Below are 115,343 nucleotides of genomic sequence, written 5' to 3'. Positions count from 1 at the left end.
CTGACGCGGCGCTCGACGTCTGTGGTCCAGCCGGTGTAGAGGGTACCATCACTGCACTGGACGATGTATGTATAGTTCATTTTGTCCATAGTGTCTCCAGATTTTTATGCAAATTTTTGCTCGACTATTTCTGTTAATTATTTTATTATAGGAAACAAATAACAGATTTTTGTTTGTTAAATATTTCTATATGTAAGGATGCCCACATTCTCCGGGCATCACATCTATCTATGAAGCAGCCGCCCTGTCTGGTATTTTTTCTGGCGGGCCGAATGCCCGATACTGCCTGTGAAGTGCTGCGGCTGCGGATTGTAAGGCAGTTCGTAACTGTTCAGTACCTTGGCTCCTGAATCGTTACGGCAGTTTTTTTTCTGATAATAGTATACGCGGAAAGCACCTCCCGGTGCAAGTCCGTTTCTTCTGTATTTTCCCTGCTAGCGTAAATCCCCGTAACTGCTTAACACCATCTTCAAAATACCGCCTGTCTGTCAATGCGGCGTATTCACCAGAATCCTGTTGTAGCAATATTTATCTTCCTCTCTCATTCCCCAAGAAACAAAAAGGGATCCACCGGGGTTCCATCTTTTGTCAGTTTGAAATAGAGGTTGCTGCCTTCCTCGCAGTAATACTTCGAGGGCTCGCTCACATAGCCGATGAGTCCGCCGTCTTCCACTACATCCCCTTCTTTTACGGAAACTTCCTTCAGCTGGCCATAGGTCAGTTCATAGCCGTTTCCGATATTCATAGATACTGTGGTTCCGGTCTCTTCATCTACTTTGACAGAATCTACAATACCCTTTGCCGCCGCGGCCACAGGGCTGCCCACGTCTGCACCGATGATCAGCGCCGGATTGTACTTATAGACCTTCAAGGTCGGGAAAAAAATCGAGCCGTCCATGCTGTAATCCAGAAGGACATTTCCTGCCACCGGCCAGTCTAGAGACGAATCCTCGGAAAAATTCACCGTTGCCTGGGTTCCGACAGCGGCCTGAACGCCAGTGGAAGCCGCGCTGGCCGTCTCGCCGACTGTCTCATCCACAGTCGGCCCCGTCACATTTTTCACCAGATCCTCCGGATTTTCCACTACTTCTCCCACGAGATCCGAACCGCTCACCTTCGCGTCCTGACCGTCCACAGCCGTGTCATCCGCAGGCTTGGCATTTTTCGCCGCGTTAGCGTCCTGAATCCTGGCCTCCTCCTCCAGATCCGTGGTCTGTTCGACCTGCTCTTTCGTGTTTTCCGCCTGATTCAGGGTGTAAACTGTGGTAAATGCGGCGGCGCCCATCAGACAAAGGCTGAAAACCAGAGCGGTGCCGTGTTTTTTCATAAAAAGTCTTGTGTTCATGTTCTGCATACTCTTCACCTCATCTTATTCGATCTGTTCACCAATAGGATTGACCAGATCTTCGGCAAATATACAGAAAAAACTCCGGGCGAAATTTTCCACCCGGAGTCTGAAAATTTTTTTATTTATTTCTCAGGCATGATTACCTTGTCAAGGTGCCACAGCTCGTCTACATACTCCTGAATCGTACGGTCAGAAGTAAATTTACCGCTGCATGCCATGTTCAGCATAGCCATCCGTGCCCAGCCTTTCTCGTCACGGTAAGCCTTCTCAACCTCGCGCTGAGCTGCTGCGTAGGACTTGAAGTCAGCCAGGATAAAGTAGGTATCTGCTCTGTCGCTGCTCTTCGTATTCAGAAGAGAATTGTACAGATCGCGGAATCTCTCAGTGTCATCCGGCGCATACTCACCATTGATGAGCTGCATCAGGACACGGCGGATATCCTGGTCGTTGTTGAAGTAATCCATCGGATTGTAGCCGCCATGATTCTCATAGTCGATAACCTGCTGTGCGGTCAGACCGAAAATAAAGGCGTTCTCTTTTCCAACTTCCTGAACGATCTCCACGTTTGCACCGTCCATGGTTCCCAGAGTCGGAGCGCCGTTCAGCATAAACTTCATGTTACCGGTACCGGAAGCCTCTTTACTTGCGGTAGATATCTGCTCAGATACATCGGCTGCTGCGAAGATCAGCTCTGCGTTGGATACGCGGTAGTCCTCGATGAAGACAACCTTCAGTTTTCCGTTGATGGAAGCGTCGTTGTTGACAACGTCAGCCACGGAGTTGATGAGCTTGATAGTCAGTTTTGCACGACGGTAGCCAGCTGCTGCCTTTGCACCAAAGATAAAGGTTCTCGGATAGAAATCCATCTCCGGATGATCCTTGATCTGGTTGTAAAGGTACATTACATGCAGAATGTTCATCAGCTGACGTTTGTACTCATGGAGACGTTTTACCTGTACATCGAAGATGGATCTCGGATCTACTTCGATGCCATTGTGCTCTCTGATATATTTTGCCAGGCGAACCTTATTCTGATACTTGATGTTCATAAATTCCTGCTGCGCCTTGGGATCGTCCACATAAACAGCCATCTTGTGGATCTCCGGAAGGTTGGTGATCCAGCCGTCGCCAATGTGGGCAGTTACCCATTTTGCCAGCAGCGGGTTTCCGTGAAGAAGGAATCTTCTCTGGGTGATACCGTTGGTCTTGTTATTGAATTTCTCCGGCATCATCTCATAGAAATCTTTCAGCTCCTGTTTTTTCAGGATCTCGGTATGAAGAACGGCAACACCGTTTACGGAATAACCGGCAGCGATGGCCAGATGAGCCATTTTTACCTGTCCGTCGTAGATGATTGCCATTTTGCGGATCTTGTCCTGGTTGCCCGGATATTTTGCCTTGATCTCCTCAATGAAACGACGGTTGATCTCCTCGATGATCTGATAGATACGCGGAAGCAGGCGGCTGAAAAGCTCGATGGGCCATTTCTCCAGTGCCTCAGCCATGATCGTATGGTTGGTGTAAGCACAGGTCTTGGTGGTAACTTCCCAGGCCTCGTCCCAGCCTAAGCCTTCCTCATCCATGAGGATACGCATGAGCTCGGCAACCGCTACGGTCGGGTGGGTATCGTTCAGCTGGAAAGTTGCCTTCTCATAGAATTTGCGGATGTCGCTGTGTTTCTTTTTATACTTTGTAATAGCAGCCTGCACACTGGCAGAAATGAAGAAATACTGCTGTTTCAGACGAAGCTCTTTACCTGCGTAATGCTCGTCTGCCGGATAAAGAACCTCGACGATGTTCTTTGCCAGGTTCTCCTGCTCAACGGCGTTCATATAATCGCCCTTGTTGAAGGAATCCAGCTGGAAGTCCACGATAGCCTCTGCATCCCATACACGGAGGGTATTTACCACACCGTTGTTGTAACCAACGATGGGAATATCAAAGGGAACGGCACGAACGGACTGATAGCCCTCCTGAATGAAGTTGTTGCGGTGATTTTTCTCATCGTACTCCACACGCACATAACCGCCGAATTTTACCTCTTTGGCGTACTCCGGACGGCGAAGCTCGAAGGGGTTGCCGTTTTTCAGCCAGTTATCCGGCACCTCTATCTGATAACCGTCTTCAATTTTCTGTTTGAACATTCCGTAACGGTAACGGATGCCACAGCCATAAGCTGCATAGTTTAAAGTTGCCAGAGAATCCAGGAAGCAGGCAGCCAGACGGCCCAGGCCACCGTTACCAAGAGCCGCATCCGGCTCCTGGTCCTCGATGACGTTCAGGTCAAAGCCCAGCTCATCCAGAGCTTCTTTTACCTCGTCATATTCTGTCAGGTTGATCAGGTTGTTACCCATGGCACGGCCCATCAGGAACTCCATGGACATATAGTAAACGTATTTCGGATCCTGTTTCTCGTACTCTTTCTGGGTCATCATCCAGTTATCAATGATGGTATCCTTCACCGCATAGGACACTGCCTGGAAGATCTGCTGTTTGTCAGCCTCCTCAATGTTCTTGCGGTAAAGTTTTTTTACATTATCCTTTACTTCTGCAATAAAAGCCTGCTTGTCAAATTTCTGCATGACTGCCTCCTTTTTATCCTTGGTACTTAACATCACTGTTTTTTCACACCAAGCGTTACATTTTCGCCGTTGATGTTCCACTCTTTGGTGTAGCCGTCAACGGAACCCAGAACAATATCGTCTGCCAGAACTTCTTTTTTCAGTTCGTCGGCATGTTTTTTTAAGAGTCCCAGAATCTTCTCGTTCTCCGCAGCGTAAACCACGATGCGGTCCATAACCTCGAAGCCTGCCTCTTTACGCATGGTCTGTACTTTACTGATGATCTCACGCACAAAACCTTCCTCGATCAGTTCCGGTGTCAGATTGGTGTCCAAAGCTACGGTAACTTCGCCCTCCTGAGCGGATACATAGCCCTCGGTCTGTGCGGTCTCAATCAGAAGATCGCTTTCTAATAATACGACCTTCTCTCCGTTAATGTCAAGGGTGAGCTGTCCGTCTGCCTTGAGCTCGTCCATGGCTGCATTTCCGTCCAGCTCGGAGAGAGCTTTCCTGATGCCACCCAGCAGTTTGCCGTATTTCGGTCCAACGGTCTTCAGCTGCGGTTTGAAGCTGTAGGACGTGAAGGCGCGTACGTCATCGGTAAAGGTAACTTTTTTGGAGTTCAGCTCATCGCGGATGATATCCTGGAAGTAATCCGGCAGAGCCACCGGAGCCTTGACAAACATGTTTACGATGGGCTGACGGTTCTTGATATTGGCGGTATTTCTGCAGGCACGTCCCATAACGACGATCTCCAGAACCTCATCCATATCTTTTTCCAGCTCTTTGTCGATCTGGCTCTCATCCACAGTCGGGAAATCGCAGAGGTGAATGCTCTCCGGAGCGGAAGCGTCAACCTTGCGTACCAGGTTCTGGTAAATATCCTCGGTCATGAAGGGAATCATCGGAGCAGCTGCCTTGGAAACGGTCACAAGGGCGGTGTAGAGAGTCAGATAAGCGTTGATCTTATCCTGCTCCATGCCTTTTGCCCAGAAACGCTCACGGCTGCGGCGTACATACCAGTTACTCATATCGTCCACGAAATCCTGGAGAACATTGGCTGCCTCGGGGATCTTGTAAGCTCCCAGATTCTTATCCACATCTTTCACCATGCTGTTCATCTTGGAAAGGAGCCATTTATCCATAACGGACAGTTTCTCATAATCCATTGTATATCTGGTCGGATCGAAATTGTCGATATTTGCATACAGTACATAGAAAGCATAGGTATTCCACAGGGTTCCCAGGAACTTTCTCTGGCCTTCCATTACGGCTTTTCCGTGGAAACGCTTCGGAATCCAGGGAGCGCCGGCGGTGTAGAAATACCAGCGGATGCTGTCTGCACCGTAGGTGTTCAACGCATCGAAGGGATCTACGGCATTTCCTTTAGACTTACTCATCTTCTGGCCGTTCTCATCCTGTACATGGCCCATAACGATAACGTTCTCGAAGGGAGCCTTGTTAAAGAGCAGGGTGGAGATTGCCATCAGGGAGTAGAACCATCCTCTGGTCTGGTCTACAGCCTCGGAGATGAATTTTGCCGGGAACTGCTGTTTGAAAAGTTCCTGGTTTTCAAAGGGATAATGATGCTGTGCGAAGGGCATGGAACCGGAATCGAACCAGCAGTCGATCACCTCCGGAACACGGTGCATCTGTTTGCCGCATTTCGGGCATTTGATGGTAACGGCATCGATATACGGGCGGTGAAGCTCAATATCATCCGGGCAGTTATCGGACATGGATTTCAGCTCGGCGATGCTTCCGATGGAATGCTGATGGCCGCACTCACACTGCCAGATGTTCAGCGGAGTTCCCCAGTAACGGTTACGGCTGATGCCCCAGTCCTGTACGTTCTCCAGCCAGTCGCCAAAACGGCCTTTACCGATGCTCTCAGGAATCCAGTTTACGGTGTTGTTGTTGCGGATCAGGTCGTCCTTCACAGCAGTCATCTTGATAAACCAGGACTCGCGTGCATAGTAGATCAGCGGAGTGTCGCATCTCCAGCAGTGCGGGTAGCTGTGCTCAAATTTCGGAGCGGCGAAGAGAAGGCCTCTCTTGTCCAGATCTTCCAGAACCATCGGATCTGCTTTCTTGCAGAAAACGCCGGCCCAGGGAGTTTCCGGAGTCATCTCACCTTTGGCGTCTACCAGCTGCAGAAGCGGCAGGTCATATTTCTTACCAACCTTGGAGTCGTCCTCACCGAAAGCCGGTGCAATATGAACGACGCCAGTACCATCGCTCATGGTTACATAGGTATCGCAGACAACGTAGTACGCTTTTTTCTTCAGCTCTTTGAAGTTATAGAGCGGCTCATATTCTTTGTATTCCAGATCTTTTCCTTTGTAGGTCTCCAGAACCTCGTAGGAACATTCGCCCAGAACCTTGTCAGCCAGAGCCTGTGCCAGGTAGTAAACGGTTCCGTCTTCCACTTTTACCTTCACATAGGTCTCATCCGGGTTTACGCAGAGAGCCACGTTGGAGGGAAGGGTCCACGGTGTCGTGGTCCAGGCCAGGATATAAGCGTCCTCGCCCACCACTTTGAATTTTGCAATGGCAGAACGTTCTTTGACATCTTTATAGCCCTGAGCCACCTCATGGCTGGAAAGCGGGGTACCGCAGCGCGGGCAGTAGGGAACAATCTTATAACCTTCATAGAGGAGACCTTTTTCCCAGATCTGTTTCAGTGCCCACCACTCGGACTCGATGAAGTTGTTCTCGTAGGTAACGTAGGGATGCTCCATATCAGCCCAGAAACCAACGGTGTTGGAGAAATCCTCCCACATACCTTTGTATTTCCATACGCTCTCTTTACAGTGTTTGATGAAGGGCTCCACTCCGTACTGCTCGATCTGCTCTTTTCCGTCCAGACCCAGCATTTTCTCTACTTCCAGCTCAACCGGAAGACCGTGGGTATCCCAGCCTGCTTTACGGGGAACCATTTTTCCCTTCATGGCCTGGTAACGCGGGATCATATCTTTGATAACACGGGTCTCTACATGGCCGATGTGTGGTTTTCCGTTGGCCGTAGGCGGTCCGTCGTAGAAGGTGTAGGTCTCACCTTTTTTACGGTTGTCGATACTCTTCTCAAAGATATGGTTCTCTTCCCAGAATTTTTCCACTTTTTTCTCGCGTTCCACAAAATTCATACTTGTGGGGACTTTGTCATACATGTGTGAGTTCTCCTTTCTCTTGAGGACGTTCAGAGTATTAGCAAAATGAAAATCCATCCTATTGCAAACAAGTTTGCATAGTCTGTTTTTTCATTTTGCTGATACTCTGAACTGTTGGTGAAAATTAAAAAGCTCCCATCCGTAAAAGGATGAGAGCATACTCGCAATCACAAAACCACCTGTTACACATTTTTCACATACTATCATATGTGTTCCCTGTAACGGGGGAATCCCGTCAGGATCTACTGGTCTTCAACCCTGAAACTCCGAAGTGATCTTCTGTCTTCCCTACTAATACCGGGCTTACACCCTCCCCGGCTCGCTGAAACGTTTGACAGCCTTACGCTGCGCCGGTCTCCCGGCAGAAAACATACTCTCTTCATCCACGTTTTTCCTCATGTCGCTTTATTATAGAACAGGATTTTGCAAAAAGTCAAGCCCATTCCCGAAAACATCTTTGCTTTTTGGCGGAAAAACTGCTATAATTCCTTCTTACAGAGATACTTTATAAAAAGGAGGATTTTTTCATGGTATATAAGACAAAAGGTGTCTGTTCCCAGTCCATCGATGTGGAAGTGGAGAACGGCATCGTAAAACACGTTCAGTTCACCGGCGGCTGCAACGGAAACACCCAGGGCGTTTCCAGACTGATCGAAGGCATGGATGCAAAAGAGGCAATCAAACGTCTGGAAGGCATTCGCTGCGGCATGCGTCCCACCTCCTGCCCGGATCAGCTGGCTCAGGCCTTAAAGCTCATCCTTGCAGAGGAAACGAAATAATTGAACTCATGAAAATAATAACGGCGGCTGTGTTTTTGCACAGCCGCCGCGTTTTTTATGTATTATTTTGTCCAGATGGAACCGTAGAAAGCTTTTGCCTGAGCGATCTGGGAATCCGTGATCTTATTCAGCGCATTGGTGATGGCTTCAAAGGTCTGCGGGCAGGTGCTCTTTAAGGTAGCAGGGTTCAGTGTGTACTCTCTGAAACACTCTGCGAAATACTCAGACGCGTTCTGTACTGCGTAAACACGTCTGCTTCCGGTGAAGGAATTTTTCTCCTGCTGGTAGATGGACTGGAAGTTTGCCTTGGTATCTACGTTTCCTGCAAGGAAAGCTACAAAGTGACCGATCTCATGATAAATTGTATCGCTTTCCTCTCTCAGTGTGATGTTCTGTTTTCTCGCATCGAAGTAACCTGCGTAGGAAACGGTTCCGTCGATCGTGATATCGAAGTGAAGCTCCTGATAAGCCTTCATGACTCTGGAGTCAAGAAGAGGAGCCAGGGTAGCAACGGGAACGTTGTACGGGGTGGTGTTCTTCTTTGCAGAAGCGGTTGTCGTTGCTGCTTTCTGAACTGATGCTGTCGTGGTTCCACCGGAGTTTGCGGCGGTCTTTGTTACAGTAGTGATGGTGGTCTTGATCTTCTTGGTGGTGATCATGGTCATCTTTTTGGAGTTTTTCTTGTATCTCTTTGTGACATAAGTGGTAGTCACTCTATTGGTAGTAGTCGTTGCTGCTCTGGAAGTCTTTGTGATTGTAGGACTCTTCACAGACTTGGGTTTGCTCTTCTGTGTGTAGGTCTTGGTGGATTTCTTTTTCAGATTTACCACTTTCTTGGTGGTGGAAGTCTGTGTCTTCACAGAAGTCTTCGGTGCGGAAGTAAGGGGCACTTCATCCTCATCGATGGAGATCTGATCGTCCAGATCTACAAAACTTGTAAGCTCCGGAACATCTGATTTCTGTCCGTTATCCACAGCCCAGGCGCCGGTACCGAGCACTGCTGCTGCCAGAAGAATACATCCGACTCTTTTTGCTTTCTGATTGTTTAGTAACTGTTTTAAATTCTTTCCTTTCATCTCTTGCGCCCTCCTTTTGATCGGAACGGGACGAATTTTGAATTGCAATAAAAATACCGCTTCTCGGACTTATAAAAGAACAGAGAGCGGCTGCCTAAACTAATACGCATTCTGCAAATCTAGCTTCGTCTTTCCTAAACTTTGCATTAAATGTGGCAACCGGCTGTCATAGTCTCACGACCTTAGACCCTTGGCTTTGCGTCCCTGCTTTTCAACAGGTTTGCCCTTGTTTTTTATAATTCATATTAAGTATATACATCTTCCCCCAGGTTTGTCAATCCCATTTCCTGACATTTTTCCTTTTTCTTTTCCCTGGAATCTGCTATACTGGTGCCAAAGGGCAAAAGTTCAAAAAGTCTTTGTGCTTGGGCCCCGCCAAACATGAGAAGGAGCATTTTTATGAACCACCGGCAATTTTTCCGTTCTCCGGTTCCTTTCCTTTTTCTTATACTCGTTCTGACCCTCTCCGGCTGTTCCAAAAAAGGAAGCAGCGAAGCTTCTTCCTCCTTTACGCCGGGTGAAACCCGCGTTCTGGTTCCCCAGGCCGACGGCAGCAATACCATCGGCGGCGACCCCCTGCTTCTGGATCTTTCTCACACGGATCAGGGATATTTCATTGGAACCATGTCAGGAGACGGCGGAAAAATCAATATCCAGCTCATTGGGCCGGACAACGTGACCTATAAGTATTTCATCGAAGAGGCAGACAGCCCCACAGTCTTTCCTTTCACCGCTGGCAGCGGAAGCTACACCCTTATGGCCTTCCAGAATATTTCAGAAGATCAGTATGCCTCCCTTTTCAGCCAGGTGATCGACGTGGAACTGACAAATGATTTTCTTCCTTTTCTTTATCCCAATCAGTATGTAAATTTCAGTCAGGACAGCAAGGCCGTTTCTCTGGCCGCTCAGCTGACTTCCGGTCTTACTTCCGATGTGGAGGCCCTCACTGCTATCTACGAATATGTCACAGCCAATATCACCTATGACAATGAGAAGGCAGCCACCGTTTCCGGAAATTATCTGCCCGATATCGACGAGACCCTTTCCACAAAAAAAGGAATCTGCTTTGACTATGCCTCTCTGACGGCCGCCATGCTGCGTTCCATCGGCATCCCGGCAAAACTGGCCATCGGCTACAGCGCCTCTGTCCGCCATGCCTGGATCGACGTTTACATCCAGTCCGTCGGCTGGGTGGAACGGGCCGTGGAGTTCAACGGGGATGAATGGAAACTGATGGACCCCACTTTTGCAGCCACTGGTACCGATGAAAGTATTCAGGAATATATCGGAGACGGAGACAACTACATCACAGAGTATATTCGATAAACACGCATATTGTTGTGAGGTATTATAATATGAAAGAAAAGAAAATGACCAACCCGGAGCTGATCTATCTTTGCCGTCAGCTCTCCATGCTTTTAAAGGCAGGAATCTCCCTTCTGGAAGGCATTTCTATCCTGCGGGATGATGCCGACACGAAAGACGGGCAAAAAATTCTGTCCGTCATTTACGACGAACTGCTGGAAACCGGAGATATTCAATCTGCACTGGAAAAAACCGAAGTTTTTCCTTCCTATTTTGTTCACATGGTAAAAATGGGCGAGCTCTCCGGAAATCTGGATGACACCTTCGCTTCCCTGGCCGCCCATTATGAGCGGGAAGAGGCCCTGACCGGCAGCATCCGGGACGCTCTGACTTATCCTCTGATCATGCTGGGCATGCTCTCTGCGGTCCTCCTTGTGCTGATCGTAAAAGTCATGCCGGTTTTTGACCAGGTCTTTCAGGAGCTCGGAGTGGAAATGAGCGGAGCCGCAGCGGGCGTTCTTCACCTTGGAAACGGACTTCGGCGGTATGCCCTTGTCTTTCTGATTCTCTTCCTTCTTCTGGCTGTCGGTCTTCTCTATCTGACCCGCACCACAAAAGGACGCATACAGCTTCGGACGATCGCCCGGAAATTTCCGCTTTCCCGCCGCCTGATGTATGATACCTCCTGTGCCCGCTTTGCTTCCGGAATGTCCGTAGCGTTGAAAAGCGGCCTGGACACGGAGGAAGGCTTTGACCTCGTGACCCAGCTCGTGGATGATCCCGATTTTTGCCAGAAGATTGCTTCTGCCCGGGAAGCCATTCAGAATGGAGAGGATTTTTCCGACGCTCTGAACAAAGCGGGCATTTTCTCTGGCATAGATGCCCGGATGGTATCTGTCGGTTTCCGGGCCGGAGCGGCAGACAGCGCTCTTTCCGATATTGCTTCCCGGTTACAGACTGAGACGGACGAAAAGCTCCAGAGTCTGGCCGGACTTCTGGAACCCACGCTGGTGGCTGTCCTTTCTGTCTTGGTGGGACTGATCCTGCTCTCCGTCATGCTTCCGCTGGTAAATGTAATGTCAAACATCGGATAAGGCCTGTCTGGGAAGGAAGGATACTGCTATGAATCGATTTCAGAAAAAACGGGGATTTTCTCTAAGCCAGCTGACCCTGCCTGCTTCCATCTTAATTTTCCTGCTGATTTTTCTTCTGTTTTATAAGGGCGTGGGTTCAGTTTCTCAGACGGCTTCCGAACAGCAGATGGAAAATCTTCAGCAGGCGATCCGGCGAAGCACCGTCCACTGTTATGCGGTGGAGGGAAGTTATCCGGAAAGTCTGGATTATCTCAAAGAACATTACGGGATCACCTACGACCCGGAAAAATATATTGTGGACTACGAAATCATCGGCTCCAATCTGATGCCCGATGTAAAAGTTTTTGCCCGGAAATAGAAAGGAGACTTGTCATGGATCTGAAAAATGCCCGGAAGCATTCCACAGACATACTTTTTGTCCTGCTGCTTTTCCTAGTATTTACCTCTTCCGCCCTGGCCGTCATTCTGCTTGGCGCGAAAGTCTATCAGAATACCGCTTCCCGGATGGAAAGCAATTATACGGTCCGGACGGCCCTTGCCTATGTGACGGAAAAAATCCGGCATGCCGATGAGAGCGGCGCCATTTCTCCCGGCGAACTGGACGGGCTTCCCGCCCTCATCCTTTCCCAGGAAATTGAGGGGACTTCCTACCGGACCTATCTCTATTTTCAGGATGGAGCTTTAAAAGAACTTCTGACGGAAGCTTCCAGAGAAGTCACCCCGGAGCAGGGAACGGCCATCGTGTCTCTCGCTGGTTTTTCCATAGAAAAAACGGAGGACGGTTTTTATTCTGTCCGGGCAGAGGATGCGAATGGCGAGGTGCTTTCTGCCTATATCCGACCCAGAACGGAGGTGGCCAATAGCAATGCATGAGAGAAAAAGCAGCTCCAGTCTGTTTCTGATGGAGCTTATCATTGTACTGTTTTTCTTCCTTCTGACTGCGGCGATCTGCATCCAGGTCTTTGCCCGAGCTCATTCCATCAGCCGCTCTTCCCTGGAACTCAGCCACGCCCAGAGTCTCTGTGCCAGCGCCGCGGAAGTTTTTTCCGGCACGGATGGAAGTGCAGAAGCCTTTCTGGAAAAATTTCCCGAAGGAATAACGGCAGAACAGGGAGTTGAACTGTTTTATGATGAAAATTTCCAGAGCTCCAGAGAAAACGAGGCAAAATACCACCTGACAGTGGAGACCAATTCATCCGGGACTGACAGCCGTAGTGCAGTTATCCGCTTTTTAAGCGGAGACGCAGAAATTTACTCTCTCACGGTCTGCCGCCATATCCCGCTGACAGCCGAAAAGGAGGGAAATTCATGAAAAAAAAGACTTCCCGGCCTCTTCTGACTGCCGGAACTTCCACCCTGCTTCTGATTTTCCTCTCCCTCTGTCTTCTCACCTTTGCGGTGCTTTCTCTTCTCAGCGCCCGGGCAGACCGAAACTTAAGCCGGAAGACTGCCGACCGGACCACGGCTTATTATGAGGCCTGCAACCAGGCAGAGAATCGAATTGGGGAAATTGGTGGAATTTTAGAAAAAATATGGAAAAATACAGAGGGAGAAGAAATGTATTTTCAGGAAATTGAGATACATTTTGAAGATGCAGAAAATTCTGAGAGTGAAACCGGTAATTCGATATATTCCTGGGATTCTGCTTCCCGCACACTTTCGTTTTCCGTACCGCTGGCAGATACCCAGGTACTGGCTGTCAGTCTTACCCTCCGCTATCCCGAGGAAGGCGGCACTTTTTACACCGTCACCACCTGGAAAACCGTGAACACCGCAGACTGGACGCCGGACACCCGCCAGAACGTCTATGTACAGACAGAAACCGCAGAGAAAGGAACTGATAAAACCTATGAGTGAAACAACCATAAATGCCGCGGAGATTCTTCATGATGCCACCGCCGTCGGGGCTTCCGACATCTTTATTGTCGCCGGTCTTCCCCTTTCTTACCGGGTCAACGGCGTTCTTTTTCATAAGGGGGAACGGCTGATGCCCGACAGCACGGAGGCTTTCATCCGGCAGATCTACGATCTCACCCGCTCCCACACCATCGACACCTTCCTGAAAAACGGCGACGATGATTTTTCTTTTTCCATTCCCGGTCTTTCCCGTTTCCGGGTGAGTACCTATAAGCAGCGTGGCTCTCTGGCCGCCGTCATCCGCGTCATCACCTTTGAGCTTCCAAATCCCACCCAGCTTGGGATTCCCAATGCCGTCATGGCCCTTTCCGAATACACCAAAGGCATGGTTCTCGTCACCGGCCCGGCCGGAAGCGGAAAATCCACGACGCTGGCCTGCCTGGTAGACCGGATCAACACCACCAAGCAGGACCACATCATCACTCTGGAGGACCCCCTCGAATACCTGCACCACCATAAGGAAAGCATCGTGAGTCAGCGTGAGATTTCCACCGATACGGAAAATTATCTGGTGGCTTTAAGAGCTGCCCTTCGTCAGAGTCCGGATGTGATCCTCCTCGGAGAAATGCGTGATTTCGAGACAATCCAGACCGCCATGACCGCGGCGGAAACCGGCCATCTGGTGCTGTCGAGTCTGCATACCATCGGCGCGGCAAACACTATCAGCCGTATCATTGACGTTTTTGATGCCTCCCAGCAGCGCCAGATCGCAGTCCAGCTCTCCATGGTACTGAAGGCCGTCGTCTCCCAGCAGCTGGTTCCCGCCAAAAACGGCACGCTGGTTCCGGCTTTTGAGATCATGGCCATGACCCCGGCCATCAGCAACATGATCCGCGACAACAAGGTGCATCAGATCGACGGCATCATCTACACCTCCGCCAGGGAGGATATGATCTCTATGGACAACAGCCTTCTGAATCTTTACCGGAAGGGCATCATCACCCAGGAAACCGTCATTCAGTATTGCACGAACCCTGAGATGACGAGGAAAAAATTATAATTATCTATCCCATTTATCGCAAAGGGAATTGATCTGGCTGGTAAATCTGGCCAGATCTTTGTTTGCGCCGCCCTCGTTGTGGCGGATCACCGTCAGCAGACGCTGGCCGGCCGCCAGAAGTCTGGCAAAGGGCGTATTGGCTTTAAGGCCCTGAATTGCATCCTGAGCTCTGGTTTCGGGTTTCTTAATCCGAACCGGAGCTTCTTCTTTTTCCCAGCAGCCGTTTTTCAGATCAAAAACCGAACCGCTGTAGGGCGCCTGGGCATCCAGTCCAAAGGTTTCATGAATCAGCTTTGCAAAGCCGTCGATGACCGAATCGTCTCCATGGACCACAAACACTTTTTCCGGCTTTTTCTCAAAAGCGCCCAGCCATTCCAGAAGGCCTTCCCTGTCCGCATGGCCGCTGATGCCATTCAGTTTACAGATCTCCGCTCTCACCTCGATCTCCTCACCAAAAAGCTTCACCTTATCCGCGCCTTCAATGATGGACCTTCCCAGCGTTCCCACTGCCTGATAACCCACGAAGAGAACCGTACTTTCCGGCCTCCAGAGGTTGTGTTTCAGATGGTGCTTGATTCTGCCTGCCTCGCACATGCCGCTGGCGGAAAGAATCACTTTCGGATTCGGATCAAAGTTGATATTTTTGGAATCATCGCTGGTGACAGAGGTTCGAAGGCCGTCAAAACCAATGGGGTTGATGCCTTTTTTCACCAGCTCCATGGCCTCTTCATCGTAATCGTCCCACATATGCTTCTGAAAGATCGTCGTCGCCTCCAGCGCCAGCGGACTGTCCACAAAGACCTGGAAACCGTCATGATTTTTCACCAGATGGTCCTCCTTAATCTTTCGGATGAAATACAGCATCTCCTGGGTCCGCCCCACAGCAAAGGAAGGAATCACCAGATTGCCGCCCCGGTCAAAGGTCCGCTGCATGATAGCTGCCAGCTCTTTCACATAATCCGGCTTCGGGCCATGGCTCCGGTCGCCATAGGTGGATTCCATCACCACATAGTCCGCTTCTTTCAGATATTCCGGGTCCCGGATTAAAGGCTGATGTTTATTTCCGATATCGCCGGAAAAAACGATCTTTTTCTCGATGCCTTCCTCCGTCACCCAGACCTCAATGGAGGCCGAGCCCAGAAGATGGCCCGCGTCCACAAAACGAATCCGTACATTTTCGTTTACATGATACTCTTTTCCATAAGGCAGACCCACCAGACACTGGATAGCCCCTTCGGCATCATTCATGTCATATAAGGGAAGAACTTCCGCTTTTCCGGCTCTCCGGCCTTTCCGGTTCCGCCACTCCGCCTCAAACATCTGAATGTGGGCGCTGTCACGAAGCATGATCTGACAGAGATCCCTTGTGGCCTCTGTGGTAAAAATCTGTCCCCGGAACCCTCTCTGATAAAGAAGCGGCAGATTGCCGGAGTGATCGATGTGCGCGTGAGTCAGAAGCACTGCCTCGATCTCGCTGGCCGCCACCGGAATCTCCTGATTTTCAAATTCATCCGGTCCCTGCTCCATACCGCAGTCAATCAGAAGCTTGTGCTCCCCCACTTCCAGATAAAAACAGCTGCCTGTCACCTCATGTGTTGCTCCCAGAAAAGTAAGTCTCATAGAATGCACCTCCCGTCTATCTGATCCGGGACCAGTTTCTGATTTCTGCAAGGTCCCGAAATATCATCAAGTTCACAGAATACACTTTTTATACTTCTATTATACCTGTTTTTTATGAGTTTTGTTCATTAAATTCAGGTTTTAGAAGGATTTTTTGTGCGAAAAAAGTGTAAAAAAGAGCGCCGCCAGACCTCCAGCGGCACCCTCTCAGAGACTTCTCTTATAATTCTGATTTGTTTTTCAAAAAACCGGAGATACATACGCCAGCTTCCTGACTCGTCAGAAATGGAATCCGGCGGGGTCCTCCTCTTAAAATCGTTTTCAGCATCCCGTCGTTTCCTTCTATATTCCCGGGCAAGATGTAAAACTGGTCAAACCGTCTGTTTTTCTCCCCGAGATCTGTAATGAAAGAATCGGAAACCTTCTCACTGCAACCGCTCTCGTTCATCGAAATAACCCGAAGGTCCGCAAGATAGGGCTTCAAATCTTCTCTCAGTTCTTTCTCTTTTGTTTTGATATCCGCATTTCCCAGCAGCAGTGTTCCTAATACATAACTGCCGTCATATTTTCCATTATGCCCTTTGCACAGGATAAAATCATTATACAGGCAGCATCTCATTCCGCAGGTGTGGTCTTCCTGACAGACACAAGCGCTACATGGCAGCTCCGCCCCCGCGGGTTTTACCGCCATCAGACAGTCCATTCCTTTCTTGGAGGTCTCACAAGGTCCATGATACAAAACCAGATTTCCTTTTGGGCCGTGATCCAGACATTTCACCCAGATGTTCCAGCCCTTCTCCTGAAGCACAACTGTTTCCCCGGCTTTCAGTATCTGTACCTTTTCTGCTTTGGAAAGCTCCGGCAGATTTTCCGCCGTGTCTCCGTAAGGAATGAGCACCCGCTCCACTTTATTGGTCTTCAGAAGTTTCCCAACCTTCTTCAGATCTTCCGGATGCAGGTTTTCCAGGAGCAGCATCGTGATGACTGCTTTTTCCAGTCTGAAAAATTCTCCCACATGAGCCTCTTCCTCAAGCGGTCTTCCATCGGAACATAAGCTACAGAGACAAAATTCCCCTTTTTCTCCGCTGGCACTTACTGTATGCACGACTCCCCTTGCCGTGTTCTGAAATAAATGGCGAAAATATAATGCGTTCATACTCTTTCTCTTCCCTTTTTTTGCAACGCCCCCCAGAAATGGAAGGCGTTTTTCCCTTTTCATTGTTTTCTGGTTACTGGTTATTGATTACTGGTTATTGCTTATTCTTTTTCTCTTTCCACCACAAAAGGTAATGTAAAATTTCATGCGGTTATTTTTTCAGTTGTGGAGGATATACTTTTTTATTTCCGTTACACCTAAATAAATATGTAATTAGCCGATGTAGATGGCGCTGGTGCAGGTGGTGCAGGATTCTACGGTACTGCCTTTCTTGGCAATATGTGATCCTCTGACTCTATAATAATACCCCTTCGACACATAAAAACTTACACCTGCGCTTACTTTATAAGCATTATACGCAATATTTGAATGCGTCTTAACTGTTCCCCATCCGCTATTACCTAATCGCTCTAAATAAAGATATACCTGTACTTTATCACTTGTCCGATTACAATTTGTATGACCAGACACATAAACCACACCGCCACCTTTATCTGTTATTCCAGATATTCCATTAGAAAGATATGTTCCAAAAGGAATAATATCTCCTTCTAAAGAGTTTTGAAGTATTAATGGTTTTTCATCAAAAGCACTTTCGTCACTTGTTAATAGCGATCCATCTACTATTTCTCCATCTAAAGGCCCTTGTGCTTTTCCACTTATTACTGTCAAATTCGCAAAGAACATAATGGCTAAAACCAATAGGAACAAATTTTTTGTTTTTTTCATTATTCCTCCTTTGATTGAAATTTTACATCACATTATTTAATACGTTCTCTCTTTTATTTTATGACGTGTGTTTTTATTTTTTATTTAAAAAATTTTAAAATGCTACTGAAGCAATCATCTTTTTAAATTCATCTTCTGGCATATTTCCGCTTATCATATAATACGCATTATTATATTCAAATCCTGAAGCAAAAGATTCTTGATCGCCATCCACTTTCCAAATCTTAGTTTTTATTTCCTTTGAATGGATATCAATAGAATCAATTATTTCTCCATCGAATTTCTGACTGTGACTTGATGTTAAACTTTCTTTATACATATAGACAGTAATAATAGAATTATTATATCTATAGTAAATAATTGCCATACCATCCTCTTGGTCTATTAGATAACTATCATAATACATACCATTAGGAATATATATTATCTTTAAAGCATCTATTCCTAACTCATTCTTTATCAAATCAAATGCTTTTTGTTCTGAAAATTCTTCTGAATATTTTGTGCCATCCTCACTTACATCTATATTAGTTCTTAATTCTTCACCTACTAAACTATTCCACACACTCAAAACTTTCTCCCTATTCGCCTCACTACTCATACTCAGCACAAACACCCCCACCGCCACAACAGCAGCTCCAGCCACACCTTTAAATATCTTATGAATAACGGCAGATCGTTTCTTCTTGGGGTTGTTGAGGAGTTCGCGGCCGAGGCGCAGAGCTTCCCTGTCTTCGGCGGACAGCTGATCTTCCGGGCTTTCTTCCCAGATGCCTTTCTTTTTCAGCTCGCCTACGATATCGTCAAATAACTGCTGTTTTTCTTCCGGTTTCATGCGGGGAGCGCCGAGGGCTTCCTCCTCCTGAAACTCTTTCTCAGCCTGGTCGGCCACATGGATCAGATCCTGACGGATTTTCTCATCCATTTCCTTGTCTTCCGCCATTTCCCGAGTGACGTACAGACTCTCTACTTTCTCTTTTTCCAAATCTCTATCCCTTTTCAAATTCCTGTCCTCTTCTGCGTTTCCGCGCTGTTTTCTCCGGTTTCTTTCCTGTTTCCCTTCTTGACTTTTTCCCATAACAGTATAAGATGTAATGTAGAATCTCTGTAACTGTGAAAATACTCAGCAGTTACGAATAATTTTTGGAGGAATAGCATGAAACGAATTATCCTTACCGGCGGAGGCACTGCCGGACATGTAACCCCGAACATTGCCCTTGTTCCGAAACTGAAGGAAAAAGGTTATGATATTCAGTATATTGGTTCTTATGATGGTATCGAGCGAAAGCTCATTGAAGATCTGAAGATTCCCTATTATGGAATTGCATCCGGAAAACTCCGCCGTTATTTTGATATTAAGAATTTCAGCGATCCCTTCCGTGTAATCAAAGGATACGGACAGGCCGTCCGGCTGATGAAAAAACTGAAGCCCAGCGTTGTCTTTTCCAAAGGAGGCTTCGTGGCGGTTCCCGTTGTCATGGCAGCGAAGCATTGTCATATTCCGGTCGTGATCCATGAATCCGATCTGACTCCGGGTCTGGCAAACAAGCTTTCCATTCCCTCAGCCACCAAAGTCTGCTGCAACTTTCCTGAGACCATCAGCCACATTCCGGATGGTAAAGCAGTTCTGACCGGCTCACCGATCCGTCAGGAGCTTCTCAAAGGAAACAGGCTGAAAGCTCTTGACTTCTGTGGTTTCACCGCTGACAAACCGGTACTTCTGGTCATCGGCGGCAGCCAGGGTTCTGTCATCGTCAACGATTCCATCCGCGGAATCCTGCCGGAGCTTCTGAAAACCTTCCAGGTCATTCACCTCTGCGGTAAGGGAAAACTGGACCCCACCCTGAATTATATGGATGGATATGTTCAGTACGAGTATATCAAAGATGAACTGGCCGACCTTTTTGCTCTGGCTGACATCTGCGTATCCCGTGCAGGAGCCAACGCCATCTGCGAGCTCCTTGCTTTAAGAAAACCAAATCTTCTGATTCCTCTCTCTGCCAATGCCAGCCGGGGCGACCAGATTCTGAATGCAGAATCTTTCGAGCGCCAGGGCTTCAGCATGGTATTAAGCGAGGAAGAACTGGCACCGTCCATCCTGCTCCCGGCCATCCAGAAACTGTATGACCACCGCAGTGACTATATCGCCGCCATGGAGAAGAGCCAGCAGGGCGATGCCATTTCCACCATCATTCAGCTGATCGAGGATGCCTCTTTATGAGGCATCCTTTTTCATCTTCTGTCTGCATCAGAGCAGATCATATTTGTCCTTGAACTTCCTGCGGATGTATTTTCTTGCGCGATAAAGCTTCGCACGAAGAATCTCCGGTGAAATTCCAAGCCGTTCTGCTGCTTCTTCCTGTGACAGTTCTTCGACACAGACAGCCCAGACAATCTGATACCAGCTTTCGTTCTTTTTACGCAGAGCCGTCAGGACTTCCGTATAAAAAGCCTCCCGATTCAACCGCTCCACAACATATTCCGCATTATCCTGCGAACAGATATGCACCTCTACCTCAGGCGCATCAATGTTTTCAAAACCTTTTCTTCTCTCAATCTTTCTGAAATAATCGATGATCTCATTTTTACAGCAGGTAAGCAGCCAGGCCTTTACCATTTCCTCTGAAATCACATCCATATGCTCATAATATTTCAAAAATACCTGCTGTGTACATTCTTTTGACAGCTCCTCATTGGAAAGCCGTCTCTTTGCGTACCAGAAGATAAGATCTCCATACCTGTTATAGGTATCCGTAAATCTTTCATTCTTTTTCATCAGTTGCTCTCACTCCCTGTTTATTTCTGCCTCCCGGATTTATCAATCAATCCGCAAATGCTTTTAAGATCTCTTCCCTTGTTTCATCAGTCAGTGTTCCCGGTGCCCATGTAACGCCTGCGCCATCTCCCTCATAACGCGGGATCAGATGGATATGGAAATGGAATACGGTCTGTCCGGCGGCTTCTCCGTTATTCTGAACCACATTGACACCGTCACAGTGCAGCACTTCCATCATCTTGGCTGCCATTTTCTTGGCAAGGATAAAGGCTTTCGCTGTTACCTCTTCCGGGAGCGCAATCACATTTGCATAATGCTCCTTGGGAAGAATCAGCGCATGTCCCCTGGTTGCGGGACCCAGATCCAGGATTACTCGAAAATCCTCATCCTCATACAGGGTTGCAGACGGAATCCCTCCATTTGCGATTTTACAGAAAATGCAGTTCTCATCTTTCATTGTTCTACCTCTTTTCCGCTTTTTCAGCTGTTATGAAAATTTTCCCTTACCTTTTTATGGTAAGTCTTTTGTAAAATTATGTCAATGAAATATGTTTGCTATTTTCCGTTTTGAATGCTAGACTTTTTTCATGGAGGTTGTGATTTTATGAAAGAAAAAGAAAGAAAAATTCAGAAATTGAAAGAGGAACATCACCTGGCCCTTTCCCGGATCTCTCATGAGATCCGAAATCCGGTCACACTGATCAACAGTTCCATGCAGCTGATCGAAGCAGAACATCCGGAAGTCTTAAGTTTTGACCTCTGGGACGATATGAAAAAAGATATGCTTTTTCTCCGGAGACTCCTCGACGAGCTCTCCGGCTACAATAACGGCGAAAAGATCCACCCGGAGGCACTGGAGCTTTCTTCCTTTCTAAGAGAGATCGCTTCCAATGCCAGACTGCTCTCACCCGACCCGAATATCCGTTTTTCAACCCGTTTTCCCGAAGAACTCCCCACAATAAACGGCGATCCGGTAAAGCTTCGCCAGGCCATCACGAATCTTCTCCGGAACGCTTTTGAATCCGGGGCAACGGAGGTTCTCTTTTCCTGCCTTTGCGATAAAGACGGGCTTGTGATCCAGGTGACGGATAACGGCATCGGTATTTCCCCGGAGATTCAGGATGAGATCTTTACGCCCTTTGTCACCCACAAGAAGAACGGTACCGGCCTTGGTCTCCCGCTGGTTCAGCGGGTCGCCAGAGCTCACGGCGGTGACATCACTTATTCTTCCGGGAAAGAGGGAACGACCTTCAGTTTCCGTCTTCCGACCAGTATCGCCGCCAGCACAAAGCCTGCTGCCATACCGCCCAAGTGCGCCATATAGTCCACACCGGTTGACACGAAACCATCTGCCAGCGTCAGAAGCGCCATAACTGCCAGGCGCTGGCCGCTGGTCCCCGGGAGTTTTCCCCGATGGCGCACCACCAGGAACACCAATGCGCCCACCACAGCGAAGATCGCTCCGGAAGCTCCTGCCGATATCGCATAGTTTCCGGTAATCATTTCCTTTGCGAGGGAAAGGAGGTTTCCTGCCAGTCCTCCGAGAAAATAGATCAGGATAAAACGGAATTTTCCGATCATTTTTTCCAGCAGATCCCCTAAGAAAATCAGCGTCAGCATATTTCCAAAGAGATGCTCGATGCCAAAGTGCAGAAACATGGACGTAAACAGCCGGTAATACTCCCCATTTTCCAGGATCAGCGGCCCATAAGCCGCTCCGTGCGCCAGCATGTAAGCTCCATTTTCCGTATTGCCTCGGAAATCCATCACAAAAAAGATCAGAATGTTGACCACCACCAGCGTCAATGTGATCTTTCCCCTCGATCTTAGAAAATCCCGCAGTTCATCCATTCTTTCATCTCCAAACATTTCAGTTTTGAACGGTACTTCCTGTGCTGTCTGAATGAAAATAGAAACGCCGCCCGGAAAAACTGATCTCCGCTCCGTCCAGGAGCTTTTTCTTTTCTCCTTCTTCCAGCCGCAGGCCGTCCAGAAAAGTCCCGTTTGTGGAACCTCTGTCCCTGAGATACCAGTCTTCTCCGCTTTTTTCCAGAGAAGCATGGATTCTGCTCACCGAAGGATCCTGAAGAAAAATGTCTACCTGCTCTTTCTGTTTTCCCACGGTCATCCGTTCCCGGTCGAGAACGATATTTTCCTGCTTTCCGGGATCCATACTCACAAGAACCGGATATTTTTCCGGCACCGGACTGCCAAGGAAGACCGTCTTGTCTCCATCTTCTTTTAGCTCCTGTTCCCACAAAAACACTTCCTCCTCCGGGGAGGTGGCTTTCTTTGCCGGCTTTTTCTGGAAAACAGTCGTAAAATACACCAGAAGTCCCATACACAGAAACAGAATACCACCTGCCTGGATGAAATTCAACCCCTGACAAACCACAGCCCAGACTGCCGCCGCAACAGAGGCCGTCATTCCGATGAAAACCTGAAGGAACTGCTTGCGCCGCCCCCGAAACTCTGCGCGAAATTCTACACTTTTTCTGCCCTTGCTTTTTTTCGGTCTGTTTTCGATATTTTTATCCTGCTTTTTTCCAAAAAGACGCTTCTTCTTTTTCTCTGCCGCCCAGGCCTCTCTTCTTGCTTCGGTGTTCCGTTTCTCTGGCTTCTCTCTCTCGACAGTTTTTTCTGTATTCTCTGCTTTTCCCTCACGGAGAATTGTTTTTTCCACAGGCCTGCTCTCCGCACGCCCGGCAGCCGGACGCGCTGTTTCTTCCGAAGCTCCCTCTTCCACTTCGATATATTCCAGCTCTTCCACAGGCTTTTGTCTTTCCTCCCGCGGAGCTGTCTGGCGCATCTTTTCCGGGGATTTTTCCCGTGACTTCCTGACTGCTTCTTTCGCCGCCCGCTCGTGAACGCTCTCCAGAATTTTCCCAATGCTGAAATGTTCCTCCGCCGACCGGCTGTAGATATCATACCCCCAGAGCACCGCCTCCTCCTGGCTGTGATCCAGTCTTTTTAAGATGTATTCCGCCAGCTCCCGGAAATCCGTTTCCAGACTTCCATCATAAAAAGGCAGATAGCAGAAAAAGAATTCTCCTGTCTCCGTATCCTGAAAAATATATTCCGGCTTTAAGATAAACTGTTCCATAACCAGAAGATAACGCCCCGCCTCATCCATGGCCTTTTCCAGGCCGCCGAGAAGCTTTTCGATATCTTCCTTTCCCATCAGGCGGCGCTCAAACACGCTGGTCATGGGCTGTTTTTCCGTGATATCGTAATAAAACGCCCGGCTTCCATCCACCATCCGCATCTTACACGGAAGGAGCCCATAGATGGGATTCACCAAGAGCATACGGATCTGATACTCTCCTCCCTCCGGTTTCCCCGGCGCTTCCAGGATCATATAATCGTTGTCTTTTTCTTTTCTGTAGGAAGGTTTCATTCCTTCTTCACCTGCCTTATCGCTTTTTTCAGACTGTGCATACGGAAAATGGTTTCCGACGGTTTCTGCCGTTCCAGCACAAAACGCCCATGAACCGAATCCGCCAGAGAAAAAACACGCTTTCCAAAGGGAAAGGCCGGCACCGCCGCCTCCGCTTCCACGGAAACTTCTTTTTCCCCAAGGGAAACTCCTTCTGTCTCCTCACCGATAAGGAGAGCCGTAAGGGCTTTTTCTATTGCTTCCCCCTGCACATTTCCCCGAATCATCATAAAAAATCCAAGATAGATCACGCCCACAAGAAGCGGAATCAAAACGCCCATGAGAAGGGCCGCCTCCACGGTATAACTGCCTTTTTTCATCCTTATCCTCCGTACAGAAAGAAACTCAAAGCTGAACCGGCCAGCAGAAATGGCGCAAAGGGCAGGCGGTAATTTCTCTTTACCTTCCGGGAAATCAGAAGACTTCCGCTCACCAGCGCTGAGATTCCGAGGGCCAATAGAAAGGCCAGGAAGGAAAACCGTAAACCCAGAGACATTCCCATGACCACCACCAGCCAGCCGTCTCCGTACCCGATCTCCTCCCGGGTGACAAAGGCCAGAAAAAGCAACGCCAGCCCAAGAAAAATTCCTCCAAACCAGCCGCCCAGAGAAACGCTTCCTTCAAAGAGCTGAATCACAGTTCCCAAAGCTCCCATCAGGATGAGAAGCCAGGAGGAAATCTCCTGCTTTTGAAAGTCCTGCCAGCTGACCACCGCCAGAAACAGAAACCAAACCAGATATGAAAGTCTCATTTTCCACCTTCCTCTCTCTTTTTCCGGAAAGTTATCCACATTTTGAGCAGGCTTTCCACCCACTGACTGAGGATAACGGAACCTTCTGGGCCGTCCGCTTCAAAGCGCTGCAGCTTAAGGAGCCATGATAGCGATTGCCGTAGTGCGTATAATAGACTGTCGGCGAGGGATGGGCTCCGTAGCAGCTGCAGGCATAATATTTGGAACCGTCCGAGCTTCTCTTGCGGTCCATCTCCGCCACAGAGGCAGAGAGGACCTTCACCTTGATATAGCTGCAGTCCGGATCCCGGTGATAGACGCTGCCGTTTAAGGCCACATAGACCATCTCTCCTTCATTCTCATCCCCGTCTCCACTTCCATTTGAGGGCGATCTTCCCGTCCAGGCCCGTACCCGACCTCTCTCCAGAAATTTCAGCCCTCGAAGCCTGTATACAGGAATCGGAAGCTGAATCCTGCTCATCACTCTTAAATCTATGATATCTTTATTCGAAAAATCCGAAGTCACCAGGCTGACTTTCACATTTTCTTTCAACAAGGTCTCACCTAGTTCTGCTTTTTTCAGAATTAAATTCTTCGCATAGACCGCGGTCAGCGCCCCACCTACGACCTCGCCCACACCGGTTCCCTTCTCCTCCTCAGAAGTGCCTCCGTAGATTCCGTAGGAAAGCAGCGCCATCTTTCGGCCTGCCTCGTGGATTCCGCCCACCAGCCGCACCTGAACCACCGACACCTCAATGAGATACAGTGCAGCCAGGACAGCCCAGAGAAACAACGGCAGGATGCAGGCAGCCTCCACCGTAAGTCCTGCTCTCAGAGGGGGAAGGAAGAATGTTCTTCTGCCGGAGCCAAAAACATTCTGCGGGGATAAGGCTGCCGGGAGAGCCTTTTTCTCCTTTCTGTCGTCTGCAGCCTGTGAGACGTTTTCTTTTCCTTGTAAGAACATTCTTCCTTCCCTCCCTGTCTATGGTAATTCTGCAACATACTGTGTCAGAAATCTTCCTTCCGCGCAGCACATCAGCTGATTTCTGCTAAATCTCATAAATAAACTTCCCCCGGGTATGATAATTCACTGCACCAAGCCCTGTTTTTAAGAACGCCTCTGGCAGCGCAGCAAACACCGGACTCAGTTCCCACTCCGCTTCCGCCTCCAGTCCCGCAATACAGTGATCAATCTGAAAATGACCCATTCCCTCTTTTTTCCGCAGATTACACTCGATGAGATTCAGCGCCCGCATGGGATAGCTCTTTTTCTTTCCTGTGAGAAAAAGCATCTGAAGATAGGCCTCGTAGTCCAGTCCCTCCCCCGCTTTTTCCTTACAGGAAGCGAGGACTTCCGGTAGTTTCCCCAGGTTTTCTAGCGTCAGCTGAAAGCTCTCCTTTGTCTTTACCGCCGGGACCTTTCCTCCTGCCAGAAGAATCCGTACGTCCAGAAGACTCTCCCCATAAGCCCAGGCTGCCAGAAGGGCTGCCGTCAGAGCGGTCGTCACACCGGGAGCCCCTCCCGCAATAGCTGCTGCCAAAAGTTCTGCACTGTGGCGCATCTCCCCGTCCGCCAATATATAGACAAAGTTGACACCTTCCCGCAAAAGAAGCAGTTTATTCACAGTCGCTTTCAGATTCTTCTCATCACTTTCCTTCCCGCAGAGAAGATACTCCAATTCATAGGAAAGAGCCGTCTCTTTCTCCTCCGTATCCATAGCGCTGGAAAAATGACTGAAAAGATACTCCTGAAAAATCCCGTCGCCGATGAGACCACTGCTTTCCCGTTCCCAGCTGAGATCGCCTTTTTCCCGCTTTCGCTCCCCGGCAAGCTCCTTTTTCACCAGTTCCTTCATGGAAACAGAAGATGGATCTTCGAGAACCAGCCCCAGAATCCCCATCTTCTTTACCTTTTTGATCAGATCCAACGGATTATCCGGCTTTTCCTGCACAGCGGGAAGAGCGCTTCCATCCGGATCCATTGGCACAACACTCCCATCATCTGCTCCGGAGTTTCCCCCGGCAGCTTTTTCTTCCTCTCTCTGCGCCGCTTCGGCTTCAATAAGCGCTTTCTCTGCTTCCTGCTCCTGCTTTTCGTAATCCTTCTGGTTTTTCTCCATCTCCTGGGACTTTTTCCGGGCTTCCAGAAACTCTGCTGCCAGCTCTGTCCCGGCGGCGCTCTTTAAATTCTGCACAATCTGGTCCCGGAAGACCCAGCCGTCCTCGTCAGTGAGAAGCAGTGTCCGTAAGATGCTGCTCCCCTCCGTCCGTACCGGAAACAGCGTATTTCCGGTCAGCATGGTTCCACGGGTGGGCTCGATGTTATACTTCATGAAAAAATCCAGCCTCTCCGAAAGCTTTTCCTTCTGAAAATCTTCGCCCCCATAAGATGCGTCCACTCCGAAGACCTCGTACTCCTCCAGAAGATCTCTCTCATATTCTCCAAATACAGAGAAAATCCCCAGATCCAGCACGGAAGCAGCCTTTGCTCTGGCTCCCTGCACCCGTACGGACTCTGCCATGGCCGAAATCAGAGCCAGAAAAAGCACGGTAAGAACACTGAAAAATACGGTCATCGACCCTCTGTACGCTCTTTTTTCCGCCATGGCTTCCTCCTTTCCCATCAGATGCCGTTGCTCTGATTTGTGATCTTCTTGAAAATATTGTTTACCAGTTTGGTCAGCTGATTTTTGAAAATCACTACGAGACCGATCAGTACCACAAGAATCAGAATGATCTCCACCACACCGACTCCGTCTTCTTCCTGCAAAAACATTTTTACATGATCCATATGACAAACCTCCTTTTTCTTATCCGGCCAGCCTTTAAAAAGACAAAATCGCCGGAACCATCAGTATCACAATCACCAGAATAAGCATGAGCAGCATCGGAAGCAAAAGCTTCGTACCGGCCTCTTCTCCCAGCTTCCTCGCCAGGCTCTTCCTCTCTTCCATTCCATTTTCCGCCTCCTGTTCCAGAAGCTCCACCAAGCCGCGGGAGCCTTTTTTCAGGTTTTGGGAGAGCAGCGAACCGAATTTCAGATAATGAAGATTTCCGCATTTCTGCCCAAATTCCTCGTAAGCCGCAGCCTCGCCCACTCCCTGCTCCATCTCGTAGCAGGCGAGAAGCATCTCCTCGTAGGCGTAATGGACTTCTTTCCCGTTCTGGTCCCTATAATGAAAGGCAACCTTGCCGAAAGCTCCCCGGATGGTCATTCCTGCCTCCAGAAGCATACTCATCTTGTAAAGAATCACCGGATAATCGAGAATCATCTGCTGTTTCCGATGTTTCTCCTCTTTTTTCAGTTCCCGGTCGTCCTTTCCGTAGAGGTACCAGAGTCCCACCGCCAGCAGAAGAAAGCCCACTCCAAGTGGTGAATCCTCCCTCGTTCCCCAGCGGATGGGGGTTCCTTTCCAGCTATCCGGAAGAACCATCTCTTCCGCTTCCCGGGTTTTCTCTCCGTTTTCCTCCGCTTCCGCCTTCAGCTCCACTGCTTTTTCTTCCAGTTCAGTCCGCTCCGGCGGCAGAAGCTTCACCGGAAATTCCCGGATCAGCTCTTCTTTTTCACAGGTCAGCGTCACCTTTACCGTAGCCAGAATCCCTTCTTTTGGTGGTTCGCTTAGGAAACGGCCGGTATCGTCTATATAATCCGGCGGGTCCACGGACCAGACTGCCGTGACGATCCCGTCACAGAAAGAACCAGGAAAAACCAGATTCTTCCGCACCGCTTCCAGCGACTCATTTTCCCCGAGAATCTGCTCTTCCAGATGCTCAAGAACCCCCTGGAAAATCTTCTGAACCTCCTCCGAAGAATATTTCCGTTCCCCCACACTGAGGGAAAGATCCACGGTCTCTTCATCAGAAAATCCCACGGTCAGCTCTGCCTCCAGATTTCCTTCCCCATACCCCGGCCTTTCAATCGACGGCCGCTCCAGCCAATGCACTTCCCCCTGAAAACCCAGAGCCAGAAACCCGAGAAAAATCAGGCCGCCGAAAAGAAACATCAGCATCCTTGAAAACTTTCTCTCATAATAAGCTTGCAGCGTTATCGTATTTTTCGTTGTTCTAAGCATCTTTAAGCTCGCCGCGTTCTGCTGTCCCTGCTTCCCCACAAGAAGCCCCGGAAAACGCCTGACAAGCCACTCCCCAGCCCGGTCAAAGGGCTCTTTCCACCGTTCATACTTCAATTTCCACAATCCTCCTTCCCCAGAAAAAAGCTGCCAGGTAAAGACCCAGACAAGCCGTCATAATGAAAATCCCCAGCTTGTTATGATAAAGACCTTCCAGAAATTCCGGCGATCCCAGGTCCACATAAGCCAGAATGAAAAACGGAACCGCACTCATAACCTTCTGCTCCATTTTTTTCGCCGCCAGGCTGATCTCGATCTCCCTTCGTGTCTCTGTCTTCCGGGTGATATTGTCCGCCGTACTCTGGATAATCTCCTTTAGATTTCCTCCGGAACGACGGGCCACCTGAAAGATCTCCCCGAAATTTTCGATATCCTCCAGACCGCTTCGTTTGCCAAGATCTGCCCAGAGCGTCTCCATACTCTGGTTTAAGTTCCGTTTCCGCTCCATCTCCCGCAGCTCCTCCGTAAAAACGCCATCCATCCCATAGACCTTTTCCGTCTCTTTCAGGGCTTCCCCCAGCGCATTTTCCATGGAATAACCTGCGTCCAGAGCGCTGGCTATCGCCCGGATCCCTGTGAGGAACTCCGTCAGAAGCTCCTCTCTCCGCTCTTTAATACGCTTTTCCCGGCTTTTCTTCAAGAACACCGGAAGTCCGGCAAGAAAAGGAAGCACCGCCCAGAAGGAATGATAAAAAAGCCAGCTCACCAGCCCGCAGAGCCCCAAATAACTCAAAATCAGTTTCGCCTTCTCTTTCCCGGAAAACTTCCAGACTCCATAATCTCTCTCCATAGCCTCACCCTCACATCTTTTCCAGTACAATTCCCGCCCGGTTCAGCTTCTCCACATGGAGAAGCTCCTGTTTTCTGACAAGAACCCCCATCGGTTGTTCTTTCGTCTCCTCCAGCTGAAACAGGGTCCGCTCCGTGATTTCTCCAGAAGCCCTGTCATAGCCGGTGATTTCAACGATCTCCATCACCTTCCGGCTCCGGTCCCTCATTCTCCCAAGATGAATCAGAATATCCACCGCCGAGGCAATCTGTCGCCGGATGGCAGAAAGAGGAAGCTCCATCGCCATGAGAATCATGGTCTCAAGTCTCGAAAGCATATCTCTCGGGCTGTTGGCATGGCCGGTACTCAAAGAACCGTCATGGCCCGTATTCATGCTCTGAATCATATCCAGGGCCTCCTCGCCCCGGACTTCTCCCACCACGATCCGGTCCGGCCTCATTCGTAAACTTGCCTTGATGAGATCCCGGATCGTCACGGAATTTTTCCCTTCCGTATTGGCCTGTCTGGCCTCCAGCCGGACCAGATTTTCTGCCCCCTGGATCTGAAGCTCCGCATTGTCCTCGATGGTGATGATCCGCTCCTCCTTCGGAATAAAATCGGAAAGCGCATTGAGAAATGTGGTCTTTCCAGAGCCGGTTCCCCCGCTGATGAAAATATTGTAGCCGCTTCTGACCAGCGCTCTGAGAAAAGCCGCAGCCTCTGTTGTGACAGCGCCAAGCTCCACCAGCCGATCCATATGGATCGGATTTTTCGGGAAACGCCGAATCGTGATGACCGGCCCGTTTAAAGCCACCGGCGGAAGCACGAGACTGACTCTGGAACCGTCCGAGAGCCTGGCATCCGCCACGGGCACAGACTCATTGACGATCCGGTTGCAGCGGCCGGCGATCTGCTGGACCATATCCTCCAGTTTTTCCTTCGAGGTGATCTTCTTTTCCCAGCAGAGCAGGCGGCCATTCCGTTCCAGAAAGATGCCTTCTGTCCCGTTGACCATGATCTCCGTGACCGAATCATCATCGATGAGTTCCTGAAGAATATCCAGTTTCCGGATGCTGTTGAAAAGTTCGGTCCGGAGCGCCTCTTTTCTCCTGAGACTTACATAGCGGTTCCGTGTCTCTTCCAGAATCAGATCGTCAATCTGCCGGTAAATCTCCTGGTCTTCCACCTCCCGTGTCTGATCCAGCCGTTCCCTGAGTTTTTTTCGCAGGTTCAGTCCTTCCTGTTCCCATTCGTCCATCCTGTTCCTCCCTGATGAGCTGTCTGGTAAAGTCTCCCAGCTCTCCCCAGACCAGCTGTTCCATATATGCTTTCCCTTTTCCGCTTCCGCTCACGAAGGGAAGGGAAAATTTTTGCGTTTTCTCCAGTACATTCAAAGCGTTCTGCTGCTTTAACACCCTCTCGTACTGCTCCAGCTTTGCCGCCGCAATCTCATCCCCGGATACCGGCATAAAGACCTTCGTGCAGAGCTTCAAGAGCTCCGTGATTCCGTTCACCGCCGACCCGATATCCAGCAAAAGCACATCATAAGCACTGTATTCCGCCAGATCCCGGATCAGAGAAGTCCACTCCCCCGGCGAAATGTTCCGAAGGTCCTCGGGACAGAAAGCCGGCGGAATATAGTCCAGCCCTCCCAGATGGCGGATCAGGCTTCCCATCCGGTAGACCAGATTACCGCTCCCCAGCCGGGCAAAATAGAGAAGATCGGCTAGATCTGCCTCATATTTTTCCTCCAACAGGGTCTCAAAACCCGCATACTCCTCCAGATTCAGATAGAGCACCTTATGCTCCCGGGCCCGGATCTGCCCGTAAGTAAGGGCCAGAGAAGTCTTCAACGAGCGGCCCACCGGCGAATAGATCCCGATGATCTCCACCTTCTTTTTCAGCATGGCGGCCGGGGCCGGAACTGCCTCCACCGCATAGTAATTCATGACCTCCGCGATCAGCTGGTCCGAGGCCTGATATTTATAAATGCAGGGGTAGTCCGAGAGCTCCTTTTTCTTTTCTCCTTCTGACAAAATCATGATTTTCCCGATGGAAAGCTTCAGAAGCTCCCCGCACATGGCGGCGGCCGAGATCAGAAGCAGCTCGATATGCCTTTCCCTGGCATAGGAAATCAGACTTTCCACGTTGGTAAAGGCCTGAACCTCAAAAGACATCCCCTGCCTCTCGTCGATGGCCTCCATAAGATTGTAGGCATAGGAAGCCTCAAGATCACAGACTGCAAAAATACTTTTCTTCATAAACTCCTCCTTTTTAAAGCCAGCCCGCCGCAAAGAACCAGACGCTCAGAGCGATTGGTACAGAGAGCGGAAATTCCCCGTCTTTTTCCCCTTTTCGGCGGTAGGGCTGCCATTCTTTTCCCTGGATATAAGAAGACACATAACCGGCCAGATACTGAAATCTCCGGATCAGATTTTTTCGATAAATCATAAGAAATAAAGACAGAATGCCCCCGAAAATCAGGGCACAGACCAGACAACGAAAAAGATCACTGATTCCCAGGAAGCCGCCCAGAGCCGCCAGAAGCTTGATATCCCCCGCGCCGATCATACGGAAATAATAAAGAATCGAAAAAAGCAGCACCGGAAAGACTGCGCTTCCGAAAAACAGGATCAGTCCAGAGCCTCCCAGACGAATCAGCTGAAAAACCGCCCCTCCCAGAAAGCCAAAAAGGATCAGAACATTGGATATGATTCCTTTTCTCAGATCCTGAAAAACTGCCGCCGTCACCAGAAGACAGACTGAAATTTTTTGGATTGTTTCCAGAAAATCACCTCTTTATTGATTTTTAAATCTGTGGATTTGTTTGCCGAACTGGCAAGATTTGTTTTTGAGATGGCTTCATTATACACGCAATGCCCACGTTTGTCCATACGCAGAAATGCACAGAAAAAGCGGGTTGGAAAACGTCAAGATTCTCCACCCCGCTCTTCTTTTTCTCTCTTTTGCACAAAAATTTACAGTCCATAACCAACGACTCCATAGAGCAGTAAAACTCCTGGAACCCCAAAGAATCCAGTGGCAGCCGCCGTCACCGGATTAATGCCCACCCACAGCGGGATATTCGCCAGCGTACAGACAAAATTCACCGCAACGATCAGCACCAGACCCACCGCCATCCGGAAAAAGAAGTTCCAGACCAGTCGTCTTATCGAAAATCTCATAAAAAATCCCCCCTGCACATTTCTATGCAAGAGGGAAAAATATTTAGAACTTAAATACTGCAACACCATAAGCCGGCAGATCGTAAGCGAAGGAATACGGTCTTCCGTCGCACTCCGACTGTACCGCCCGGTATACTTCCGGCTGCTCTTTTCCGCTTCCGCCGAACTCCGCGGCATCGCTGTTGAGAACCAGACGATACTGTTTTTTCTTCGGCACGCCTACCCGGTAATCCGGACGAGCCATGGGCGTAAAGTTGATGACAAAGAGCAGATTGTTCTTGCCATCCTGAGAATGACGCACAAAGCTGAAAATACTTCTGGTATTATCATTGGCATTGATCCACTCGAAACCCTCGTACCTCTGGTCGGAATCGTAGAGGGCTTTATTTTTCTGGTAAAGATGAAGCAGGGCCCGCACATAATTCTGAAGCTCACTGTGCTTCTCCTCAGCCAGCAGATACCAGTCAAGCTCTCTCTCCTCGCTCCACTCCCGAAGCTGTCCGAAATCCTGACCCATGAAGAGCAGTTTCTTACCGGGATGGCCCAGCATGAAGGAATAACCGGCTTTCAGATTGGAGAACTTATCGTCATAAAGTCCCGGCATCTTGTTGATCATAGAGCATTTCAGATGCACGACCTCATCATGAGAAAGCACCAGGATGTATTTTTCAGAATAAGCATAAGTCAGGGAGAAGGTCATCAGGTTATGGTTGAACTGGCGGAAATAGGGATCCAGCTTCATATATTCAAGGAAGTCATGCATCCAGCCCATGTTCCATTTCATGGAGAAGCCCAGACCGTCATCCTCCGGTTTTCCAGTCACCTTCGGCCAGGCAGTCGACTCCTCGGCAATCATCACCGTGCCGTGGTTTCTTCCCCGCACAACGCTGTTCAGATGCTTGAAGAACTCGATGGCCTCAAGATTCTTGTTGCCGCCGTAGATATTCGGGCACCACTGACCGTCTTTTCTGCCGTAATCCAGATAGAGAATGGAGGCCACCGCGTCCACACGGAGACCGTCCACATGGAACTCCTCGATCCAGTAGAGGGCATTGGCAATCAGGAAGTTTTTCACTTCATTTTTGCCGAAATCAAAGACCTTGGTACCCCAGTCCGGATGCTCGCCTTTTCTGGGATCTGCATACTCATAACAGCAGGTTCCGTCAAACTCCGCCAGTCCGTGGGCATCTTTCGGGAAATGCGCCGGAACCCAGTCAAGAATGACGCCGATCTTGTTTTTGTGGAGATAGTTCACCAGATATTTGAAATCAGTAGGTGAACCATAACGGGCGGTCGGTGCGTAATAACCGGTCACCTGATAGCCCCAGGAACCGTCAAAAGGATGCTCTGCGATTCCCATCAGTTCCACATGGGTATAGCCCATATCTTTTACATATTCTACGAGAGAATGGGCAAACTCCTGATAGCTGTAGAAACCGTCCTCGGTGTCCGGATTGTGAGGGTGCTTTTTCCAGGAACCCGGATGCACCTCATAAATGCTCATAGGCTCTTCGTCCGGATTTTTCTCGGTCCGCTTCGTCATCCAGGTATTGTCTGTCCAGCGGAATTTGCTGATATCCGCCACCTTGGAGGCATTTCCGGGACGAAGCTCGGAGGCGCTAGCAAAAGGATCTGCCTTATAAAGCTCCTGGCCTTTTTCCGTCAGAATATAATATTTGTAGAGACAGTCTTCCTGAACTCCGGGCACAAAAGCTTCCCAGATTCCCAGAGGCTCCAGCCGCTTCATGGGAGTCACTCCCGTGTTCCAGCCGTTAAAATCTCCGACTACATGGACGTCTTTCGCATGGGGCGCCCAGACGGCAAAATAAACGCCCTCTTTTCCCTTTCTTTTGGTCAGATGTGCGCCCAGCTTTTTGTAAATGTCATAATGGGTTCCCTGACCGAAGAGATACTGATCCAGCTCGCCGATCTGAAGAACTTCCTGTTTTTTGGCAGTTGTCCGCTTGGCCGCAGGCTTTTTCTCTGCTGCTGTTTTTGCCGCTGCAGGGGCTTTTTTTGCCATCTTTTCTTCTTTTACCGCTGCTGTTTTTCGTGTTCTTTTCTTTGTTTCTTCCATAATCCCCTTCTCCTCATACTTAGAATGATATTTTTTCGGTCCATCTATGTAGTCAGGTTTTTTATATTTTCAGTCGCCAAAGACTGCCGGGCCTTTTTTCTGCCCCGCAGTCTTTATAATTTTAGATATTTACAGATACAATCAGGCTTCCGGCCGGTGAAAGTTCTGCGTTGATGCGGCCATTTTCCACATTGACCGGCTCTCCGGTAACGGCGTTTACCGCATTTCCTCCTGCCGGCACCGGAATGGAAACGTGCGCCGGATTTTCGTCGTTATTGACGGCTACGATCACGGCCTTGTCATCCTGGATTCTCGCAAAAGCGTACTGCCGGTTGGTCAGAAGTAATTCTCTGTATTTTCCTTCGGAGAGCGGTGAAAGCTCTTTTTTCAGTCTGCCAAGCATCCGGATATGCTCTGTCAGCTGGCAGTCCTTATACTTTTCCTCCATCTCGGCCAGGTTCAGAGCCGGACGGAGCGGATCATCGTTGCCGCCTTCTTTTCTTCCCTCAATGCCCCACTCGGAACCATAATAAATGGATGGAATACCCGGCAGCGTGTAAAGAAGTGTGTACTCCGGGAACATGTGGGCTTTGTTATTCAGCTTGCTGGCCAGACGGTCCACATCGTGGTTATCCGCGAAGGAATACAGTGTTCTTCCTTTGTAAATACCGCCGTTCTCGTCAAATTCCCGGCGGATCGTGTGAGCGATCTCAAAATAGTTGTGATCGTTGTGGCCGGAATAGAGACCTTTGTGCAGTTCGTAATTCGTCACGGAATGGAGCACATCATCGTTTGCCCAGCGGGCGTAATCGCCGTGAATCACTTCGCCCATGAGCCAGAAATCCTCTTTTTCCTGAGAAGTTCTCCAGCGCATCTCCTTCATGAAATCGAAGGTCAGGCAGTCCGCGCAGTCCAGGCGGATTCCGTCGATGTCAAACTCCTGGATCCAGAAATGGATCACATCAAAGAGATAATCCCTCACGGCCTGCTCGTAAAGATTGAGGTTCACCAACTCGAAGCAGTTTCTCCAGGCCTCGTAGCCGAACCCGTCGTTGTAGGGGCTGTTCCATCCGAAGTTCACACCCTTGTACCAGTTCACATAGGGAGAATGTTCCCTGTTTTTCTGGATATCCTGGAAGGCGAAAAATTCGCGGCCGGTATGGTTGAACACACCGTCCACCACCACACGGATACCGGCTTCGTGGCATTTTTTAACAAAATCTTTGAAATCCTCGTTGTCACCCAGACGGCGGTCCACTTTCTTATAATCCTTCGTGTCATAGCCGTGGGTGGTGGATTCAAAGAGCGGGCCGATATAGACGGCCGTCACGCCCAGGTCCTTCATATGGTCGATCCAGGGAAGAAGCTTCTTCATCCGGTGCTCGATCTCTGTTCCCTCATTTTTCTTCGGTGCGCCCAGAAGGCCCAGCGGATAAATATGATAAAAAACTGCCTCGTTATACCAATGTCCCATTGTGTTTCTTACCTCCAGATTGTATTTTACTGATGTCCCATCAGCTGAAAATTCCGTGCATAAACTGTTTCGCCAGCGCTTCCTTCGTCGCCTGCGGCACCTGATAGCCTTCCGGCTCCCGGGCCGCCATGAGAAGAATGTAATGGTCCAGCATTCCGGTAAAACCCAGGGCGAACTGCTCCTGCCTGCCGTTCATATTTCCCAGCTGGCCGGAGGCTCCCATGAAAAGTCTCACCATATTCTGATAGAGATCTTCCACAAAAGGCTTTACCGACTGGTAGGCTTCATTCTCTCTCGCCGAATAAAAAAGCGACATCATCAGCATGTAGGATTTCCGGTGGTTCATGCCGTAATCCACATAGGCGGAGGCGATCTTCGGCAGGGTCAGCCAGATCTGCTCCTTCTCATCCCGGCCGTCAAAAACCTCGCTGCGAAACTGTGCATATTCCCGGGAAAGGAGAGCCTCCAGAAGGCCTCGTTTGTTTCCAAAATAATAATAGAGGGTCGGCTTGGTCACGCCGGCCGTCTCTGCGATCTCCTGCACGCCAACAGCGTCATATCCTCTGGCATGGAAAAGCTCCAGCGCGCAGTTCAGGATTTTTTCTCTGTTGTCCATAGTTCCCTCCTGCTGTCTCAATTATACCGCCCGGTATATAAAATGTCAACCAGGAAGACTCTGTATTTCACCGCAGATTTTTCCTTCTTTCGCCCGAAAACTCTCTTTTTCTCCACTATTCCTTTATATACCTCTTGGTATATAAAAGAATAAAAAACTGCCTGTCCAATTTTCGTCCGACAGGCAGTTTTTTAAGCTTGAAAACTCCGATTACATGCCAAAATATTCTTTGATCTCTTTCATTCTGGCCATCTGATCCACATGGAAAGACAGCGTTTGTTGCAATGACCGCAGCTTACACACTCTCCTGCGTGAAGCTCCAGCTTCCGGTAATGGTCTTTTGCCAGCTCGTCTCCAGCCTTCGCAAGAATTTTCATTTACTTTCATCCTACATCTTAAAGTCGGGTTTAAGTCAAGTTATTCACCGTCCCACGGAGGTAATTTTCCCTATAGAAAAAGCGGACGGCTGCCTTTGACCGGCCTGCGCGTCCGCTTTATTTCTTCTTATTATTTAAAATCTTTCTCGTACAGAATGACTCTGTCGTCTTCGTCGTAGCGCTTGTGGGAAAGGATTCTTCCAAGCTTACGGATACCGGTGCGCTCAGAGCGCTGGATGGCGTCATCTACAATATCTCTTACGTCAGCAATGCATACCGGATGCTCCGGTGTCTGCATCTCACTGATCCGGTTATAAAGGGCCACCGTAGCAGAATCATCGATACGATAATCCTCATCATATGCATAGATCTTACCAAAGGTCACCAGTTCGTCATTCGTCATGATCGGAATGGAGATTTCAGAGGTAAATTTCTCTGCAAAGGTCGGATTCTTGTCGAAAAGCTCTTTCAGATAACTCTTCTCATCCTCCAGAATTACCAGAAGACCGTCTGTGCGGAACTCCATGGCCTTGGAAAGCTGTGCGATGGATTCCTCTGCCAAATCTCCGGCTTCCTCAATGATGAGAGTACCTCCGGCAATCTTTGCCACCGTAGAGGGGATATCTTTCTTATTAAAATCCTCTGCATAGATCTTTGCGACTCTGGCAGCGCTGCTTCCCCGTCCCTGGCACAGAGCCTTGGCAAAACGGATACCCAGCGTCGTTCTTCCACTTCCGGGATCACCTGTGATCACCAGATTGCCGCTTCTTGACGTTTTATCCTTCTGAACCTTAATCAAAGATTCATTCAGTGCGAAAGCGATTTGCTCCTGAAGTCCCTGAATTGTGGAGAAATAAGAGAACATCTGCTGCTGGCTTAAGGTCAGGCTCTGATGAGGCCGGTATGCTGCCTGCTGGTAAGGATTCTGCCGGGCCGCTGCCTGCTCGGCATTTCTGCCTGCGCGCTCCATACGGATCACACCCTGGGCCTGATTTACATTGTTCTGGCGAGGCGGCTGCGGCTGGCCATTCATTGCGGCTGGCTGCGGCGCCATTCCCTGCATGGGCTGGCCAACGTTCGGCTGCTGTGGAGCCATTCCCTGCATGGGCTGGCCAACGTTCGGCTGCTGTGGAGCCATTCCCTGCATGGGTTGACTGCCGTTCGGCTGCTGCGGTGCCATTCCCTGCATGGGCTGGCCTGCGTCCATCTGCTGCGGTGCCTGTCCCTGCACGGGTTGACCAGCATTCATCTGCTGCGGTGCCTGTCCCTGCATGGGCTGGCCTACATTCAGCTGCGGCTGTGTCTGTCTCTCGGTTGGCTGGCCTGCGCCATTGACCGGAGCCTGTGTCTGAGCCTTCATGACCGGCTGCTGCACCGGCATCTCCGCCTTCGGCCGGCTGACAGGCTTCTCTGTCCTCGGCTGCTGCTGAGCTGCCACTTTAACCTTCTCTTCTTTATCACGATCCACGCCTGCCCGGGCCGCCAGCTGTTCATTCAGCCCGGCTGCCTGCTGGGCCTCTGCCCGCATCTTTGCGGCCTGAGCCTCCAGTGCGGCAAAGCCGGAAGCTGCTGTTCCGCTATTCTGCATCTGAGGTCTCAGATTCGGATTCTCTGCGACCGTTTTTACCGGTTCCACCGGCTGCTCCGGCATCACAGGCATTTCCGGAATTTCTTTCTCTGGCTCTTCCTGCTCTGCTGTGGAAGCGGCCTCATCGGCGCCGCTCATAGATACCAGAATATCATCGATAGATTCCTTCGGCTGTTCCACCGATACGTCTGCCGCTCTGTCTTCAAAGAAAGACATATCATTTTTCGGCTCCACAATCTCCGCTTCAGTCTCTGCCGGATGGATGCCGGAAATAATCTCCCGCATGCTCTCTGCCAGCTCTTTCTGCAGCTGCTGTGCATCAAAAGCTGTATCCGGAGCTGCTGTAGTGTTCTCCTGCTGAAGAGTTTCTTTCACTGCATCTGTGGGCATCACTCTCGTCGTTCCGCCGGTGGCGTATCTCCAGGACTGATCCTGTACCGGTTCCAAAACCTCCTGCTCTGCGGCTGCCGTATGCTGGCTTACCGCCTGGGCGAGCTCCTTCTGGGTCTCAGAAATGATATTTTCCGTGATCGCATCCGTCTCATTGGAAGGCATTTTATCTACAATGATCTTTTCCAGCTCCGGAACGGCTGCCTCCACCCGCTCCTTAATGGGCATCATTTCATCTCTGTGGTCGTAAATCGCCTGCTGCACCGGTGTTAGGTCAGTCAGGGAACGTTTCAGCTCCAGAGCTTTGATCACATACTTGCCCTGACGGAACCAGAGAACCAGGTCATCACAGCTCTCGATACATTTCTGTTTTTCCCCTGCCTGATAGTAAAGTTTGGCAAGCTCATATCCCCACTGCTCCGTATACTCTGCTTCCTTATATTCTTCCAGAATGGAAATCTGATCTTCCAGAGAAGAACCTCTTCCCTTATAGATCTCATATTTAAGAATATAACGGGAAGTATCGTTGGGTGCGGCGTTTACAAACTCGCTGTAATACTCCACAGCCTCATCAAATTCCTTCATCTTGATGGCGACTTCCGTCAGGCGGAACAGAATCGTTCTCGTCGTCTGAGATCTCCGGTATGCACGAAGAAGAATTTCCTTGCTATCCTCTAATCTATCATTTGCTTCATATATTTCACTGACCATGCAGAGAGTCCGAGTATTGCGAACACGCTTCCATTCCACGGTATCCGCCACCTTGACCGCTTCCTCATAGTTTCCGCTGGTGACTAATTTTTTAATCTCATCCAATTTGAGACTATATTCGTATTTATCCAATGTTTTCACCTCTTGACAGTTACCTTTTGGGTTACATAGATAGATACAGTGTACCATACCTCAAACTCCTTGTCAAAAGAAACGGCCCTGTTTTTCCCATAAAACTGCGAAAAACAGCCGCTATCGCTTTGCTTCGATAACGGCTGTTTAATGTTCTTCTGTCATATTCAGTTTTCTTTCTCTATATTTTTATTAATCGGAGGAAATATTCTTATATTTTGTAGTTTCCTGCTTTCTTATATTTAAGAAGGAATCTGTTAAAGCCTTCATCCTTTTGATAAAACTCAAAGTTTTCGATCATATTTTCCTGATATTCTCTTCGATACGATAATTTATATAAGTTCTCTCGATATATAAATCTTTACTTTCATATACCTTCAATTGTTATATAAGTTAACGTATTTTTTATCCGCTTGGAATAAAAACCTTTGAATGTCTTTGTGGTATTACTTCAATATGGTGACAAATCTTTTCGCTTTATCTCGGCTCCGGTTTATTTACTCTCCGATTATCTGGACTATATTCGATCTTTCCGGATTATTTATTATTGAGATAAAGGTCATTCATGCAGGAAACCTTTGCCATACCACATCCATATTGAATAGAATGATCGATCGGACTTCCCATTGGAACTGACCTCCCTTTATTTATTTCTACGAGTACCTCTAACAACTTGAGCTTCTCTTTCACTCCGGTTCCTTCAGCTTTCTCGTCACTGGAGAATGGTAAGTGTTTTTAGAAGTTCTTGTTTGTTGTTGACATTATAATAGCATGTCTTCTTTTATTTGTCAACACTATTTTTCATTTTTCTTTTAAAAATATGATTTTAGTTGTTCTATTCTTTTTAATTTTTATAATTTATAGAAATATTATGAAAATTCAGTTATTTCTACAGAGCTTCCGATAAGCGGACGGGCTCATTTTCCGGTGCACTTTGAACTGTTTAGTAAAATGAGACTGGTACTCATAGCCCAGCCACTCCGCGATGTCCCGGATGGAGAGATCCGTTTTTTCCAGAAATTCGCAGGCCTTTTCCATCCGAAGCTCCGCGATCACCTGCTGAGGCGACCGGCCTGTGTGCTTCTGGAAGATCCGATAAACCTGGGAGGGGTCCAGGCGCATGCTGTTGGCCAGCTGGGCCACGGAAATCTGGCTGCGGATATTTCGCCGGATGTAATTCATGGCCTCCTCAAAGCGCGAGAACTGGCTGCTCTCGGTACTGAGGAAGCGTTCCTTCTGTTTTTCCTCCGCCAGCCGCGCCATGAAAAGATAAAACTGCCCCGTGATGTAGAGCACATTTTTTCCAGTCTGGCTTTCTTTATAGATGTTCTGGATGCAGTCCTCCAGAAACGTGTCCTTATCATAATGAAAGATCAGGTGCTCCCTATCCAGACCGGCTTCCTTCAGAATCTCCTCTACTTTCCGTCCGAAAAAAGCGACCCAGCAGAGATCCCAGGGTTCCTCTTTGTCCGCTGTGTGAACAATGGTCTGACCCGGCAGGATCAGAAAGCCGTCGCCCTCTTTAAGATTGTACTTCGCTGTCTCCGTCTGGTAGGTCCCGCGGCCCCGGGTAACCCAGTGGATCAGATAATAATCCCTGGTGTCTTTCCCGTGGCTGTAGTTCGCCATCGTCGAAGAAAAACCGGAATGAAAGACAACGATATCGTCGTCGCAGTCCGGTTTCTCCGGATAAATATACTGATCGTGTACAAGCATAGAATCCTCTCCTTTTCTTTATCATAAACCCGCCGCCGATGTTATACAAGATTTATATAAATCAATACACGCCTTGTTTATATCTTTTTTCTTTTCTTTCCGCGATAATGGACGCAAGCATTCCATGAAAATATATAAATCAGGAGGTATTCTCATGCCTATTTTAAATTTTGAAAACCGACTTTTCGCCCTGGAGACCGCTCACATCAGCTATATTTTCGGCCTCTCCGAAAAGGGCTTCCTCGCAAACATCTACTGGGGTAAAAAAATCCCCCATGTGGAAGATTTTCTCGAAAATCCCTGTCCTTTTTCTGTGGTCAACCTCAGTGAGCCGCAGATTCTGAAGGAAGAATTTTCTGCTTTCGGAACCATGCATTTCAAGGAAACGGCCCTGAAAGTGACCTTTTCTGATCAGGTTCGGGATTTTCGCTACAGGTTAAGCGAGTGCCAGGTCGAGGACGAGCGGCTGGAGCTGATTCTTCAGGACGAATTCTATCCCTTCCGCATTCATCTTTTCTATGAGGTCTTCCCGGAGGCGGACCTCATCCGGCGCTGGAGCTCCGCGGAAAATACCGGAAGTGAGCCCATTGTCATCGAGCGCTTCTGCTCCGCCCAGTTCGGCCTTCCCGGCACCGGTTACACCTCTCTCAACTACAATGGCCGCTGGGGCGCGGAATTTCTTGAGCAGTCCGATCCCGTGACCGTCGGAAAAAAGGTCTATGAAAGCCTTTACGGCCTCACGGCCCACACAGCCAATCCCGTTTTTCTTGTGCATAAAAACGCCACGGAAACCACCGGCGACGTTTATTATGGAGCCCTCTCCTACTCCGGCAATTTCAAAGTCACCGTGGAGGCCGTCAACGCCGGTTTCACCAACATTCTCATCGGCATGAACGACACGGATTTTTCCTGGAGGCTGAATGCAGGCGAGACTTTCACCACCCCGGCGGTCTATGCGGGCTACTCAGACGGCGGTTTTGAAAAAATGACCCATACCCTTCATTCTTTTGCCCTGGAGCAGCTGATACCCCGGGAGCTGGCAGATAAGCCCCTTCCGGTTCTCTATAATTCCTGGTATTCCACCACTTTTTCTGTTCGCTGCAGCGAGCAGATCGAGCTGGCACGCCGGGCCGCCGCCATGGGCGTGGAGCTTTTCGTCGTGGACGACGGCTGGTTCATCGGAAGAAATGACGACACTGCAGGCCTTGGTGACTGGTATGTGGACCCGGAAAAATTCCCCAACGGCATGAATGAACTCATCGACGAGGTGCACCGGCTGGGCATGAAATTCGGCCTCTGGATTGAGCCCGAGATGGTCAATCCGAAAAGCCGTCTTTTTTCAAAACATCCGGAATGGGTGCTCTCCTATCCCAACCGGGAGATCCTCATGGGCCGAAATCAGTATGAACTCGATATGGCAAACCCGGAGGTGGTGGATTATCTCATTCAGGTACTGGATGAACTCCTCTCTGAGAACGCCATCGACTATATCAAATGGGACATGAACCGTTATCTCTCAGAGGCCGGTTCTCCCACCCGGGAGCCGCGTCAGTGGAAAGAACTTCATTTCTGCAGCACTGAAGGTGTCTACCGGCTCGCTGAGGAATTGAAAAAACGCCATCCGAAGGTGGAACTGGAGGCCTGCGCTTCCGGCGGAGGCCGGGTGGATTACGGCGCGCTGGAGCGCTTCGACGAGTACTGGCCCAGCGACAACACAGATCCGCTCGACCGGCTTTTCATCCAGGAAGCTTACAGTTATTTTTATCCCGTCAAATACATGCGGGCCTGGCTCACCGATGATTTCGGCATGAACCAGCGGAAACTGCCTCTCGCTTTCAGCATGCACAGTTCCATGTGCGGCGCCCTGGGGATCGGCATCGACCTGAACCGGGCTTCCGATGAAAAACTCACGGAAATCGCCGGGTACATCGCTGACTATAAGAAGGTTCGGAATACGGTTCAGTTTGGCGAGCTCTACCGCCTCTCCTCCCTGAAAACTGCGTCCCTCCAGGCTGTTCAGTACGTTCGCGACAATCAGTCCGCTCTCTTCTTATTTCTGGATCACGAGCGCTTCGGCGAGATCTGGCACACCGTCAAGCTTCGCGGCCTGAAAGAAAACGCTGTTTATGAATATGAACTGGATGGCAAAATTTTACGAAAAACCGGCGCTTATCTCATGCAGTTCGGCCTGGCGCTTCATATGAAGGGAGACTACGACAGCCGCCTCATCATTTTCACAGAAAAGGAGGCCTGAAATGATTACCAAGACCCTCTGGAAAAACCTCGATGCCCTCTCCCTGGAAAACGACGTGCTGCGGGTGATTATTCTCCCGGCTCTTGGCGGAAAGCTGGCCTCCGTTTTTCATAAAAAGAAAAATTTTGAGCTGGCTGCTCAGAATCAGGAAGCTTTTTACCACCTGCCTCATGTGGGGGACGATTTTTCCAGATATGATGCTTCCGGCCTGGATGATGCCTTTCCGAGTATCGATCCCTGCGAGTCGGAAACTCTGGCCGCCATTCTGCCGCCGGAGCAGGTTCCTCACAGCGCCTATCCGGACCACGGAGAAATCTGGAGCAGTTCCATGAAAAACAGGACTTTGCCGAACCGGGTGATTCTCTCATTTACGAGTCCCCTCTTTCCTTATTTTTATCAGAAGACCATCTCCCTCTCGGGCGAAAAACTTCTGCTGGAATATGAGATCCGAAATACCGGCGAAACGCCTTTTCCCTGCCTCTGGGCCTTTCACGGGCTGGTTCGCTATGAGGAAGATATGGAATTTTTCTACAGCAGCGACGTCCAGTCCTTTGAAAATGTGCTGGACTCCCTGGAATTAGGGCCGGCAGGAGAGCATTTTTTCCTGGGGGATTCCCGTTATGATTTCACCCGTGTTCCGCCGAAGAGTTCCCGGACCATGGTGAAATATTATGTGGATCAGAAGGTGAAAAACGGCTTCTGCGGCTACCGCTACCCTTCTCAGGGCCTTCGTTGTACCTTCCGCTATGATCCGGAAAAACTACCCTATCTCGGCCTCTGGATCACTGCCGGCGGTTTCCGCGGAGACTACAATTGCGCTCTGGAGCCCGCCAATGGCTACTACGACAGCATCCCGAAAGCCGCCGAAAGCGGAAGCCTCTGTTTTCTGAAAAAAGAGGAGCCTTTTCATTTTTCCCTGGAGCTCGCTCTCACGGAAGAGTAAGTTTTCCCTTCCCATTCTCCGCTTTCCTGTGCTATACTAGTACAGTGAAAATTAAGTATCTGCTATATAAAAATCAGACAAGTCAATATGGCGGTTACTTAATATTCACTGTACTAGCTTCAGCATAAGCCGGGAAATCCGGCAACGGAAGGTGATGACATGCGTTTATTTGATGCCGTTTCTGCACTGAAACCACAGAAACATGAAAAAACCACAGTTTCCAGAATGACGACAATCTGGAGCCAGCAGATCGACCCGGGCAGTGTCCTGCCGGAATACCCCAGGCCGCAGTTTCGCCGGGAAAACTGGATCTGCCTTAATGGCCCCTGGGATTATACGTTTACAAAGAAGAGCAAACGGCCCGAGCGCCCGGACGGACAGATCCTTGTGCCTTTTTCTCCGGAATGTCTCCGTTCCGGCGTGAGCCGCCAGCTTCGGCCGGGGGAATACCTCTGGTATTTCCGTTTCGTCTATCTGAACGCTGTCCCGGAAAACCAGAGGCTTCTGCTCCATTTCGGAGCTGTGGATCAGCGATGCAGTGTCTGGTGGAACGGCCACCTTCTCGGAAAAAATGAAAACGGCTATCTCTCCTTTTCCTTCGATGTGACGGATTATCTTCAAGAGGGAAACAACACGCTCTGGGTGCGGGTTCAGGATGACTCGGACAGCGGCAGCCAGAGTCGGGGCAAGCAGAGCTTCAAGCCTCACGGCATGTTTTACACTGCCCAGAGCGGAATCTGGCAGACAGTCTGGATGGAATGGGTGCCGGAAAACCGTATCGAGAGCTTAAAGATCACGCCCCTTTACGATGAGAGTTCGGTCCGGCTGGAGATCACGCTGACCCAGCCCCAGAACATGGAGATCCGCATGCTCTGGAACCGGGACTCCTACTGCCATTATGTGGAAAAAGAGGACTTTCCCACTGGTCAAAGCAAATTTGTCCGGGATATTCCTCTGCCGGATTTCCGCCCCTGGAGTCCGGAGGATCCCTTCCTTTATGAAGTGCAGATCATCACCGAAACCGACACGGTCCACAGCTATTTCGCCATGCGGAAATTTTCCCTGGGACTGGACGAGAAACAGCAGCCGAAGCTTTTTCTCAACAATCAGCCCTACTTTTTCAACGGGGTTCTGGACCAGGGCTACTGGCCTGAGAGCCTCTATACAGCTCCCAGCGATGAGGCCATGATCTTCGATATCCGCTCCATGAAGGACCTGGGTTTCAATATGATCCGGAAACATGTGAAGGTGGAGCCCCTACGCTGGTACTATCACTGCGATCGCCTGGGAATGGTGGTCTGGCAGGACATGGTCAACGGCGGCGGAAAACCGTTCCTTCCTCTGGTCTGCTACCTGCCGAATCTTTTTCCGCCTGTGACTACCCGGATTCGTGATAACCTCTACTGGTTCTTTTCCCGGACTTCCAAGAAGACCCGCCGGAAATGGGAGCAGGAGGCCATGAATCTCATCGATCACCTCTACAACGTTCCCTGCATCGGTCTCTGGGTGCTTTTCAACGAGGGTTGGGGCCAATTCGATTCCCTGCGCCTGACGGAAAAAATCCACCTCGCAGACCCCGGCCGCCTCGTGGATCATGCCAGCGGCTGGTTCGACCAGGGCGGCGGCGATGTGAAAAGCGTACATAACTATTTCCGGCCCCTGCGGGTGCGGACAGAGCAGCGCCCCTTCATCCTCTCGGAATACGGCGGCTACTCCTGCCCCGTGGACGGCCATCTCTACTCCACAAAATTCTTCGGCTATCACACCTACAAGGACACCGCGGAATTTACCGCCGCCTGGCAGGCCCTCCAGAAAAAGATCCAGGAACTCCAGGATAAAGGCCTCGCAGGAGCCGTGTATACACAATTGTCCGACGTGGAGGAAGAGACGAATGGTTTGTATACATATGACCGGAAGGTTTGTAAGGTGGAGAGGAAATTGTAAGGCCTTCCCGCGAACAAAAAATTTTCATTAAAAAAGACCCGATAAGGAATTTGCTCGCTTATCGGGTCTTCTTTGTTTTCTTTATTCTTCGGAAGCTGTCTCCGTTTCACTTTCTGTCTCGGTTTCCGGGTTGATCATGTCTTCGTAGTAGCTGATGATCTTCTGGACATCCATTTTGCTGATCCGGGCCGGGAGATTCTGGTCGGAGAGGACGTCGTAGAGTCCGTCGTCTGCCAGATAGAACTCGGTGGTCAGTTTGGTGCCGTCAACTTTGGTGAATACCAGTTTGAAGTTCGGATCACCGCTGACTTCCGGTGCCTCGCTGGTACGTTTCTGGGCCTGCAGGCCGATGAGGTTATTGTAGAACAGGCGGAACGGGGTGGAATCCACTTCCTCGCCGTCTACCAGATAATGGTAAACGGTCCGCATCTGCTGCTCGCTCTCCGTCTCAGTTTCGGTTTCCGCCTCGCTTTCGCTCTCCCTCTCGGTCTCTGCATCATCCAGAGCACCTGCGCTGATCTTGATGGTGTCAGCTTCGGTTTCTTCCTCTGTGGAAGCTTCTGTCTCTACCGGAGCCTCTTCACTTTCCACAGTGAGAGTCTTGGTCTCGCCCTGGTAGGTGACTTCCAGGCTTTTCATGTTGGTCATGGGCACATCGTTCAGATACATGCTCACATAATCCAGAACGTCCACATTCAGGAGTTTATCCAGGGTGGATTCGGACATCGTGTAAACGCCGTTGTTGTCTGCCAGTTTCACATAGTAGTCGCCGTCGTCGTTGGTGTTTCCGATGAGAAGAGTGGTGGTCACTTCGATGGTCTTCGGCTCCTCGGTCTCGGTTTCAGTTTCGGATTCAGTCTCGGTGGCTGCCTCAGTAGTCTCTTTCTCTGATACGGCCTCCGTCGTTGCTTCCTCAGTAGCTGTCTCAGATACAGCCTCCGTCGTGGTCTCTTCAGAACCAGTCTCTGTCTCAGATGTGCTCTCGCTCTCAGATACCATTTCCGTCTCGGTAGCAGCCTCTGCCACTTCCGCGGTCTCAGCCTCAGTTTCCTCTTCGGTCTCTGCCTCTGTCTCCTCAGTCACAATCGTAACGGTCTCCGTCGGTTTATCCAGGCCATACTGGGCCAGATCGTCACCTTTGTAGTCGATGAATTTTTTGTAAGTCAGGCTGGATACCGCATTGGTAAGGTCACTGGCTGCTGTAGCTCCGGCGGTCTCTTCATTGCCGTCCTGATCTTTCACGCTCCAGCTGGTTCCGCTCTCATCGGAGCTGAACTCTACGGTGCCGTCCTCTTTTTCCACCTTAATGTCACGGATATTGGTGGACTCAAGGGTCGGGAAGGAATCTGCTTTTGCCACATCATAGGGCTGCATGTTAAAAGCGTTGACGCTGCTGCTCGGCATGGTGTAAACATCTGCGCCGTCGTCTACTTTTACATAAAAATCATTGTTACTGCTGTTCTGATTACCGATGTAAAGAGTAAATGTGGTTCCGTCTGTTTTCAGAACCGTCACTTCCTGCTGCGGCTTATCCAGACCATACTCAGAAAGATCCTCCGGGCTTTCCAGTACCCGGTCAACGGTAAGGGTAGTCAGACAATTCATTTTCGTATTGACCGCACTCTCATCCAGCGGGAAATCCGGGTCCTCCTCGTAAGTCCAGGTATCGTCGTTTTTCACATAGGTCATGGTTACGTCGCCGTTTTTTACAGTAACCTTGGAGATCTCATCCTCCGTAACAGATACCGGCAGAGAACTTTCCTCGGTCTCCTCCGTCTCTGCTTCCTGATCTGATTTCTTCTGCTGAAGATCGATCACAAAATAAAGAACCAGAAGAACGATCAGGATCAGGACTGCAAAAAGCAGTCCCTTTCCTTTTTTCTTTTTTTTCGCTGTCATTATCTCTTTCTCCTCTTAAACCAGATGCCGCCTCCGATAACCAGGCAGAGAACCGGCAGAAGTCCGATTGTTACCATACCCCACATCCGGGCAGATGCTGCTGTCACAGTCAGATAAGAAATCTGTGTGCTCTTGCTCGGGATAGAAACGCTCTGTTCCTGATCGCACATCCAGCTTACGGAATTGGCCAGAAGTTTCACGTTGTTTCCGGAAACCATGGCATCTACCTGCTGGCTGAACAGGTTTGCGCTGGTCAGATAAACAAGCTTGGTCTCTCCGTTATCCACGGACTCGGTAACTGCAACGCCCACATCGAAAGGTCCCTCTGCGTCGCCGTCCTCTTTTTCCAGAGTGCCATTTATATTGGTCTTTACATAAGCAGAATCAGAGGTGGTAAGAAGACTCTCGATGGTGACGGTATCTCTCCTGTCCTCAAGCTTCTCCACGGCCTGAGCCACCGGCATCAGAACGTAGGAGTTTGATTTTGCCAGCTCTCCCAAAGCGTCGGCGCTTCCGATATTCGGAACCAGATAGGTCGGGTTTCCGGAAATGTAATGCTGGCCGTCTGCCTCCAGGACAACGCCTGCCATGGTGCCGATGCCGTAGTTATTCAGAACCTTCTGAAGATTCGGCATCTCTTTGTCGCTGTAGCTGGTGATAATAATGGCTTTGCCGCCATTTTCCATGTAGGTGATCAGTTTGTCTGCTTCCTCTTCACTGAGGTCATTCTGCGGGGAGAAAAGCATGACGCTGTCTGCATCGTCGGGAACGCTCTCCTCGGTGAGGAGGTTCAGATCCTTCATCTCGATGTTCTCTTTCTCAATGGCAGATTTCATATCATCGGTCATTGTTGCCTCTTCGTGACCGGTGATTGTATACATAACCGGCAGTGAGTCTGTTGTTACATAGGAAATGGCGCTTGTAACCTGACCCTCGCCGTCGAAGCCTGTGGTCTCATACTGATAAGTCTGATAATTGATCGTGGACTCAAACATATCCGCATAGGGAATGACCTTGCTGCGGTTCTCGCCTACAACGATCAGGGAATTGCTTGCCAGATCGTCATCGGTATATTCAGATACAAAGTTCGGGTGAAGTACCGGGTCCATAGTCTCCACTTTTACATGGGAGGAAAGACCCTCGTAACGCTCCAGAAGTTTCTGAATCGTCTCGTTTTCACTTCCGCTCTCAGCGATCTGATAAATCGTCACATCCTGATCCAGGTTGCTCACCAGCTCTTTTGTGGTGTCGCCGATGGTGGAAAGCTTTGTCTGGCTTAAATCTACGTTTCTGTACTGGGACGGAAGTTTTCCGACTACCAGGTTAAATACCACTGCGATGGCCAGTACAACCACGCTGATTCCCAGGCTGTAGGAACCTTTGCGGATGTTTTTGCTACTCCATTTCGGCAGGATATTTTTTATATTGGGCTTTTTGATACTTGGCTTTTTCATGATCTGTCTCCTCCCTTTAGCTCCATCTTCTCTTCTGGATGGACTGCACCGTGAAAAACAGGAACAGGCCAATGACCGTGAGATAATAAACCACGTTGGAAACATCCAGAATTCCGTTTGTAAAATCATCAAAATGGCTGCTCAGGTCAAAAACACTTAAAATTTTCTGTATCGCACCTTCCAGAAGTGTGGATTTCAGGAAATAAATCGCTGCCAGAACTCCCTCACCAACGATGCCGATAATCACAGCCAGAAAGGTATTTTTTACAACAGAATAAATGACAACTGCCACACCAAGGATCAGTACCGCGATAATCATGAAAGAGGTAGCTGCAGTCTGGCTTAAAATGCTGGTCAGGCTGTTCATCATGTAGCAGATAAACAGAGCGCCGAAGGTGATAACTGCTGCAATGACCGGGCTCTCTGTCAGGGAAGACAGGAAAAGACCGATGGCGATGTTAGAGCAGCCCAGGAGGAAAAATCCCAGGATTGCCGTGTAGGACATCGGCATGGAAACCTCACCGTAAGCTCTCATGATCAGCGGATACAGGCAGATAATCAATACCGGAATAGCGAAAATGGCAACCATTCCGAAGAATTTTCCAACCACGATGTCAGTCACAGACAGTGGAGAAGTCAGAAGCAGCTGGTCTGTTTTCTGACGCTGCTCTTCTGCCAGAGCTCTCATGGTCAGGATCGGTGTCACGATCAGGAAAATAAAGTTTACTGCGGAAAGCGTATAACCGAAAATGGGATAAGCCATATTCATATGATACGCGGTGAAATAAATGCCTGTCACCAGAAGCATAAATGCGATAAATACATAGCCGGACATGGAAGTCAGATATGCCCGGATCTCTTTTTTACAAATGGTACTCATTCTTGACCACCCTCCCTGTTATCTTCTTCCTGTGTTTCCGGTTCTTCGGAAGCGTCGTCGTCCATCAGGCTCTGAATGGCCTCTGCGTCGCTGGAAGCTCCGGTATTATTCGCTGCCGCGTTATCCTGGGAAGTCAGCTCAAGGAAGATATCCTCCAGAGAAACATGGGTGTTCTCCATACGAAGGATTGGGCACTGGTTCTCCGCGCAGGCGTAGAAAATCTTTTCCCGGATGTCCTCGTTTCCTTCGGTTTTCACATTGACCTGAACCAGGCCGTTTTCGTTGGAGGTGAAGTTCTTCTCGGCAATCTCCGGAATGGCATTCAGCATTCCCTCAACCTCAGTCCGGCTGCCCTTGATGGTGAGCTCCAGAGTATTTTCACCCTCCATCAGTTTTGCCAGGTTCTCCGGGGTATCGCTGGCTACCAGATGACCATGGGAAATGATCATGACGTAATCGCAGACAGCACTTACCTCAGAAAGAATATGGGAACTTAAAATAACCGTATGTTTTTTGCTCAGGCTCTTGATCAGGTCACGGATCTCTATGATCTGTTTCGGGTCCAGGCCCACCGTCGGCTCATCCAGAATGATAACCTCCGGATATCCCATCAATGCCTGGGCCAGACCGGTTCTCTGTTTATAACCTTTTGACAGGTTCTTGATCAGACGGTCTTTCATATGGGTCAGCTGAACGGTATCCATGATGTCGGCGATCATGTTCTCCCTGTCTTTTTTCGGTACCTTTTTCAGCTCAGCTGCCAGTCTCAGGTACTCGATGACTGTCATATCCATGTAAAGAGGCGGCTGCTCCGGCAGATAACCGATGTCTTTCTTTGCCTCCTCCGGCTCCTCCAAAATGTCATGGCCGTTGATCACTACCGTTCCTTCTGTGGATGCAATGTAGCCGGTGATCATATTCATGGTTGTAGATTTTCCTGCTCCGTTGGGGCCCAGGAAACCATAGATCTGACCTTCTTCCACCTGAAAGCTCAGATGGTCTACCGCTGTATGATCTCCATACCTTTTCGTCAGATTCTTAACTTCTATCACGGTTCTTCCTCCTTTTTTTGCCTGTCCAGTGCTCGTGCGCCGGACTCCAGCACAAATATATTCTAAAATAAGAAAACTTTGTGTTCATTTGGGGGAAAGATTGTGATTTTTTTTTGATAACTTTTTGAAAATTGTGTGAACGCGGGACACAAAAAAGCCCCCGGCCATGAACCTCTCTCATGCCGGGGGACAATTTCTCATTTTCTCTTATTTTCTGTTGTAATTGATCAGGCAGCCTTTGAGGATGATCTCGCGCTCGTCATCGGTGAGCTCGTCCATTTTCAGGGTGATCTCTTTCAGGCCGTCGTCTGCAACGTAGCAGGTGAACTCGCCGGCTTTGTTCTCGATGGCTTCGCGGATGCCCGGAAGGAAGAGGTAATCGCCGTTCTTGAAAGGAAGCTCGCCCTCGTCGATGAGGAAGGGAAGCATACCCCAGTTGATCAGGTTGGAGCGGTAACGTTTGGTAGCGTACTCGTTGGCGATGTTTGCCCAGCCACCCAGAACCTTCTGGCAGGAAGCCGCCTGCTCTCTGGCGGAACCGTCGCCGGGTTTTACGGCGAAAATGGTGGAACCAACGCCCACGTTTGTCTTATCTACATCCGGATATTTCTCATGGATGGCCTTGAATACCGGTTTGAGCTCCGGAAGAGCTTCGCCCGGACAGTTTCCTGCCTCGATGGCCTTCTGTGCGGCCTGTACCTCTTTTGCCCGGCCAACATAAGCCGGATCTTTTCTGGAGAGAGTGAACTCTGCCAGGCCCAGCGGGTTGGAACGATAGGAAGAAGTCTCTCCGGAGGGGATCAGCTCATCGGTGGTCGTTACCGGATCGTGGATCTCAGATACCACTTTCAGGATCATATTTTCCGGAAGAGCGGACATTTTCGGCCAGTCCTTGATGTTCGGGCCAAAATGGATCTCCTCATTCGGGTCTGCTACGCCGTGGCTGTCGAAGACGCGGTTCGCATAGATATTGCTGTCGAAATGATAGGTCGGTCCGGTGTATTCCACATCCAGATCGGTGGCTGCTGTCAGATAACCTTTGTTTGCTGCTGTTGCCGCGATGGAACGGGCATCCATAAGAGCCACGGAAGCAATCTGACCATTCTGAAGCTTACTTCCCTCACGGTTCGGGAAGTTTCTGGTAGAGTGACGAATGCTGAAGGCATTGTTGGCCGGTGTGTCGCCTGCGCCGAAGCAGGGACCGCAGAAGGCCGTCTTCACGATAGCGCCGGTCTCCATAAGCTCTGCCAGTCTGCCGTTTCTGGCAAGCTCCATGTAAATCGGGGTGCTGGCCGGATAAACACTCAAAGTAAACTCGTCACAGCCGATGCTGCGGCCTTTCAGGATATCTGCTGCCGCGCAGATATTTTCAAAACCGCCGCCTGCACAGCCTGCGATGATTCCCTGATCCACATAGAGTTTTCCGTCCCGGACTTTGTCTTTCAGTGTGAAGTCTACGGCTCCGCCCAAGGACACTTTCGCACGTTTTTCTACATCTGCAAGGATATCGTCCAGGTTCCGGTTCAGCTCATCGATGGTATAGGTGTTGCTGGGATGGAAGGGCATGGCGATCATCGGACGGATCTCACTTAAGTTCACCTCAACCACGCCATCATAGTAAGCGATCTTGCCCGGTTTCAGCTCTTTGTATGCAGAGGTTCTTCCATGGATCCGGTAAAATTCCTTGATCTCTTCATCTGTCTGCCAGATGGAGGACAGGCAGGTGGTCTCAGTGGTCATAACGTCCACGCCGATACGGAAATCAGCACTCAGCTTGGACACGCCCGGGCCCACAAACTCCATAACTTTATTTTTCACATAGCCTTTGGCAAAGACTGCGCCGATAATGGCCAGAGCCACATCCTGAGGACCGACACCCTTTGCCGGCTCGCCGGTCAGATAGATGGCAACCACGCCGGGCATATTGATATCGTAGGTCTGACAGAGCAGCTGCTTTACCAGCTCCGGTCCGCCCTCGCCCATGGCCATGGTTCCCAGCGCGCCGTAACGGGTATGGGAATCAGAGCCCAGAATCATCTTTCCGCTCTCTGCCAGCATCTCACGGGCAAACTGGTGGATAACTGCCTGATGAGGGGGCACATAAATTCCACCGTACTTTTTCGCACAGGTCAGACCAAACATGTGGTCATCCTCGTTGATGGTTCCGCCCACGGCACAAAGGCTGTTATGACAGTTGGTCAGCACATAGGGGATCGGGAATTTCTCCAGCCCTGACGCTCTGGCCGTCTGGATGATTCCTACATAAGTAATATCATGAGAAGTCAGTTTATCAAACTTGATCTTCAGTTTTTCCATATTTCCGGATGTATTGTGATTTTTCAGAATACGATAGGCAATGGTATTTTCCGCTGCCTCTTCCCGGCTCAACGTGTCTTTTCCAAGCATGTTGCGAAGAATCAGTTTTGCATCCCCGGAATCTTCCACCAGCTCCGTGCCGTTTACCAGATAGGCACCTGTGTCATATAATTTAATCATGCATCTATCCTCCATTTCTGAACGCTTTTCCTGGCGTTCACTGGGCTTTCAGGTTCTATATTTTTTCTGATAATTCACATTATAACGGTGCAGTGATGAGATTGCAAGGAAAAATACGGGAGGTGGGAAATGAGCACAAAGAAAAGAGGATATGATCTTGAGCTTTAATCATATCCTCTTTCAATGATGATTCTCCATTGGAAGATACCTCTTTTCTTTTATTTGTGATGCTTTTTACAATCTGCTTTTTAAAATAATTGAAAACTTAGTATTTCGGTGGTCCGTACCGTCCTTTCTTTGAAATTTGGGGTCCTGTCACTTATCTTCTTATCTGAATGTTGGAAAGATAAATGAATGACTACTGTTTCACTGGAATCTCCTCCTTACTGGAATCGCCTTTCGTTTGATTTCCTGTTTGTTTTGTTGTCTTAATTATAGCCTGCTGCCTCTATTTTGTCAAGCATTATTTTAAAAATATTTTTTCTTTCTATTTATTGTATTATTTTAATGAAATTTTCTAATTATTTATCCAGCTATAAAAAGACCGGATCTCCTCCACGCAAAGGAAATCCGGTCTGATTCTCTTATGCTCTTACTTTTGCCAACATCACTTTCACTGGCCCCTCGCCCGGAACGATCCGATACTCTTTCACATCTGCAGGAATAATAAAAGTTTCTGCATAATGCACTTCAAAAGGAGTAAAGCTTCCGTCCGTGCTTTCAATGTAGGCATTTTTTCCTTCCACAAGGTTTCCCACGTTCACGGAATCCCCACAGGAAACGATGCAGGGACTTTCCAGAGAATAACGGAAGGTATCGATGGGTTCCCGGACCTGAAGGCCGGTTTTCTCGACAAGGCAGCCCTTTTCTACAGATACGATCTCATCCTGATGGATTAAATTTTCCTCTATCCAGGGTGTAGTACGCTCCCACTGGATGTTTTTCAGACCATGTTCAATATGAACCGGCCGCGGTATGCCATCCAGGCCAACACGTCCCCAGTCCCACAGCTTAAAAGTAAAGATATAGGGAGTGGCACTGATCTCCAGCACCATGGTATTCTTGCCGGAGCAATGGATCGTCCCTGCCGGGATCAGCACATGATCATGCTTTTTCACCGGAATCTTATTCACATATTCTTCCGCCGGAAATGCAATCTCACCTTTTTCCGCTTTTCTCAGATCCTCCGCCATCTTTTCACGATCCACATTTTCCTTCAGCCCCAGATAAACATAAGTGTCCTCATCCGCATCCAGAAAATAATAGCTTTCATCCTGGGTATAATGCATGCCGAAGGTATCCTGGATATATTCTGTCAGAGGATGTACCTGCAAGGACAGGTTACCGCCGCCCATGGTATCCAGAAAATCAAAACGGATCGGGAATTCCGCTCCGTATCTGCCGTATACCCTCTCACCCAGAAGTTCCTTTGGGCAGTAGAGTGTCACATTCATGGCCGGAGTCTTCACCGTGATATCTCCAAACTGCATGTTGACACAGTTTTCCTCCGGTACTCCATCAAAGCTCCAGGCCAGATTTTCCTTCTCCTGACCAACGCCAAAATTCTCCTGCATCCAGTGCCCGCCCCAGACGCCGGGATCAAAATACGGCTCCAGACGGAACGGCGCCTTTGCAAACTGCCTGAGTCCATCCCGGAAAGCCTCGCCTGTCACCAGCTTCGGATGATCCTTTTCTTCCGTCTCCAGCACATAATCAAAGGTATCGTATCGCTCTTTTTTATAGCGGTCTGCCAGTCTCCATTCAATGAAAAATCCGATCTTATACTTTGTCAGAATCGGCGCATCCCCATTAGACAGATTCCAGTTTCCCATGCCTGCACGGTAGCGAAGCTGAATCTCCCATCTCGTGATATCGCAGTAAACATACAGGTCTCCCCGAGCGATCAGATCGGCTCCCATACCCACAAGAACGGTCATACCATCGGAAGCTTCCACCTCTTTTTTCATGGCTTCCAGCTTCTCACTGTCATAGAAATCTTTCAGCTTTTTGTGGCAGATAACGCCGAAAACACGGTCATCCGTGATATAGTCTCCAAACTCTTTCAGCCGTTCTTCTTCTGATTTCCGGCAGGTTTCCATATCCAGAATATGGTCGGCTCCCAGGGAAGCGGCCAGTTTTAGGACCTCTTCCTTTCTCACGCCCGGGTATAAATCAAAGACCACGAGAACGCGGCCCTGTTTTTTTCTCTTTTCTGCTTCTTTTCGGAGTTCCTCCGCAGCCGAATCATAGTTTTCCCAGATCTCTGAATCATGTCCCCCGATCTTCTTGACCGGATGCGGATTGTAATTGTGATACTTATTTCTCATGCTTATCCCCTTTTCTGCTTTCTCATAGATACACAAATATCCTTCTGAAAAATAAATTGCCGGGGGACTGCATTTTTATCTTTCCTAAAGATCTACCGTATATTTATAGCGATTTCCCGGATAATAGCAAATCGAATATTCAAAAACTTCATTTTCCGGAAGATAGGTTTTTCTTACCCGCTTAAATACCGGCATCGCCGGACCGATTTCAAGAAATGCCTGTACTTCTTCTGATGGAAGCGCCGCCTCCAGCGTATCTTTTCCTTTTTCAATGACAATCTGGTAGGTATCCTTCAGAAATTTATACAGAGATTTCATATAATATTTTTCATCCAACGGCAGTTCCACCACACATTTCAGATAAGTGATGGTATAGACCAGCGGACTTCCCTGAACATTCCTCACCCGAGTAAGCCGATAACAGAAATCTGTTTTCGGTATTTCCAGAGCCATAGCTACCCGGGTGGACGGAGTGATTTTTTCCATCTTGCAGTAAGAAGTATTCATCGTGATATTATGCTGCTTCATCTCATCAGTAAAGCTGATCACACTCTTCATATGCTCATCAATCTTCTCATAGGTAACTTCCGTCCCGATTCCCCTTCTGCTCATGATATAGCCAGCCTGGGACAGGGCTGTCATTGCCTGACGAATCGTCACTCTGGACACCTGATACTCTTCCATCAGCATATTTTCTGTAGGAAAACTGTCTCCCTTATTATATTTTCCATGCTCAATATCTGTTCTCAGGATTGTTTCCACCTGTGAATACAGCGGCGGAGCTCCTTTTTCTCTGTTCAGAATCATATCCATCCCTCCGGTTTTTCTTAAAAAAGCAGGCCTTGCATCGCTCTTAATGAAGTATTTTCTTCCATTATAAGTGTTATGCTGCGCTCTTTACAAGCCTTTTCAAGCTTTTCTCCAAAGTATGGAAAACTTTTTGTGATCTGACCGCCAAGGATCAATGCCTGCGGTTTAAAACTGTCCAGGAACGGCAAAATCCCTTCATACAGGATTTTACCAAATTCCCGGTATACCTTCAGGGCTCCTGGATTCTTTTCACTGCAAAGCTCTGAAAGTCTTTTTCCATCCATTTCTTCCCCCATGATCTCTCTGCTGAGTCTTTTCAGACCTCTTACTGAGAGATAATCATCCAGGATGGAATCCCGGAAAGCGGAATTATAAATCCAGCCGTTTTCCGGTACTGCCTCCGTTTTTTTCTTAAGAGCCTCACCATTTTCAAGAAAGGCGGAGCCGGCTCCTGTTCCGATGCAAAGACAGAGAACCTTTTCCTGCTGTTTCTTCATTCCGAAGCGGTAAACGCCTCTGGCAAAGGCTTCCACATCATGCCGGAAAAGGATTTTTACTCTCTCCAGTTTCCGGCTTCTTTTTCGCAATTCTTCCGGAATTCTCATTCCGTAGATCTGATCGTATTTGTTCAGTCCCCTCATCAGGCTGATGCCCTGTTCATAATCAAAAGGCCCAGGGAAAGCCATGCCGATTCCTTCCAGTTTTTCTTTTGGGAAGCCCCCGCCAAGATCAGAAATGATGTGGCAGAAATTTTCAAAGATCGTATCCGGATTTTCCCCGGCTTTCGCCTGAAAGTTTCTGATGCCACCCAGCAAAGCCCCGGAGACATCGAAAACGCCTCCCTTAATTTCTGTTCCGCCGACGTCCAGCATGATAAAGATCGACATGGTTTTTCACCTCTATTCTGTATATCCAGTCAAAATTCCTTCATTTTCTGCCTGGCAGCGGCGGAAGGTATCGTGAATCTCTTCTCCTTCTTCCACATCCAGGATATAACGGAACTCATAGAAACCGCCCAGATCAACTTTAAAGTTTGTTTCCCAGAAGTTGTTCATGGGCCAGGAGTAAACTTCTGACTGGTTCCGCTCTGTATCTTTTCCATTGCAAAGGTTGATTCTTTTTGCTTCCAATCCGCCCAGACTGATGAGAGGAGCATCCTTCGTGATGATGCTGACCGTTTTCTCTTTGGATGTCCATGCCACTCCGTTCTGAATGAGATAGAAATCCTGACAGGTTCCAGGCAGCTGATCGATACCAGGACGGATCACACAACCTGTCTTATCAATGTAAAACTCGCTGCCATCGCCTGCTGTGAACGGAAGACTTATGTAAAGATTTTCCGGCTCCCAGCGGCTGGTCTTATGGATTCTCACTGTTGCCTCAATCTTGGGCATATGTTTATAAACCTTGAGGAAGATATCATAAAGTCTTGTGCCTTTCAGCTCGTAGCTCAGTTCCAACGCACAATAAACAGCTCCGTTTTCCACAATCTTTCTGTTTTTCAACTGACTGAAAGAGCGAATCGTTCCTTTGCTCTTTCTGTTACGTCCCATGCGTCTTCTTACCTCACAGGCAGACACTCCGTCCATCGGTGTGATTTCATATACGCCAGAAAAAGCGGCTGTGCCTTTTTCTTTTATCAAATCAGATCCATCCTTTTTCCAGATGATCTTCTTGATGCCGTTCCCATCTGTCTCAATATGGAAATCATCCGTATCGATAACGTCCTCATCTAACCGGTTATTCGAATCTTGAAGGATATCTTCCACACCTTCAGCTCCAACATGTGCATAGTTCTGAATCGTAAAATACGGTTTCTCCTTTCTGGTGATCTCCGCAATAAATTTCTCATGAGGCTTCATGGAAACTTCAAGCTCCACCTGAAGAGCTCTTGCAATCTGCTTTAACTGGCTGGGAATAATTTCCCCGGTCTCCGTATTCCGAACTACTAAATCCATTCTGGAAGCATCAAAGGGTTTACCATCTATGTACTCCCAGAACTCAATGTAAATATAGGCATTGGTATGCAGCACCTCGTCATGCGGATTGATGATCACATAGCGCTGCGGTTTGTCCTGACGAATGCTGACTTCACCTTCCTGTGCCATAAGAATATCCAGATTTCTGGAAATATCCGTATTTGCATTGATGGCATATGCGTCTTTCTTAAGCTCCAGAGAACCTACCATACTGTCCCAGGGCTCAGAAACGCTGGAGGAATAGCCCCAGGTATGCTCTGCGTACATCATCAGTTCTTCTCTTGCCTTTTCTTTGAGTTCTGCGGAACCTCTTGTTCCCTCGGGATCCATTTTCTCACAGAGACTGTATTTTCTTTCGGCATCCAGATAGAGTTTTACCGGATGCGGGGTAGAACCGATACCATCTGCCCACCAGTCCGTGAAATCTCCTCTGTATACAGGAATATCTTTTGCCTGTTTTTCTACTTCCTGGAAAAACTGCTCCAGAGTCGCCATCTGGAAATGGATCTTTCCTTTATAATATTCATTCAGTTTATTGACACGGCGAGCGATCTCTTTGCTTGGCGGAGCATTGTCTGTGATGGCTCCGGATACCATGAAGGGAACCATGCTGTAAGGATATTTCTCATCCTCAAGATTATGCAGATACCGTTCAATTCTGGTATGAAGCGCTGCTTCCTCTGCCGCCTCTTCATCCTCCACATCATAGAAAAGTTTGCTGTTGATATGGTCATAAAGTTCGTCGCGAATCGTATAAGCACTGCCGCTATGAGGTGAAAAGAACATTTCATTTCCAAGATGATAATGATCCCCATTCCACATCAGGACACGGTTTCCGGAAGGACCTTCCCAGTAGTAAGGAAGCGTCTTATGATAGTTCGGGAACATTCCGTGGTGGGGATGCAGAGCGGTGTAGAAATAGCGAACTCCGTGATTATACAGAGCATCCGCGTAGCCCCAGGCAAGACCATTGATATCTGCGCTCATTCCCGCCACAATGGGATGACCTGTCTTCTTACCGTATGCCTGCATTTTATCCAGAGAATCGTTTAACACCGGAGCGCTTACCAGCTCTGTCATATTCAGATAGTTTCCGCTCAGACCAATTTCTCCGCTTCTTACATAAGCCTCAAATTTCTTTTTCAGCTCCTCATCTGCCATCTGGTAGAAATTTTCGATCTGCCAGTGGTTCTCACACTGCCATACAAAGCCATCGCAGCCAGTCGTTTTTCCACTGTGGATATCATCCAGAATCTCAATCGCCTGACGGATAAAATCATAATGATAACGCATGATTTTCTCCTGACGCTCTGTATAGCCGATATCCGTATGTGAATGGTGGATCAAATAAACATTCCACATTTTTTCCATGGTTTTCTCTCCTTCTCGTATGATTATTTTCCTGTGTAAGCAAAACCTGCTTCAAAGTTATCCTGTAAAACAAAGAACAAAACAATCGTCGGTATGGATGCCAGCAGACAAGCGGTAAACAGAGATGGAACATCTCCTATGCTCATCATGGAAATACTTGCCATAACCGGACGCACATTTGTAGATTTTGTAAATGTAAGACCAAACATCAGATCATTCCAACACCAGGTAAACTGGGATAAAAATACAATAGAAATCGGTGCTTTTGCCATAGGCGTCAAAATATGTACCAGTACCTGCCAGTTTGTCGCTCCATCCATCTTTGCCGATTCGCAGATTTCAGAAGAAATTCCCATCAGGAAGTTTCTCAGCACAAACATGGCAAAGGGAATACTGATGGCACAGTAAAACAGGATCATTCCGAACTTGGTATTATAAAGGCCAGTCTTATAATAGCCTCTATAGATTGGGATCAAATAAACCTGAAACGGAAAGATTGTTCCACTGTAAATAAACAGAAACCAGAACATCTTATGTTTGATTCTCAGATGAGTCAAACCATATGCAGCCAGCAGAGAAAAGAATACTGCCAGAACAGCTCCGCCTACCGCATATAACAAACTGGATCCCATATAGACAAATAGTTTATTTGCCACTACATTCTTAAAATTGTCTATGACTGCAAAACTATGCGGAAGCTGCCAGAAACTTCCCATATTGTATTCCTGCTTTGTTTTAAAAATATTCAATACCACAAAAATGATGGGTGCAAGCCATACAAGTCCAAGGATTGACAGAACTACATTGCATATCATCTGCTGACGTTTACTTATTTTTAGCATCGTATACTCAATCCTCCTTAAATGTTCCTTTGATATTGAAATAGGAAATGATCAAAATAACTATGGTCAGAATAATCGCGATCGCAGCACCGCTTCCCAACCGGTTATAGATAAATGACTCCTGATACATGGTAAGTGCCAGGGTCTCAGATGTCCGATAAGGACCACCCTTTGTCATAACCCAGATGGAATCAAATACCTTAAAGCTATTTACCAGGGACATCAACAGTACAACGATAATGGTCGGCCGCAGCAACGGTAAAATAACTTTGGTGTATAATGTAAGCCCGCCAGCGCCATCAATCATAGATGCCTCCACCGGTGTATAGTCCATGTTTCTTAAACCAGATATAAACAACAGCATATTTAAGCCGATTCCCTGCCAAATTCCTGTCATGATCATAATAAACGTATTGACATTGGGAATGGACAGCCAGTCTCTCATCAAAGACGGAGAAATCCATTTTCCAGCCAGATAGGGTAAACCATAGGTAGAAAGCAGCGTCGTCATGATCATTCCTCCTACCGTTGCTGATAAAGCTGTCGGGAAATAGAAAATATTCTTATAAAATTTAAGGAAGGAACTCCTTGTGATCAAAATTGCAAATAATAAGGGTAAGACAACCTGTGTTACCAGGGAACATACAACCCAGATAATCGTATTTCGTACAGAAATCAAAAAATTGGCATCACAGAAAAGATTTTTATAGTTATTCAAGCCAACAAAAATTTTTTCTGAAAAACCATCCCATTCAAAAAAGCTCAAATAAAAGGTATATAAAATAGATGATACAAAAAAGATCCCAACAAACGCTGCTGCTGGCAAGATGTATAAATAATCTGTTAAATAATTCTTTTTTCTTTTTTTAGTCATATTCATTCTCAGCGTCCTCTTTGTTAAACACATGGTCCGTACTCTGGCCAGTTCAGCTGTTTCAATACAGCAGGCCATGAAAACCCGTGGCCTGCTGTTTTTTTATTTATTTTGCAAAAACTTCATCTGCCTTTGTCTGAATAGTGCTTAATACTTCATCCACGCCAGCATCGCCCAGCTCAAATTTCATCAGCTCGTCCAGAGCAACGTCTCTTACATCTGACGGAGTATTCTCATAGTAGCGGAGCATCATGGAGTAGTTGTCAGAATCTGTTGTGTAAGCAACCATCTGGTTTACACACTCATTATCAACTGTTACCTGACTGCTGCATAAGAAACCGGTGATATCTGTGAAGACAGTCTGATTTTCTTTGGTGAACCAGCTCTTCAAAGCTTCGATAGCTGCGTCTTTGTCCTTGCTGGTGCTTGATACACAAAGCGGAGCAATTTCATAGAATACAATCTTCTTTGCGCCATCTACAGAAGGAAGTACGAAGGTTCCCAGATCTTCTTTGGAATCCAGTCCATAATCATTTACAATGGTAGTTGCCTCATAGTTCGGCTCAAGCTCCATAGCTACGCTGCCGGTTGCAACACTCTTAGCCATATCAACGTTGGTCATCGGTGCGGAGAAATATCCTTTGTCCAGCATATCTTTCCACTGATTCATAACTTCTACTACCTTCTCATCGGTATAAGCGATAGAACCATCGCAAACGCCTTCATAGAGAGCCGGATCATAAGCGGCCAGCATAGCCTGGAACCAGATGAAGCCTGCCCAGGAATCGCTCTTTAATGCGATAGGGGTAACACCGTTATCAAGAAGAGTCTGGCATACGGTCAGGAACTCATCAAAGGTCTGGGGTTCTTCAAGACCATACTGATTGAAAATATCTTTGTTATAAATAATGGTGTTGTAAATGATACTGTAAGGAACACCATAAATCTTTCCATCAAAGGTCAAAGAATCGGCTACATCTGCGGATACGCCATTGGGAATTACATACTCATCCCAGAAATCAGTCATATCTTCTACAAGGCCTTCTTTTACCAGAGTCTCCAGCTGAGAGCCGCTCCACCAGGTAAATAATCCCGGAGCATCCTCGGTGCGGATGGACTGCTGCATTGCGGTCTGATAAGAAGCCGTGTCCGGATATGCAATAAGTTCTACATCGATTCCACTTAAGTCTTTGATACTCTCCTGCATCTGATCCAGTTTGCTCTGATCAGTATTAGCCATTTTATCGTTCCAGAACTCTGTCTTCCCTGTAGTTTCTGCTGCTGCAATGTTCATTCCAGGGATTGTACTGCCTAACATAGCAGTGCAAAGTGCTAAGCTTACAAGTTTTTTCATGCTTTTCATTACGAAATCCTCCTCCAATGAAATAAAATTGTGATGTTTCTTTCTAATCTCTATCCTCACACCACGAAGTTAATTGTTGTAACTTTATAATATACTAATGACAGGATTTTTCAAGAGGATTGGGCAAAATAATTGATTTTCATGATTTTCAATAAAACATTTTGTGTGATTTGCCCTATATCTTCCCTATAATTCCGGGGGAGATATGTGCTGAAAATAATATAGAAAAAACCGGATCCCCTCCACTCAGAGAGAACCCGGCCTGGTTTTCTTATATCTTACCTTTGTCACATCATCTTATTTCTTCCCCAATTTTCCTCAGCAGAACGCCGCTGGTATCGCCGCTATGGCACCAGTAAAAGATTCCTCCGATTCCTTCCTCTTTCACATATCTGCACTTGCAGGCCAGAGAGCGCTCATCGTCGTAACTGATAAAGGTGGAACCGTTAAACAGGAAGGGCGCTTTCGCTTCGTCATCCCAGTAAGAGACATAACCATTTTTATCGATGTATTTTTCTGCAAGTTCGTCATAATTCGGACCATAGCCGCCGCCTTTTTCTGTATACTGCAGAAAACCGTGATAACGGTCTTTGACATTCTCCCATTTTCTGGAGTAGAAAGCAGCTCCCATCAGCAGCATCTCTTTCGGAAAACCAGCCTGATGGAACAGTCTCAGCGCCTGATCGCAGCTATTGCGGAAAATATCTCCGGTGGAAGAATAGAGTGCCGTATGATGACCGGACAACGCATGAAAACCGCATTTCAGGTCATAGGTCATCAGGCATACATAATCAAGTATTTTTGCAAGCTTGTCCACCTCAATGCTTTCAATATAATAGAGATCAGCGCCTGCAGCAATCGAAACGATTCCGCCGCCTGCTGCGTCCATTCCTTTTCTGGCAGCTTCACACAGCAGTGTAAAATTCTCACGGTCTGCCGGTGAACAATTCATTCCGTTGGAAGGCACGCAGGGGTATTCCCAGTCAAAATCCACGCCATCAAAGCCGCTCTCTGCCACCAGTTTGCGGCAGGCTTCCGTCAGATTCCCACGAAGCTCTTCCGATGCGCTCACTACAGTGAAGGCATCGGGCTCTTCCGGTATAATGGATAAAACGATCTTTATATCCGGATTCCATTCTCTGACCTGTTTCATCTGCTTCAAAAACGGATGATAGTCAAAAACCAGTTCTCCATTCATCGTCAGATGGCCGAAAGCTACGTTGATGTGTGTCAAAATCTTTGCTTCTTCTTCCTTTACAATTGAATCTTCAATTACATAACCTAAAACTTTCTGCATCATTCTAACTCCTCCATTCAAATCTGTCATTACTTTCATCATGATCTTTTCTTCTTTATGCTATCTCATTATATGGTATGCTTCTCCCTGAGTAATCACCTGCACGCTTACTTCCGGACCTTCTTCGCCTCCAAAGGTACAGCCAAAGCTGAAACTGTCTTTCCCTTTTACCAGCGGACAGCTTCCTGTATATTCCACTTTTTCCTGCCGGTTGAAATTCCGGTCCGTCACCCAGGCTTCTTCGCCGTCAAACAGCAGATACTGGCCTCCTTTTACGGTCGCATCAAATTTTATGAGGCCTTTCTTTGTGTAAAACTGTACCTTTTCGATAAAGCCATAGCCTTCCACTCTCATCTGGAATTTCAGAGGCTGTTCCTCAAAACAGTTTTCAAAGTACCAGTCGGCTCCCCCTGGCTGTCCCGGCTGCATCTCCAGAAGATCGCAGACAAAGGGCTGGCTGACCGCCATGGGATAAAGTTCAAAATGATGATCGTCCACCTTCTTCAGATGCCATTCTGTCTCTGGTTTCCGAAGTTCTTCTTTCAGCTCGTCAGGAAAACGGTTCTCAAACCGGAGCCGTTCCCAGTTTTTGATAGCTTCCAGAAGTATATCAATATTTCCAAGGGAATCCAATACATTTTCAGAAATGGACATGGAAAAACCGGCGTCAAAGCCTGCCGCTTCCGACAGGGCCCATTCGATATCCATCAATGTGCTTGCCTCAAACCGGCGGTTCGCCTTTCGGATCAGAAACCAGCCCAGCATTTTCGGGAACAGATTTTTTTCAAAAAACTTCTGATTTTTGATCCTGCCTTCCACCTGACCTGTCCGCATGCTTTTTCCCCAGGGTTCGCCCCAGTTCATGCGCGTATTCATATGCCAGAGGAAGTGATGCAGCCTCGACGCATCGTTCAGGACCAGATGATCAAACTGTTCATAACAGCGCATGGCAAAACGGTTTACGGCATATTCACCCTCTCCCGTCCATTCGCAGCCTTCCTGACCATCAAAAGAAATCTGATTCAGACCTGTTTTATTGAAGAGTTCTGCGATCCGGTCTGAAAACTCGTCCTGAAGATCGATATCCGGAAACAGCGTCTGATAAGGATAATCTGTCAGTTTATATACTTCTGCCCCCTTTGGATGCCCTGCCGCCGTCGTACCAAAAGCTCCTCTGGTGCAGCCTGTCAAAAGTATGCCTTTCTCCTGATCTGGTTTACATTCCTGATACTGAAGCAGTTCATCCCCAATCCGGAAGCTGTTCAGCGTGGCTGCATAGGCAAAGCCTTTTAATTCATCGATCCGGAGCTCTGTTTCTTCTGCACTGATCTCTTCCAGAAGTTTCACCGGCACCATGGCTTTCAATCGTTTGTCCGGAATCGGAGTCACATAAGAATCATTGGTCCTGGTGAAATTTGTCAGCGTGTGGAGTCCTGTTTTCACTCCCTGCGCTTCTGCTTTTTCCACACACTCCTTCAAAGACGTATCTCCCTGAGGAAACCGGTCCTTCCGGAGTTCAAAATGCCCCCAGGTATCAAAGGGTTCCGGATGATAGAGATAAGAAAAGCCTCCTTTTTTTGCATAAGCGAGCATTTTATCGATATTATCCACGCCAAACTCGCTGATCATGTAGGAGCAGACCGCTTTTCTGGAGGTCTTCAGCCATTCACCATCAAGCATCGGATGCGGAAGCCCCTCGCCCATTTCTATTTCTCCGATCACCGCAAGAGCCGCTTCCTTTTCACAGGCAAAAAGAGCAAAGCTGCAGCCTTTGATATCCGCATCGTCTCTTTCAAGCTTCGGAGCCGGAATACAGTTTTCCGCATAGCATACGGTCTTTATTCTGTCCCGGCGCCTGTTCTCACAATATAACTGCAGAACGCTTCCAAAAGGCATATCGTAAGCTGCTGCCATGGAAAAATCCAAGGCAGAAACGGTCAGTTCCGACGTCGGTGTTTCTTTTCTGTAAATCACCTGATCTTTCAGTTCATAAGGAAAACCTGCAAGAGTTTTCACATTCAAAGCCTGGATTCCTATCGCTACCATTCCCCCCTGAACGACACCGATAACATCTCCGACCACTTCATTCAGACTTGTCACGATAGGTCCTATTTCCAGAAAATCAAAAGAATCCGGGCACTCCAGAACGGTAAAAACCGTATATGTTTCTTTTTCTGTCACCTGCATGACCAGAGGTTCTTCCGTTTTTTCCCAGTGATAAAGAATCCGCTCCTTTTCCCGGTCCACCAGACGAATCCCGACTTCCTTTCCATCCCGGAAAGCCCGTATCAGCCAGGAAAACTGTCCTTTCGGAAAAATTGATCCGTCTCTGAAAGACAGCTCTTCAATCTGTCCGTTTCCTAAAAGTTTCAGTTCGCCTTCTCCAATTCTTATCTTCATCTTTTTCCACCTTTTATTCAGTCAGATTCCGGATTTTAGAAATTTCTTTCCTTTTAAAAAGACGGCGTGACAGAATCCACGCCGTCTTTTATTTTTTTATTATTCGGCTTTCACTGCACCTTTATATTCAAGATACTGATCCAGACCTAATTTGTCAAGCTGCTCCAGATAGCCATCCCAGTCTGCATTGATATCAGACTGACCTGCAACCCATTTTGCCTGGCACTGGGTAATGTAATCCTTGATGGAAGCTTCCAGCTCTGCGATCTCTTCCGAATGCTCCAGATCCGGCCACTGATCCGGTACACATTTTTCAGTCATATACGGCTCATACACAGAATCTCTGTACTCTGTCTCATTATAAACAGGTTCTAATTCTTCTTTGATCTTAAAGCCTTCCGGAATGTATTTCGGCAGTGACTGCGCCCACAGGTTACCCCAGTCATTTCTTTCCTGCACTTCCTGAGATTCTTTCGTTATATCGATCCTGGTATAGGAACCGTCTTCCTGTTTGAACAGTACTTCGTCCAGCACACCATGCTGGGACATCACGGAGTTGTCCAGCTCAAAGAAGTTGTCCCACCAGCGGCAGATCACTTCCGGATGCTCTGCATTATCCGTGATAAGCTTCCGTTTCTCTCTGCTCGTGGAAACAGCCTTTACTTTTCCGGAATGGCTATAGTAGCGCAGGATATCTCCCATAAGAAAGCACTGTTCATTTTTCTCATGGCAGCCGCCTCATGCGCCTTGGAAGCATAGCTGTTTTTGCGAAAATCCAGGTTTGTGACCATCGTATCACAGGGGTTTGAAATGGTTGCAGAATGCCCCCAGGTATGTTCTGAATACAGAAGGGAGTTGTCTCCGTAGGCCTGAACCAGTTCTTCATTGTGAACACCGGTATTTTCCTCCAGACGGTCGCAGATCCGTGACAGGCGGAGAGCCTCTTTAAAATGTTTCACCGCATAAGGAGTACTTCCCACGCCGTTGCCCCACCAGTCGTTCATGGTTCCCTGGTAAACCGGTGCATCTTTCACTTTTTCACGGATCAGGTCATAAAGCTCCTGCAGCGTAACCATATGCAGGGTAACGTCCGTTCCATAACGGCTGTTGAACTGTTTCACCGTATCCGCGATTGCCGGATTGATCGGTGCATTGTCGGAAAAGACGCCGGAAACCATTTCTCTGGCTGCTCAGGATTTTGAATCTCCTCTGTCCAATGCCATTCTCTATGTGCAGAATCATCTCTCCGAACAGATCACCGTCTCGGAGATGGCTCAGGCCGCCGGTTATCATGTCAGCCATTTCACCCAGCTTTTCCAGAAGCAGATGGGCATTTCCCCCGGGCAGTTCATTCAGAAGAAAAAATCCGATACGGCTGCCCAGCTTCTCACATCCACGGATCTGCCGGTCTCTGAAATCGCAGACTCTCTGGGGTTCAACAATCCCTTTTATTTTTCCAGCTTTTTCAAAAAGCAGACCGGAATGACGCCGTCAGCTTATCGAACGATCTATCTCCGCACTTATCTGCAGTAAAAAACCTCCTGTGTCAAAACATAACACAGGAGGTTTTTTCATACATGCAGTATTCTTTTGTAAATATATAATTTTCTACGATTTTCTGCCTGCGGCAGGGTTTTAAAGCCTGCTCTTCTCCAGGCGGCTCACACAGTCCTCAGTATTCCTGATTCTCCATATACTTCATATAATTCACTACCATCAGAGCAATCTTGAAAGTCAGGGCGTCATCAAATTTGCGGATATCGAGACCGGTGCTCTTCTGAAGCTTCTCCAGACGGTACACCAGAGTGTTTCGGTGCACATAGAGCTGTCTGGATGTCTCGGAAACGTTCAAATTATTCTCAAAGAACTTGTTGATCGTAGTCAGTGTCTCTTCATCCAGAGAGTCCGGAATGTTGTCGCCGAAAACCTCATGCATGAACATCTCACAGAGAGAAATGGGCAGCTGATAGATCAGACGGCCGATTCCAAGAGTATTATATGCAATGATCCGTTTCTCTGCGTAAAAAATCTTGCCTACATCCAGAGCCATTTTGGCTTCTTTATAAGATTTGGAGACCTGTTTGATCTCGCTTACAATGGTACCATAGGAGATCCGTACCGTGGCCATGGCCTCGGAGTTCAGCATATCCTTCATCATATTGGCAACCTGCTCCACTTCCTCGTAATCCTCGTCCTCACGAAGTTCATGGATCAGAATGATGCTCCGCTCATCCACTGCTGTAATAAAATCCCTGGTGCGGGTGGCAAACAGTGTTTTCAAAAGCTCTCTGGCATTCAGATCTTTCTCTTGTTTGGTCTCGATCATGTAAACAACCCGGCGTGCTTCCACCTCAATGTGAAGCTTTTTCGCCCGGTTGTAAATATCCACCAGAAGAAGATTGTCCAGAAGCAGATTCTGAATAAAGTTATTTTTGTCAAAACGTTCTTTGTATGCAACGATCAGATTCTGAATCTCACTGACTGCTACTTTTCCGATCATATAGGCATCTTCGCTGGAACCTCTTGCCACAAGTATGTATTCCACAACCTGATCATCAAAAATCTTGAAAAAATGATAGCCCTGGATCACCTGGCTGTCTGCTGCTGAATCATTAAAGAGACGAACCATATCCGTAGAAATATCATCTCCGTTAAAGGTAGAAACCACGGTTCTTCCTTCCGGATCAAACACACACAGATCAATTCTGGTTATGGAGCGAAGTTCATCAATCGCATTCTGTAGTACCTGGCTGGAAATCATTGTCCCACTTCCTCTCTTTCATTCACGAAAAATAACTACTTACAGTATACTAAAACCCTCCGGGCGGTGCAAGTGAAAATTTTGTCAGCTTCTTCCCACTTTTTTTGCCCGCTTCACCCGATACATGTTTTCATCCGCACTTTTCGATTAATTCCTTCCTCCCGGCTGTCATATTCCACCACACCATAGCTGAAGCTCATGGTAAAATCCTCTTTTGAAGCTTCCTTCAGACTTTTCTGTATTTTTTCCAATTTCCCACAGAAAGGTCTTTGGAATATTCCAGCATCTCCTCAACAGTCCGTTCCAATACCTGAAGTCCCCGTCCCAGTTTCTGGTATGGTTCGTCCAGCTTTGTGATATCCAGCGTCTGAATCTCCTTGTCATAAAGGATACTCCGCAGATACTCAAATAAAAGTTCACAGTTCTTATCTTCCATAAGCTGCACCTTTATTCCTTTATTTCTGCCCGGAAACCGGCATCCTGAAAGACCTGAATCTGTGTTTCCTTTCCAAACTGGCGGATCAGCTGTTCCCGGATGGAATACTCCAGCAGTCGGTATATTGTCACCGGAATGTCCTTTCCCAGGTTTCCTCTGGAACCGTCCGCATAATTCATAAAATCCGCCAGCTCCAGCTCCTTTTTATTCTCCAGAAAAACATTATCCCGCATCTCTTTCATACCGCCTCAACTCTATAACTCTTTCGTAAATTCAACTTTTAAAGTCAATTTTTGGCTAACGAAATAATATATCTACTATTATTAAAACACACTTTGTAATCTCTTGCAAGGAAAAGAATCATACTTACAGGTTTATGTTCATAAAAAAGAGCCGCAAGCGGCTCTTTTTTACCCGAATCCATGCGCAGGCTTCCTTCCGTCGGAGTTTTTTATCTGATAGAAAATCCGGAGAAATTTCCTGGAGGTCGTCTTTTTTATTCAAATTGTGCCCGGTATAGGGATGCATAAAATCCATTTTTTTCCATCAGGGTTTTATGAGTCCCCTGTTCAACAATCCTGCCTTCATTCACCACCAAAATCAAATTCGCATTGCGGATAGTGGAAAGTCTGTGGGCAATAACAAAGCAGGTCTTATCACGCATCAGGGTGCGCATGGCTTCTTGGATCAGCATTTCTGTCTGAAGATCCACATTGGAGGTTGCCTCATCCAGAATCAGCAGATGAGCCGGCTGCAGCATGGCACGGGCAATGGTCATCAGCTGTTTCTGTCCCTTGGAGATGTTGACACCATCCTCTGTGATGACGGTATCATAGCCATGGGGCAGACGCATGATCATTCCGTGAATGTGCGCCGCCTTTGCCGCGGCAATCACTGCCTCTCTGGTGGCATCGGGATTACCATAGGCAATATTGTCATGTATGGTTCCATTGAAGAGCCAGGTATCCTGAAGCACCATGGAGAAAGAGCCTCTCAGGCTTTTTCGTGTCACCTGATAGATGGATTGGCCATCAATCAGGATCTCCCCACTTTGAGGATCATAAAACCGCATGAGAAGATTTACAATGGTCGTCTTTCCCGCACCGGTAGGTCCCACAATGGCGATCATATTTCCCGGTTCTGCCGTCAGATTGATGTTCTTTAGAATCATTTTCTCAGAATCATAGCCGAAATCCACATGTTTTAAGTCTACCTCTCCCTTTTCTACCTGAAGAGGAAATGCTCCCTGTACATCCGCCGTCTCCTCCTCTTCATTTAACAGCTCAAATACCCGCTCAGCTGCCGCAAGAGCAGACTGTAACTCACTGAAAATATTGGCCGCCTCATTGATGGGGCCGGAAAATTTCCGGGAATAGAGTACGAAGGAGGAGATATTGCCAAGGGTAATTGCTCCATTTAAATACATCAATGCCCCAAAAATACTGATCAGCGTCAGGGAAAGATTGTTAATAAAGTTCACAGAGGGGCCGGTACTGCTGGCATAGTACTCTGCCTTGTAATAGCTATTCACTGCATCCTCGTTTTTCTCATCAAAACGTGTCAGCGCATCCTCCTCCCGATGGTAAGCGCGAATCGTCTTTTGTCCGGAAATATACTCTTCCGCAAAACCGTTCAGTGCTCCCAGGCACTTGGAACGATTGTGATACAGGGGGCGTACCCGGCTGGTCATAAAACGAGTAAACAGCACCGACAGCGGAACCGTAACTACAAAAACCAGCACCAGAAGAGGAGAGATCTTGATCATCATGACCAAAGCTCCCACTATAGTAATAATACTCGTCAAAATCTGCACCAGGTCATTGGAAAGAGAGGTATTCACCGTGTCAATATCATAACTGATTCGGCTTAAAAGCTCTCCTATCTGGTGGGTATCAAAGTACTTCACAGGCAAGCGCATCAGTTTGTAAAAAAGATCCCCACGCATCAACCGTACCGTACGCTGGCTGATCCGCAGCACGATCTGTGGTACCAGGTATACCAATGCGGCAGATGCCACATAAAAAACAATCATCTGCAGGGCATAATAATAAACTGTCTGAAAATCTACCTGCCCTTTTCCCCCTGAGGCTGCATCGATGGCGCGCCCGCACAAGGCAGGTCCTATCAGTTGGAACACATTTCCCACAATGCTTAAGACAAGTGCAAGAATCAGCAGCGGTGCACTGTGAAGCATATATTGGCCTAACATAGACAGGGTTCGGGAAGTATTCCGGGGCTTTTGTAGACTTCCATTTCGAGGTTGTAACGCTCCTGCCATTATTCCTCACCTCCTGTCTGGATTTTCGCAATCTGTTGATACAGGGAACAGGTTTCCATCAATTCTTCATGGAAGCCCAGTCCTGCCACTCTGCCCTCATCCAGCACTAAAATCTGATCTGCATTTCGCACAGAACTTACCCTCTGTGCTACCAGAATCACTGTAATATCCGGGTACTCCCTTCGGATGGCATTTCTCAAGGCCGCATCCGTCTGATAATCCAACGCACTGGAGGAATCATCCAAAATCAGGATATTCGGCTTTCCAGCCAGAGCTCTTGCAATCAATAACCGCTGCTTTTGTCCGCCGGATAAATTTGCTGCCTTTGCATGAACTGGATGACGATATCCCTCCTCCGTATCCAGAATAAAGGGCTCTGCCTGGGCGCAGCGTGCAGCACGCAGAATGTCTTCCTCAGGAAGTCCCCGCCCAATATCAATGTTATCATAAATCGTCCCGATGAAAAAGGAATCGGATTGAAACGCCACTCCAAACAGGGAGTGAAGCTTCTCCTCCTCCATGGCGTTAATATTTTTTCCTTCTATATAAATAGCCCCAGAATCCACCGGATAAAACCTCTGCAAAAGCTGGATCAGTGTGGTTTTGCCGCTGCCGGTAGCTCCGATAACTCCCAATACCTGACCCTTCTTCAGATGAAAAGAAATATGTTCCAACGTATAGCCATTGGCAGGCTGTGCATAGGAAAAACATACATCATCAAATACCACGCCTTCTTTTATAGGAGATTCTATCGATGCTCCTGCCGGCCTTTCCTCCGGCAAATTCATCACCTCAGCAATACGGTTTGCCGAAGCTGTGGCCTGGGAAAGCATGACAAACATTTTGTTCACTGACATCATGGCATTCAGGATGATGGTAAAGTAAGTAAGAAAAGCAATGATGCTTCCCGGTTTTGTCACTCCCTGGTTAACCCAGTAAGCACCACAGACCACCACCGCAGTTAAGCCTAAATTTAATACCAGCTGCATCATAGGATCTGTAGCTGCCATAACCGTATCTGCATGGATCTGACTGTTTGAGAGACGTTCACTGTCCTTTTGGAATCTGGCGCACTCATAATCCCCCTTAGACAACGCACGGATGACACGAATACCTGTGACACTATCCCGCACGGTCCGTATCATGCCATCCACATTTTGCTGTACACTCGCATACAACGTAATTCCTTTTCCGGAAATCAAAATGACTCCTGCGGCCAGGAAAGGAATGGTAGCAAGCAATACCAGGCTTAGCCGTATATCCAGAAACATGGTCACAAAGATTCCTCCCACAAGCAAAATCGGCGCCCGCACCCCCAAACGCTGGATGCGCCCTAGCGTCTGATTCACATGATAGGTGTCTGTGGTCAGTCGGGAGATCAGACTGGGAATGGTCACTTCGTCCAACTGCCTTGCAGAAAGATGTTCGATCTTTTCATATAAATCATGACGGATCCGCCGTGTGGCATCCCTGGATACCGCAGAAGCTCTCCGGTTGGCAATTACATTTCCCAGAAGGGCAATCACCGCGCAGGCAGCCATAGCGATTCCCCATAAAAAGATAGCTCCCCGGTCTCCTGTGGGAACCACTTCATCAATCATGTGTGCCAAAATCCACGGAATCGCCAGATCCATCACCGTTCCCGCCAATTTAATGAGAAACCCGATCAGCATCCGCAGATATAAGGGTTTTATATATTCTAAAATTTTCTTCAATTCAATCCTCCCGGATGCATCTCTGTAAAGCTACTTTATCCTCTGTTTTTCATTTTTTATGATACCAAAATGCCAGTGTGCGGTATCCTTTGCTTTCCATATCATGATGCCGTACACCCATCCGATAAAGAAAAAGTGCCACCCGGAAAAATCCGGATGGCACTGAAAGTACTTTTATGAATATTAGTTGGTGATAACAAGCTCGGTCTCTTTGTCGAAGACATGAATCTTCTCAGCATCCAGAGCAAATTTAACAGTATCACCGGTTCTAGCAGTTGTACGCGGATCTACACGGGCAGTTACGTTAGCACCCTCTACATCGAAGTACAGGAATACTTCTGCACCAAGCAGCTCGTATACACGGATGGTGGACTCGATAACAGTCTCAGGAGACTTCTTCAGCCACTCGTCAGAATCATGTACATCCTCAGGACGGATACCAAGAATAACGGTCTTTCCGTTGTAGCCGCCATCGATGAGTTTCTTAGCTTTTGCCGGAGCAAGTTTGATGGAATGGTTGCCTACCTGAAGAGCAACGTCGTTGCCGCTTACTTTAACGGTAGCATCCAGGAAGTTCATCTGCGGAGAACCGATGAATCCAGCTACGAACAGGTTGCACGGATTGTTGTAAAGGTTCTGCGGGGAATCTACCTGCTGAACAACACCATCTTTCATAACTACGATTCTGGTACCAAGGGTCATAGCCTCTGTCTGGTCATGTGTAACGTAGATGATGGTTGCGCCCAGTCTCTGATGCAGTTTGGAGATCTCAATACGCATCTGTACACGAAGTTTTGCATCCAGGTTTGACAGCGGCTCGTCCATCAGGAATACCTTAGGATCACGAACGATTGCACGTCCCATAGCAACTCGCTGTCTCTGACCACCGGACAGAGCCTTCGGTTTACGATCAAGCAGTTTCTCCAGGTCAAGGATCTTAGCTGCCTCTTTTACCATTTTGTCGATCTGGTCCTTCGGAACTTTTCTCAGTTTCAGACCAAATGCCATGTTATCATATACGGTCATATGCGGATACAGAGCGTAGTTCTGGAATACCATTGCGATATCTCTGTCTTTCGGCTCTACATCGTTTACGACTCTGTCACCGATCTTAAGGGTACCACTGGTGATCTCCTCAAGACCTGCGATCATACGAAGGGTGGTAGATTTACCACATCCGGAAGGTCCTACAAAGATGATAAACTCTTTATCTTCAATTTCCAGGTTAAAGTCTTTTACTGCTTCAAAACCATTCGGGTAAGTTTTGTTGATGTGCTGCAGTGATAAGCTAGCCATTTCTTCATCCTCCTAATTCATAAAAGTAACTTGCAGTTCCTCTCTGTTAGTAACTACAACGTTTACTGACTGAGAATAGTATACTAAATTATGTCCGTTCCTTCCATACCCGAAACCACCAAAGTTTGTCCGGCGACTTTGTGAGTTCTGCCAGTCTCATTAAGGAATTTTTAAGTTTCTGGGCAATGTGACGAAGATTTTTTGTTTTTTATATACAATTTAACCAGCAAGTATAAATTTTAATACTGCAACAAACAAAAGCGCTCATTTACGCTGTCTTCCGTACGGAGACGCTTTAGATACGCCCCTTGTATTTTTCAGTTCCATCCTGTATACTAATACCGCAAATATTGAGAGACGGTAACAGACACCGCAGCACCAGAAGGACTTGATTATGAATTACATCGTTTTTGACCTGGAATGGAACCAGTGCCCCGGAGGAAAAGAAAAAGAGAATAAGAAGCTTCCCTTTGAGATCATTCAGATCGGAGCCGTCAAACTGGACGACCAGTGGGAAGAATTCGGACAGTTTCAGGAAAAGATCCGGCCCAGGGTCTACCACAGCTTCCACCGCCATACCCAGGAAGTCCTGCATATGGATATGAAGGCTTTCCGCAAGGCCCGGCCTTTTTATGAGGTGATTCCTTCCTTTCTGGAATGGTGCGGCCCCATGGAGGACGCCGTTTTCTGTTCCTGGGGTCCTCAGGATCTTCTCGAGCTTCAGCGGAACATGCGCTTTTACCATATAAAAAATCCCTTCCCGTTTCCCCTCTATTACCTGGATATCCAGAAGATTTTCAGTCTCCAGAGGGAGGACGGCCGTTCCCGGAAAAATCTCCAGTCCGTCGTCGATGCCCTGGAGCTTCCCAAGGATCAGCCCTTCCATGAAGCGCTGGGAGACGCCTCCTATACCGCCGGAATCCTTCAGACTCTGGATAAAGAACAGGCTCTCAAATACTTTTCCGTGGACTACTACCGCACGCCCCAGAGCCGGAAGGAAGAGTTTCAAATCCGCTATGAGACCTATCAGAAATTCGTCTCCAAACCTTTCCGCACCAAGACCGATGCCATGCGGGACCGGAAGGTGGCCGCCACCCGCTGCTATATCTGCGGGAAGCCCGCCCGGAAAAAGATCCGCTGGTTCACCGGAAATTCCAAAAATTATTACTGCCTGGCCCGCTGCGAGGAACACGGCTGGCTCAAGGGAAAAAACCGCATGAAAAAAACGGAAAACGGAGATTTTTTCTGCGTAAAGACCTTAAAGCTCGTCTCCGATGCGGAGGCCGAGACCATCATACAGAAAAAAGAAGCCCTGAAACAAAAACAGAAACGCTGCAGAAAAGAGGAATGAGCCTCTGTCCGCAGCGTTTTTTTACATTCGTTTGAAATTTTCCGTCAATTCTTCCATTTCCGTCAGAAGACAATCCACCCTGCCGAAAAAGGCATCGTTTTTTCCCGAGTCTCCCAAGGACTCTCTGATCTCCTCCAGCGTGTTCTCCAAAAGCAGGATCCGCTTCTTCCCATTGTCGTCCTTTCCCAGAAGGAAACGGCTCCGCTGATCGTCCTTTACCGTCCGTTTCGGCTTCTCGCCGATATAGCGGTAGGTGATGGAGGGCGACGCATGATTGAAAAGATTCTGGAGATAAAAAATATCCCCCGTCGCTTTATAGTAATTCCAGGCGAAGGTCTTTCGCATCGTGCTGCTTCCCACAGGCGGCAGCCCCAGCTCCTCTCCCACCCGCTTCATCACCCGGCAGGCGTGTTCCTTGGAAAGAGGCCCCTTCGATCCGTTCCTCCCCGGAAAAAGCCAGGCCTTCGGGTCTTTTCCCTCCGTATAAACGAGGATTTCCCGCTGAAGATTCTCAGGGATCTTGAAAATCCGGCGGATAGTTTTCTTTCCGATGTTCAGCTCCAGGACTTCCTTTTCCCAGACATCTTCGTTCCGAAGTCCCAGAATATCCGGCATCTTCAACCCGGTGCCAAGACCGATCTCGAACAAAACGTAATACTTTTCACCGGCCGCTTTCAGGCCATTCTCAAATTTCTGCAGAGTCTCTTTGTCCTTGATCGGTGACACCCAGCTCATAACTCATTTCCTCCTACTTCTGGTCTTCCTCCTGGGACACCGGTTCTTCTTCCACATGCATTTCTCTGGCCTCTTCCACGGCCTGCTGCCGTTCCAGACGGTCTTTTTCGATCTCTGCCCGGAGCTCTGCCTCGATCTCGCTCACGGGCTTGCTGTCGATGCTCTTCTCAATACGGATTCGTTCTTCCCGCTCTTTTTTCCGCTGCTTTCGGATCTTCTGGGCTTTGGAATTTCTGGCCCAGGCGATTCCCAGGATCGGAATAAGGATAAGCAGGAGGATCAGTCCCACAACTGCCGCCATGATGTCATGCTCGTTGATCCAGTCGATGAGCCAGAGGATCTTATCTTTCAGCCAGGTAAACTTCTCCGGAAGAGTCCTGAAAAATTCTCCGATGGCTTTTCCGGCAGTTTTTCCAAAGGCCGTTGTCTTTCTCACAGCCATCTGGACCATGCCTTTGACACCGGGCTCGGTCTCCTCGATGATCTCCGTGTAATTCACGGGAACCGTACTGGGGGTGGGCACATCGAAGGAAAAGGAATTGTAGGAAAGGGAGGTGTTTCCCACCTGCCAGCCATTATAGCTGTAAATCAATCCGCCGGAACCGTCGCCCTTTCGCTCCACAGCGGAAGCCTCCGCCGTCTTCGGAATTGTCACCGTCACTTCGCTCGGACCGCTCACCAGAGTTTCATCCATCGTCTCCGTACGAAGAGCTGAAAGCTCGCCTAAGTTGTCCATTCCGATGAGCTGGGACCGGGTCACGGTGCTCTCGTTGGCAGGTACGGTCACATTCTGGAAGTTTTCAAAGGCATAATCCAGCATGGCGTGGCTCTCACTGTAAGCCTTGTCTTTTCCATTTACATGAAGCTCCACACAAATCAGCGTGCGGCCATCCTTCTTTGCATAGCTTACAAGCGTATTCAGGGCATCGCTCGTAAAACCGGTCTTTCCTCCAAAACAGCCTTCGTAATAATACTCCGCATCCTTCTGGATCATCTGGTTGTGATTGTACCAGTAACGCTCCTCATCTACCTTGTTGGTCTTCGGACAGGTATAATTGGTTGTTCCGGCAATCTTCTGGAAGGTCGGATGCTTCAGGGCCGCCTGCGTGATCAGTGCCATATCTCTCGCACAGGTATAATGCTCTTCGTTCTGAAGTCCATGCGGATTCGTAAAATGCGTGTTGACACAGCCAAGCTCCGCTGCTTTCGCATTCATCAGATCCGCAAAGCCACTGATACTGCCGCCGACTGTTTCCGCAATACCGTTTGCAACATCGTTTGCAGATTCCAGCATCAGTCCGTAGAGCGCCCGGCGCATACTTAAAACTTCACCTACCTGGATGCCTACATGGCTGCTGCCTTCCTCCAGATTATAAACTGCGTTTTCTGAAAATCGGATCTTACTGTCCAGCTTCCCGCTTTCGATCGCTACCAGTGCCGTCATGATCTTGGTAATACTGGCCGGGTACTCTTTCCTGTCCATATTTTTGCTGTACAGAAAAGCTCCCGTGTCCGCATCCATGACCACTGCGGCCTCCGCCTCGATCTGGGGCCCCCCGGGCCAGCCGGAGATCTCATTGGATTCCACAGTCCAGTAATAGGATTCCGGGATGTACTCGGTCTCTTCTCCACTGTCCTCTGCTGTATCCTCCCCCGTATCGTCATAAGTTTCCGTATATTCTGAATCTTCCGCTGCAAGGGACGGGCACACCGGCACAGCCGCGGAAAGAATCAGGGCTGCCGCCAGCGTGCGGATCAGCCATAGTTTTTTCTTCCTCATTCTTCTTTCTCCATGTTCTGCGGCTCCTGCCTGTCAAAAGACGTCCGGAAAACCGCATCGCCAGTTTCTGTTTCTCTCGCATCATTATATTATAGAGGTTCTTTTTTTTCAAGGACTGATTCTCTGCCGTCAGGCTCACATAAAAAAGACAGCCTCAACGATTCCAGAAGCTTTTCTCCATGAGAAAATTTTCTGAAAACCCTGAAACTGTCTTATGATCACCTAGTACAGTGAAAATCAAGTATCTGCTATATTGACGCAGGGTGATTTCTTCATATGCAAGGCGGAGGAATGAGGCGTAGCGGTGGCTACGTCGATTGACGACAACGCAGCAGATGAAAAATCAGACAAGTCAATATGGCGGTTACTTAATATTCACTGTACTAACGTTGCTTACGATCTTATAATAAATCCTTGCAGTGACGGTATAGACAAGGAAATAGACCAGAGCAAAAACGGCTACCGTAAGACCGATGCACAGGCTGAAAAGTTTTATATTGTAGGCTGAAAACAGTGCCATCATCTTCACCAGAACTTTGAAGGCCATTGCCATATGAAGGCCTGCTGCCCCAAGAGGCAGGAAAAATACCAGCAGCACCTGCGTCCGGATGGTTTTTTTCACCTCAGCCTGGCTAAGGCCAATGTCCTGCATAATGACAAAACGTTTCCGGTCATCGTAGCCTTCCGTTACCTGTTTATAATAAATGATGAGTACGGTTGCCAGAAGAAAAATCAGACCGAGGAAAAATCCGATAAAAAGAATCGTTCCATACTCCTGAAAGAGATATTCTTCTTCCTCCGTCCGGTTCTGGAACGTGGAAATATAGGCCCACTCCGACGCTTTCTCTGTTTCCCAGGAACTGCGGAGCTTCTCCAGAAACTCTTCTGCCGGTTCCTGCTTACCGGAAATATCAAAGTACCAGTTCCAGCCCAGGAAGTACATTGCACCCGGACCTTCTCCCTCCTCAAGACCATAATATGTTTCAAAATTCTTCCCGAGACTTTCCGTCAGCTTTTCCATTTCCTCTATTCCCGGAAGGAGCACCTGCACCCGTTTTTTTATTCCGCTGTACCGGCTGGCAACGGCAGTTTCCACAGGCTCCTCCAGCCGTTTTCCCTTTATGGAATAGTCCCCGAAAAGCAGTGTTTCTCCCGGTATCAGTCCCTCTTCCGACTCATAGAAGGCTGCCACGTCATCCGGAATCTCTATTTTCTTCCCGGTATTCGCTTCATAATCCTCCCGGAGCAGGTACTGGACATACACCAGGTTTTCGTAATCGTTCGTATCTGCCAGGTCGCCCATTTCTGCCTCATAACCATCTTTTCCCTTTCGGTATACCATATTGCATCTGGTATAAGACAGCATATTTTCCACTCTGGAGCCATTCTCCTCCATCTGTGCCTCCACAAGCTTCTTCACATCTGAGGTTGTATCCTGATATGTTTCCGGCTTCAGGTCTTCCGAATAATGCATCTGCAGAAAATATTCTCTCGGATATTCTTGCCGGACCCCTTCACCCACACCGCTGAAAATACAAAGGCTCGCCCCGATGGTGACCATGACCATTGTGGAAAGGATACAGATCCCGGCCAGTCCTGCCGCATTCTGCTTCATCCGGTAAAGCATGCCGGAAACAGAAATAAAACTGGATGGACGGTAATAAAAACACTCCCTCTTTTTCATCCATTTCAGCAATGCAATGCTTCCTGCCATAAAAAGTCCATAGGTACCAATGATGACCAGAAGAGCCGCTGCAAAAAACCACAGCATGGCTTCCATGGGACTTTCTACTTTCTGTGCGATCACATACCCGCCGGTCAGAGCAGCCACACCGATCAGGGCTGCCAGACCATGAACCTTCGGTTCCCTCTCTCCCTGACTCTCACTTTTGAGAAGCTCGACCGGTCTGGTCCGGATGACAGCGACGATATCATACAAAAGCACCAGACAAAACAAAATGCCAAACAGGGTCAGAGTCTCTGTTACGGCTCCGCGCGGGATCACCATCGTAAGATCTGCCTCCATCCGGATCATTTTATAAAAGATCAGAAAAAACAGCTGAGAAAACAAAGCTCCTCCGGAAATCCCAAAAACCAGGCTGAAAACAGCTACCAGAAGGATCTCAACGCTCATCAGTCTGACCAGATGACGTTTTTCCATTCCAAGAACATTGTAGAGGCCAAATTCCTTTTTTCTCTGTTTCATAACGAAACTGTTCACATAGAAAAGAATGACCAGAGAAAAAATACCCGTTATCGGTGTACTGATCCCCAAAAGAGAACTCATCATTCTTTTCCCTTTCATACCGGAAATATCCACCATATCACAGAGAGAACCCTGAATGTAAAAAAGTGCCGTCATGACAGAGGCCGCCAGAAGATACGGAAGATAGATATTCCTGTTTTTCCGGATATTTCCCCAGGCCATTTTCAGATAAAAACCCTTATTCATGACTGTTTCCTCCTGTTGTGAGCAGTGTCAGTGTATCTGAGATCTTCTGATACATCGCCTCTCTTTGAAGTTCACCACGATAGATCTGATGAAACACAGTGCCGTCTTTGATAAAAAGTACCCGGCCTGCATGACTGGCCGCCTTGATGCTGTGCGTCACCATAAGAATCGTCTGCCCCTTCCGGTTGATCTCTTCAAAAACAGCCAGAAGACTGTCTGTAGAACGGGAATCCAGCGCCCCTGTCGGTTCATCTGCGAGGATCAGATCCGGCTTCGTGATAAGAGCTCTGGCCACCGCTGCCCTCTGTTTCTGGCCACCGGAAACCTCATAGGGATATTTTTCCAGGATCCCGGAGATCCCAAGCATCTCTGCCAGAGGCGTCAGTCTCTTTTTCATCTCCGCCACCGGCGTTTTTGCAAGCACCAGCGGAAGAAAAATATTGTCTTTTATGGAAAAGGTATCCAGAAGGTTAAAATCCTGGAAAACAAAGCCAAGCTTTTCCCGCCTCCAGGCAGCAAGCCTGGATTCCGGGATTGCCGAAAGCCTGGTCCCGTTCAAAAGAACCTCTCCGCTGCTTGGTCTGTCCAGCGATGCCAGAATGTTAAGGAGTGTGGTTTTTCCGGAACCGGATTCTCCCATGATCGCCACATACTCTCCCTTTTCCACGGAAAAATTCACATCGGTAAGCGCCTGTACCCTGGCGCCTCCCAGACGGGTCGTATATATTTTTTTCAGATGATGTACTTCCAGAACTGCCATTGAAATGCCTCCTAATATGATGATCTTGTTTTTTGCCCGCAGCTGCTGCCTGCGGATTGCTCACTGCAAATATAGTATAAAAAAAGAAGAAATGCTCTGCCATGGTTTTTGCTTACATTTCTTCTTCCATTTCTTACATCTGCGTAAGAAAAGCCTTTGCCAATGTCCGGCATCCGGCCTCTTTTCACTCTGCCTCCAGTTCTGTCCTCCGAAGATCCAGAAACACCTCCGTTCCCTCTCCCAGAACGGAGCGGATCTCCATTTTGTTTCCCAGCATCTCCATCACCTGCTTCACCAGTGCCAGACCAACCCCAGTGGAACGCTTGTCCAGGCGGCCGTTGTAGCCCGTATAGCCCCATTCAAAAATCCTCGGAAGATCCTCCGGGCGGATTCCGATCCCCGTATCGCGGAGCACGAGCAGCCCATTCTCTTTCCCGATCCGGACACTGCCGCCCTCCTTTGTATATTTGGAAGCATTGGTCAGAAGCTGTTCCAGCACAAAGACCAGCCATTTTTCATCAGTCAGCACCTCACCCGACAGATCACCTGCTGAAAACGAGATATGCTTGTGTATCAGAAGCGGGCTGACCTTTTTCACTGCCTGCATCACTACCGGCCGGAGTTCATACCTCTGAATCACCAGATCATTGCCGTCTCCTTCCATCCGCTGATAAGAAAGTGCCATCTCCACATACTGACTGGTTTTCAGAAGCTCCCTCTTCAGTGCCCGGACATCTGCCGGTTCCTCCTGAAGCAAAAGTTCCATCGCTGCAATGGGCGTTTTGATCTGATGGCTCCAGCGCGTATAGTATTCCCTGGACCGTACAAGCTTCTCCCTGCTTTCTTTCTGCTCTCTCTGACAACGTTTTTCCTGATCCTGAATGATTTCCTGATAGATTTTCTCCAATGGTGTCTCCGCTTTCGGAAGATCTGCGGTTTCAAGAGACTGTTCTGCCTGCCTTTTCAGGATCAGCAGCTGCCGTCTTTTCCTTTCCCATCTGAAAAATCCTGCCATCAGAAATCCCAGTGTCACAACTGCTGTCACCAGGCAGGTATAACCGGCCGGTCCCCAGGGCAGCCCGTAAAGACCATAGATCAGGCAGAGAGACCCCTCAAAAAACAGCAGAAAAAAGAGAAGCTGGCGTTTCTCTCTTAAAAAATCACACAGTTCTTTCATAAATATAAAAAATCCTTTCTAAGACAGACCGTACCTTTACGGTTCCATGATCAGATACCCCACACCTTTTCTGGTAGAGATCAGTTCTTCCACTCCGATCTGTTTCAATCTCTGCCGAAGCCTGGCAACATTTACCGTCAGAGTGTTTTCATCAATAAATTCCTCCGTATCCCAGAGTGCCTGGATCAGGTCTTCTCTCGGCACCACATTTCCTTTTTTCTTCATGAGAATTTCCAGGATTTTATATTCGTTTCTGGAAAGCTCCAGTTTTTCTTCCCCAAAGGAAACCACTCCATCCCCAAGGTTCAGGGTGACTCCCCGACAGTTCAACGTATTCAGATCTCTTCCGAAATCGTACGTTCTCCTGATAATAGCCTGGATCTTTGCCAGCACCACTTCAAACTTAAAGGGTTTGGCAATAAAATCATCTGCTCCCATATTGATGGCCATGATAAGATTCATATCGTCCGATGCCGAAGAAAGAAAAAGCACCGGTACCCGGCTGATCTTCCGGATCTCCGTACACCAGTAATAGCCATTGAAAAAAGGGAGCGACAGATCCATCAGCACCAGCTGGGGCTGAAATTCCCGAAATTCTTCCATCACCCGGTCAAAATCCTGCACAGCCCGGACAAGATATCCCCATTTTTCCAGCTGACGGGACAAGATATCCACAATGGTGGCATCGTCTTCCACAAGCATGATCCGATACATATCATTTACCTCCTCTTGATCTGACACCATTCTATCATCTTTTTTTAAATTTGGTATTTTTTTCTGAAAAGGACGAAAGCGTTCATACTGGTATGGTTATTTTTTTCAGAATTGGCTATTTAAATCCATCCACTTACAGTATAAGATAGCGATAACATTCCAGTAGATGGAAAACAAAGAAAAGAGGAGAAGCTTATGAACAGTAAATCACACGATCAAATCCAGAAATTAGCCCTGACGGCACTTTTCGCCGCTCTGTGCTATGTTATCTTTACCTTCCTGCAGATCAAGATCCCCATGCCCGGCGGAGATGCCACTTCCCTGCATCTTGGAAATGCCTTCTGTGTTCTGGCCGCACTGCTTCTCGGAGGCGGTTATGGCGGACTGGCCGGAGCTGTCGGCATGACAATCGCCGACCTGATGGATCCGGTTTATATCACCGGAGCTCCCAAGACGTTTGTCCTGAAGTTCTGCATCGGTCTGATCACCGGTCTGGTTGCCCACAAGATTGCTCACATTAGTGAGAGCACGGACAAAAAATACATCTTCAAATGGAGCCTGATCTCCTCCATCGCAGGTCTTGGCTTCAATGTCATCTTCGATCCGCTGGTTGGTTACTTCTACAAACAGTACATCTTAGGCCAGCCCCAGGAGATGGCTTCCGTTCTTGCCAAATGGAGCACCGCTACTACTTTTGTAAATGCCGTTGCTTCCACCATCCTGGTCGTTATCCTTTATAATGCCCTTCTTCCGGCCCTTAAAAAATCCGGACTGAAAATTTCCAGTCCGGCGTGGTGATGTGAAGCGGATTTCACGAAATCCGGTGAAAGATTGAGAATCCGATTAACAACCCTATAAAAACTTCCCGGACGAATAAGATATCAAACCTTATTCGTCCGGGAAGTTTTACTTTGTTATTTTTTCGATATTCCACATTGCTTCCAAAAGTTTTCTGGAAGCATTTACCGATGAAATTACATCATGCCAGTTCATTGTGCTGATTGCATTCATGTATTCCTGAGAAACTTCACGGTTAGGAATCGATGCCGTATGTCTTTCACTGTTATACGTCAGATAACCTAAATGAATCAGCAGCGTCAGAACATCATCCCTTGTCGCAAAGGTCGTCATATCATTCATACCATGCTTTCGCTTCCTGAAAACTCATATGATATTCATCGCAAAGTGATTTTACTTCCTGCTCTGTAAAGCCAAAATATTCCGATAAATCTCCGGGATTTGTCATGGAATACCCCGTAAACATATTTAAATTATGTTTATTTCTATTATATGATTGCAAAACCATCAAATTAAAAGGCTGACCACAAATCAGTCAGCCTTTTACAGAACCTACCATTACACCTTTTACAAAATATTTCTGTACAAACGGATATGCCACCAGGATGGGCAGCGTTGTGATTACGATGGTTGCGGCACGGATGGCCTGGGATGGCGGTACCACATCCAGGGAGTTGTATGCTTCTGCGCCCAGGTCTCCGATACTGGAAGCCGCCGTGATGATATTCCGGAGGATGTTCTGCATGGGGAGCAGAGCCGTGGTGTTGATGTAGAGCATGGCATCAAACCAGGCGTTCCAGTGGCTTACTGCATAGAAAAGGCCGATCGTTGCGATGGAAGCTTTGGAAAGCGGAAGCACAATCTTTACCAGGACCTGTGCATCATTTGCTCCATCGATAACAGCCGCCTCCTCCAGGCTCTTGGGAATCCCGTAGAAGAAATTTCTCATGATCAGAAGGTTCCAGGTATTGATCAAGCAGGGAAGAACCATAGCCCAGCGGGAATCAATAAGGCCTACACCTTTGACCAGAATGAATGTCGGAATCATTCCACCGGAAAACAACATGGTAAAAAATACAAAGCCTGTCAGAAAAGTCCTTCCTTTTAAACCTTCTCTGGAAAGTCCATAGGACAGTGTGATCGTAAAGACCAGGTTCAGCGCAGTTCCGATCACCACGCGGAACAGGGTGTTTCCATAAGCTCTCGCGATATTTTTTCCACTGGCGAGGAGCATTTTGTAAGCGGAAAAATCAAATTTTTCAGGAATGATGATAAACGTTCCTCTTCTGGCGATCTCCGCCTCACTCACAAAAGAAGTCATAACTACGGTAAATACCGGAACGATGACCAGTACCATGAACAGGCACATCACGATCACATCTACGATCTGAAAAATTGTTTCCCCTGATAATTTTTTCTTTTTCACCAGATGCCCTCCTGTCCTAATTTTTTCGTGATCTTATTTGTTCCGAGAACAAGAATCAGAGAAATCACGGAGGTAAACAGATTTACCGCTGTCGCAAAGGAGTAATTCTGATTTACCACGCCTTCCCGGTATACATAAGTGCTGATAACGTCCGCTGTGGAGTAAACCTGCGGAGAATAGAGAAGCAGGACTTTTTCATAGCCCAGATTCAGGATATTTCCCACTTTGAGGATCAGCATGATTGTGATAACCGGCATGATTCCCGGAATCGTTATATGCCACATTCTCTTGAGAACGCCTGCACCGTCCACCATGGCAGCCTCATAGAGCTCCTGGTCGATGGCGGCCATCGCTGCGATAAATACGATGCTGTCCCAGCCGACGCTCTGCCAGACTTCTGAAACTGTGTAAATTGTCCGGAAATATTCCGGCATTCCGAGAAACGGCATCGCCTCTCCGCCGAAAAATTTCACAATCGCATTGACCAGCCCACCGTCCACAGACACCAGGGTTCGGATCATTCCGCAGACGATAACAGTGGAAAGGAAATGCGGCAGATAAGATACAGTCTGAACCGTTTTCTGGAAAATTTTACATTTCAGTTCATTGATAAAAAGTGCCAGAATAATGGCTATCGGAAAGCTCCATACCAGAGTGTAAATACTCAGCAGGAGAGTATTTTTCATCAGTCGGAAGAAATAAGGGGACTGGAAAAATTTAATGAAATGTTTGAATCCTACCCAGTTTGAAGTAAAGATTCCTTCGATTCCCCAGAACGGTTTATAGTCTTCAAAAGCAATAACAATTCCCAGCATGGGAAAATAGCGGAATACCAGATACCAGATCAGGCCTGGCAGCATTAACAGATAAATAAAACGGTCTTTCTTCAGGTAATAAAACAAGTTTTTCTTTTTTTTCATATCAGGTCTCCTTTAGTTATACAGGCGGCTGGTTGCCCGGCCGCCCGCTCACTCATAACATTACGCTTAGCTTTCTTTCTGCTCCTGATACTGTCTGGTATACTCATTGATGTAATCCTGTAATCCTATTCCATCGCACTCTTCCAGGAACTGATCCCAGGTATCGAAAGATCTTGTGCCGTTTACAAATTTGATCAGCTCTTCGTCTTTGTAGGTATTCAGGTCATTCAGCATGGGGATATTCTCTGCCAGAGCGTCGGTATCCCAGTTGATATCCCCTTCGATTCCCGGATCCAGAGTTGCATCGAAATCGTCCAGATGCTCCTGAAGCCAGAAGTTGTGCATGAGCTGATATCCTTCCTCATCATATTCAGAGGTCTGTACTTCAAGCGGCAGGCCTAAAGATACCAGGAAATCTCTTGCGTAGGTGGGACCGCCCTCGATGGGGATGATATTTTTGTTCTCTTCAGCGTTTTCTACATCCGGATTATATTTCCAGTATTCGCCTTCCGGACCGTAAGCTTCTGTTGTGTAATTTTCCCACTGGAAGGACCATTCCACAAATTTCATAACTGCTTCCGGATTCTTGCACTTGCTGCTGATCACCAGACCGCTGGTTCCGCCCAGGGCCTTCGTCTGAATCAGGCTTCCGTTATCGCCGGTGATACCTGCTTCGTTGATGCTCCATACATAAGGCTTCTCTTCTGTACGCTCATAGTTTCCAAGATTCTCTCTTAAAGTCGGCTCTGTCAGGGTGATTCTGGAATACCAGGCGCAGGTAGCTCCTACGGCTCCTTTGGAAATATAGGAACGGATGGTGTCAGCATCCATGGTAAAGCACTCTTTGTGGATGATGCCGTCGGTGTACCACTGATTCAGCTGTTTCAGGAAATCCACATAGCCGTCAGCGATCCATTCCGGTTTCACCTTATTATCTGTTTCATCCAGCCACTTGCCGTTTCCACTCTTCACAAAACCGCCCAGCAGAACGGATTCCGCAGTATTGAGGACCTCTGTGGAACCGCCTTTTTCCAGGATCAGAGGGATTGTCTCGCCGTTTCCATAGGGATCCAGCTCTTTGATCTTATAGAGATACTCATTCAGCTCTGCCATGGTCGTGGGCATTTCCATTCCGGTGAGCTCCAGCCAGTCATTGCGTACAAATACCTGATACGGGGTGGTGTTGGTTCCACGGGGGATTGCCCAAATGGTTCCGTCAGTGTCTGTTACTCTGTCCCAGGATCCCCAGGGCTCCCAGAGATCGTACAGCTCTTTTGCTTCCGGCGCCTGAATGTAGTCAGTCAGCGGAAGGATGATGCCGTCTTTCGCATAATCTCTCCAGTCTCCCCACCAGGCATCGATCTGATCGCCGCCTGCCAGCAGAAGGTTGAGTTTTTCGGTCTGTGCGCCTGCATCGGAGGGAGGCATGATGATTTCAACTTTCACTCCGGTCTGCTCCAGAATGTAATCCTGCATTTTCTGGTAAATGGAGCTGTCACTTCCTGCCTCTGCTCCGGCTACGGAGAAAGCGCCTGAGTTATTGTAAATGACGATGGTGGGAACGTCCTCATCCGCAGATACGCTGATTCCTCCGCCAAGTACACCAAGGGCCATAACTCCTGCCAGCAAAGCTGACCATTCTCTTCTTCTCTTCATTTGTTGTTCCTCCTTTTTTTATTTTTACAGAAGCACTTTTTTCAGCAAAAGCTCCTGTATCGTTCCGTTCACTGTTTGCTCATAAAGGATATACGCCGCATTTTCGTGGATCGCCAGATCCGCATAACCGCCGCAGGGATCGATCTCCTCCAGAGCCTCCCAGGTGCGGGCATCGTCGTTGCTTCTATATAAAGTCAGATGAATCCGCGGTGCGTAAAAAATATTCATATCATGGTTCGCACAGTTTACAAAATAAAGCGTGCCATCTTCACTTTCCATACTTCCACAGCAGGTCGGATCCGGAAGCTGTGTCTCGCTCCAGACAGTCTCGAGTTTCGTCGGAACTGCCTGGGTGATTCCCATGACCCGACAGCGCTCAAACCGTTCATTCCGGAAATTGAATAAAAGCTTTCCGCTCGCCATTTCCGCCACCGTCGTCTCGTTGGCATTTTCCACACCTCTTGTGAAAAAGCCGGGAAGCCAGGTTTTTCCGTGGTCCTCGCTATAGATACAGCCGGCTACTGACGGGAAATGGTCCCGTACCAATTTGCCTTTTCTCTCATGAACTTTCCCCATGGCCAGCCAGATCGGTACTACCAGAAGTCCGGCTTTCGTCAGGATACCGTGGCCCGGGCCTGTCGCGCATACGTTCCATTCCCATGGAATATTTCGTAAAGTTTCTGTGATCTCTACCGGCTCCCGGAAGGTCTCGCCTTCATCCTCGCTGACGGTATACCAGGTTTTTTCATAATCCTGGCAGAAAATGAGATGCACCAGGTTTCCGTCGGAAATCAGCACCGGATTGTTCCATGTGATCCGCTCCTCCGGAGGAACCGTTCCTTTTATATACTGAGGTTCGCCGAAACTTTTTCCATCATCCGTACTTCTCCGGACGGTGATATGGCACTCCGCCCAGTCATTTCCCGTCTCTTTCCGGGATTCCCAGGCCGTCAGGACGGTTCCTCTGTCCGTCACCGCAATGGCCGGAATCCGGTATTCCTCATAGCCGCCGATACCGGCTTTTTCCAAAATCGTTGTCGTCTCTGTCATCAATCCAGATCACCAATCCCGTCTAATAACTGTTTCTGCGCTTCTGTTATGGGTGAGAAGGGGGAACGGCAGTCGCCACAGACAATTCCTTTGCGGCCCAGCAGATATTTCACCGCCGTGATATCTCTCACCTGAAGCAGAGCGTCGATAATTCTGCAGGCTTCATGCTGGATTTTTTCCGCCTCTTCCTGGCGGCCTTCGTGATAGGCATTCCAGATTCGTTTGAATTTTTTCAGCATGAAGTTGTAAGTGCTTCCGATGGCTCCGTTCACTCCTACCGGAAGGGAATACAGGAAAGATTCATCCTGACCGAACATTACGGTCATTTCCGGATAGCGGGTGCGGATGCGTTCGAGCTCGTAGAGATTGGAATCGGTATATTTGATGCCCTCCACCCGGCAGCTCTTTTTAATCTCGCCCAGGTTGTCGGCATTGATGATCACGCCGGAATACCTGGGAATGTTGTAAACCATCACCGGAAGGGTTGTCGCATCGGAGATCGCCGTATAGTAACGAACCAGCTCTTCCAGCTTGAAATTGTAATAGAAAGGCGGAACGCTGGAGACTGCGGTGGCTCCTGCCCTTTCTGCTTCTTTTGCAAGCTTTGCAGCCTGAGCGGCACCGATCATTCCCACATGGGTCACAATGGGAACCCGTCCGTTCACGGTCTCTGCCACCGTCGCTGTGATTTTGATTCTCTCCTCCTCGCTCAGAAGAAAGCACTCACCGGTACTTCCTGTCACATAGAAACCGTCGGCTCCATCCTCCAGAAGCACTTCCACCAGCTTTTTCAGCATTTCATAGTTGACTTTTCCTTCCCCGTCATATGGCGTTACCAATGCCGGGACGATACCACCTAGTTTCATCTCCTTTTTCCTTTCCAGCCTCTTACGGCTTATCAAATTTTTTCTGTACGGCTGCTCTCTCTTATCTTCAGTTCCGGGATGATCCATTTGGCAGCTTCCTCTTTCACTCCGCCTTCCAGGGCTTCCATCATCATCCGGATCGCCTCTTTTCCCATCTCCTTGGAACGGGAAGAAACGGACGAAAGCGGAACCGGCAGAATATTGCAGATGCTGCTGTCGTTATATCCCACAACCTTTACATCTTTTCCGGGTACCAGCCCTTTTTCCTGCAAAACGCTGTACAGGACCGTCGCCATCATATCGTCAAAGCAGTGAACCCCATCCGGAATCTTTTCCCCAGAAAAAATCACCTGCAACTTTTCTTTCAGTGCGTCGCCCTCGTAATTTCCCAGAAGAACCGGCCCCTCCTCCACTTCTTCCTGACAGTCCAGCAGTGCTGTCTTGAAGCCGTTGTAACGGCTGATGGAGGTAGAATATTTTCTCTGTGAAAGATAAGAAAGCCGCCTGCAGCCCCCTTCGATGAGATGCTTTGTCGCCATATAGGCTCCGTAATGATTGTTGGTCCCCACAAAAGGAGCGTTCAGTCCGTCGATACTGCGGTTACAGAGCACAAAAGGAATCTTTTTCTTTTTCAGAAGATCCAGGGTTTCAAAGCTCATCTCCGAGTTAATAATTGGAATGATGATACAGCCGTCGGCTCCCATCTCGATCATCTGGTAAACGTTCCTCTTCTGTTTCTCCGGAATGCTCTCACTGCTTAAAAGCACCACATTGATGTGATTCGCTGTGGCGTAATCCTCAATTCCGGAAATAAACTGTGGATAAACATCGCCCATCAGAGAAGGCAGGATCACGCCGATGTTGACATTCCTGCTGAACCGGCCTGTCACATAAGTGCCGCTTCCCTTCACCGAATTTAGATACCCCTCCTGCTCCAGTTCCGTGATCGCCTTGTCAATCGTGTTCCTGGCCACCTGATACTTCCTGCTCAAAAAATTTCTGGAAGGTATCCTGCTCCCCTCTTTGCTGCTCAAAATCAACTTTTTTATTTCCAACTTAACTTCCTGATACCGTAAGGCCATTCTCTTCTCCCATTTAATCAAATCTCCTAAAAAGGCAAAATTTATGCATATTTTTCACATATATTTTCTTTTTTAAACCTTATTTTTTGTTTATTTTTCCGTTATCGTTATTTTATCATCTTAAGTTTTACATTGTCAATATGTTCAGATTTTATTAGTCATCTTTTTAAAATCATCCTATTATTTATGTATTTCAATCTATTTTTAACTATATTTTTCCAACAAAAAAAGAGATACCTCTCTCAAAGAAGCATCTCTCACTCACTCTCTATCTCCCCACCGCTGCGTCCCAGTCTGACGTACGCCCCTTATTTTCTAAAGCGGGCCCAGATGGGGGAGTTTGAGGGGGCCTGCGGGCTCGCGACTCAGAGCGGGCCCCCTCAAAATTATTATTTTACCTTGGAAATGATCAATTCTTTCATCTGGCCCGGATTGCACTTTCCTTTCATCTCTTTCATGATCTGACCGACCAGAAAGCCAAGTACTTTCTCCTCGCCGTTCTTATATTTCTCTACAGCATCCGCATTAGCTGCCAGGATCTTATCCACTACAGCCTCCGCCTCCCCGGCAGACTGGGAAATTTTCAGACCGTGGGCCTCGATATAAGCCATCGGCTCCACATCTTCATCAAAGATCTTCTCAAAGACCTCCTTCGCGCCCTGGTTGTTCACTTCGCCTTTTTCCACAGAAGCGATAAGGGCTGCCAGATGCTCCGGTGAAAACTCAACCTCTTCTTCCTCCAGTCCTCTCTCTTTCAGCAGACGAAGCGTCTCACCCAAGAACCAGTTTGCCGCTTTCTTGGGATTGCCGCAAAGATCCGCCGTCTTCTCAAAAAGCTCTGCCAGATGGCGGGACTGGGTTAGCTGGCTGGCATCGTACTCGGAAAGGCCATAATCCTTCTGGTAGCGGGCCGCTTTTTCCGGCTGCATCTCGGGCTGGGCTTTTTTCACCCGGCTGATCCACTCGTCGTCGATGTAGACGGAGGGCAGATCCGGATCCGGGAAATAACGATAATCCTTGGCATCCTCCTTGGAACGCATTGCGTATGAATACTCTTTGTTGTCGTCCCAGCGGCGGGTCTCCTGAACCACGCTCTTTCCTTCCTCCAGAAGCTCGATCTGACGGGCGCGCTCGCCGTCGATGGCACGGGCGATGGCTTTGAAGGAGTTCAGGTTTTTCATCTCGGTACGGGTGCCAAGCTTATCGCTGCCCACTTCCCTCACGGAGAGGTTTACGTCGGCACGCATGGAACCTTCCTGAAGCTTACAGTCTGATACGCCAAGATACTGGCAGATCATCCGGAGCTTCTCCAGGTAAGCGATAACCTCCTCGGCAGAACGCATATCCGGCTCGGAAACGATCTCCACCAGCGGAACGCCGCTTCGGTTGTAGTCCACCAGGGAGCAGTCCTCCCACTCGTCATGGATCAGTTTACCGGCATCCTCCTCCATGTGCATCTCGTGAATGCGGATCTTTTTCTGGCCCACGGAAGTGTCCACCATCAGCCAGCCGTCGTGGCAAATGGGCACATAAAGCTGAGAAATCTGGTAGTTCTGAGGGTTATCCGGATAGAAATAGTTTTTCCGGTCAAAACGGCAGTGCTGGTTGATACCGCAGTTTGCCGCAAGGCCAAGAGCCAGTGCATATTCCACCACCTGTTTGTTGAGAACCGGAAGGCTTCCGGGCATTCCCGTGCAGACCGGGCAGGTGTGGGTGTTGGGCGCACCTCCGAATTTTGTGGAGCATCCGCAGAAAATCTTTGTGGCTGAGGCCAGCTCTACATGGACCTCAAGACCGATGACTGTCTCATACTGTTTCTCCATCATGCTCCCTCCTTTCCATGCTTTTTCTCCGTTTTTGCCTGAAAGGCCATGGGGAAACTTCCGCGAAGCTTCTCAAGACCATAAGCCGCATTCAGAAGTTTTTTCTCGCTGAAGCAGTTTCCTACGAGCTGCAGACCTACGGGCAGGCCTTTGGAATCCATCGCCACAGGAACGCTGATGCCCGGAAGGCCGGCCAGGTTTACCGCCGTGGTATAAATATCGCTGAGATACATTTTCAGGGGGTCCTGAAGACTCTTTCCGATCTCAGGAGCCGTGGTCGGGGAAGCTGGAGCCAGGATCATATCATATTTGTAAAAAGCCTCGTCAAAGGATTTCTTGATCAGGGCCTTTGCACGGAGAGCTTTCAGATAATAAGCGTCGTAATAACCGGAGCTTAAAACAAAAGAGCCCAGAAGAATACGGCGTTTTACCTCCTCGCCGAAGCCTTCCGCACGGGTCTTTTTGTACATGTCGTGAAGGCCGTCGGCCTCCGGGGTGCGGTAGCCGTATTTGACGCCGTCAAACCGGGCCAGGTTGGAGCTGGCCTCCGCAGAGGCGATGATATAGTAGGCAGGGATCACATAGTCCACCATACCCAGCTGGAAAAATTCGACAATCGCGCCGTTTCTGCTCAGGAGGTGAATCGTGTCCACCATGGCTTTTTTCACATCCGGATCGAGGTTTTCTGCGAGATCCAGATATTCCTTTGGCACACCGATGCGGACACCATGAAGGTCGCCTCTCAGAGAATCCAGAAACTGTTCCGGCTTCCTTTCCATGGATGTAGAATCTTTTGGATCGTAGCCCATGAGCACATCCAGAAGAGCCGCGCAGTCCGCCGTATCTCTTGCCACCGGTCCGATCTGATCCAGAGAGGAGGCATAGGCAATCAGGCCATAACGGGAAACGGTTCCGTAGGTGGGTTTGATGCCCGTAACGCCGCAGTAAGCGGAGGGCTGACGGATGGAACCGCCGGTGTCGGAACCCAGGGCCGCAAAGGCTTCTCCTGCCGCTACAGCCGCACAGGAACCACCTGAAGAACCGCCGGGTACATGGTTGGTATTCCAGGGGTTATGGGTGATGCCAAAGGCGGAAGTCTCTGTGGTGCTTCCCATGGCGAACTCATCCATGTTTGTTTTTCCAATGACGATCATGCCTGCCTCGTTGAGCTTTTCTACAGCAGAGGCATTGTAGGGCGGAACGAAGTTTCCAAGAATCTTTGAAGCGCAGGTGGTTTTCTGACCCTTCGTGCAGATGTTGTCTTTGACTGCAATGGGCACGCCTGCCAGCGGGCCTCTGTAGCGGCCGGCCTTGATGCCTTCCTCAACTTCTTTTACCCGCGCGTATACTTTTTTCTCATCCACATCCAGAAAAGCGTGGATCTTCGGCTCCTGTCTGTCGATCTGGTCAAGGGAGGCTTTTACGGCTTCTCTCACGCTGATCTCCTTCTGCCGGATCTTTTTCCCCAGTGAAAGGGCTGTGTTTTCCAAAATATCCATATCGGTCCTCCCTACTCGACTGTCTTCGGTACCAGATACTGGCCGTCCTTCTTGCGGGGCGCCAGATCCACCAGTTCATCTCTCATGTCGCCGTTTACCACTTTGTCCTCGCGGAACACATTTTCCACGGGGAAAAGAGAGATCAGCGGCTCCACGCCTTCGGTGTCGAGTTCGTTCAGTTTATCTACATAACCCAGGATTTTTTCCATTTCCTGGCGGGATTTTTCTCTTTCTTCATCGGTGAGGGCCAGCTTGGCCAGAAGCTCGGTGTTAGCCATAACCTCATCGGAAATCTTATGCTCTGCCATTTTTCTTCCTCCTTTTTTACGGCTCCAGTCTGTTCAGATCGCGTGGGAACAGGCAGGCTTCTCTGACATTTTCCTCGCCCAGAAGCTGCATGGTCAGACGCTCCATACCGATTCCGAGACCACCGTGAGGCGGCATGCCGTATTTGAACGCATCCATGTACTGCTCCATGCCCTCGTCGGTCATTCCTCTGGCTGCGATCTTGTCCTCCAGCATATGATAATCGTGAATACGCTGACCACCTGTCGTGATCTCAAGGCCGCGGAACAGGAGGTCGAAGCTTAAGGTATAACGGGAATCTGCCGGGTCATCCATCGCGTAGAACGGGCGCTTCTTGGAGGGATAATGAGTGACAAAAACGAAATCTGCGTCGTATTCCTCTTTGAAATACCGGCCGATGAGTTCTTCCTCCTCCGGCTCCAGATCGAAGGGGTTACGGATTTTGCGGTTGTATTTCTCTGCCACCAGCTCTTTGGCCTCACTGAATTTCACAAAGGGGATCTTATCTGTTTTCGGAAGGGTGACATTCAGGATCTCAAGCTCCGGGGCATAGTCTTTTTTCAGAAGCTCCATCGTGTACTGGAGAAAACCGGTCTCCATCTGGCAGATTTCCATGAAATCCTCGATGTAGCCCATCTCAAAATCCAGGCTGGTATACTCGTTCAGATGTCTTCTGGTGTTGTGCTTCTCCGCACGGAAAACCGGACCGGTCTCAAAGACGCGATCGAAAACGCCCACCATCATCTGTTTGTAAAACTGCGGGCTCTGGGCCAGAACGGCCGGTTTGTGGAAATAGCTGAGCTTGAACACGTTGGCTCCTCCCTCAGCTCCTTTGGCTCCGATCTTCGGCGTATGGATCTCTGTAAAACCGTTCTCATGAAGAAATTCACGGAAGCCTCTCACGATGCCTTCCTGGATGCGGAATCTGGCCCGCTCCCGGACGTTCCGAAGGGAAACGGAGCGGATGTTCAGCTTGGCCTCCAGAGAAGTGTTAAGCTTCCATTTATCAATGGCAAGAGGAAGGGGTTCTGCTGGAGAGGAGAGAATCGTGATCTCCTCCGCACGGATTTCTTTTCCGTGGGGCGCTCTCTCTTCTGCCCGGACAGTTCCTTTTACCCGGATGCAGTCTCCCTCTTTCAGCTCAGAAATGGAAAGATTTGTTTTTCTCTCTTCCCAGACCGTCTGCAGAAGACCGTCTCTTTTCCTCAGGATCACGAAAGCGATCTCACCCATGTTTCGAATACTGTAGATACTTCCGTCTGTCAGGACCTCCTGGTCCAGCGATTGCGGAGCAAGCACTTTGGAAAGCTCCAGAGTTTCTTTTTTTCTGACTCCTGTTACAAATTCCATATCACATTTCCTCCAAAAATTTATCTTTTTAAAAGAGAAACACCGGCTGGGTCTGCAAGCATCCAGCCGGTGTTTTTTTATACAGTTACTTCATACGCCGGCCTTTTCTGCCTGCCTTCATCACATCTTTGTGATTCTCTCAATGGCCTTCAGCGTATTTTCATAGGTTCCAAATGCAGTCAGTCGGAAGTAGCCTTCGCCATGCGCACCAAAACCGCTTCCCGGCGTTCCCACGATATTTACCGTGGAAAGCAGGTGATCGAAAAACTCCCAGGAGTTCATGGAATCCGGAGTTTTCAGCCAGATATAGGGGGCGTTCTCGCCACCGTAAACCGTATATCCCGCGTCTTTCAAGCCCTGAAGAATGGTCTTCGCATTCTTCATATAATAATCGATCTGAGTCTTCAGCTGCGCCTTTCCTTCCGGGGAATAAACGGCTTCGCCGGCTCTCTGAACGATGTAAGGAGCTCCGTTGTATTTGGTGCCATGGCGTCTTGCCCACAGATCGTTGAGCTTTACGCCTTCGCTGCTTTTTAAATCTTTTGGAACCACCGTGTAACCTAAGCGAACACCGGTGAAACCTGCGTTTTTGGAAAAGCTCCGAAGCTCAATGGCACACTCTCTCGCCCCTTCGCATTCATAAATGCTATGAGGCATATCCGGATCGGAAATATAAGCTTCATAAGCGGCATCATAAAGGATCACCGCACCGATCTTTCTCGCGTAGTCCACAAATCTCTGAAGATTTTCCTTGCTGATTCCTGCTCCCGTGGGGTTATTGGGGAAGCAGAGATAGATCAGATCCGGCTCTTCCTTCGGAAGCTCCGGAACGAAATTGTTCTGGGAAAGGCAGGGCATATAGATGACTCCATCGTAATTCTCATTGGTCGGATTATAGAGTCCTGTACGGCCTGCCATCACGTTACTGTCCACATAAACCGGGTAAACCGGGTCGCAGACAGCGACTTTATTATTCAGTCCGAAGATCTCCTGGATATTTCCGCAGTCACATTTTGCTCCGTCGGAAACGAAGATCTCATCCTCATAAACTTCACAGCCTCTCGCCTTGTAATCATTCTCAACAATCGCATGGCGGAGGAACTCATATCCTTTATCAGGGGCATAACCGTGGAAGGTCGCTGCATTGCCCATCTCATCCACTGCTTTGTGCAGGGCTTCAATGATGGCCGGGGCCAGCGGCTGGGTTACATCTCCGATGCCGAGACGGATGATCTCGGCGCCCGGGTTTCGCTCCTGAAAGGCGGCTACTTTTTTAGCGATATTGGAAAACAGATAGCTTCCCTGTAATTTCAGATAATTGTCATTGATCGTAAACATTTTTCTTCTCCTAGCACTCGTCATAAATCAGCATCAATATCATCTGTGCTGTCTCCACCATGTTGGTGGCATTGTCCATGCTACATTTTTGTATATAGCGATGGGCCTCTTCCTCACTTAAATTGTTTCGGTCCATCAAAAGGCGTTTCGCGTTGTGGATATAATTTTCCTCCCGCTCGCTCCTTTTTTTCGATTTTCTTTTATCCTGTTTCAATCGGCGGTCAATCTGGCGGATCATCATTTCCACGGTGTTGACCAGGTCAAAAACTTTCAGCGGTGTGGTCAGGGACATAAGCCCCGAGGGATTATCACTCACTGCCGATGCGGAACCGATCAGCAGGATATCAAAATATTTCGGAAGATTCTCGAAAAGCTCTCTGTAGTACATATCCGAAAGGCGGTAGCCGCTGACCACCAGCCCCGATGTGTATTTGTTGATTTCCATGAGCGCTCCCGCGCCAGTGGGGCAGAAAATGGTATCCGTAAATCCGTGGTTTACCAGGATTCTGCGGATCTTCTTGGCATCTTCAACTTTCGGCATAACTACAATGATGATGCTCATGACCTTTTCGCCCTTTCTCTTTTCTCTCCCGAACGTTCAGATTAACAGGCCACAGGTCTACGCTCTGCTTCGGTCGGTGCTAAACGAGTCCCACCGGGACTCAGCACCCCGCGCATTACACGCGCTCTCGCTGCTTTCGCAGCTTCTGTCTGAGACTGATTTTTTATTTTGCTGATACTCTGAACTGTTACTAAATTTTATACAGGTACTGCTCCAGCTCCCACATGGAGATCTGCTCCATGTAACTCATCCATTCTTTTTCCTTGGCCTGATTGTAGATCTTTAAAAATCTCCGGCCCAGGATCTCCTCCATCAGAGGATCCTCTTTCATGGCCTTCAGGGCCTCGCTTAGATTCGTGGGAAGCAGCTCTGTCTCTTCTGTCCTGCCTTCTTTCTGCGGTTTCATCTGCTCCTCGGTGCCTTCCAGTCCCGCTGCCAGGCACAGGGCAAAGACCACATAGGGATTTGCTGCTCCGTCAGGACTTCTGAGCTCGATTCTGGTTTCCTGACCTCTCTGGAAGGGGATTTTTACAAGAGAAGCCCGTTCGGATTTGGACCAGTAGATCTGAGACGGCGCCTCAAATCCGGTGGTCAGCCGCTTGTAGGAATTTACCAGGGGATTGCAGAAAGCTGTCATTCCTTTGATATGTTTCAGAATACCGGCGAGGAACGCATAGGCATCACTGCTTAAGCCGTCCTCAGAATCCGGATCGTAAAATACATTTTTTCCATCCTTGAAAAGGGACAGGTGGATGTGCATGCCGGAACCGTCCACGCCTGCCTTGGGCTTCGGCATGAAGGTCGCGTGAAGTCCGTGGCGTTTCGCGATGGTCCGGATCGCTGTTTTCACCGTCATGATCTTGTCCGCGGTTTCCAGCGCGTCATCCATACAAAATTCTACTTCATGCTGGCCGGGAGCGATCTGATGTCTCGAGGACTCCACCTCGTAGCCCATCTCTTCCAGCGTCAGCACGATATCCCGCCGGGCATTTTCCCCCAGATCCACCGGACTTAGATCAAGATAGCCTGCCCGCTCGTGGGTGATGGTGGTGGGGATGCCGTTATCGTCTGTGTGAAACAGGAAAAATTCACATTCGGTATTCACTTTCAGCGTATAACCCAGGCTTTCCGCCTTTTTCAGAACCTCTTTGAGGAGGTATCTGGGGCTTCCCTCGTAGGGAGTTCCGTCCGTGCGTATCAGATCGCAGATCAGTCTCGCAACCTTTCCCTGCTGAGGCCGCCAGGGCAGAATACTGAATGTGGCCAAATCAGGGCGGAGATACATCTCTGATTCTTCCGTCCGGATAAAGCCCTCTATCGAAGAAGCGTCAATGATACACCGGTCATCCATGGCCTTCGGAAGCTTTCCCGCCGGAATGGCGATATTCTTCATCGTGCCGAACATATCGGTAAACTGGAGTCGGATAAATTCCACATCCTCTTCCTCCACAATATTCAGAATCTCCTCCCTGCTGTATTGTTCCATATCAAATCTCCTTTTCCTAAAACCAACTGTCTGGTAATACGACAAAAGGGCGAACTTACCCACTCATTTTAGTGAGGTAAGAACGCCCTTGTTCTATAGTTTTGTATTATAGCAATGGGGATTTTTTTTGTCAAGGGGAATGTTATGCAAAGGAGGGCGGCTCGGAGTCGCGAGCCCGCCGCCCTCCTCTGCACTCCTCCCTGCGGGCCCGCTTAGGAAATAGGGGGCTTACGTCAGACAAAAACTGCGTGAAATGACGGGTGTTACTGGATATAAAAACATAAAAAATATGGGGCTTACGTCATACTGCTACGCAGCGATAATATGGTATTCGATGGTTCATATTGAAATCTTACAATTCAAGCTCTCAATATGAGACACTAAACACTATATCATCACTGCGTAGCAGTATGACGTAAGCCTCTTATTTTCTAAAGCGGGCCCAGTGGGGTGTGCAGAGGGGCGGCGGGCTCGCGACTCCGAGCCGCCCCTTTGCAATATTCATTTCACGCAGTAGCAGTATGACGTAAGCACCCTATTTTCTAGCGTGCCCTGGAAAGGGGGTGCAGGGGGAAAACCAGGACTAGCGCAACTCCGATGGTTTTCCCCCTGCTATTTCTCTGTGGCTTTTCAAAGCCCCCTGCAAAAATTTGACATAATCTTTAAATAAAGTTATACTATTTTACATACTATAACATCTTAAACCTGGCTTCCACTCCAGGAGGGGAGTTTCACATTTTAGGAGGAGATATTTCAATGATGTACACCGTAGGTGAAATGGCAAAGCTTCTGAACATCCCCGGGTCCACGCTCCGATATTATGACAAGGAAGGGCTTCTTCCCTTCGTGGAGCGTTCTTCCGGCGGCATCCGCATGTTTCAGGAGAAGGATTACGAATGGCTGAAGGTCATCAGCTGCCTGAAAAAGGCCGGCATGTCCTTAAAGGATATCCGGGAATACATCAACCTGGCCATGCAGGGCGACGACACCATCGACGAACGCCTGGCCCTTTTCGAGAAGCAGAGAAAAAATCTGGAAGCCCAGATGGCGGAGCTTCAGCACACCATGGACGTTCTGAATTTCAAATGCTGGTTCTATGAGACCGCAAAAAAAGCCGGGACCACTCTCGTTCCCCAGTGCATGGAAGCAGAAGAGATCCCGGAAGAATTTCAGAAAATCCGCGAGGAACTTCACTGCAAACCCGAGTGTAACTAAACGGAGAAAAGCCCGCCCTGCTTAGCAGTTGTCAAATACACTCGCACAAGTGCGTGCATTTTCCCTGTTACCACAGCAAAAAGCCCTCACGGAGCACTATCAACCAGCTCCGAAAGGGCTTCTTTCTTACAATTTTCCCAATACATAACAGTTCCGGCCTTTTTTCTTGGCTTCGTAAAGAAGCTGATCGGCCTTCGCGTATACATCCTCGATATTCTGTCCGTACGCAAAGCGGCAGCCGCCGATGCTGCAGGTCAGGTTATCAATAGAAGGAAGCGCACCGGAAAAACAGCTCCCAGAATCGTTGACTCTGTCGGCCTCAGAATGCACGCCCCGATGAGAAGCAACTTCGTTTTATTTTTCCGGTGAAATGATATATTTGCCTTTGGCGCGAAGTTCCGGATTGCTTAAGATATCTGCCAGCTCGTCAAGGTCTGCCACCTCGTATACCATGCTGCTCACGTCCAGGCGGCCGGAATCGATCAGATCCAGCGCTCTCTTCTGGGTATAGGGGTTAATATAGGAAGCCTTCAGCACCAGCTCTTTCCTGAAGATTTCAAAAGGTTTCACGGAAATGGTCTCGTCCGGTTTGGTAAGGCCAAACATCATGACAACCGCCTTATTTCCCGCAATGTCGATGGCCTGCTCAATGGTAGACGGGCGGCCGACGCACTCGATAACCGTGTTGACCCAGGTCATGCCTTCCTCTTTCAGACGGGCTTTCACATCCTCGTGTATCGGATCGATGCAGATATCAGCACCGAGCTTCTTTCCGACCTCGCGTTTGCTCTCCACCGGCTCCAGAAGGGCTACCTTTGCGGCTCCTGCCAGCCTCGACAGCTGGAGCATCAAAAGGCCGATCATGCCTCCGCCGATCACCACCACCTGATGGCCCGGGCGGATTTCACACATATCCATACCATGAAGACAGCAGGCAACAGGCTCCGTCATAGCTCCCTGCTCAAAGGAAGTGTTGTCACCCAGCTTGTAAACCTGACGCTCATTCACCGCGCAATACTCCGCAAAACCGCCGTTTACCGTTGTGCCATAACCGATCATATGCTCACAGTAATGCACCACGCCGTTTCTACAGGGCTCACAGGCTCCGCAGTAGCAGTTCGGATCGATGCAGACACGATCTCCTGCCTTATAATTTGTCACCTCAGAACCAACCTCTGCGATTACACCTGAAAACTCATGTCCCAGAATCGTCGGCGGCGTCACCTCCGCTGCTCCCTTGTCCCCTTCATAAATATGGACATCTGTTCCACACACACCGCAGGCCTTCACCTGGATCAGAACATCTTTCGGTCCGACTTTCGGCATCTCATGCTCTTCCACTCTCAGATCATGCTTCCCGTAAAATACTGCACTTTTCATTTATTATCCCTCTCGAAAAAATAGGTGTTTTAACTGTAGATACGTTCAGTATATTCTTTGTTTTTGGTTTTGTCCAGTTGGAAATTTTCCATGCAAAAAGGCTATTCCCTACTGATATAGAGGATAGCCTTTGTTTGCAAAAATCAACACTTTATTTTCTACACACAAGAACCTCTCCGGCTTTCACGTTTTTCACCGTGCAGAGTTTTCCTTCCCGTATAAGGTTCACTTTGCCTGTGCTGCTCGTCACCTTCACTCCGTCTTCTTCTGCGATAAACCGGAAATCTCCATCGGCCTTCATTTCCCAGATGCAGATGTCGTCTCCGACCCGTTTTTCCTCTGCGGCTCCGTTGGAAATGTATTTGTTGATCAGGCCTACCATCGTGAATTTTCCAGTGGCAGGAATCAGCTGATACAGATTTGCCTCACCCGGCTTGATCTCATAGGTAAAACCATCATATTTATCGACTGCCTTTTTCTTATGGTCGTAAACATACCATTCTTTTCCGTTCTCCGTTCCCGGAAGGTCTTTTAAGAGAATCTCATCCTTGACGGCTTTTAGGGAAGAGCGGTCAAGGAAGGCCGCAACATAAATATGATCTCCATATTTATTGTAAATTTTCAAAGGCTTCTCTTTCATGACATTTCCGGCAGTCAGGCAGTCCAGGGTCGGTCTTCCCACATCCTGGCAGCGAATGATCGTACCATCGTTAAAAATCACAGGCCAGAGCTTTTCCGGATCTGTTTTTCCGAGGCCGTCGCTGATATACAGCGGGCCGCCGCTGATCACGCGGAGAAGGATGCTCTGCTCCACATCCTCATGCTTCGACCAGACCATATCCCAGTCTCCCCAGTAGAAACAGCCGTGATAAACGGAATCATAGGCGTTCTGCAGCGCATGCTCCATAAAGCTTCCGGGCACCATCGGCGTATAGTCATCGCTGTTTCTTGAGAGCGCCGCGCTCTGCCGGTTCCAGATATCCTCCGGCGCCATTCCCATACAGTTGATAAGATTTCCGTTAAAATGCAGATCTGCAGAGGCTTCCAGTCCCGTATGAACCGCTTTTGCCGCCTCTCCGTAAGAGACGGTACCCTGGGTCATAATGGAAAAAGAACTCTGGCTGTCCACCTTGATAAAGTCCACGCCCGCATTTTCGAGAAAAGCATGCCACTGGTTCCAGAAACCGAAGACCGCGTCTGCCTGCGGCTTTACCGTGATCTCTCCATTGGGATAGGTTGTAAGAAAAGCCGCATTCTCTTTCTCTGCCTGAGATCCCGGAAGGATTCCATTCCAGTATCCCTTTATGGCCTGCCATACGCCGACATATTTCATCTTGTAGGCTTCTTTCAGCATGCTGACCGTCTCTTTAATGCCTCCCGGAAACTTTACCGGGTCCGCCTCAAAGCTTTTCAGCATCTGACCTTCGGAATCGGACCAGCCGTCATCGATCAGCACCCACTGAACGGGCACTTCCTTTTCTTTCAGCTCTTTCACCTTATCAACGACGGCATCCATATTTACGCTCTGACCAAGAGAATCCCAGGAACACCAGCCCAGTTTTCTGAGGATTTCCGGAAATTCCTTCTCTCTGCGAAGCTTTAAGTTCTTTCCGGAGAGCTTCAGGGCCCATTTTACAGCCTCTTCCGTCACTGCATAAGGGTCCTTGCCCGCTCCGCAGATCAGGGCCACATCCTGCATTTTCCGCTTTCCGGCACAGTTGGAAGAGAGTGTCAGCCGAAGACCTTTTTCCCAGCCAACGAGATCCGCCCGGTTCTCCTTCCCGCTGACAGCTAAAAATACCAGATAATCCTCCGGTCTTTTGAAAATGACCAGCTGGCTCTGCTCCGGAATTTCCGAAAAAACAGTGCCGAAAGCGGGACGAATCCACCATTCCTTATGCTGATAAATGGAAACAAAGGGATAACCTTCGGAAAGCTTAAGATCGATCTCCACTCCGTTTCTGTCTGCAAAGGCCTTCTGGTAGCCAAAGGCCGGCGCCTGGGTCTGAATTTCCGCATCGATGCAGACTGCCGTCAGCTCGTCCTGCTCGGAAATCTTCGGAGAAACCGCATATGCTTCTGGTTTACCGGTTACGGAATAGACACTTCCATCCCGCAGCCTTACTTTTTTCTCACAGATTTCAAAGTACTTATTCATGGCTCACCCCGTTCAGTTTTTCCAGAAGCTCAGTCAGCTGCTGTTCGGAAAATCTTCCTTTTGTGAAAGTCACCAGTGTTTTCAGCGGGAAATCGCAGATCACGCGGAAAGCGAAATCCGCCGGCCGGTCTCCCAGGCTGAAATCAATCCCGGACTCTCTCTCAAAATAATCCATCATCTCACGGGCAATCTCTCTAGTCGGTTCATAGTAATAGATCTCCCCGAAGGTGGAATTTCTGTAAAAATGCTTTTTGACAATCGCTGTGGAAGTCACCTCGATGGCAGCCTTCAGGCGGATATCCTCGCTGGAAGCTCCCACCAGGATCTCAAAGCGTCCGCTCTGAACCAGGAAATCCTTCGCTTCCACATCGTAATAAGCGAAGCTTCTTTTATCCAGTTCAAAAACAGCTTCCTTCTCCTCGCCCGGCTCCAGAGAAAGCTTCTGGAAACCTTTCAGCTCCTTATAGGGGCGGACGATATCGGTCTGGCAGTCATGGATATAGAGCTCGACAACCTCTTTTCCGGCAACCGCTCCCGTATTTTTCACTTTCACTCTCACCGTTGCTTTTTCCTGATCTGTCATGCTCTCCCGGTCTACAGTAATCTCCTCGTAGGAGAAATTCGTATAGCTGAGACCATGGCCAAAGCAGAACAGCGGTTTCACCTTGCAGGTATCATAGTAGCGGTAACCGACGAAGATTCCTTCCCGGTATTCCACATGATAGCCCTCACCCGGGAAATTTAAAAAGCAGGGAGTATCTTCCAGTCGCTGTGGGAAGGTCTCTGCCAGTTTACCGCTGGGATTGGTCTTTCCATAGAGCACCTTTGCAAGGGCCTCGGCTCCTGCCTGTCCCAGAAGATAACCCTCGACAATGGCTTTTGCCTGGGGCTCAAAGGGCATTACCACAGGGGCTCCGTTGCTCAGAACCACGATGATATTTTTGTTATGTTTCGCCACTTCTTCGATCAGCCGGATCTGGGCTCCCGGAATGTTCAGATGCTCACGGTCCATTCCTTCCGTCTCATAGACTTCCGGAAGGCCGGCACAGATAACGACCTTGTCCGCTCTGGAAGCTGCCTCAACAGCTTCAGCGAGCAGGTTCGCATCGCACTCCTCCGCCGCGCAGGCAAAGCCTTTGACATACTCCACATTTCCCAGCTTTTTCAGCTCTTCCAGCGGCTTATTTAGGAAGGTGGTATTGATATGAGAGCTTCCGCCTCCCTGAAACCGCGGTTTCTCCGCAAATTCACCGATGACGACTACCTTGTCCTCCGCTTTTAAAGGAAGAACCTTATCTTCATTTTTCAATAGAACGATGCATTCCTCGGCAATCTCCTCGGCAATCCGATGATTTTTCTCATAGGAAACCGGCTCTGCCTCTCCTGCTGCATGGAGTTTTTCCCGCAGCTCCAGAAGGCGTCTTACTGCTCTGTCTACATATTCCACTGGAAGGCTACCGTCTTTCACGGCAGCTTCCACCTTGCTGTCATTGACCGTACCTGAGGAGGGCATCTCCAGATCCTGTCCGGCAATCAGTCCTTTTACTCTGTCATTTGCTGCGCCCCAGTCTGTGACAACCAGGCCGTCATAGCCCCATTCCTCCCGGAGAATATCGTTCAGCAGATATTTGTTCTCGGAACCAAACTCTCCGTTCAGGCGGTTATAAGCGCACATAACAGTCCAGGGTTTTCCTTCTTTCACCGCGGTCTCGAAGCTGGTGAGGTAAATCTCCCGCAGCGTTCTCTCGTCAACGGTCGCGTTCAGAGTCAGTCGCTTGGTCTCCTGGTTGTTTACGGCAAAATGTTTCAGGGATGCTCCCACGCCCTTACTCTGCACGCCTTTGATATGCTGTGCTGCCAGGTTGGAGGCCAGATAGGGGTCCTCTGAAAAATACTCAAAGTTTCTTCCGCAGAGGGGAGAACGCTTGATATTATTGCCCGGTCCGAGAATTACTGCAACATTCTCTGCCCGGCACTCGGAAGCCAGGGCCTCTCCCATTTTATAGACGATTTCCCGGTTCCAGGAAGAACCCAGAGCGCAGGCCGGCGGGAAGCAGGTGGCAGGTACGCTCACATTCATTCCCAGATGATCCGGTTTATCACTCTGTTTTCTCAGTCCGTGAGGGCCGTCAGTCATCAGCATTTTTTCAATTCCAAGTCTTGGAACGCTCTGAGAGTCGTTGAAGGTCTCGCCGGACAGCAGAGAGCATTTTTCCTCCAGCGTCAGTTCTTTTAATAATTCATCTACACTTTGTCCCATATTACAAATCCTCCAGCAATACTGCCTGATAGGGCAGAAGTTCTATCGTTTTTTCCTTCTTTTCCAGGCAGCTGTGATTATTCAGCAAAACCCTGAAAGCCTTCGGAAGCTCGATCCGGCAGCTCTCGTTCTGATTATTACAGATGACACGAAGACTCTGAGAGTCATTGCTTCGCGTATAGGCAAAAATGCCCTTTTGCTCTCTCTGAAAAGGGGTGATTTTTCCTGTCGCCAGCACCTCACTGTATTCTTCGCTTCGTTTCAGCGCAACCATTTTTTTATAGAAAGAAAGGAGAGAATTTTTGTCTTCTCTTTCTTTTTCCACATTGATTTCTTTATGGTCCGGATTGACCGGAAGCCAGGGCGTTCCCTCGGTGAAACCGCCATTTTTTCCGCTGTTCCAGGGCATCGGGTATCTCGCATTGTCCCGGCTTCCCTTCTGCGCGATCTTTAAGGCCTCCGCTTTCGTGAAGCCATACTCTCTTGCAAGTTCATACTGATTATGCGTGGAGCAGTCATCGTAATCTTTCAGCTCAGGAAAGGCAAAATTTCGCATTCCCAGCTCCTGACCCTGATAAATAAACGGAGTTCCCCAGAGATAGATATACATCATTCCCAGCATGGAAAAACCGTAGAAATTTTTCCCTTCCTCTCTCAGAAGCCGGTCCGCCGCTCTGGGTATATCATGGCATTCCAGAAACGTAGCGATCCACATATCCGGGCAGAGCACCGTCTGGGAATTTAAAAGCTGGTCCCGCAGTTCATCCGGGTCCCACTCTTCTTCCTCGAACCAGAAGTAGTTCGGCGCTTTTCTTCCGAGGCTTAAATGGGATACTTCAAAAATGCAGGAAAAGTACCCATTTTTCAGAGATATAAAATTCTGCATGGAGTGAACGTCCGCATCTTCCATCTCGCCGATGACAAAATAATCACCTTTTCCATAAGTCTTTTCTTTCATCTCTTTCAGAAAAGCTTCCAGTCCCGGCTGATTCAGGGTTCCGTGTTTCACAGAAACCAGACCGTCCGGTCCGTCTGCCGGAAAAGAGGGCAGCCCTTCTTTTTTCTTCATATATGTAATCGCATCCAGCCGGAAACCGCTGACTCCCAGATCCAGCCAGTAGTTCATCATGCGGTACATTTTTTCTCTGAGCCGGGGATTGTCCCAGTTCAGATCCACCTGTTCTTTTGTAAAAAGATGAAGATAATAGTATTCGCTTCCCGGAATCTTTTCCCAGGCACTTCCCCCGAAGATGGAGCGCCAGTTATTCGGCGGATTTTCGCCTTCTCCTTTTCTCAGGAAAAAATAATCCGCGTATTCGCCCTCGGGATCCTTCAAAACCTGCTGAAACCACTCATGCTGATCCGAACAGTGATTTAAAACCATATCCATAATCACATGGATGCCCCGTTTGTCCGCCTCATGAATGAGCTCCTTCATATCCTCCGTCGTTCCAAACATCGGATCAATCTCATAATAATCGGATACATCATATCCATTATCTTTCATCGGAGATTTGCATATCGGATTCAGATACAGAAGATCCGTTCCCAGTTCCTGAATGTAGTCCAGCTTCTGGATAATCCCTCTTAAATCTCCTATTCCATCTCCATTGGAATCATAAAAACTTTTTGGATACACCTGATAGGCGATCGATTTCTGCCACCACTTTAAGTCTTGCTTCATTTTTACGTTCCTTTCCTTCTTATGCCCTTATACATGTAGTGGTGATCAGAAAAATCTGATCACCACCTCAGGTTTACATCTTCACAGCACCCTCAGATACACCAGCAACAATGTATTTCTGAAGGAAAATGTACAAGATAATAATCGGTATGATTGTAACAAATACAGCCGGGAAAATTAACTCCCACGGGTTTCCGTACTGTCCGGAAGTCAGCTTTGCGAAATAAAGCTCCAGCGTCAGTGTCTTGGATCCTGTCTTGTTTCCGATTACAAGGAAAGGAAGAAGGTAGTCATTCCAGATCCACATACCATTTAATACGATCACGGTAACGGTGGTTCCCTTTAACAGCGGGAATACGACCTTGAAGAACATCTGAAACAGGTTTGCTCCATCCAGCACTGCCGCTTCTTCCAGAGAGGCAGGTACGCTCTTGATAAAGCCATGATACAGGAAGACGGACATGCTCAGTCCGAAACCGCCGTACATGAGGATCAGTCCCTGTACGTTTTTCAGTCCCATTTTTTCAAACACGCTCAGGAGCGGGTACATCAGAGACTGGAACGGTACCAGCATAGCTGCGGTAAAGCAGAGGAACACGATGTTGGAAAGGATGGTTTTACTTCTCACCATTGCCCATGCGGCAAACGAGGAAACGATTACCAGAAGCAGGATGGAGAAAAAAGTAATAATAAAGGTCAGTCCCAGAGCTTTTCCAAAGTTGATTGCTTCCATTGCTGTCTTGATATACTGGAGAGTCCAGTGTTCCGGAAGCGCTACCGGCGAAGCAATGATTTCATTGTTTGACTTAAACGCATTTACAAACAGGAACAACAAAGGAGCCAGTGTGTAAAGAGCCAGAATGATCAGAATAAGGTGACGTACTGCTTCTCCCAGTACATGTCTGTTTTTCATTGACATTACATCTCAACCTCCTTCTTTTTGGTAACTACTACCTGAGTCAGGGTAACAGCCGCGATCAGCAGGAAGAAAATAACTGCCTGGGCCTGAGCCAGACCGTAATCCGGCGGGTTGGTATCTTTCGTGGTTCTTAAGATCTGCATAGCCAGAAGACGGGTATTGAAGTTACCATCTGTCAGGGCTACGTTGGGGTCCAGCAACATGAAGCATTTGGACAGAGTCAGGAAAAATACGATGGTGAAGGACGGCATCAGCATCGGGATCGTGATATAACGGAATCTCTGGAATACGTTTGCACCGTCGATAGCAGCCGCCTCGGAGAGATCGGTCGGAATGTTGTTCAGACCTGTCGTATAAATCAGCATCATGTATCCGGCCATCTGCCAGGTAACGAGAATAGCCAGCGCAATCATTGCTTTGTAACGGTCCTGAAGCATGTTGCAGAAAAACGGAATGTTGATGATTCCATCTTTGTTGAAAATCAGCTGAGAGAAAACGATCTCAAAAATGAACTGCCAGATATAACCAAGAGCCAAGCCGCCAAGAAGGTTCGGCATAAAGTAAATAGTACGATAAGCACCGGCTCCCTTATGAACGGATGTTGCCAGCAGTGCCATGATCAGAGAAACAATATTCAATGCAATCACAGCAATTACGGTAAACTCCAGTGTATATACAAAGGAATCTCTGAATTTGGAAGATTTAAACACTTTGATATAGTTCTGAAATCCTACAAAAGCATCATAGAAATGATCTCCTCCGGCAAAGTAAGTTCCTCTCCACCCGCAGAAAGAATAGATTACGCCAATTCCAAAGGGGATCAGAATTACCATGATAAACAGGATCATAGCCGGAAGTAAAAGCGGTACCAGCCGCTTACGATAATATTTATCCATACTTACCACCATTCTGCTGCACTGGCAGCGTTTCTTCGGATTCATATAGAGGGTGTGCGGTATTCCACACACCCTCTATGGATCAATCTTTTTTCTTTAAAAATTAATAACTATTCAGAGCCACCTTCAAAATGCTACGCATTTCGTCGGTTTGACGTATCCGCCAAATAGATTTTCATGTAAAAGTGTTCATTCATGCAAGCATGCCTCACACTTTTGCACGAAAATCTGCTTGGCTCTGAACAGTTACAAAAATTATAAACCTGCTGCTTCGCTCCAGCTGCTTACGATGAAATCAGCGATATCGGAGTAAGCGGTTTCCGGCCACTCAGCGGTGTTTACATAGTTCTCAAGGAGATGAGCACCTAAAGTATATGTAGCGTAGCTAGCCGGCATACCTGCGTATGCATTGGTGATGGTCTTGCCCTCTTTTACATAGGAAAGAATGCTGTCGCCCAGGCTGTATCCAGCGCTGGTAACATCCGGATCTGCATTGTACGGGATGAAGGCGCACTCTTCGATGACATATTTCAGACCGGTCTCAGAGGTGTTCAGCCATACCAGGAATTTCTCTGCTGCTTCTTTTTCTTCATCGCTGCATTTTGCGTTGATGCAGTAGTACTGAGGTACGAATACCGGGATGGAGGTGTTCATCTGCTCTGCAGTGATACCAGAGGTAAGATCCTCATCGGTAACATCCAGTTTGATCGGCAGGAAGGTCATGTAATCAGCGATATCTGCGTTTGCGTTGGTAATATTGGTGTAGCACCAGTTACCCTGTTTGATAAATACGGTCTCGCCATTTGCGAAGCTTGCTACTGCCTGATCATAACCGTTGGTTGTCTGGTTGATGAGCTCCGGTCCTCTTTCGGTCTGTGCATGAGAGGTCAGGAGGTCAAGAAGTTTTGCATATGCTTCCCAAACCGGTTTTCCAGCTTCCAGCTGCTCGGTGGTTGCTTCTGCTGCTGCAACGGAGTCAGAGAAAACGCCGTCTACTGCTACGTTTACCAGGTGGTCGCCGTAGGTCCATTTCTCAGAACCAGCTACTGCAATGACACCTTTCAGTTTGGAGGTGATATCGTTTTTCTCTGCAAAGGAGAAGGTGCTTCCGCTTAAGGTGATGTCATCTGCGGTTCCATCGGTGATGTACTGCTGCATTGCATTGATCATTGCCTCAAACTCTGCATAAGAAGCAGTCTTGTAAGCTTCGATAAATGCATCGGTATTGTCCTCACCGAACATAGCGCCGATTACTCTGGTATCTACAATGTAGCCATATCCCTCGATGTTAAGGGGTACGCCGTAGTTTGTCTCACCGTCTCTGGTCAGATAGAAGTTCTCCGGGATAGCATCTGCAAGAGCTTTGAACTCCTCGTTGGTAGCATCGCTGAGAGGCATTGCATATCCGCCCTCCTGATACTCAACGAGCTTCTGTGCATCCTGTACACCGAAGATTGCCGGCATATGATCGGACTGAAGATCTGCTCTTAAAGCCTCGGAACTGTCAGTACCGGAACCAAGAGTAAACAGTTTTATGGTTACTCCGGTTTCCTCTTTGTAGGCATCTACTGCTGCCTGCATGGCATCTGCATCTTCACCTTTGATATTGAAAAAGTAAAAATCATAGTCGTCATCGGAAGCACTAACTCCCATACCCATGGTTGTGGTAGCCAGAACTCCTGCCAGCATCATTGCTGCAAATTTCTTCATTTTCATAATTGCCTCCTGTTTTCCTGACTGACGGATCTCTTGGGATTCGGTCAGATCCTGTTCCATTCGTATCACGGTTGATCGAATATTTTCACGATTTCGGTGTGGGCGCCTCACACCTTGTTTACGAAACAGAGTATAATATATGATTCGCCGTATGTCAACCCGTTGACATATTTTTCGTACACTTTAATAATTTTAAACACCGTTTTTCTGGCATATTGCACATAAAATTACTGCCTGAGCCTTACACTCTCTTTGGAAATCCGGTTTTGGGGTAAAAAAAGCTGAAGTTTTCAACTTTTCAGGGTTGAAAACCTCAGCCAGATATCTTTTTTTGCTTATGCTGTCTCTCTGATGACCAGAGTCACCGGCAGCAAAACCTTCGCCGCGATCTTTCTGCCATTGCAGAGGCGGTCCACAGATTCAATGGCCTTTTCCGCCATTTCCCGGATCGGCTGGTGGACGGTGGTAAGCGGAGGCCAGGAAAGCTCCGCCAGCTGCGCGTCGTCATAACCCACGATCCGAACTTGTCCCGGTATATCAATTCCCTTTCTGTGGCAGATCTGAATCGTCTGAAGAGCCATCGCATCTCCATTGCAGAAAATTCCGTCCGCATCCGGATTCTTTTCCAGAACCTCCAGGATCGTTTTATGGTAGTCCAGACGTTTATGCTCTTCCCAGGTCGCACAGTATTCTTTTACCTGCATTCCCATCTGCTCGCCCTGTCTTCTGAAGCTGATTCCACGGCTGTCACTCTGCATCCCGGTCCAGTGACCCGGGTTTAAATACAGAAGCTTCCGGCAGCCCTGCCTGTAGAGATGTTCCGCTACCATTTTTCCGCCTGCTTCATTGTCACAGACAATGCTTTCCGCAGCATAGGAGATTTCCCGCTCCAGAGAAATAATCGGTACGCTGACACTTGCGAATTTATCAATGTTTACCGCATCTGTACAGAGGATAATCCCCGCAACCCTGTGGCGCTTGCATATTTCCAGATATTCCTCCTCCTTGGCAGCATACGCTTTGGAACAGAATACATAAAGAATATAGCCCTTTTTATCCGCTTCCAGTTCCAGATAATTCAGAAGTCTCGAAAAAAACGGCTGATCGATATAGGGCATGATTACCCCGATACTCTTTGATGACTGCTTTGACAGAGATCTCGCGATCTCATTCGGCTGATAGTTCAGCTTCTTCATGGCAGCCTGAATCTTTTCATGCGCTTCACTGCTGATATACCCACGGTTATTCAATGCTCTGGAAACCGTCGTCACCGACAGCCCGCACTCCTTTGCAACATCCTTTAGCGTACTCATCTGGTAAAATCTCCTTCGTTGTTTTCTATATCAGAAAACGATCAAAAAACGTCCTAGTGTGCTGTCTCATTGACTTTCAGTTAAATAACGCAGAATGTTTTTTCATCGACAAGGCGACTGAACGAGGCGATGCGGTGG

The 115,343-nt window shown here is 48.4% G+C and carries 98 protein-coding genes and 1 riboswitch (1 of these 99 running past the window's edge); of the genes, 17 read left to right on the top strand and 81 right to left on the bottom strand.

The genetic code is table 11. From position 1 onward, the window contains the following. The 4 genes from LKD71_RS06945 to ileS form a co-directional block, all read right to left on the bottom strand. A protein-coding gene (locus LKD71_RS06945; protein WP_227614891.1) for a GIY-YIG nuclease family protein crosses the window boundary here: on the bottom strand, positions 1–80 show its 5' end (the start). It extends 166 nt beyond the left edge of the window; the window shows 80 of its 246 coding nt (coding positions 1–80); the start codon lies at positions 78–80; its stop codon lies off the left edge, out of view. Positions 81–541: 461 nt separating this feature from the next. Then, on the bottom strand, positions 542–1,354 hold the full coding sequence (locus LKD71_RS06940; RefSeq protein WP_227614873.1) for a M23 family metallopeptidase: 813 nt from the start codon (positions 1,352–1,354) through the stop codon (positions 542–544). A gap of 116 nt (positions 1,355–1,470) precedes the next feature. Continuing rightward, positions 1,471–3,930 (bottom strand): glycogen/starch/alpha-glucan phosphorylase, encoded by a 2,460-nt coding sequence (locus tag LKD71_RS06935; RefSeq protein ID WP_227614872.1) that lies wholly within the window; start codon positions 3,928–3,930, stop codon positions 1,471–1,473. Positions 3,931–3,962: 32 nt separating this feature from the next. Continuing rightward, entirely contained in the window at positions 3,963–7,079 is a 3,117-nt protein-coding gene (ileS, locus tag LKD71_RS06930) for an isoleucine--tRNA ligase (protein ID WP_227614871.1), read from the bottom strand. Between the two features lie 527 nt (positions 7,080–7,606). Here ileS and LKD71_RS06925 point away from each other — a divergent pair. Next, on the top strand, positions 7,607–7,858 hold the full coding sequence (locus LKD71_RS06925; RefSeq protein ID WP_178044901.1) for a TIGR03905 family TSCPD domain-containing protein: 252 nt from the start codon (positions 7,607–7,609) through the stop codon (positions 7,856–7,858). A gap of 62 nt (positions 7,859–7,920) precedes the next feature. Here LKD71_RS06925 and LKD71_RS06920 read toward each other — a convergent pair whose 3' ends face one another. After that, positions 7,921–8,934, bottom strand: coding sequence for an anthrax toxin lethal factor-related metalloendopeptidase (locus LKD71_RS06920; protein WP_227614870.1), 1,014 nt, complete (start codon positions 8,932–8,934; stop codon positions 7,921–7,923). A gap of 151 nt (positions 8,935–9,085) precedes the next feature. Continuing rightward, positions 9,086–9,169, bottom strand: a riboswitch (cyclic di-GMP riboswitch). Positions 9,170–9,333: 164 nt separating this feature from the next. Here LKD71_RS06920 and LKD71_RS06915 point away from each other — a divergent pair. From LKD71_RS06915 to LKD71_RS06885, 7 genes are read left to right on the top strand one after another with little or no spacing between them, the layout of a single operon-like run. Beyond that, entirely contained in the window at positions 9,334–10,260 is a 927-nt protein-coding gene (locus LKD71_RS06915; RefSeq protein WP_227614869.1) for a transglutaminase-like domain-containing protein, read from the top strand. Positions 10,261–10,289: 29 nt separating this feature from the next. Beyond that, positions 10,290–11,333, top strand: a complete 1,044-nt coding sequence (locus LKD71_RS06910) for a type II secretion system F family protein (RefSeq protein WP_227614868.1) — start codon at positions 10,290–10,292, stop codon at positions 11,331–11,333. Between the two features lie 28 nt (positions 11,334–11,361). Then, complete coding sequence (locus LKD71_RS06905) at positions 11,362–11,691, top strand: hypothetical protein (protein WP_178044898.1); 330 nt, start codon at positions 11,362–11,364, stop codon at positions 11,689–11,691. A gap of 14 nt (positions 11,692–11,705) precedes the next feature. Further along, positions 11,706–12,206 carry a DUF4860 domain-containing protein gene (locus tag LKD71_RS06900; protein ID WP_227614867.1) on the top strand — a complete coding sequence of 167 codons (501 nt, stop codon included), beginning with the start codon at positions 11,706–11,708 and terminating at the stop codon, positions 12,204–12,206. Beyond that, positions 12,199–12,645, top strand: coding sequence for a hypothetical protein (locus tag LKD71_RS06895; RefSeq protein WP_227614866.1), 447 nt, complete (start codon positions 12,199–12,201; stop codon positions 12,643–12,645). Before LKD71_RS06900 ends, LKD71_RS06895 begins: the two co-directional genes overlap by 8 nt. Further along, positions 12,642–13,190: a hypothetical protein gene (locus tag LKD71_RS06890; protein ID WP_227614865.1), complete on the top strand. Its 549-nt coding sequence runs from the start codon at positions 12,642–12,644 to the stop codon at positions 13,188–13,190. The genes LKD71_RS06895 and LKD71_RS06890 overlap by 4 nt, the downstream gene beginning before the upstream one ends. A gap of 7 nt (positions 13,191–13,197) precedes the next feature. Then, positions 13,198–14,250, top strand: coding sequence for a type IV pilus twitching motility protein PilT (locus LKD71_RS06885; protein ID WP_431835015.1), 1,053 nt, complete (start codon positions 13,198–13,200; stop codon positions 14,248–14,250). Here the strand turns inward: LKD71_RS06885 and LKD71_RS06880 are convergent, their stop codons facing one another. The 4 genes from LKD71_RS06880 to LKD71_RS06865 all read right to left on the bottom strand — a co-directional run bounded on the left by LKD71_RS06880 (position 14,251) and on the right by LKD71_RS06865 (position 18,758). Further along, positions 14,251–15,870, bottom strand: a complete 1,620-nt coding sequence (locus LKD71_RS06880; protein ID WP_227614863.1) for an MBL fold metallo-hydrolase RNA specificity domain-containing protein — start codon at positions 15,868–15,870, stop codon at positions 14,251–14,253. A 220-nt stretch (positions 15,871–16,090) separates the two neighbouring features. Then, the gene (locus LKD71_RS06875; RefSeq protein ID WP_227614862.1) at positions 16,091–17,026 is read right to left on the bottom strand and encodes a hypothetical protein; all 936 of its coding nucleotides are present in this window, start codon (positions 17,024–17,026) and stop codon (positions 16,091–16,093) included. 213 nt (positions 17,027–17,239) lie between these two features. Further along, positions 17,240–17,755: a DUF6147 family protein gene (locus LKD71_RS06870; RefSeq protein ID WP_227614861.1), complete on the bottom strand. Its 516-nt coding sequence runs from the start codon at positions 17,753–17,755 to the stop codon at positions 17,240–17,242. Between the two features lie 94 nt (positions 17,756–17,849). After that, a complete protein-coding gene (locus LKD71_RS06865; protein ID WP_227614860.1) occupies positions 17,850–18,758 on the bottom strand; it encodes a DUF4367 domain-containing protein in 909 nt (302 codons plus the stop codon). Positions 18,759–18,911: 153 nt separating this feature from the next. Between LKD71_RS06865 and LKD71_RS06860 the strand changes: the two genes are divergently transcribed. Beyond that, the gene (locus LKD71_RS06860) at positions 18,912–19,976 is read left to right on the top strand and encodes an undecaprenyldiphospho-muramoylpentapeptide beta-N-acetylglucosaminyltransferase (RefSeq protein WP_227614859.1); all 1,065 of its coding nucleotides are present in this window, start codon (positions 18,912–18,914) and stop codon (positions 19,974–19,976) included. A gap of 27 nt (positions 19,977–20,003) precedes the next feature. Here LKD71_RS06860 and LKD71_RS06855 read toward each other — a convergent pair whose 3' ends face one another. Continuing rightward, positions 20,004–20,531 carry an RNA polymerase sigma factor gene (locus LKD71_RS06855; RefSeq protein ID WP_227614858.1) on the bottom strand — a complete coding sequence of 176 codons (528 nt, stop codon included), beginning with the start codon at positions 20,529–20,531 and terminating at the stop codon, positions 20,004–20,006. Between the two features lie 46 nt (positions 20,532–20,577). Continuing rightward, a complete protein-coding gene (locus LKD71_RS06850; RefSeq protein ID WP_178044887.1) occupies positions 20,578–20,988 on the bottom strand; it encodes an HIT family protein in 411 nt (136 codons plus the stop codon). A 147-nt stretch (positions 20,989–21,135) separates the two neighbouring features. Between LKD71_RS06850 and LKD71_RS06845 the strand changes: the two genes are divergently transcribed. Beyond that, positions 21,136–21,855, top strand: a complete 720-nt coding sequence (locus tag LKD71_RS06845; RefSeq protein WP_227614857.1) for a sensor histidine kinase — start codon at positions 21,136–21,138, stop codon at positions 21,853–21,855. Here LKD71_RS06845 and LKD71_RS06840 read toward each other — a convergent pair. From LKD71_RS06840 to LKD71_RS06750, 19 genes are all read right to left on the bottom strand, one after another. Beyond that, on the bottom strand, positions 21,753–22,382 hold the full coding sequence (locus LKD71_RS06840; RefSeq protein WP_178044885.1) for a rhomboid family intramembrane serine protease: 630 nt from the start codon (positions 22,380–22,382) through the stop codon (positions 21,753–21,755). The two genes, LKD71_RS06845 and LKD71_RS06840, sit on opposite strands and share 103 nt — an antisense overlap. 19 nt (positions 22,383–22,401) lie before the next feature. Further along, positions 22,402–23,928 carry a DUF6382 domain-containing protein gene (locus tag LKD71_RS06835; protein ID WP_227614856.1) on the bottom strand — a complete coding sequence of 509 codons (1,527 nt, stop codon included), beginning with the start codon at positions 23,926–23,928 and terminating at the stop codon, positions 22,402–22,404. Next, entirely contained in the window at positions 23,925–24,287 is a 363-nt protein-coding gene (locus tag LKD71_RS06830; protein WP_227614855.1) for a TadE/TadG family type IV pilus assembly protein, read from the bottom strand. The genes LKD71_RS06835 and LKD71_RS06830 overlap by 4 nt, the downstream gene beginning before the upstream one ends. Positions 24,288–24,289: 2 nt before the next feature. Continuing rightward, positions 24,290–24,718: a prepilin peptidase gene (locus tag LKD71_RS06825; RefSeq protein WP_227614854.1), complete on the bottom strand. Its 429-nt coding sequence runs from the start codon at positions 24,716–24,718 to the stop codon at positions 24,290–24,292. 31 nt (positions 24,719–24,749) lie between these two features. Further along, entirely contained in the window at positions 24,750–25,661 is a 912-nt protein-coding gene (locus tag LKD71_RS06820; RefSeq protein WP_227614853.1) for a hypothetical protein, read from the bottom strand. An 85-nt stretch (positions 25,662–25,746) separates the two neighbouring features. Beyond that, positions 25,747–27,303, bottom strand: coding sequence for a DUF5702 domain-containing protein (locus tag LKD71_RS06815; RefSeq protein ID WP_227614852.1), 1,557 nt, complete (start codon positions 27,301–27,303; stop codon positions 25,747–25,749). A 17-nt stretch (positions 27,304–27,320) separates the two neighbouring features. Continuing rightward, on the bottom strand, positions 27,321–27,488 hold the full coding sequence (locus tag LKD71_RS06810; protein WP_227614851.1) for a Flp1 family type IVb pilin: 168 nt from the start codon (positions 27,486–27,488) through the stop codon (positions 27,321–27,323). Positions 27,489–27,522: 34 nt separating this feature from the next. Continuing rightward, the gene (locus LKD71_RS06805; RefSeq protein ID WP_227614850.1) at positions 27,523–28,884 is read right to left on the bottom strand and encodes a type II secretion system F family protein; all 1,362 of its coding nucleotides are present in this window, start codon (positions 28,882–28,884) and stop codon (positions 27,523–27,525) included. Continuing rightward, positions 28,874–29,617 (bottom strand): type II secretion system F family protein, encoded by a 744-nt coding sequence (locus LKD71_RS06800; RefSeq protein ID WP_227614849.1) that lies wholly within the window; start codon positions 29,615–29,617, stop codon positions 28,874–28,876. Before LKD71_RS06800 ends, LKD71_RS06805 begins: the two co-directional genes overlap by 11 nt. A 10-nt stretch (positions 29,618–29,627) precedes the next feature. After that, entirely contained in the window at positions 29,628–30,854 is a 1,227-nt protein-coding gene (locus LKD71_RS06795; RefSeq protein ID WP_178045296.1) for a CpaF family protein, read from the bottom strand. Further along, the gene (locus tag LKD71_RS06790; protein WP_178045297.1) at positions 30,751–31,857 is read right to left on the bottom strand and encodes a P-loop NTPase family protein; all 1,107 of its coding nucleotides are present in this window, start codon (positions 31,855–31,857) and stop codon (positions 30,751–30,753) included. The genes LKD71_RS06795 and LKD71_RS06790 overlap by 104 nt, the downstream gene beginning before the upstream one ends. A gap of 13 nt (positions 31,858–31,870) precedes the next feature. Then, positions 31,871–32,347: an A24 family peptidase gene (locus tag LKD71_RS06785; protein ID WP_178045298.1), complete on the bottom strand. Its 477-nt coding sequence runs from the start codon at positions 32,345–32,347 to the stop codon at positions 31,871–31,873. A 227-nt stretch (positions 32,348–32,574) separates the two neighbouring features. After that, positions 32,575–32,781: a pro-sigmaK processing inhibitor BofA family protein gene (locus LKD71_RS06780; protein ID WP_227614848.1), complete on the bottom strand. Its 207-nt coding sequence runs from the start codon at positions 32,779–32,781 to the stop codon at positions 32,575–32,577. 43 nt (positions 32,782–32,824) lie between these two features. Then, on the bottom strand, positions 32,825–34,858 hold the full coding sequence (glgB, locus tag LKD71_RS06775) for a 1,4-alpha-glucan branching protein GlgB (RefSeq protein ID WP_227614847.1): 2,034 nt from the start codon (positions 34,856–34,858) through the stop codon (positions 32,825–32,827). 121 nt (positions 34,859–34,979) lie between these two features. Beyond that, complete coding sequence (locus LKD71_RS06770; protein WP_227614846.1) at positions 34,980–36,332, bottom strand: alpha-amylase family glycosyl hydrolase; 1,353 nt, start codon at positions 36,330–36,332, stop codon at positions 34,980–34,982. Between the two features lie 40 nt (positions 36,333–36,372). Further along, entirely contained in the window at positions 36,373–36,948 is a 576-nt protein-coding gene (locus LKD71_RS06765) for a TetR/AcrR family transcriptional regulator (protein ID WP_227614845.1), read from the bottom strand. Between the two features lie 239 nt (positions 36,949–37,187). Next, positions 37,188–37,325: a hypothetical protein gene (locus LKD71_RS06760; protein ID WP_227614844.1), complete on the bottom strand. Its 138-nt coding sequence runs from the start codon at positions 37,323–37,325 to the stop codon at positions 37,188–37,190. Between the two features lie 130 nt (positions 37,326–37,455). Beyond that, on the bottom strand, positions 37,456–40,146 hold the full coding sequence (locus LKD71_RS06755; RefSeq protein ID WP_227614843.1) for a hypothetical protein: 2,691 nt from the start codon (positions 40,144–40,146) through the stop codon (positions 37,456–37,458). An 879-nt stretch (positions 40,147–41,025) separates the two neighbouring features. Then, positions 41,026–41,862 (bottom strand): AraC family transcriptional regulator, encoded by an 837-nt coding sequence (locus LKD71_RS06750; RefSeq protein WP_227614842.1) that lies wholly within the window; start codon positions 41,860–41,862, stop codon positions 41,026–41,028. Positions 41,863–42,016: 154 nt separating this feature from the next. Here LKD71_RS06750 and LKD71_RS06745 point away from each other — a divergent pair, with 154 nt between their 5' ends. The 3 genes from LKD71_RS06745 to LKD71_RS06735 all read left to right on the top strand — a co-directional run bounded on the left by LKD71_RS06745 (position 42,017) and on the right by LKD71_RS06735 (position 47,003). Beyond that, positions 42,017–44,116 carry an alpha-galactosidase gene (locus LKD71_RS06745; RefSeq protein WP_227614841.1) on the top strand — a complete coding sequence of 700 codons (2,100 nt, stop codon included), beginning with the start codon at positions 42,017–42,019 and terminating at the stop codon, positions 44,114–44,116. 1 nt (position 44,117) lies between these two features. Beyond that, positions 44,118–45,059 carry an aldose epimerase family protein gene (locus tag LKD71_RS06740; RefSeq protein WP_227614840.1) on the top strand — a complete coding sequence of 314 codons (942 nt, stop codon included), beginning with the start codon at positions 44,118–44,120 and terminating at the stop codon, positions 45,057–45,059. A 159-nt stretch (positions 45,060–45,218) separates the two neighbouring features. Then, on the top strand, positions 45,219–47,003 hold the full coding sequence (locus LKD71_RS06735) for a glycoside hydrolase family 2 protein (RefSeq protein WP_227614839.1): 1,785 nt from the start codon (positions 45,219–45,221) through the stop codon (positions 47,001–47,003). Positions 47,004–47,084: 81 nt separating this feature from the next. Here LKD71_RS06735 and LKD71_RS06730 read toward each other — a convergent pair whose 3' ends face one another. The 16 genes from LKD71_RS06730 to LKD71_RS06655 all read right to left on the bottom strand — a co-directional run bounded on the left by LKD71_RS06730 (position 47,085) and on the right by LKD71_RS06655 (position 69,225). Continuing rightward, positions 47,085–48,902, bottom strand: coding sequence for a DUF4340 domain-containing protein (locus LKD71_RS06730; RefSeq protein WP_227614838.1), 1,818 nt, complete (start codon positions 48,900–48,902; stop codon positions 47,085–47,087). Further along, a complete protein-coding gene (locus tag LKD71_RS06725) occupies positions 48,902–50,356 on the bottom strand; it encodes a GldG family protein (RefSeq protein WP_227614837.1) in 1,455 nt (484 codons plus the stop codon). Before LKD71_RS06725 ends, LKD71_RS06730 begins: the two co-directional genes overlap by 1 nt. 16 nt (positions 50,357–50,372) lie before the next feature. Next, positions 50,373–51,236: an ABC transporter permease gene (locus tag LKD71_RS06720; protein ID WP_227614836.1), complete on the bottom strand. Its 864-nt coding sequence runs from the start codon at positions 51,234–51,236 to the stop codon at positions 50,373–50,375. After that, complete coding sequence (locus LKD71_RS06715; protein WP_227614835.1) at positions 51,233–52,288, bottom strand: ABC transporter ATP-binding protein; 1,056 nt, start codon at positions 52,286–52,288, stop codon at positions 51,233–51,235. Before LKD71_RS06715 ends, LKD71_RS06720 begins: the two co-directional genes overlap by 4 nt. Before the next feature lie 207 nt (positions 52,289–52,495). Beyond that, positions 52,496–54,784, bottom strand: coding sequence for a hydratase (locus LKD71_RS06710; RefSeq protein WP_227614834.1), 2,289 nt, complete (start codon positions 54,782–54,784; stop codon positions 52,496–52,498). A 584-nt stretch (positions 54,785–55,368) separates the two neighbouring features. Continuing rightward, positions 55,369–57,111: a class I mannose-6-phosphate isomerase gene (locus tag LKD71_RS06705; protein ID WP_227614833.1), complete on the bottom strand. Its 1,743-nt coding sequence runs from the start codon at positions 57,109–57,111 to the stop codon at positions 55,369–55,371. An 84-nt stretch (positions 57,112–57,195) separates the two neighbouring features. Beyond that, positions 57,196–57,918 carry a GntR family transcriptional regulator gene (locus LKD71_RS06700; protein WP_227614832.1) on the bottom strand — a complete coding sequence of 241 codons (723 nt, stop codon included), beginning with the start codon at positions 57,916–57,918 and terminating at the stop codon, positions 57,196–57,198. A 20-nt stretch (positions 57,919–57,938) separates the two neighbouring features. Further along, on the bottom strand, positions 57,939–58,808 hold the full coding sequence (locus tag LKD71_RS06695; protein WP_227614831.1) for an ROK family protein: 870 nt from the start codon (positions 58,806–58,808) through the stop codon (positions 57,939–57,941). A gap of 12 nt (positions 58,809–58,820) precedes the next feature. Further along, positions 58,821–61,271 (bottom strand): glycoside hydrolase family 38 N-terminal domain-containing protein, encoded by a 2,451-nt coding sequence (locus LKD71_RS06690; RefSeq protein ID WP_227614830.1) that lies wholly within the window; start codon positions 61,269–61,271, stop codon positions 58,821–58,823. Positions 61,272–61,294: 23 nt separating this feature from the next. Continuing rightward, positions 61,295–62,113, bottom strand: a complete 819-nt coding sequence (locus LKD71_RS06685) for a carbohydrate ABC transporter permease (protein ID WP_227614829.1) — start codon at positions 62,111–62,113, stop codon at positions 61,295–61,297. Positions 62,114–62,120: 7 nt separating this feature from the next. Continuing rightward, positions 62,121–62,993, bottom strand: a complete 873-nt coding sequence (locus LKD71_RS06680; RefSeq protein ID WP_227614828.1) for a carbohydrate ABC transporter permease — start codon at positions 62,991–62,993, stop codon at positions 62,121–62,123. Between the two features lie 100 nt (positions 62,994–63,093). Continuing rightward, a complete protein-coding gene (locus tag LKD71_RS06675) occupies positions 63,094–64,350 on the bottom strand; it encodes an ABC transporter substrate-binding protein (protein ID WP_227614827.1) in 1,257 nt (418 codons plus the stop codon). Between the two features lie 292 nt (positions 64,351–64,642). Then, entirely contained in the window at positions 64,643–65,650 is a 1,008-nt protein-coding gene (locus tag LKD71_RS06670; RefSeq protein ID WP_227614826.1) for a glycoside hydrolase family 18 protein, read from the bottom strand. 57 nt (positions 65,651–65,707) lie between these two features. Next, positions 65,708–68,047: a hypothetical protein gene (locus LKD71_RS06665; RefSeq protein WP_227614825.1), complete on the bottom strand. Its 2,340-nt coding sequence runs from the start codon at positions 68,045–68,047 to the stop codon at positions 65,708–65,710. Positions 68,048–68,146: 99 nt separating this feature from the next. After that, entirely contained in the window at positions 68,147–68,749 is a 603-nt protein-coding gene (locus LKD71_RS06660; RefSeq protein ID WP_227614824.1) for a type 2 periplasmic-binding domain-containing protein, read from the bottom strand. Then, complete coding sequence (locus LKD71_RS06655; protein ID WP_227614823.1) at positions 68,707–69,225, bottom strand: hypothetical protein; 519 nt, start codon at positions 69,223–69,225, stop codon at positions 68,707–68,709. Before LKD71_RS06655 ends, LKD71_RS06660 begins: the two co-directional genes overlap by 43 nt. Here LKD71_RS06655 and LKD71_RS06650 point away from each other — a divergent pair. Further along, positions 69,200–69,580 (top strand): helix-turn-helix domain-containing protein, encoded by a 381-nt coding sequence (locus tag LKD71_RS06650; protein WP_227614822.1) that lies wholly within the window; start codon positions 69,200–69,202, stop codon positions 69,578–69,580. The genes LKD71_RS06655 and LKD71_RS06650 overlap by 26 nt on opposite strands. A 139-nt stretch (positions 69,581–69,719) precedes the next feature. Here the strand turns inward: LKD71_RS06650 and LKD71_RS06645 are convergent, their stop codons facing one another. The 6 genes from LKD71_RS06645 to LKD71_RS06620 all read right to left on the bottom strand — a co-directional run bounded on the left by LKD71_RS06645 (position 69,720) and on the right by LKD71_RS06620 (position 76,533). Next, positions 69,720–70,808, bottom strand: a complete 1,089-nt coding sequence (locus LKD71_RS06645) for a PucR family transcriptional regulator (protein WP_227614821.1) — start codon at positions 70,806–70,808, stop codon at positions 69,720–69,722. Between the two features lie 226 nt (positions 70,809–71,034). Beyond that, entirely contained in the window at positions 71,035–71,244 is a 210-nt protein-coding gene (locus tag LKD71_RS06640) for a hypothetical protein (protein ID WP_227614820.1), read from the bottom strand. Between the two features lie 11 nt (positions 71,245–71,255). Beyond that, entirely contained in the window at positions 71,256–71,477 is a 222-nt protein-coding gene (locus LKD71_RS06635; protein ID WP_227614819.1) for a hypothetical protein, read from the bottom strand. Positions 71,478–71,740: 263 nt separating this feature from the next. Continuing rightward, entirely contained in the window at positions 71,741–73,522 is a 1,782-nt protein-coding gene (locus tag LKD71_RS06630) for an ABC transporter ATP-binding protein (RefSeq protein ID WP_227614818.1), read from the bottom strand. Next, positions 73,522–75,237, bottom strand: a complete 1,716-nt coding sequence (locus LKD71_RS06625; protein ID WP_227614817.1) for an ABC transporter ATP-binding protein — start codon at positions 75,235–75,237, stop codon at positions 73,522–73,524. Before LKD71_RS06625 ends, LKD71_RS06630 begins: the two co-directional genes overlap by 1 nt. 183 nt (positions 75,238–75,420) lie before the next feature. Further along, complete coding sequence (locus LKD71_RS06620; protein WP_227614816.1) at positions 75,421–76,533, bottom strand: ABC transporter ATP-binding protein; 1,113 nt, start codon at positions 76,531–76,533, stop codon at positions 75,421–75,423. A gap of 394 nt (positions 76,534–76,927) precedes the next feature. Here LKD71_RS06620 and LKD71_RS06615 point away from each other — a divergent pair, with 394 nt between their 5' ends. Next, positions 76,928–77,884, top strand: coding sequence for a 3'-5' exonuclease (locus LKD71_RS06615; protein ID WP_227614815.1), 957 nt, complete (start codon positions 76,928–76,930; stop codon positions 77,882–77,884). A gap of 21 nt (positions 77,885–77,905) precedes the next feature. Here LKD71_RS06615 and LKD71_RS06610 read toward each other — a convergent pair whose 3' ends face one another. The 6 genes from LKD71_RS06610 to LKD71_RS06585 form a co-directional block, all read right to left on the bottom strand. Beyond that, the gene (locus LKD71_RS06610) at positions 77,906–78,619 is read right to left on the bottom strand and encodes a tyrosine-type recombinase/integrase (protein WP_227614814.1); all 714 of its coding nucleotides are present in this window, start codon (positions 78,617–78,619) and stop codon (positions 77,906–77,908) included. Positions 78,620–78,632: 13 nt separating this feature from the next. Further along, positions 78,633–80,399 (bottom strand): D-alanyl-D-alanine carboxypeptidase, encoded by a 1,767-nt coding sequence (locus LKD71_RS06605; RefSeq protein ID WP_227614813.1) that lies wholly within the window; start codon positions 80,397–80,399, stop codon positions 78,633–78,635. A gap of 364 nt (positions 80,400–80,763) precedes the next feature. Then, a complete protein-coding gene (locus LKD71_RS06600; protein WP_227614812.1) occupies positions 80,764–82,851 on the bottom strand; it encodes an ABC transporter permease in 2,088 nt (695 codons plus the stop codon). Beyond that, positions 82,844–83,611 carry an ABC transporter ATP-binding protein gene (locus LKD71_RS06595; RefSeq protein WP_178046067.1) on the bottom strand — a complete coding sequence of 256 codons (768 nt, stop codon included), beginning with the start codon at positions 83,609–83,611 and terminating at the stop codon, positions 82,844–82,846. Before LKD71_RS06595 ends, LKD71_RS06600 begins: the two co-directional genes overlap by 8 nt. Positions 83,612–83,795: 184 nt before the next feature. After that, complete coding sequence (locus LKD71_RS06590; RefSeq protein ID WP_227614811.1) at positions 83,796–84,788, bottom strand: sensor histidine kinase; 993 nt, start codon at positions 84,786–84,788, stop codon at positions 83,796–83,798. 36 nt (positions 84,789–84,824) lie between these two features. Further along, entirely contained in the window at positions 84,825–85,502 is a 678-nt protein-coding gene (locus tag LKD71_RS06585; protein ID WP_227614810.1) for a response regulator transcription factor, read from the bottom strand. A gap of 195 nt (positions 85,503–85,697) precedes the next feature. On the opposite strand from LKD71_RS06585, the gene LKD71_RS06580 reads away from it, so the two are divergent. Then, positions 85,698–86,300: an ECF transporter S component gene (locus tag LKD71_RS06580; RefSeq protein WP_227614809.1), complete on the top strand. Its 603-nt coding sequence runs from the start codon at positions 85,698–85,700 to the stop codon at positions 86,298–86,300. 108 nt (positions 86,301–86,408) lie between these two features. On the opposite strand, the gene LKD71_RS18310 is transcribed toward LKD71_RS06580, so the two are convergent. The 14 genes from LKD71_RS18310 to LKD71_RS06510 form a co-directional block, all read right to left on the bottom strand. After that, positions 86,409–86,642: a hypothetical protein gene (locus tag LKD71_RS18310; RefSeq protein ID WP_331466404.1), complete on the bottom strand. Its 234-nt coding sequence runs from the start codon at positions 86,640–86,642 to the stop codon at positions 86,409–86,411. Positions 86,643–86,835: 193 nt separating this feature from the next. Then, on the bottom strand, positions 86,836–87,726 hold the full coding sequence (locus tag LKD71_RS06570) for a carbohydrate ABC transporter permease (RefSeq protein WP_227614808.1): 891 nt from the start codon (positions 87,724–87,726) through the stop codon (positions 86,836–86,838). Then, entirely contained in the window at positions 87,723–88,646 is a 924-nt protein-coding gene (locus tag LKD71_RS06565) for an ABC transporter permease (RefSeq protein WP_227614807.1), read from the bottom strand. Before LKD71_RS06565 ends, LKD71_RS06570 begins: the two co-directional genes overlap by 4 nt. Before the next feature lie 66 nt (positions 88,647–88,712). Further along, a complete protein-coding gene (locus LKD71_RS06560) occupies positions 88,713–90,302 on the bottom strand; it encodes an extracellular solute-binding protein (RefSeq protein ID WP_227614806.1) in 1,590 nt (529 codons plus the stop codon). A 24-nt stretch (positions 90,303–90,326) separates the two neighbouring features. Further along, positions 90,327–91,352, bottom strand: a complete 1,026-nt coding sequence (locus tag LKD71_RS06555; protein ID WP_227614805.1) for a sialidase family protein — start codon at positions 91,350–91,352, stop codon at positions 90,327–90,329. Then, entirely contained in the window at positions 91,352–92,218 is an 867-nt protein-coding gene (locus LKD71_RS06550) for an N-acetylneuraminate lyase (protein ID WP_227614804.1), read from the bottom strand. Before LKD71_RS06550 ends, LKD71_RS06555 begins: the two co-directional genes overlap by 1 nt. Before the next feature lie 32 nt (positions 92,219–92,250). Continuing rightward, positions 92,251–93,300, bottom strand: a complete 1,050-nt coding sequence (locus tag LKD71_RS06545; RefSeq protein WP_227614803.1) for a GntR family transcriptional regulator — start codon at positions 93,298–93,300, stop codon at positions 92,251–92,253. A 389-nt stretch (positions 93,301–93,689) separates the two neighbouring features. Continuing rightward, on the bottom strand, positions 93,690–95,123 hold the full coding sequence (gene gatB / locus LKD71_RS06540) for an Asp-tRNA(Asn)/Glu-tRNA(Gln) amidotransferase subunit GatB (protein ID WP_227614890.1): 1,434 nt from the start codon (positions 95,121–95,123) through the stop codon (positions 93,690–93,692). After that, positions 95,123–96,622 (bottom strand): Asp-tRNA(Asn)/Glu-tRNA(Gln) amidotransferase subunit GatA, encoded by a 1,500-nt coding sequence (gene gatA / locus LKD71_RS06535; RefSeq protein WP_227614802.1) that lies wholly within the window; start codon positions 96,620–96,622, stop codon positions 95,123–95,125. Before gatA ends, gatB begins: the two co-directional genes overlap by 1 nt. An 11-nt stretch (positions 96,623–96,633) precedes the next feature. Next, positions 96,634–96,930 carry an Asp-tRNA(Asn)/Glu-tRNA(Gln) amidotransferase subunit GatC gene (gatC, locus tag LKD71_RS06530; protein WP_117766551.1) on the bottom strand — a complete coding sequence of 99 codons (297 nt, stop codon included), beginning with the start codon at positions 96,928–96,930 and terminating at the stop codon, positions 96,634–96,636. 16 nt (positions 96,931–96,946) lie between these two features. Continuing rightward, positions 96,947–98,278: an aspartate--tRNA(Asn) ligase gene (gene aspS, locus LKD71_RS06525; RefSeq protein WP_227614801.1), complete on the bottom strand. Its 1,332-nt coding sequence runs from the start codon at positions 98,276–98,278 to the stop codon at positions 96,947–96,949. 120 nt (positions 98,279–98,398) lie between these two features. Beyond that, on the bottom strand, positions 98,399–99,616 hold the full coding sequence (locus LKD71_RS06520; RefSeq protein WP_227614800.1) for an LL-diaminopimelate aminotransferase: 1,218 nt from the start codon (positions 99,614–99,616) through the stop codon (positions 98,399–98,401). Positions 99,617–99,626: 10 nt separating this feature from the next. Continuing rightward, on the bottom strand, positions 99,627–100,178 hold the full coding sequence (locus LKD71_RS06515; protein ID WP_227614799.1) for an ANTAR domain-containing response regulator: 552 nt from the start codon (positions 100,176–100,178) through the stop codon (positions 99,627–99,629). Positions 100,179–100,368: 190 nt separating this feature from the next. Further along, complete coding sequence (locus tag LKD71_RS06510) at positions 100,369–101,664, bottom strand: glutamine synthetase family protein (RefSeq protein ID WP_227614798.1); 1,296 nt, start codon at positions 101,662–101,664, stop codon at positions 100,369–100,371. A gap of 756 nt (positions 101,665–102,420) precedes the next feature. Here LKD71_RS06510 and LKD71_RS06505 point away from each other — a divergent pair. After that, the gene (locus tag LKD71_RS06505) at positions 102,421–102,879 is read left to right on the top strand and encodes a MerR family transcriptional regulator (RefSeq protein ID WP_227614797.1); all 459 of its coding nucleotides are present in this window, start codon (positions 102,421–102,423) and stop codon (positions 102,877–102,879) included. A gap of 126 nt (positions 102,880–103,005) precedes the next feature. Here LKD71_RS06505 and LKD71_RS18675 read toward each other — a convergent pair whose 3' ends face one another. The 9 genes from LKD71_RS18675 to LKD71_RS06460 all read right to left on the bottom strand — a co-directional run bounded on the left by LKD71_RS18675 (position 103,006) and on the right by LKD71_RS06460 (position 115,205). After that, positions 103,006–103,209 (bottom strand): diguanylate cyclase domain-containing protein, encoded by a 204-nt coding sequence (locus LKD71_RS18675; protein WP_227614796.1) that lies wholly within the window; start codon positions 103,207–103,209, stop codon positions 103,006–103,008. Between the two features lie 24 nt (positions 103,210–103,233). Next, a complete protein-coding gene (locus LKD71_RS06495; protein WP_227614795.1) occupies positions 103,234–104,259 on the bottom strand; it encodes a zinc-dependent alcohol dehydrogenase family protein in 1,026 nt (341 codons plus the stop codon). Between the two features lie 151 nt (positions 104,260–104,410). Beyond that, positions 104,411–106,417 carry a Sip1-related alpha-galactosidase gene (locus LKD71_RS06490; RefSeq protein WP_227614794.1) on the bottom strand — a complete coding sequence of 669 codons (2,007 nt, stop codon included), beginning with the start codon at positions 106,415–106,417 and terminating at the stop codon, positions 104,411–104,413. After that, entirely contained in the window at positions 106,410–108,677 is a 2,268-nt protein-coding gene (locus LKD71_RS06485) for a glycoside hydrolase family 3 C-terminal domain-containing protein (protein WP_227614793.1), read from the bottom strand. The genes LKD71_RS06490 and LKD71_RS06485 overlap by 8 nt, the downstream gene beginning before the upstream one ends. 1 nt (position 108,678) lies before the next feature. Next, a complete protein-coding gene (locus tag LKD71_RS06480) occupies positions 108,679–110,361 on the bottom strand; it encodes an alpha-glucosidase (protein ID WP_227614792.1) in 1,683 nt (560 codons plus the stop codon). A gap of 73 nt (positions 110,362–110,434) precedes the next feature. Further along, positions 110,435–111,280 carry a carbohydrate ABC transporter permease gene (locus LKD71_RS06475; RefSeq protein WP_178046432.1) on the bottom strand — a complete coding sequence of 282 codons (846 nt, stop codon included), beginning with the start codon at positions 111,278–111,280 and terminating at the stop codon, positions 110,435–110,437. After that, positions 111,280–112,176, bottom strand: coding sequence for a carbohydrate ABC transporter permease (locus LKD71_RS06470; RefSeq protein WP_178046433.1), 897 nt, complete (start codon positions 112,174–112,176; stop codon positions 111,280–111,282). Before LKD71_RS06470 ends, LKD71_RS06475 begins: the two co-directional genes overlap by 1 nt. 255 nt (positions 112,177–112,431) lie before the next feature. After that, on the bottom strand, positions 112,432–113,892 hold the full coding sequence (locus tag LKD71_RS06465) for an ABC transporter substrate-binding protein (protein WP_178046434.1): 1,461 nt from the start codon (positions 113,890–113,892) through the stop codon (positions 112,432–112,434). A 335-nt stretch (positions 113,893–114,227) separates the two neighbouring features. Beyond that, complete coding sequence (locus LKD71_RS06460) at positions 114,228–115,205, bottom strand: LacI family DNA-binding transcriptional regulator (protein ID WP_227614791.1); 978 nt, start codon at positions 115,203–115,205, stop codon at positions 114,228–114,230. Positions 115,206–115,343 lie beyond the last annotated feature (138 nt).

Origin of the sequence: Fusicatenibacter faecihominis, assembly GCF_020686945.1 — a bacterium.
Taxonomy (GTDB): Bacteria; Bacillota; Clostridia; order Lachnospirales; family Lachnospiraceae; genus Limivivens; species Limivivens faecihominis.
Note: the sequence above shows the minus strand (reverse complement) of the source record. Positions and strands in the feature narration are given on the sequence as shown.

Bases quoted from the DNA above. Each gene is read 5' to 3' on its own strand.
- aspS (WP_227614801.1), bottom strand. From the start codon at position 98,278: ATGGAATTTGTAACAGGAGTCAGAAAAAAAGAAACTCTGGAGCTTTCC.
- LKD71_RS06595 (WP_178046067.1), bottom strand. From the start codon at position 83,611: ATGGCAGTTCTGGAAGTACATCATCTGAAAAAAATATATACGACCCGT.
- LKD71_RS06655 (WP_227614823.1), bottom strand. From the start codon at position 69,225: ATGGTTTCCGGCGTCTTTTCCGACAATGCACCGATCAATCCGGCAATC.
- LKD71_RS06810 (WP_227614851.1), bottom strand. From the start codon at position 27,488: ATGGATCATGTAAAAATGTTTTTGCAGGAAGAAGACGGAGTCGGTGTG.
- LKD71_RS06700 (WP_227614832.1), bottom strand. From the start codon at position 57,918: ATGATTCTGAACAGAGAAAAAGGAGCTCCGCCGCTGTATTCACAGGTG.
- LKD71_RS06730 (WP_227614838.1), bottom strand. From the start codon at position 48,902: ATGACAGCGAAAAAAAAGAAAAAAGGAAAGGGACTGCTTTTTGCAGTC.
- LKD71_RS06845 (WP_227614857.1), top strand. From the start codon at position 21,136: ATGAAAGAAAAAGAAAGAAAAATTCAGAAATTGAAAGAGGAACATCAC.
- LKD71_RS06735 (WP_227614839.1), top strand. From the start codon at position 45,219: ATGCGTTTATTTGATGCCGTTTCTGCACTGAAACCACAGAAACATGAA.
- LKD71_RS06520 (WP_227614800.1), bottom strand. From the start codon at position 99,616: ATGTTTACGATCAATGACAATTATCTGAAATTACAGGGAAGCTATCTG.
- LKD71_RS06590 (WP_227614811.1), bottom strand. From the start codon at position 84,788: ATGAAAGAACTGTGTGATTTTTTAAGAGAGAAACGCCAGCTTCTCTTT.
- gatA (WP_227614802.1), bottom strand. From the start codon at position 96,622: ATGGATATTTTGGAAAACACAGCCCTTTCACTGGGGAAAAAGATCCGG.
- LKD71_RS06490 (WP_227614794.1), bottom strand. From the start codon at position 106,417: ATGAATAAGTACTTTGAAATCTGTGAGAAAAAAGTAAGGCTGCGGGAT.
- LKD71_RS06495 (WP_227614795.1), bottom strand. From the start codon at position 104,259: ATGAAAAGTGCAGTATTTTACGGGAAGCATGATCTGAGAGTGGAAGAG.
- gatC (WP_117766551.1), bottom strand. From the start codon at position 96,930: ATGGCAGAGCATAAGATTTCCGATGAGGTTATGGCTAACACCGAGCTT.
- LKD71_RS06705 (WP_227614833.1), bottom strand. From the start codon at position 57,111: ATGAGAAATAAGTATCACAATTACAATCCGCATCCGGTCAAGAAGATC.
- LKD71_RS06855 (WP_227614858.1), bottom strand. From the start codon at position 20,531: ATGAAAAAGAATGAAAGATTTACGGATACCTATAACAGGTATGGAGAT.
- LKD71_RS06665 (WP_227614825.1), bottom strand. From the start codon at position 68,047: ATGAAGATAAGAATTGGAGAAGGCGAACTGAAACTTTTAGGAAACGGA.
- LKD71_RS06910 (WP_227614868.1), top strand. From the start codon at position 10,290: ATGAAAGAAAAGAAAATGACCAACCCGGAGCTGATCTATCTTTGCCGT.
- LKD71_RS06765 (WP_227614845.1), bottom strand. From the start codon at position 36,948: ATGGACAACAGAGAAAAAATCCTGAACTGCGCGCTGGAGCTTTTCCAT.
- LKD71_RS06770 (WP_227614846.1), bottom strand. From the start codon at position 36,332: ATGGGACATTGGTATAACGAGGCAGTTTTTTATCATATTTATCCGCTG.
- LKD71_RS06470 (WP_178046433.1), bottom strand. From the start codon at position 112,176: ATGGATAAATATTATCGTAAGCGGCTGGTACCGCTTTTACTTCCGGCT.
- ileS (WP_227614871.1), bottom strand. From the start codon at position 7,079: ATGTATGACAAAGTCCCCACAAGTATGAATTTTGTGGAACGCGAGAAA.
- LKD71_RS06690 (WP_227614830.1), bottom strand. From the start codon at position 61,271: ATGGAAAAAATGTGGAATGTTTATTTGATCCACCATTCACATACGGAT.
- LKD71_RS06940 (WP_227614873.1), bottom strand. From the start codon at position 1,354: ATGCAGAACATGAACACAAGACTTTTTATGAAAAAACACGGCACCGCT.
- LKD71_RS06670 (WP_227614826.1), bottom strand. From the start codon at position 65,650: ATGATGCAGAAAGTTTTAGGTTATGTAATTGAAGATTCAATTGTAAAG.
- LKD71_RS06615 (WP_227614815.1), top strand. From the start codon at position 76,928: ATGAATTACATCGTTTTTGACCTGGAATGGAACCAGTGCCCCGGAGGA.
- LKD71_RS06635 (WP_227614819.1), bottom strand. From the start codon at position 71,477: ATGCGGGATAATGTTTTTCTGGAGAATAAAAAGGAGCTGGAGCTGGCG.
- LKD71_RS06585 (WP_227614810.1), bottom strand. From the start codon at position 85,502: ATGTATCGGATCATGCTTGTGGAAGACGATGCCACCATTGTGGATATC.
- LKD71_RS06830 (WP_227614855.1), bottom strand. From the start codon at position 24,287: ATGAAAAAAGGCAGTTATACCGTGGAGGCGGCCCTTCTCATGGGCGTT.
- LKD71_RS06750 (WP_227614842.1), bottom strand. From the start codon at position 41,862: ATGCTTGTACACGATCAGTATATTTATCCGGAGAAACCGGACTGCGAC.
- LKD71_RS06815 (WP_227614852.1), bottom strand. From the start codon at position 27,303: ATGGCGGAAAAAAGAGCGTACAGAGGGTCGATGACCGTATTTTTCAGT.
- LKD71_RS06740 (WP_227614840.1), top strand. From the start codon at position 44,118: ATGATTACCAAGACCCTCTGGAAAAACCTCGATGCCCTCTCCCTGGAA.
- LKD71_RS06545 (WP_227614803.1), bottom strand. From the start codon at position 93,300: ATGGCCTTACGGTATCAGGAAGTTAAGTTGGAAATAAAAAAGTTGATT.
- LKD71_RS06915 (WP_227614869.1), top strand. From the start codon at position 9,334: ATGAACCACCGGCAATTTTTCCGTTCTCCGGTTCCTTTCCTTTTTCTT.
- LKD71_RS06920 (WP_227614870.1), bottom strand. From the start codon at position 8,934: ATGAAAGGAAAGAATTTAAAACAGTTACTAAACAATCAGAAAGCAAAA.
- LKD71_RS06870 (WP_227614861.1), bottom strand. From the start codon at position 17,755: ATGAAAAAAACAAAAAATTTGTTCCTATTGGTTTTAGCCATTATGTTC.
- LKD71_RS06510 (WP_227614798.1), bottom strand. From the start codon at position 101,664: ATGGAACAATACAGCAGGGAGGAGATTCTGAATATTGTGGAGGAAGAG.
- LKD71_RS06720 (WP_227614836.1), bottom strand. From the start codon at position 51,236: ATGAGTACCATTTGTAAAAAAGAGATCCGGGCATATCTGACTTCCATG.
- LKD71_RS06640 (WP_227614820.1), bottom strand. From the start codon at position 71,244: ATGGAAGATAAGAACTGTGAACTTTTATTTGAGTATCTGCGGAGTATC.
- LKD71_RS18310 (WP_331466404.1), bottom strand. From the start codon at position 86,642: ATGAATGATATGACGACCTTTGCGACAAGGGATGATGTTCTGACGCTG.
- LKD71_RS06935 (WP_227614872.1), bottom strand. From the start codon at position 3,930: ATGCAGAAATTTGACAAGCAGGCTTTTATTGCAGAAGTAAAGGATAAT.
- LKD71_RS06475 (WP_178046432.1), bottom strand. From the start codon at position 111,280: ATGTCAATGAAAAACAGACATGTACTGGGAGAAGCAGTACGTCACCTT.
- LKD71_RS06860 (WP_227614859.1), top strand. From the start codon at position 18,912: ATGAAACGAATTATCCTTACCGGCGGAGGCACTGCCGGACATGTAACC.
- LKD71_RS06835 (WP_227614856.1), bottom strand. From the start codon at position 23,928: ATGAAACCTTCCTACAGAAAAGAAAAAGACAACGATTATATGATCCTG.
- LKD71_RS06695 (WP_227614831.1), bottom strand. From the start codon at position 58,808: ATGTCGATCTTTATCATGCTGGACGTCGGCGGAACAGAAATTAAGGGA.
- LKD71_RS06900 (WP_227614867.1), top strand. From the start codon at position 11,706: ATGGATCTGAAAAATGCCCGGAAGCATTCCACAGACATACTTTTTGTC.
- LKD71_RS06630 (WP_227614818.1), bottom strand. From the start codon at position 73,522: ATGGCAGGAGCGTTACAACCTCGAAATGGAAGTCTACAAAAGCCCCGG.
- LKD71_RS06675 (WP_227614827.1), bottom strand. From the start codon at position 64,350: ATGAAAAGCATGAAAAAACTTGTAAGCTTAGCACTTTGCACTGCTATG.
- LKD71_RS06840 (WP_178044885.1), bottom strand. From the start codon at position 22,382: ATGGATGAACTGCGGGATTTTCTAAGATCGAGGGGAAAGATCACATTG.
- LKD71_RS06850 (WP_178044887.1), bottom strand. From the start codon at position 20,988: ATGAAAGATGAGAACTGCATTTTCTGTAAAATCGCAAATGGAGGGATT.
- LKD71_RS06680 (WP_227614828.1), bottom strand. From the start codon at position 62,993: ATGAATATGACTAAAAAAAGAAAAAAGAATTATTTAACAGATTATTTA.
- LKD71_RS06480 (WP_227614792.1), bottom strand. From the start codon at position 110,361: ATGAAGCAAGACTTAAAGTGGTGGCAGAAATCGATCGCCTATCAGGTG.
- LKD71_RS06820 (WP_227614853.1), bottom strand. From the start codon at position 25,661: ATGTTCTTACAAGGAAAAGAAAACGTCTCACAGGCTGCAGACGACAGA.
- LKD71_RS06485 (WP_227614793.1), bottom strand. From the start codon at position 108,677: ATGGGACAAAGTGTAGATGAATTATTAAAAGAACTGACGCTGGAGGAA.
- LKD71_RS06560 (WP_227614806.1), bottom strand. From the start codon at position 90,302: ATGAAGAGAAGAAGAGAATGGTCAGCTTTGCTGGCAGGAGTTATGGCC.
- LKD71_RS06645 (WP_227614821.1), bottom strand. From the start codon at position 70,808: ATGATTTCCAGCCAGGTACTACAGAATGCGATTGATGAACTTCGCTCC.
- LKD71_RS06505 (WP_227614797.1), top strand. From the start codon at position 102,421: ATGATGTACACCGTAGGTGAAATGGCAAAGCTTCTGAACATCCCCGGG.
- LKD71_RS06880 (WP_227614863.1), bottom strand. From the start codon at position 15,870: ATGAGACTTACTTTTCTGGGAGCAACACATGAGGTGACAGGCAGCTGT.
- LKD71_RS06745 (WP_227614841.1), top strand. From the start codon at position 42,017: ATGCCTATTTTAAATTTTGAAAACCGACTTTTCGCCCTGGAGACCGCT.
- LKD71_RS06725 (WP_227614837.1), bottom strand. From the start codon at position 50,356: ATGAAAAAGCCAAGTATCAAAAAGCCCAATATAAAAAATATCCTGCCG.
- LKD71_RS06610 (WP_227614814.1), bottom strand. From the start codon at position 78,619: ATGAGCTGGGTGTCACCGATCAAGGACAAAGAGACTCTGCAGAAATTT.
- LKD71_RS06460 (WP_227614791.1), bottom strand. From the start codon at position 115,205: ATGAGTACGCTAAAGGATGTTGCAAAGGAGTGCGGGCTGTCGGTGACG.
- LKD71_RS06710 (WP_227614834.1), bottom strand. From the start codon at position 54,784: ATGATTAAATTATATGACACAGGTGCCTATCTGGTAAACGGCACGGAG.
- LKD71_RS06620 (WP_227614816.1), bottom strand. From the start codon at position 76,533: ATGGCTAGCTTATCACTGCAGCACATCAACAAAACTTACCCGAATGGT.
- LKD71_RS06780 (WP_227614848.1), bottom strand. From the start codon at position 32,781: ATGAGATTTTCGATAAGACGACTGGTCTGGAACTTCTTTTTCCGGATG.
- LKD71_RS06685 (WP_227614829.1), bottom strand. From the start codon at position 62,113: ATGCTAAAAATAAGTAAACGTCAGCAGATGATATGCAATGTAGTTCTG.
- LKD71_RS06600 (WP_227614812.1), bottom strand. From the start codon at position 82,851: ATGAATAAGGGTTTTTATCTGAAAATGGCCTGGGGAAATATCCGGAAA.
- LKD71_RS06875 (WP_227614862.1), bottom strand. From the start codon at position 17,026: ATGAACGCATTATATTTTCGCCATTTATTTCAGAACACGGCAAGGGGA.
- LKD71_RS06515 (WP_227614799.1), bottom strand. From the start codon at position 100,178: ATGAGCATCATCATTGTAGTTATGCCGAAAGTTGAAGATGCCAAGAAG.
- LKD71_RS06605 (WP_227614813.1), bottom strand. From the start codon at position 80,399: ATGAGGAAGAAAAAACTATGGCTGATCCGCACGCTGGCGGCAGCCCTG.
- LKD71_RS06580 (WP_227614809.1), top strand. From the start codon at position 85,698: ATGAACAGTAAATCACACGATCAAATCCAGAAATTAGCCCTGACGGCA.
- LKD71_RS06565 (WP_227614807.1), bottom strand. From the start codon at position 88,646: ATGAAAAAAAAGAAAAACTTGTTTTATTACCTGAAGAAAGACCGTTTT.
- LKD71_RS06925 (WP_178044901.1), top strand. From the start codon at position 7,607: ATGGTATATAAGACAAAAGGTGTCTGTTCCCAGTCCATCGATGTGGAA.
- LKD71_RS06760 (WP_227614844.1), bottom strand. From the start codon at position 37,325: ATGAAAATTCTTGCGAAGGCTGGAGACGAGCTGGCAAAAGACCATTAC.
- glgB (WP_227614847.1), bottom strand. From the start codon at position 34,858: ATGGAAGAAACAAAGAAAAGAACACGAAAAACAGCAGCGGTAAAAGAA.
- LKD71_RS06895 (WP_227614866.1), top strand. From the start codon at position 12,199: ATGCATGAGAGAAAAAGCAGCTCCAGTCTGTTTCTGATGGAGCTTATC.
- LKD71_RS06905 (WP_178044898.1), top strand. From the start codon at position 11,362: ATGAATCGATTTCAGAAAAAACGGGGATTTTCTCTAAGCCAGCTGACC.
- gatB (WP_227614890.1), bottom strand. From the start codon at position 95,123: ATGGAGAAACAGTATGAGACAGTCATCGGTCTTGAGGTCCATGTAGAG.
- LKD71_RS06660 (WP_227614824.1), bottom strand. From the start codon at position 68,749: ATGGGAGATATCCTGCGCTACTATAGCCATTCCGGAAAAGTAAAGGCT.
- LKD71_RS06465 (WP_178046434.1), bottom strand. From the start codon at position 113,892: ATGAAAATGAAGAAATTTGCAGCAATGATGCTGGCAGGAGTTCTGGCT.
- LKD71_RS06795 (WP_178045296.1), bottom strand. From the start codon at position 30,854: ATGGACGAATGGGAACAGGAAGGACTGAACCTGCGAAAAAAACTCAGG.
- LKD71_RS06800 (WP_227614849.1), bottom strand. From the start codon at position 29,617: ATGGAGAGAGATTATGGAGTCTGGAAGTTTTCCGGGAAAGAGAAGGCG.
- LKD71_RS06890 (WP_227614865.1), top strand. From the start codon at position 12,642: ATGAAAAAAAAGACTTCCCGGCCTCTTCTGACTGCCGGAACTTCCACC.
- LKD71_RS06825 (WP_227614854.1), bottom strand. From the start codon at position 24,718: ATGAGACTTTCATATCTGGTTTGGTTTCTGTTTCTGGCGGTGGTCAGC.
- LKD71_RS06790 (WP_178045297.1), bottom strand. From the start codon at position 31,857: ATGAAGAAAAGTATTTTTGCAGTCTGTGATCTTGAGGCTTCCTATGCC.
- LKD71_RS06555 (WP_227614805.1), bottom strand. From the start codon at position 91,352: ATGACAGAGACGACAACGATTTTGGAAAAAGCCGGTATCGGCGGCTAT.
- LKD71_RS06550 (WP_227614804.1), bottom strand. From the start codon at position 92,218: ATGAAACTAGGTGGTATCGTCCCGGCATTGGTAACGCCATATGACGGG.